The organism is Veillonella magna (genome assembly GCF_959600285.1).
Classification (GTDB): Bacteria; Bacillota; Negativicutes; order Veillonellales; family Veillonellaceae; genus Veillonella_A; species Veillonella_A magna.
Window position 1 is genome coordinate 1 of record NZ_CAUGKU010000005.1, and the last position, 115,343, is coordinate 115,343.

Genomic DNA, 115,343 nt, shown 5'->3' on the forward strand with positions numbered 1-115,343 from the left:
TCGTATGTATCGTGTAGCGTACAGCCTTCGTATGTATCGTGTAGCGTACAGCCTTCGTATGTATCGTGTAGCGTACAGCCTTATCCTATAGCATACTATCTTATCGTTTGCGATACACGACAGGGCTACGACGCAGGTAGTTAAAGGGAATGCTCAGGCAGTGTACCAAGCGGGTGAAGGGGAAGATAATGCAAACGATCATCCACGATAGCATATGAACTTTGAAAATAACCGGAATGTGTTCCATCAACGCCGGCTGCGGATGCCAATAGAGCAGACTGCGGAACCAAGGTCCGATGTACTCACGATAGTTAAAGGCACCGTCGGCATTGAGCATAGTCGCCGCAAAGCCGGTACAAATGGTAAGGCCCAGGAAAAGGAAGAGCCATACATCCATAGTGGATGTATTGACCTTCATATAACGGGAGAAGAAGCGACGACGCATGAGCAAAAAGAAGCCGACGACTAACGCGATGCCCGCCAGGCCACCGATATAAAGGGCCATGGCATGATATTGGTGCTCGCTGACACCAAAAAATTCCGTCACTTCTTGCGGTACCAGCACGCCGCCTACATGACCTAAAAATACGAAGAAAAGGGCGCCGTGGAAGAGCGGTCCTGCTATCTTCAATTGTTTCTTTTCTAAAAATTCGCTGGACTTCGTAGTCCACGTGCGTTCCGAAACGGTATAGCGCACGATGCTGCCGATAACGAGAAAGGTGAAGGCTATATACGGCAAGCCCACCCAGATAAATTCACTCATAATGTCCTCCCTTCCAGCCGCCGTCTGCTGCTGAGAATACAATCCACGAGTTGTGCCTGTACATAACCGCTGTCGGTAAGACGCTTTTTAAATAGGCTAAGCGCCTCTTCCGCGTAAGCAAGAATATCCGCTGCTATCGCCGGCGACACGGCGGCACACAATTCCAGCAAGGCCGGTACATAATCGGGCAGCTCTTTGGAAAGCGTAAAACCATTGTCTTCAAAGAATCCTTTATAGGCCAGCAGTTTTTCCGATTGCTCGCCTGCATTGGAGCAGTCATAGGAGGCCAGGTACATGTTGGTGTTACCGCTGAAATCAAAGGCGCGCACGTATTCGTCTTCATAGTCGCGCACGGTCAAACTGTTGATGTGCCGCAGTACGGCTTCACAAGCTTGGCGGGTACGGGCATCGGCAATATCTTTAATCCCGTCTGCCACGGCTGAAAGCTGCTCGCGCCACGCCGCATCGGGATAGCTGAGAAGAAAGCCGATGATCTGCAGCGCATATTGTTCGCTTGTCATTTCACGATTAGGCATGGCAACCTCCGCAGGTGTTAAAGCCTGCACAGCCTTGGGCTTCCTTCTTTTCTTCGCGACTTAGCGGTGCGCCCGCCGGAATGCGGAAGCGTTCCCGATATTTGGCAACGCCCAAGAGACGATACATGGCCATCAGCTGATCCGTGTCATAGCGTTCCTTAAATTCGTCCGTGCTTTCACCGCGGGTTTGTTTTTGCATGAACCGTCGCAAGTCGATGAGGGTCTGCAATACACGGCGAATGACTGCTTCGTTACCGGCGGCGAGCAGCTGCGACAGGTAGGCCACGGGGATGCGCATTTCCTCGGATTCCGGGAAGTTAACACCGGCCGCGCGCTGATGAAGAATCGGGCTCATCGGCGGCACGTACCACACCATCGGTACCGTGCGGTATTCTGCGTGAAGGGGCAACGCGATTTTCCATTCCTTCACCATCTTGTACACCGGCGATTCCTGGGCGGCTTTAATCCAGTTTTCACTGATGCCTTCTTCACGGGCAGCGGCAATCACCGCCGGATCGTGAGGATCCAATAAAATATCTAGCACGTTTTCGTAAATGTCTTCTTTATTCGGCGTAGCCGCTGCGGCCTGCACGCGATCCATATCGTAAAGGAGCACGCCGGCATAACGCATGCGCCCTACACAGGTATCGGCGCAAATCATAGGCAAGCCGTTTTCAAGGCGCGGATAGCAGAACACACATTTTTCTGCCTTATTGGTTTTCCAATTGTAGTATACCTTTTTGTACGGGCAAGCCGGTACGCAGTGACGCCAGCCGCGACACACGTCTTGGTTGACGAGCACCACGCCGTCTTCGTCGCGTTTATACATAGCACCGGACGGACAAGCGGCCACACAGGCAGGGTTCAAACAATGATTACACAGGCGCGGCAAGTATTTCATAAAGATGTCGTGAAAGTCGAGCGCCACTTCCTGACCGATGTTCTTCAGATTGATATCGGCGCGCGCCGTATCACCGCCGGCCAAATCATCCTCCCAGTTGGGACCCCATTCCACTTCCATCCGTTCCTTGGTAATAAGCGAACGCGGACGGGCTACGGGCTGATTGTTCTTGCGCTTGGAATGAATAAGCGTTTCATAATCATAGGTCCATGGCTCGAAGTAATCCTTCAGCTCCGGTTGCTGGGGATGGTAAAAGAGCTTTAACAGGCGACTCGCCTTGGAGCCCGTAGCGAGCTCCAATTTGCCGTTCTTCAATACCCAGCCGCCCTTCCAACGATTCTGGTCTTCCCAGTTTCGCGGATAGCCGATGCCCGGTTTCGTTTCTACATTGTTGAAATACATATATTCAGCGCCTTCGCGGTTCGTCCATGTATTTTTACAGGTAATCGAGCAGGTATGACAACCGATACACTTGTCCAGGTTCATTACCATCGAAATCTGCGCTTTAATCTTCAAGCCAATCTACCTCCTTCATCTTACGCACCACAACCAGTACGTCGCGTTGGTTACCGGTAGGTCCGTAGTAGTTGAAGCCGTAACTGAGCTGGCCGTAGCCGCCAATCATATGCGTCGGCTTCATATGGATACGCGTCGGTGTGTTGTGCGTGCCGCCGCGGGTCTTCGATAATTTCGAGCCCGGCACGTTGATATGGCGATCCTGCGCGTGATACATGTAGACTTGACCGCGCGGAATACGCGGTGTCACTACGGCACGGGAGGCCACTACACCGTTGCGGTTATACATTTCAATCCAGTCGTTGTCCTTTACACCGATGTCTGCCGCATCATCCTCGTTGAGCCATACCGTCTGGCCGCCGCGGAACAAGGTCAGCATTTGCTGCGTGTCAAAGTACATGCTGTGAATACTCCACTTGCTGTGCGGTGTTAAGTATTTCAGCGTAATTTCCGGCGTGCCGTCATTGGGAAGGCCTTCCTTCATCGGCGCATAATCGAGTACCGGTTTAAAGGTTGCCATCTGTTCGCCCCATTCGTTCATGATTTCATGATCGAGGAAGAAGGATTGACGACCGGTAATCGTGCGGAACGGCATGAGGAATTCAATATTATTTGTAAACGGCGTATAGCGTCGACCGCCTTTACCGTTACCAGTGAAGATTGGTGTGCTGATAACCTGCCGCGGCTGTGCCACGATATCTTCAAAGGTAATCTGTTCACCGGCGCGACCGTCCAGACCTTCCGTAAGTCCCGTCAGACCGGTTACTTTTTCTGCCGTCTGCCAACTCTTAAGGGCGACCTTACCGTTTGTCGCCGACGACAAGGTCAATACCGCCTGACAAGCATCGTAACAATTTTCAATCGTCGGACAACCGTAGCCCGGTGCCTGCGCGTCACCGATAATTCCGTTACGCTGTTTCAATTCTTCATATTGATCACCGATGTTGGCCGTAATGCCGTGAGCACCTACTGTGCCGTTTTCAAGATTCGGGCCCAAGGCACGCTGCTTTTCAAAAATCTTCGTGTAATCCCGTTCGATATACACCAGGTTCGGCATGGTTTTGCCCGGAATCGGTTCGCATTCGCCGCGACTCCAATCGCGTACCTTACCGTGAGGCTGTGCGGTTTCGCCTTCCGAGTCATGCTGCAGCGGCACCGCTACAATATCGCGATACACCGGCAGCTCTGCTTCCTTGGCTACCTTTTCTACGGCTTTGCCCAAGGTGAGGAAAATATCCCAGTCCGTCTTGGATTCCCAACCGGGATCGACAGCCGGCTGGAAGGGATGCACGAAGGGATGCATGTCCGTCGAGGACAAGTCCGTCTTTTCATACCACGTAGCCGTAGGCAATACAATATCCGAATACAGGGCAGACCCGGCCATGCGGAAATCGAGATCTACCAACAAATCCAGCTTGCCGCTGGGCACATCGTCGCGCCATTTTACTTCCGTCGGGTGCGCATCATTTTCTTCTAACAAACCATTCTTCGTACCCAACAGGTATTTCATAAAATATTCGTGTCCCTTGGAGGACGAGGTGATTAAGTTGGCACGCCATACGATGAGATTGCGCGGAATGTTTTCCTTCGCATCCGGATCTTCGATGGCAAAGTGCAGCTTCTTCTCCTTCAGCTGACGAGCCACATAGGCTTTCACACTGTCAAAGTCTTTGTTGCCGGCGGCTTCCGCTTCTTTCATAATCGCAGCCCCGCCTTTGTTAAAGGTCGGGTATGACGGCAACCAACCGAGGCGCGCTGCCAATACATTGTAATCTGCCGCATGACGATACCGCGGCGTTACGAGAGGCGATGTCAAATCGGACGCATCCATTTCATCGCTGCGCCATTGGTCGGTGGCAAAGTAGAAAAAGGACGTACTGTTCTGCAGTCGCGGTGCTGCCTGCCAGTCCTTGGCGGACATGATGGCGCCCCAGCCTTCGGCAGGACGTAATTTTTCCTGGCCTACATAGTGCGCCCAACCGCCGCCGTTCTTGCCTTCGCAAGCGCAGAAGAGTACTAAATTCAATACGGCGCGATAAATGACATCCGCATGGAACCAGTGGTTAATACCGCCACCCATAATAATCATGGAGCGACCGCCGGTAGCGATGGCGTTATCCGCAAATTCGCGAGCCGTATGGATGACCAACTCCGGATTGACACCGGTGTATTTTTCCTGCCATGCCGGCGTGTACGGGGTATCATCGGTGAAATCCTTCGCCGCTACGCCGCCAAAGCCACGATCAATGCCGTAGTTTGCCATCATCAAATCATAGACGGTAGTCACATACAAGCTGCCGTCCGGTGTGTCGATTTCCTTCACCGGCACGGCGCGTTCTATGGTCTTCATGCCATCTAAGTGACCGAAGTGCGGCAGCGCTACGGTAACGATGCCGTCGCCTCGACCGTCTAAGGTCAATACCGGAGAAATGGCTTCGCCGGTTTCGCTGTTTTCCATCTTCAAATTCCATTTTTCTTTGCGCGTCCAGCGATGACCCATGCAGCCGTTAGGAATAACCATCTTGCGACTCAGTTCATCCACCACGAAATACTGGAACTCGCTGTGCTTTGCCTTGCTGCCCATCATATTGGCGCTGAGCATCTGCCCCGGTACATAGTGACCGTCTTTTTCTTCAATAGTTACGAGGAACGGAAAGTCCGTGTACTGCTTAGCATAGTCAAGGAACATCGGCGTTGGATTGTCGATGTAATAGTCTTTCAAAATGACATGTCCCATCGCCATAGCCAATGCCGCATCGGATCCGGCTCTGGCATTGAGCCATGTGTCAGCCGCTGTCGTGGATTCCGCATAATCCGGTGAAACGGATACGACCTTAGTGCCTTTATAACGCACTTCCGTTAAGAAGTGTGCATCCGGCGTACGGGTTTGCGGTACGTTAGATCCCCACGTGATAATATAGCCGGAGTTGTACCAATCGCTGCTTTCCGGTACGTCTGTTTGATCGCCCCACACCTGCGGGCTGGCCGGCGGCAAATCCGCATACCAATCGTAAAAGCTCAGGCAAGCGCCACCCATGAGATTCATAAAGCGTGCCCCTGCGGCATAGCTAAGCATGGACATGGCCGGAATCGGAGAGAAGCCAAAGTTGCGATCCGGTCCGTAGGTTTGTGCGGTATACAGCATGGAAGCGGCTACGATTTCCGACGCTTCTTCCCAGTTGGAGCGCACAAAGCCACCCATGCCGCGCGCTTCTTTGTAGGACTTCGCTTTGTCCGGATCTTCCACGATGGATTTCCACGCAGCCAAGGCATTCGGTGCCGTCTTGCGCGCTTCGCGCCACAGGTTGGCCAGCTCGCCGCGCACATACGGATATTTTACGCGAAGCGGACTGTACATATACCAGGAAAAGGAAGCTCCTCGCGGACAGCCGCGCGGTTCAAAGTCAGGCATGTCCGGGCTGGTTTCCGGATAGTCGTGATTCTGATTTTCCCAAGTAACAATCCCGTTTTTAACAAATACATTCCAGCTGCACGAGCCGGTGCAATTCACGCCGTGCGTGGAGCGTACCACTTTGTCGTAGGACCAACGATCGCGGTACATGTCTTCCCATTCACGGCCGCCTTCGAAGGTTTGCGCATGACCGTTCGCGCTGGTTTCCTTCGGCGTCATATACTTATATTTCTGAAAGATACTTTTCATCCCTGCGTCCCTCCTTATGGTATCTTTAGCATACCAAATGGAAATAGGGGCCACGGTGACGTAAGTCACAAAGCATTCGTTCGCTATACATTTTTGTCATGACCTTTCGTCCGGCGGCTAGGATAATATGGAAAGTGGACCGATATATAGGTCTCGCAAGTCAGGTCTTGCGAATGACATTGATCGACCTATATATCGGACCCCTCTTCTCTACTAGCCTGCCGCCGGTCGAACGTTAGGTCATCATTCATGTATAGGGAACGCCCTCTTTGTGGCAGTGGGGAGGAAGCTCGGTCTTGCGAAGAGCATTTCTCGTGCCGATACGTTACTTTCCTTTCTCACATACAGCCGCCTCACGATTACAATGTCATTACTCATGTATAGGGAACGTCCTCTTTGTAATGTTTATGCGGAAGGGGCGGTAAGTTTAAAGGCCATACAGCTGTCGGCAATGAGGTGGCAGATGCGTTGCCATCGCACGTCCTTGCGCCAGACAAATTGTTCCAAAGTAAGGTTCGAGGTAATCACCATCAGTTTACGATCTTCGTAGCGATTTTCAATGATCCGCAGCAATTCTTCCCTCGTCCACTCCGTATCGCGTTCGCCGCCCAGGTTATCCAACACTACCATGTCCGCTTCTTCCAACGGTCGCAAATACAGTTCTCTTGCTTTGCCCGTATCAATGCAGCCGCGCAGCTTTTCCAGGAGTCGCGACACATTACAAAATATACCGCTATGCCCTTCGTCTGCCCAAGCTTGCAAGGTGGCTACTGCCAAATGCGTTTTTCCTATGCCCATCGGTCCCGTAAGGAACAGGCCCTTCGCTGCGGTTCCTTCTTTCACTAACTGCCGTGCATAAACGACGGCACTTTGGTTGTTGGTTCCCGTCTTCAAGTTGGCAAAGGTCATCGCTTGATAGCGCGCCGGAATCTGCGCTGCATCCTTGAGCGTTGCCGGTGACAAGCCTGTATGCGATGCACTGTTCATCCTGCATTTGGCATAGGATATGTGACCATTTTCATCCATCCGTGCCGTGTATCCTTTGTGAATGTGATCGCAGGCATCGATGCCCGGACAGTGAAAGGTACAATGCTCATTGCTTTCCGCAAATTCCAACAGCGGAAAGAACAATGCCTCCGTTTGCTTTGCCGTATCTGTCAATGTAATGTGTTCTCTTGCCAACGCCTCGTCAATGCGTCGTTGGTACTGTGCAATAATGTCGTCCATGTATCCGTCACCCCGTGGTGCGCTTGCCATTCCGTCCTGCATTGTCATGGGAAGGATATCCGTTACTCGCCCCATGCATTCCATTTGTTTGTTATCTGCCATACGTGTGCCATCTACTTTCTTTTCTGTTCTAACTACCGACTACCAATGCCTGCTGCTAATCCTTCGTGTTGCAGTATCAATGGTACTCAAACATAATCGGCAGCCCTTCAGCATCCACATAACTGCCGTCACCGGCGTCTATATACACATACTTTTTCGGTGGCATCTGCTCATTAAGTGACGATGTCTGCTCGTTAGGTGATGCTGTTTGCTTCTTAACGATTTGGCGTCGTTCCCAGCTTCGCACCACAGCCTTCCAGTTTTTCATCTTCGTTTGCCCTACAAACCAATCCCGACGTTGGTAGTAATCTACAAATTGTTTCGGGTCCACCGTATTGCCCCGTGCCAAACAATAGGCCTGAACCATTTCTAACGAAGGCGGCGTACATCCGGCTTCATCAATTAGTTCCACAGGGTCTCCTTTCTTTGATAGGTTTTCTTTCCTATTGTTTTGTTTAGTTTTATTTTGTTTAAGAATGGTATCGGCGTGCGTATCGGTGTGCGTATCGGCGTGCGTACCGCTAGGTGTATTACTAGGTACGTCACAAGGTATATTACCGAATACATCACCGGGTGTATTACTTGCTACATCACTAGATGTATAATCAAATATACCTCCGGCTACAGCGTTAGGTATGTCATCTGCTACAGCATTCGATGTATGACCCACTTTATCGTCAGAGGCATTACAAGCGGCTTGCTGATTAACTGATATCTGATTAACCGACTTCCGGTCATTCGATGTCTGATTAACTGACGTCTGATCAGTCAATGTCTGATTAACCGCTTGCGGATCAATCACGCCCATTTCGGTTGATGGCGGTAGCTGTGTCCGTGATGCATTGGCTTCTTCAGAAAATCCCGTAGTGACAATAGGTTCGCCGGAGAAAGAAAGTATTTGATACATGGTAGCTTGATTACCCCTTCGCGCCACATAGTTGATGCGTCCGTTCTCCTGTAAAACGCGCCGCGCCCGCACAATGGCCTGCTTGCCCAAGCCGGTTTTCTCCATCAAACTGCTCATAGCCACCGAAAACGTTTCCTTCCAACCGCTTACATTGTCATAATGCATCAGCGCAAACCACAGTATCCGCGCCGATGTAGACACGTCCGGATGCAGGCTGATCCAAACTTGGAACTTGTTAATCTCTTCAATATAATTCATAGCTAATACCTCCCATATATAATTGAGGGTCTCTCCCCCTCACCTATTACCATCCAGCAGATGTAAACTTGTAAACGTCATTTTAAAAAAATTTTTTAAAAATTTTAAATTCCGTTACAATGGGGCAGCAATCCAACGTATAAAAATTTCCGTATGTTTTTACAAAATAAAAATTACCCCTCCACTTATTACAGGCAAAAAATGGCCTAGTTTTAAACATAATTATTTATACTTTTTTCGCAATACATCCGTAACTCACTCGTCCTAAACTCTCATGAGGGTAGAAGTTGCAAGGGCCAACAGGTTATATATTTTTGTAATACAAAATTAATATTCCTCTTACATTAAAATTCCCCTCATTATATAAATCGTTTTAAAAATGAATTTGTAAACAAAAATAGGAAAAAATAGAAAAAATATCCTACAATAGCTCTTTGAAGCCCAGTCTTACGAAGGGCATTCTGCATAGCTATCGTAGGATATTTTCTCTTCTAACTCCTCCCGAGGAAAGAAAGCAGCGTCTATAGCTTTGATTAGTAAGTACACCGGCTTAACCGAACAAGAAATTCTCGACCTCGCCAAAGAACATAATTTACTATAAGATATGAACCACATAACCAAGAGGGCAACCCATGTCATAGATTCATCATTCGTAAGGCTTGACTGCCAAGACATGAATTGCCCTCTTTTCCTTCTCCCAAAAAAGATAAAACCGCTATAACCCCAGTACTTAACTGGTTTTATAGCGGTTTTCACCCACACTTTTTGTCCTATAACTCTACAACCCTACCTCCCTCTATAAAAGGAAATGCAAAAGAACCTCCCGTGATTTCACGAGAGGTTCTTTTCTTCTATGCGCCGATTCCTATGGTCGTCAGCGTCAACGGACTCTGTAGAGCCGAAGGGACTCGCTTATTTCTTTTCCAGCTTTTCCAACTTCTTCTTCATCTCTTCATTATCCTGTTTCAACTGTTTCACCAAATTAAGAATTTCATCGTAAGCGGCGTTCATCTTTTCATCATTAGCGCGCATACGTGCATTTTCTTCCTTCAGTGCTACCATTTCATCCTGCAATACATAGGTGGAGCTAATCGGGCCCGCTTTATAGCGATCCGGTACGGCTTTCTTCTCATCGGTGCGACCGAACTTGTACGTTACCCCGATATTGGCCATCGTATGATCAGAGCCGATACTTACGCCCATGTGGAACATAGTGTCCTCATTCTTATAATGAGCAATGCCGAGAGCCGCCGCCTGTTTGCCGCGGTATGTGCCTACAGCCGCCATAATCTGCGTCGGTTCCAATGGATCATACTGGATAGCTTTCAGGCCTGCCAAGGCTGCCGCATTGGCCCCTACATTAGCAATATCGTTATTGATATTTTGCGTCAAGCCGCGAAGCTGTGATACGTTAACCGCATCATCCGGAGCGACACCTTCCGCTACGTGGGTAATGCGATTGCCGCCATTATCGAGACCTTCCGACGAAAGTCTTACCTTGCTAATGCCCGTGCCCGACTGATTGATGCCTTGGATTTCAAAACCGTTATCGCTTATCTTGGTATAACCATGAGCCGGTACCCAATTACCGTTCTTATCCAATACCTTATACGCCTCACCCGTCGTAGGGTCAATAATCGGCTGCGGTTTTTCGATGGCAATGTTACCGTTCTGCATAGTAGTCTTTAAGACTTCATTGCCTTCGCTATCCGTTCTCGTCGCCGTAAAGCCATCCGCATTGATGTTAGTCTTATTGGTTACTTCCTTCGGCAGACCGGTATCCGGATCCAGTACAAGCTGTCCATTGCCATCTCTTTCAAAGGTGGTAGCCGTAGAGTTAAAGCCGTCAGAGCTGATATTCGTCACCTTGTCATGACCGTTTTCATCCTTAGACGACGCCGTCAACGAATCGCCCTTAATCGTTACCGAGCCATTCGTATCCTTATCATAGCTCTTGATTTCACCGCCGTTGATGGTGGTGTAGTTGCCGTCTTTATCTTTGGACTCGAAATGACTGCCGTCGATAGTGGTCGTTTCGTGGCTCGTCACCGGCTTGCCATCAACCATCTTCACTTTTTCCACATCGGTAGCCAGCTTGCCGCCGCCCGTAGTCGTAGAAGACGATTCCGTAATCGGTATCTTATGACCCTTTTCGTCAAGAACCGGGTTACCGTTTTCATCAACCTTGTACAACGGCTTGCCATCCGGGCCGGTAGCTACATTGCTGTCCTTAATCGTTACCGTGCCGCCCTTGGTGGTCGTCGAAGATGTCTTAGTCACCGGAATCGGGTCACCATTAGCATCTCTAACCACTTCGCCGTTTTTGTCCACTTCATACAATGGCTGACCGTCCGGACCGGTAGCTACTTCGGTGAAGGAAGATGTCGTTTCCGATCCCTTAATCACCGTGCTGTCACCGTCCTTGCCAACGCTTACGGAGTCGTTCACCTCTATGGTGCTAAGGTCCTTCAAGTCCTTAGACAATTTTACCGTCAACGTATCCTTGCCGTTGGAAATAACACCGATGTTGCCGTCAGACAATTTTTTCTTAATGGCTGCCTTCCGTTCTTCTGCCGTAGCATTGTCACCAAGGCCTAAGTCCACTTCACCCTTAATGTTTATCTGTTTGCCCAGCTTACGGTCAAAGGTATTTGTGTGTTCCTTGCCATCCGTAGATTCACCGTCAGCACTGTCGCCGCCGAAGAACAACGGAGTATCGGCAAGATTCTTCAAGTCGCCCGTGGTTACTGCCGCATCGTCGGCAATGCCATTCGGATCCGAGTTGCCGTCGGCATCCTTTTTGCCTACCTTATCCAAGTTATCGATAAAGCTGTTCGTGCCGTCCGCACCGTTAACCTTATCTTCGGAGCCAGCACCGTTACCTACGTCACCGCCGATAGTAGACTTGATGTTATCCAGCTTAACCTTGCTATTCGGGTCGTTCGGGTTAACCAAGCTTGTCTTGAGGTTGTCCGCCGGTACCGGGTCGGTGCCTAATATCGGAATATTCTTACCTACCACGCCGGCTTCCGGGTTGCCGTCGGCATCCAGTTTATCCTTCGGATACCACTTGCCGTCCTTACCTTGCTTCAAGCTTTCGTCCTTGTAGTAGAACTTATTATCCTCGCCGCGAACGATGGCTTTACCATCATCGGCTTTCGCTTCTACTAGTTTATCTACGTGTACCTTGTAGGTTGGTCTGCCATTGTCATCAACCGATTTAGAAATTTCAGCTGCGCCGTCACCATCTACTGCAGTTTGTGCATTATTAATGGCTTCTTTCAAATCGCCAACGTTAACGGCATTATTAAGCATATCACCAGTAGCATCTTTCAACTTAACAGATCCGTTTGTATCTTTCAAGCCACTGTCTACATTAATGATTTGGTTGCCACCGTTATTAAGGCCTTTGTCGGTAATGCTAACCTGCTTCTTCGGATCGGTTACAGCGTTACCATCTTTATCTACCGGCGTGATGGTCATGCCCTCGTTGGAAACTTCCGTCTTAGGTCCTGTTAATTTACCATCTTTATCTTTGTTTTCTAAAGTAATATGGCTGCCATCAATGGTCGTGCTTTGCTTGTTACCATCTTTATCTTTCTTTTCAGAGGTAATCGTACCACCATCGATGTTAGTGCTAGATGTATTACCATCCTTATCCGTTTTAGAAGTACCAATAGTACCTGTGCCAATGGATGTACTATTATTACCTGTAGCATCCTTAACAGTCATGCCATCTTTGTTAATAACAGTGCCACCATTCCCATTTTCATCAACGCTACCTACGGTTACACTATCCAAATCAGTAAGGTCTTTAGCAATTTCTACAACCATTTCCTTATGCGTGCCATTGCCATCTGCATTAGGTACATCCTTCGCGTTTACATACGTGTTTTGATCCGTTGTAGATTTTTCTGGCACATGAAGGTCTTGACCTGCTTCATCAACCTTGTTCGCAATACCACCTTTAACAGTAATGGTCTTGCCCAAATCTTGAGTGACAGTACCATTATTACCTGTAAGGCCGAAACCGCCACCCTTGCCTGCTTCGGTTACGCTCTGCATCGCATCGCGTACATCACCGATGTTAGCTGCATTAGTAAGCATTTTATTAACTTTGTCTTCATTTTCACCTGTTGGATTTAGAATCGTATTCCAATCCATTGGTTTCTCACTAGCATCCATGCCATTGCGACGACCACTACCTACGCGTTCTAATGTTGCTGGAGCGCTGTTATCTTGTGTTAAGGATACGCTTTCCTTAATGGTTAAGCCTTTTGCATCAGGTTTAGGTTTACCATTTTCTAATTGGTCAGGTGTGTAATACTTATCGCCTGCTTTCACAAGTTTTGTACCATCCGCTAATTGGTAACCATCGCCCACTTTGGATACATCCACAGGTTCACCCATTGGTGCACCATTAGCATCCGTCTTGGTTGCCGTATAGGTTACAGGCAAGCCGGTTACGTCGATGTGGAAGGTATGCGTACCAGTTGTGCTGTCATCGATAGCAGATACTTTCGTATTCGCCCCATCAATGATGTTAATGGTATCCCCAATCTTAACGGTTTGCGCATCGCCACTGTGACCAGAGGTGTTCAATTTGAAGCCTGTATCTACGAGGTTCTTCAAATCGCCAGCATTAACTACGGTGTTTTCGCTGATGCCATTAGCCTTGCCGATGGTGTCGACGTTTTTCATGAAAGTATTCTTATTTTCATGTTCAGGGTCAACCACTTTGCCGCCAATGCCGGATTTTACATTATCCAGTATGGTAGCTTCATCGCCATTTGGATTAACAACGCTGTTTTTCAACATATTTTGATCTACCTTTTGTGGTTGATCTTTCAATGGTTGTTTAGGCGTAATGCCATCGTCTTCGGTTTTTGGTTTGCCCGTTGTTTGGTCTACATCATTAGCATCATACCAGTTACCGCCACCATGACCGTCGGATACGAATGTTTTGCCTGCAATATCATCGGCATTGTAGTACTTGCCATCACCACCACGTGCAATCTTGGTGTTCGCATCCACTGGTTTTACAGTCATTAATTTATCAACATGAACATTGTAAATATTTTGACCGTTTGCTCCCGTTACTTTCGTAACTTCTGCTGCACCTGTGCCTGTTACTTCTGTAGTGGCTGCTTTACCAATCGTACGCAAATCATCTACGTTAACAGCATTGGAACCAACTGCTTTGTCAATAGATGTAGACTTACCAGCGGCATCTTTCAAACCAGAGCCTACATTTTTCAACGTAGGAGCGTTGTCAGAACCGTCTTTATTCACTAAGGAAATGCTGTCGTTAACAGTCCAGTTCTTATCTACTTCTTCTGGTCTTACTTGTGGCTGATCCGCCTTAGGGTCGACTAATTGACTAGGTTTGTAGAACTTGTCGCCTACTTTCACCAATTTCGTACCATCTGCCAATTGGTAGGTATCGCCTACTTTGGATACGCTTTCACTAGTGCCTGCATCTCCCGTTTGAGATACAGTGTACGTCATAGGTAGGCCAGTAACATCGATGTGGAATTCGTGAACGCCATCTTTCGACGTAATATCGGATACTCTTGTATTCGCACCGTCTACGACCTTAATGGTTTCACCAATCTTAACGGTTTGCGCATTACCACTGTGACCAGAGGTATTCAATTTGAAGCCTGTGTCTACGAGGTTCTTCAAGTCGCCAGCATTAACTACGGTGTTTTCGCTAATGCCATTAGCCTTGCCGATGGTGTCGACGTTTTCCATGAAAGTATTCTTATTTTCATGTTCAGGGTCAACCACTTTGCCGCCAATGCCGGATTTTACATTATCCAGTATGGTAGCTTCATCGCCATTTGGATTAACAACGCTGTTTTTCAACATATTTTGATCTACCTTTTGTGGTTGATCTTTCAATGGTTGTTTAGGCGTAATGCCATCGTCTTCGGTTTTTGGTTTGCCCGTTGTTTGGTCTACATCATTAGCATCATACCAGTTACCGCCACCATGACCGTCGGATACGAATGTTTTGCCTGCAATATCATCGGCATTGTAGTACTTGCCATCACCACCACGTGCAATCTTGGTGTTCGCATCCACTGGTTTTACAGTCATTAATTTATCAACATGAACATTGTAAATATTTTGACCGTTTGCTCCCGTTACTTTCGTAACTTCTGCTGCACCTGTGCCTATTACTTCCGTAGTGGCTGCTTTACCAATCGTACGCAAATCATCTACGTTAACAGCATTGGAGCCAACTGCTTTGTCAATAGATGTAGGATTACCATTCGCATCTTTCAAGCCAGAGCCTACATTTTTCAAGGTAGTAGGGATTGTCTTGCCATTATTGTTAACAAGAGAAATACTGTCCGTAATTGTCAAGCCATTTGCTTTTTCAGCATCTTTCACTTCAGGATTTGGTACATTGGAATCCACTAATTGATCTGGACGATAGTATTTATCGCCAACTTTAATCAATTTGTTACCAGCTGCATCTTGGTATGTATCGCCTACTTTAGATACGCTCACTGGATCGCCCACTACATTACCTTTTGCATCAGTCTTAGTCGCCGTGTACGTCATAGGTAAGCCAGTTACATCTACGTGTAATTCATGAATGCCATCTTTGGAATCTACAGTAGATACTTTCGTATTCGCACCATCCGTGAACTTGATGGTATTGTTCAACTTCACGTTAGCTGGTGCTTTGCTGTTAGCTACATCTGTAGAAGTAGTAAGCATGAATCCGTCGTCTAACGTTGCTACTTCGTGGTTAATGTCGCCATTAGCACCTTTTGTAGTGTACGTAATGCGGTCCATCTTAGCCGATTTGTTCGTACCGCTAACTAGTTGACTTGGATTTTCCCCTAGGTTTGCTTCGTCAGTAATGGATTTAGTGCCACGGTCGATAGTAATGACAGCTTCACTGCCGTTTTTACCGTCTAAACCGATAATGCCATTTTCACCATCTTTGCCATCTGGAGCTTTATCATCTACTTCTTTACCGATAGTAACGAGGTTTTTCCCATCTTTCCCATCTTTGCCATTGGATACTTTCACAGAATCAAGGTCTTTTAATTCCTTCGCCAATTTAATGGTTAACGTATCAGTGCCGTCGGAAATAACGCCGATGTTACCATCTGTTAATTTCGCTGCAATCGCTTCTTTGCGTTGTTCTGCTGTTGCACCATCTTGTAATTCAAGGTTTACGCCACCAACGATTTTCGTTTCTTGACTCAACTTGCGACTGAATGTATTTTTATCCGTACCATCTGCTGCAACCACACCATCAGCACTATCACCACTGAAGAACAATGGTGTGTCTGCTAGGTTCTTAAGGTCGCCTGCATTGACTACGGTATTCTTATCGATACCGCCTGCTTTGCCTACGGTATCCAAATTCTTAATGAAGGAATTATCTCCCGTCGTACCATCGATGGTGGAATCCTTCGGAATACCGTTGTTGCCCGCATCGCCGCCGATACCGCTCTTCACATTGTCAAGAATGATGGAGTTATCCATCGAGGTAGAATCAACACCGGCATTGGGGTTAACAAGGCTTGTCTTAATATCGCTTTGTTTCAACGCCACCGGAGTTTGCGGATTGGCCCCCGTATTCGGTTTGCCGTCCGTAACGTCCGTCTTGTTGTACCAGTTGCCGCCGTTGCCGTCCGCATTCGGTACATACACTTTATCGGCTATATCCCTCGATTTGTAGTATTTACCGTCGCCGCCGCGCGTTACTTCCGAGCCGTCTTTGCTCTGTACTTCCACTACCGGATCCACATGTACATTGTACACGGTCTGGCCTGCATCACCCTTCTTGCTGGTCACGATGGCTTTACCCGTACCGGTCACTTCCGTGCTGGCGCCGGCCGCCATTTCCTTCAACTGCGATACATTAACCGCATCCGTATCATCCGTGCCGGCCGCCACATTGGTAATCTTCGTCGCCCCTATGCCGTCCTTAGGATTGATAAGACGAATGTTGTCGGTAATGGTAAGTCCTTTCGCACCCGGCTTCGGTACATTATTATCCAGCTGGTCAGCGGTGTAATATACGTCCTTGCCATTTTCGTTAATCTTAATCAACGGCGTGCCGTCCGCCTTCTGATAGCCGTCCTTCGTCTTGGTTACATCCACCGGCGTACCTGTCGGTTTGCCTTCGCCGTCGGTTTCCGTTGCTGTGTACGTTACTGGTAATCCTGTTACATCAATATGGAATTTATGTACACCAGTGCTTGGATGAGTAATAGCAGAAACGGTTGTATTCTTGCCATCAACCACTTGGATTGTATCACCAATCTTAACCGTGTCGGCAGGGTTCGTACCTTGGCCCGACGTATTCAATTTGAATCCTGTATCTACTACATTTTTCAAATCTTTCGCATTCACTACGGTATTTTCGCTAATGCCATCCGTAGTGGCACCTACTTTGTTCACATTTTCTAGGAACGTGTTCGCCTTATTTTTAGATGGATCCTGTACTTCACCACCGATACCCGATTTCACATTATCCACAACGATGGATTCGTTGCTATTAGGATTAACGAAACTATTCTTAACATCAGCTGGTTCGACAACTTGCGGTGTTGCATTTTCTGTTGGTACACCATTAACTACATCATCATCGTTATACCAACTGCCACCACCTTGTCCATTAGACACAAAGGTTTTACCTTGAATGGCTGTTGGGTTATAGTACTTGCCATCGCCGCCACGTACCACCTTCGATCCGTCTGCTCCTACCACATCAATGACAGGGTCAACATGTACATTGTAAATAGCTTGACCTTTATCACCTTCAGTTTGCGTAACAATGGCTTTTCCTGTGCCAGTCACTTCTGTCTTTACCGCTGCAGCCACCTGTTTAAGATCACCTGCGTTAACGGCATTCTTCAGTACAGGATCATTGTCCGCCGTATTTAATAAATCGCTAGGATTCATCGCCTTATTATTACTATTTACCAAACCAGAACCAACGTTCTTGATTTGTGGTGCCTCTACATTCTTGCCATTTTTATCCAGCATTGTAACATTGCTTGTCACTTCAGTATCTGGCACGCCTTTTGCACCTGCTGGTGGTTTGCCATCTACCAATTCCTCTGTGCGATAGAAGGTATCCCCAATTTTTGTCAATGATTTGCCTTGATTATCTACATAGGACATAGGCATACCTGTTACGTCAATGTGGAATGTATGCGTACCCTCTACAGTGTCATCAATAGCAGATACTTTCGTGTTTACCCCATTAACGACATTAATGGTTTCACCAATCTTAACGGTGGTTGCACCAGAGTCAGTTGGTTGTCCAGACGTATTCAATTTGAAACCAGTATCCACTAGATTTTTCAAATCTTTTGCATTTACTACAACATTTTCGCTAATGCCATCCGTAGTGGCACCTACTTTGTTCACATTTTCTAGGAACGTGTTCGCCTTATTTTTAGATGGATCCTGTACTTCACCACCGATACCCGATTTCACATTATCCACAACGATGGATTCGTTGCTATTAGGATTAACGAAACTATTCTTAACATCAGCTGGTTCGACAACTTGCGGTGTTGCATTTTCTGTTGGTACACCATTAACTACATCATCATCGTTATACCAACTGCCACCACCTTGTCCATTAGACACAAAGGTTTTACCTTGAATGGCTGTTGGGTTATAGTACTTGCCATCGCCGCCACGTACCACCTTCGATCCGTCTGCTCCTACCACATCAATGACAGGGTCAACATGTACATTGTAAATAGCTTGACCTTTATCACCTTCAGTTTGCGTAACAATGGCTTTTCCTGTGCCAGTCACTTCTGTCTTTACCGCTGCAGCCACCTGTTTAAGATCACCTGCGTTAACGGCATTCTTCAGTACAGGATCATTGTCCGCCGTATTTAATAAATCGCTAGGATTCATCGCCTTATTATTACTATTTACCAAACCAGAACCAACGTTCTTGATTTGTGGTGCCTCTACATTCTTGCCATTTTTATCCAGCATTGTAACATTGCTTGTCACTTCAGTATCTGGCACGCCTTTTGCACCTGCTGGTGGTTTGCCATCTACCAATTCCTCTGTGCGATAGAAGGTATCCCCAATTTTTGTCAATGATTTGCCTTGATTATCTACATAGGACATAGGCATACCTGTTACGTCAATGTGGAATGTATGCGTACCCTCTACAGTGTCATCAATAGCAGATACTTTCGTGTTTACCCCATTAACGACATTAATGGTTTCACCAATCTTAACGGTGGTTGCACCAGAGTCAGTTGGTTGTCCAGACGTATTCAATTTGAAACCAGTATCCACTAGATTTTTCAAATCTTTTGCATTTACTACAACATTTTCGCTAATGCCATCCGTAGTGGCACCTACTTTGTTCACATTTTCTAAGAAAGTGTTGCTGTCATTGTGATCTGGGTCAACCACTTTACCGCCAATGCCACTAGCCACATTGGAAATCGTGCCCGGTGTATTTGTTGTGCCATCAGTGTTAACCAATTTAATGTTGTTAGTCACTTGGTCCGCTGGTACTTCTGTGGCACCATCGATTGGTTTGCCATCCACCACTTGATTGCTCTTATAGTATTTGTCCCCAATCTTAGTCACTGCATCACCGTCATTATCCGTGTAAGACACAGGTAATCCGCTTACATCAATATGTAATTCATGAATGCCCTCTTCGGAATCTACAGTAGATACTTTCGTATTCGCACCGTCTGTGAACTTAATCGTGTTATTAAGTTTCACCTTAGCAGCCGCTTTATCATCGGTTACATCCTTGGATGTAGTTAAGAAGAACCCATCATCCAAGGTAGCTACTTCATGGTTAATAGTAGAACCGTCGGCCCCTTTGGTGGTGTAGGTAATGCGATCCATGGACATCGGATTATTTTCGCCTACCGGTTTCGTCGGGTCGAGAGCAATATTTTTGCCATCCGCTAAGGACTTCGTGCCGCGATCGATAGTAATGGTCGCTTCACTGCCGTTCTTGCCGTCCAAGCCGATTTGACCGTGTTCGCCGTCCGTGCCGGCCGGTGCATTGGCATCCACTACCTTGTCGATAGTTACCAATTTTTTCCCGGCATCGCCGTCCTTGCCATTGGTTACAACCACTTTGCCGTCCGTAGCCAAACCATCTTTATCGAGTGCTGTCTTGATCGTCTGGCCGTCGGTCGTACCTGTCGTCACGGTCACGCCGTCCGGTGTTACCATTGTCGTCTTGCTTTCGCCTGTGGGCGTACCGGTAGTATCTACTTTCTGTTCCGTCGTAGTCATGCCGTTCGGCGTGGTCGATATGGTTTTCACTATGTCGTCCACCTTAGACGTTGTAGTCGTACCGCCGGCGGTCATCGTCATCGTGTTGTCGCCGGAACCTGCGGTTACAGACGTTAAATCGGTTAATTCTTTCGCCAATTTAATCGTCAGCGTATCGCTACCGTTGGATACGACACCGATGTTACCATCCGTCAGTTTCGTCACATCCGTCTGGCCACCAATAATCTTCGCCGTTTCGCTCAGCTTACGGCCAAAGGTATTTTTATGCGGTTTGCCATCCGTGCCGGTCTTGCCGTCCGCCGTGTCCCCTTCAAAGAAGAGCGGCGTTAACGCGACTTTCTGCAAATCTCCTACGGTCGATACAGAGTTAAGTTTTTCTTTATCTGCCGGTGTGTCGCCCTTGAGCGTCGTCAAATCTTTGATGAACTGGTTCGTTCCCGGCACTTTCTCTACCTTGTTAGCATCATTGATGTCGTCAATCTGAGAGCCCGTATCCCCACCGTTACCGATGGTGCTGTCGAACACGGATTTTACATTGCCAATGGATCCTTGCTTCGTAGTACCGCCGTCTTTATTGACCACCTTCACATTGTTCGTCACCTTGTCCGCCGGTACTGCTACGGCATTATCTTTCGGTTTGCCGTCTTCGATATCTGTATTTTTGTAATAATTGTCGCCAATCTTGGTAAGTGCATTACCTTGATTATCCGTATAGGAAATAGGCATACCTGTTACATCGATGTGGAATGTATGCGTACCAGTTGTGGTGCTGTCATCGATGGCAGATACTTTCGTATTCGCCCCATCAATGATGTTAATGGTTTCACCAATCTTAACGGTGGTTGCACCAGAGTCAGTTGGTTGTCCAGACGTATTCAATTTGAAACCAGTATCCACTAGATTTTTCAAATCTTTTGCATTTACTACAACATTTTCGCTAATGCCATCCGTAGTGGCACCTACTTTGTTCACATTTTCTAAGAAAGTGTTGCTGTCATTGTGATCTGGGTCAACCACTTTACCGCCAATGCCACTAGCCACATTGGAAATCGTGCCCGGTGTATTTGTTGTGCCATCAGTGTTAACCAATTTAATGTTGTTAGTCACTTGGTCCGCTGGTACTTCTGTGGCACCATCGATTGGTTTGCCATCCACCACTTGATTGCTCTTATAGTATTTGTCCCCAATCTTAGTCACTGCATCACCGTCATTATCCGTGTAAGACACAGGTAATCCGCTTACATCAATATGTAATTCATGAATGCCCTCTTCGGAATCTACAGTAGATACTTTCGTATTCGCACCGTCTGTGAACTTAATCGTGTTATTAAGTTTCACCTTAGCAGCCGCTTTATCATCGGTTACATCCTTGGATGTAGTTAAGAAGAACCCATCATCCAAGGTAGCTACTTCATGGTTAATAGTAGAACCGTCGGCCCCTTTGGTGGTGTAGGTAATGCGATCCATGGACATCGGATTATTTTCGCCTACCGGTTTCGTCGGGTCAAGAGCAATATTTTTGTCATCCGTAAGGGACTTCGTACCACGATCAATAGTAATTACGGCTTCACTACCATTTTTACCGTTCAAGCCAATAGTGCCATTTTCGCCGTCCGTGCCCGGTGCTGCATCCGAATTTACTTCTTTACCGATGGTCACCAAATCTTTCGCATCGTCACCGTCTTTTCCATTGGTAACTTTAACAGTGCCATCCGTTGTTACCCCTTCATTGTTCACTGTTGTCGATACCTTTTTAGTGGTTGTAGTCCCATCACCATCAGGTGTAACCGTTTCCGTATATACCTGCATACCGTTGCTATCTAGCATCGTAACCGGCGTTACTTTATTGCCGTCAACGTCCTTCGTTTCGTCGCCACGCAATTCTACGGACTTAAAGCTTGGCGTATCAATGGTGCTAATGCTAAATTCACCTGGTTTTTGTACTAATTCAATGTTTTTGCCAGCTTTGAAAGTCATTACCTTGGAGGCATCTACAATATAGCCATCCTTTTTCAACTCAGCTATCCTAGCTTGGTAAGCCTCTTCTGTTTCACCCTTTTCTTTGTCAACATCATAAGTCACCTTACCATTAGAGCCGTCTACCATATCCGCCTTAGCAATCCACCCCAATGTTTTAATATCACCAGCAACAGTGATTTCTCCATCTTCGGTAACCGTAACATTATCACCTAAGGTTTTCTTCAAACTGCCTACCAAATTGCCTAACATTTGGTTAGTGGCAAACAGCTGTGACCCATTGATGGCATCGGTAGAGTTGAGCCCAATTAAACCTGGTGCTACATTTTGAATACGCCGCGTTTCAAATACGGTATACGTTGTATTGGAAGAAGATATACTCTTTTGAATGGTATTCCACACCTTTGCCTTATCTTCCTCTGACAATGTATTATCTGCATAAATAGTGTCACGCGTTGAATCGGCTGCAAAATAACGAGTTTGTTGTTGCTCACCTAATGGAACACCATTTTTCGTAACTTGCACGGTAACATCTACCGGCACCGTAATAAGAGAGCCCACCTTGCTATGATAGTCCTTAATATCTTCAAGGCTATTAAACTGTTGTTGATAAGTAGAGCCTACACTCACTACACCAACGGTGGAATCACCACCAGCGAAATCGCTACGAACCGCTATGGGTGGACCAATTTTGGTGCCATCGTCTTGTTTTTCCAGCATGTAAATGTAGATAAAATCCTTAGTATAATCCCGCAATGCCCCCTTCGTACTGCTAAGGGATTCAGTTAATTCCATTTTTCCCGCACTGCCTACTACATCTACTTGTCCTAGGGAGCGAGAGCGTTTGGAATCCTTTACATAGCCCGCATGATCACCTAAGAATACGGATCCTGCCGTATTATTTTCTTGGTCATTTGGGTCTGCCGCTTCAATATTAATATTATTACCGAGTCCTACGACGCGGTCATTGGCAATGCTACCGCTACTACCGATCAGGATTGAGTTATTGCCTGCGATATTGCCATAACTGCCAATGAGGGTAGAATCCTTACCAGATACGCGGTTATAGGTAATAGCATCACCACTTTGTTTACCAAAGCCTAGTGCCAACGAGTTTTGCCCAGTTACTTGGCTAAACGCCCCTAAGGCTACGGCATTGCCCGCTTGTACATCGGTATGCGAACCAATGGCCATACTATTATCAAAGGATTTGTCTGTTGTCCCTACGTGTGCCTTGCCACCTATAGCCATCGAGTTAGTACCATTGGCCAATGTTTGACCGCCATAGGCGATGGCATCACTGGAAATCGCCTTAGCAAAGTCGCCTACTGCCATAGAGCGATCCCCTTGTGCCAAGATTTGACGCCCTACACCTAGGGCACCGTCCCCATCGACGAAGGAATACTTTGTCAAGTACGTCTCACGAAAGTTCTTTTTGGCGGTTGCTAAACTTTCTTCGGCGGCTTTCACGGCACTTTTCAATGTTGCCGTATCACCGGTCCCCGCCTGTAACGCTTCCTTAGCATCATACAAGGTTTCTTCCATGTCCATGATTTTTCTCATGTCCCTAGCATAGGCAGACTTATCTTTATCAGAAAGATCAGCAGTCATTTCCCCGGTTGCCAAACCAATAGCACTGTCACCACGCACCTGGGTGTAGGTACCAATACCTAAGGCATTCTTACCTTCTACGATAAAGCCCCCTGGATCACTGCTACCGGCGCCATAGTTATTGTATTTAGGCTGTTCTCTATGTTCAAAATAACCGTTCTTTCTGCTACTAGTTCTAGTATCTGTTCCATCACCTGCAATATCTGTGAGCAATACCTGTTTTAATACTTTATATTCTGGTGGCAATTCCCAATCACGACCATAATAGTCTCTATCCGTAGATTTCGCACTTCGAGATGCATCCTCAAACTCATAACCACTGCCTTTACCGATGGCAATACTGCCATCACTTAAGGACTGTACGCCACTACCAATGGCCACGCTATTACTGCCCATAGCGCGGGAATAGGTACCAATAATACTCGAACGATTACCATAGGCCACATTATAGGCACCTACAATAACACTGTTCCCCCCTGGGTCTGGCTCGCTATACGAAGTCTTACGCTTTGTAGTTAGCACTCCGCTAGAACTTACAAGAGCAGGCTCTGGAATCCCAATGATATTCCGTCGCCCAATAGATACACCAGAGTAACCAAATATGCTCGTAGATGTACCAATACCGATGGAGTCACTGCCTTGCACAATATTATAAGAGCCCTTATTCGTGGTTGAATAATTCCCTAATGCAATACTTCTAAGCCCACTAGCCACGGTTTTAGTACCAATTGCGATGCGCCCATTCGTGTCATCAGAGCCACCTACATTACCGGCATGAGCATCGGCACCAATAGCAATCGTATTACTTTGTACGGCTTTACTCTGGTCACCAATCGCTATGATTCCCGTTGGGTTCTTAGTACCTATAGAAGTAATTGGACTTATGTTCCCACCTACTGCATAAGTTGCTACTATCGTTTCAACATTTGTATTCGGATCCGTTTTAATAATTTTAATGGTACCCGTTGTTTCATCATATTTAACAGATACCGGCACCTCATCCGTTGAAGCCCCTTCTACCCAGCTACTAGAGACGGCAGCGGCAGACCATACGGAAATACACATCAATGCCGCCATAGCTGCACGAGATATAGACATAGTCACAGGATGCCATCTTCATCGCGCTTATTAACACCACCCCTGACGCGCATCCACAGGCGGCGCAACCAGTTGGTATCACCGGCGGTAGCCACGGTAGTCTTGCACTTGCCACCGTGACTTTTTGCTAATTCCGATACTACTTCATATCTATGTTTATTCTTATTGTATATGACTTTATATATCTTATTCATCCTATTACCTCCCCCCATTAATTATATGCATTAACCAAGGATATCTCATTATAACTACTAATACTAGTATAACTCGCTTCACTCATAACTCTTGCATCATCAGCAAGACGGCAACGCACACCGTCCACATCAGACACTTGCGCGCCGCGTCGTACCTTCATAGTGTGTATTAACTCCATTTCACTGTCACCTATATTCTTCCTTACTAAATTACTTAATTTATACCTATGCACTATAGCGTTACTTAACGCCTTATACCTTATAACCATAAGATACCACCCACACCACGGCGAACCTACACAGCCCGCATATCCAGCAACAACCTTAACTTTCGACAAACTATCGCCTTGCCGATGCGTACAAACAACATCTAGCAATGCTGTCTCAAGTCAGGTATTTCATGTGTTATAACTCCAAACGTTTTCTCTCTTTATTGTACCTATAGATACACCTCTTTGTATATGTTTCTTTTTTGTATATGTTTCTTTGGTTTGCACCAATCAAATTTCAATCTTAGTATATCCCTCGACCCCTTTAATCATGCGAACTATACCCTACCATTTCAACGTACTATTTTATTATATATTAATCCTCTATGCAATATCAATAACGATTATTAAGATTGAGATTTATATTCTATAGGTTAACTTTTTCAAATCTCTTAACAAGATAGACTTACTGCTGTTTTTCTCGCTGACGATACACCTTGTTACGAAATATACATAACAACAAAACAGCCCATATATATCGGGAAACGCCATTCACTAGATCCGGCTTCAAAGCACTATCATAGGTATCTTTTTCCCAAAGAATGAGAAAAGCCCCGTACACGGGTTAAACAATGTCATTTCATAGATTTGACATGTCATACCTATATACGGAGCTTTTATTTATTGCTGAAGGTGTTGGCCAAGGAACCCCCTCCGGGGCCCCACACCGCCAGGCTCAACTACATCTATCGCTACCGATTAGTTAGCACCGAGGATAGCTTTCATATCAGCTTCCGGTGTAGTAATCGGGTGCAACTGGAATTTTTCAACAAGGATGTTGAGAACGTTGGAGGAGAAGAACTTCGGCAAGGTTGGTCCGATGTAAATGTTGCGGATACCTAATGCTAACAAGGTGAGGAGTACGCAAACAGCTTTCTGTTCGTACCAGGAAAGTACGAGGGTAAGCGGCAAGTCGTTAACATCGCAATCAAATGCTTTTGCCAAAGCTACGGCTACCTGGATAGCGGAGTAGGAGTCGTTACACTGACCCATGTCGAGCATACGCGGAATGCCGCCGATTTCGCCAAGGTCAAGGTCGTTGAAACGATATTTACCGCAAGCCAAGGTGAGGACTACCGTATCCTTCGGAGTCTGTTTTACGAATTCGGTGTAGTAGTTACGGCCTACCTTAGCACCGTCGCAACCGCCAACGAGGAAGAAGTGTTTAATAGCGCCGGCTTTAACAGCGTCGATAACTTTGTCGGCAATGCTAAGAACCGTACCATGACCGAAACCGGTCGTTACTTCGTGACCACCGTTAATACCGGTGAAGTGCTGTGCTTCTTTGTAGCCGCCGAGTTCGATAGCTTTTTCGATAACAGCGCTGAAATCTTTCGTGCCGTCTTCGTTAGCCGTTACGTGAGCTACATCCGGGAAGCCTACCATGTCCGTAGTGAATACGTTGCTCTTGTAGGAAGCTCTTGGCGGCATCAAGCAGTTCGTCGTGAAGAGGAATGCGCCCGGTACGTTATCGAATTCGTTCTGCTGGTTCTGCCATGCAGTACCGAAGTTGCCTTTTAAGTGGGAATATTTTTTAAGTTCCGGATATGCGTGGCACGGTAACATTTCGCCGTGAGTGTAGATGTCTACGCCTTTGCCTTCGGACTGTTCGAGTAACATTTTAAGATCGTGCAAGTCGTGACCGGTTACTACGATGAACGGGCCGGGCTGTACGGTGAGGGATACCTTAGTCGGTTCCGGCGTACCATAGCTTTCCGTATTGGCTTTGTCAAGAAGAGCCATGCATTTGAGGTTGACTTCGCCGAATTCCATGAGAAGACCAAGCCATTCTTCTGCGCTGTGATCCTTAGCGAATTCAACGAGACCTTTTACGAACCAAGCGTCAACGTCCGGATCGTTGTAGGAAAGAACCGCTGCATGCCATGCATAAGCGGCCATACCGCGCATGCCGAGAAGCAAGGTGGAACGCAAGGAAATGATGTCTTCGTCGCCAACCCAAAGTGCTTCCCAATCGAAATCAGCCGCACTCGGATCGATAGCATTGCGAGCCGCTTCTACGCGATTGATGAATTCCTGTACGCGTTCTTCGTCAAAGTTAACGTTCGTTACGCACATGAACAGGCCTTGCTTTAATAATGCATATTCGGCTGCTGTGGCACCTTTCGCATCACAAGCGCGTGCCAAACCGATCAAAGCCGCTGTCAATTCATCCTGCTTGTTAGCTACCGGTGCCGTTTTACCGCATACACCCTGAACCTTACAACCGCCCGGATTTGCCGACTGTTCACACTGGAAACAGAACATACTCATGAGAAACCTCCTTCTTCGGGACTCTCCCGAAACACTGTATATGAATTACAATTTACATAACTGCCACATCTTGGGTTTTCGTAACTTCGTCGTTTGTGACTGTGCTTAAAGTATATTATAATGGTGGTATAAAATCTGTATCCGGGGCAACACTTTTACAGCCAACATAGAGTTTTTTTGATATACTTATACATATAATCATCCGTTATTACTTAATAGGAGGTATGCGCATGACCACAGCTGTCACTGAACTACTCATTCAAAAATATATGCCTATCCTGCGCGAATCACCGTTGTTTCGCCAGCTTAGCGACGAAGAGCTGCATTTATTTCTGAACAACACCTCCTTATATATAGAGTCATATAAAAAGCAAAGCTTCATCGCCCTTACCGGCGAACCCATGGAGGGCATCGGCATCTTGCTCAGCGGTCACGCTCACTTGACGCGGGAAAACGTCATGGGCCAACGCACGATTATGACCGAATTGCGCCCGTCGGATATGTTCGGCGAAGCCTTGCTCTTTACGGACAAGCCTAACTGGCCGGCCACCATTCAAACCACCAAGGCCAGTGAAGTATTGTTTCTTCCCCTCAAAGCTTTCACCGGATCCTTTAAGGGTTGTGAAAGCTGTCAGCTGCAAATCGTCACCAACTTGTTGCACGACATGTCGGAGAAAGCCTTGCAACTGACACGGAAGGTGCACTATCTCAGTCTTAAAGGGATGCGCGAAAAAATCTTCGCCTACTTTATGGATATTTACAACAAGCAACACAGCACCACCTTACAATTACCTCACAATCGTCAAGAAATGGCGGATGTCCTCAATGTATCGCGCACCGCACTGAGTCGTGAGTTGGGGCGATTGCAGGATGAAGGCATCATTCGCCTGGACGGCAAAACGGTGTCGCTGCTCAATCTGGATGATATTGCGGAGTTTGGTTTTTAACAAACTCGTTTTGCAGTTAACATGTATCAAACTCGATTTGTGATTGTCATGTTACAGAAATCGTAATAGCATCAACATATATTTGATTTCTTATAGGCCCGTTGTTACGGGCTTCTCTTTTTTTCTTCAATTTGTAATTCAAATTTGAATTTGATATAATGAACGTACAAAGTATGCGGCGAGTCTGTTCTCGCCCTGTTCCGCAATAAGGAGGTCATATTCGTGATTACCTATGTACGCACTCACAAAGTGCCAACGCTTATCGGCGTCGTTATTCTCGCCATTATAGTGGGCATTCTCTACTATGTGTGGCGACCGACCACAGGCCCGCTCACCTTGTACGGCAATGTGGATCAACGGCAAGTATCGCTAAGCTTTAATGCCAGCGAACGTATTGCTTCCATGAATGTAGAGGAAGGTGCCCGCGTCAAGAAGGGCGATGTCTTGGCACAACTCGCCACCGAACCGTTGCAATTATCCATTGCTCAAACCAAGGCACAAATTGCTCAGCAGGAAGCTATCGTAACGAAGCTGCACAACGGATCCCGCCCGGAAGAAATTAATGAAGCCGCCGCTACGGTATCCAATGCTACCGCCACCGCAGAAAATGCCCGCGTCACTTACGAACGGTTGCGCCAACTTCGCGAAAGCGGTGCCATCAGTCAGCAGGAATTGGATAATGCCGAGGCGCGTTACAATGAAGCGGTCGCTAATGTAAACCGCACCGAAGCGTCACACCAGTTAGCCGTAGCCGGACCACGCAGCGAAGATATTGCTGCGGCAGAAGCACAGCTTGCCGCACTGAAGGAACAATTAAAGATGGCGGAATACAAACTGAGTCAAGCTACCCTGATTGCTCCGGAAGCCGGTACCATCCGCAATCGTCTCATGCAACCCGGCGACATGGCCGCACCGAACAAGCCCGTGTACTTACTCAGCCTAGATACGACTAAATGGGTACGCGCGTACGTAAACGAAAAAGATTTGGGTCGCATTTACGAAGGCATGCCAGCCACCGTCACCATCGACAGCTTGCCCGGTCAAACCTTATCCGGCACGGTTGGATTTATTTCCGGCACCGCCGAATTTACGCCAAAGCAGGTGCAAACCACAGAGCTTCGCACGGATTTGGTATACGAAGTACGCATCAATGTAGAGGATCCCAACAATGTGCTGCGCCTGGGCATGCCGGCCACTGTTACTTTCGATAATAAATAACAGACTTCATATGCACAGCACCACTTCGTTCCCATTACAGGTCACTGCTCTTCCATTGAAATATTTCTGGTAAGGAGGCCCTTATGTCAGTCAGTGAAATCATACCGCTCGTCACGGTAGAAGAACTTCATAAATGCTTTCCCCATCCGGTAACAGGCGACACCATTGTTGCGTTAGATGCGCTAAGCATTACTGTCGCTCCCGGCGAATTGGTTGCCCTCATCGGGCCGGACGGAGCCGGTAAGACAACGTGCATGCGCATTCTTTGCGGTCTCCTTCGCGCCGACGGTGGCTCTGCCGTTATCGATGGCATTGATGTGTCCGTCGATCCGCAAGCCGTACAAAATCGCGTCGGCTACATGCCGCAGAAATTCGGTTTATACGAAGATTTATCCGTACAAGAAAATCTAAATCTATATGCGGACCTGCATGCGTTGCCTAAGGATGTAAGGGAGCAGCGCTTCCAACGACTTCTTGCCATGACGGGACTGGCTCCGTTTACGAAACGTCCTGCCGGTAAACTATCCGGCGGGATGAAGCAAAAGCTAGGCTTGGCCTGCACATTATTAAGCGCACCAAAGCTGATTATTCTCGATGAACCGACGGTTGGCGTGGATCCGTTATCGCGTCGTGAGCTGTGGGATATTCTGCAACAGCTGGCACACGACGATAATCTTTCCATTCTCGTCAGCACTGCCTATATGGATGAAGCCTCGCTTTGTCACAAGGTATATATTCTTCACGAAGGAAAGCTTCTCGCCCAAGGATCCCCAAAGGCGATTACTAAAAAAGCCGACGGCGCTTGTTATCTCGTAACACCACCGCCCCATGTGCCAGCCCGCTTATTGCAGGCGGCCCTCATCGACGATACGCCGCACGTTATTGACGCAGTTCCTCAAGGTGGAGCTGTGCGTTTTATCAGCCGTACCTCCGATGTAAACCATTTGGCAGTGTATGCCCACTTCCCCGATTTAGTGCCGCAAGCCACGCCGCCCACATTGGAGGATGCGTTCATGATGATACTAAAAGAGCACAGTCAGCCGCAAGCGGAAGCATCCCATTTTGTCATCGATTATACTTCGACGGCTTCCTCCGAGGAGGCCCCGGCCGATGTAGAAGTAAAGGATGTAATGCGTAAGTTCGGTGATTTCATTGCTGTCAATCACGTATCCTTTTCTGTTCATCGCGGTGAAATTTTCGGACTGCTGGGACCGAACGGAGCCGGTAAGTCTACCACCTTCCGCATGCTATGCGGGCTTCTGCCGGCCAGCTCCGGTGCACTGTCCGTTCTCGGCTACGATTTGCGGCGTGCCCGTGCCAAGGCCCGTGCCGGACTTGGTTATGTGGCGCAAAAATTTTCCTTGTACAGTACCTTGACGGTAGAAGAAAATTTGGAATTCTTTGCCGGGGCCTATGGTTTATCGCCGCATGCAGCTAAGGAACGCATTGAAGAAATTCTTCATCAGTTTGATCTTGATACCCATCGCTATGAACCGGCCGGCGAACTGCCCGGCGGTTATAAGCAGCGTCTCTCCATGGCCGCCGCTTTGTTACACAAACCGGGCCTTCTTTTTCTCGATGAACCGACCAGTGGTATCGATCCCTTGGCACGCCGCATCTTTTGGCGTCAAATTACGGCGCTGGCCGCAGCCGGTACTACGGTAATCATTACCACCCATTTCATGGAGGAAGCGGAATATTGCGACCGCATCCTCATCCAGGACCGCGGCTGCATGGTAGCCTTAGGTACACCGGCAGAAATTCGCCGACGCGCCGGCAACCCTTCATCCATGAACGAAGCATTCATCAACATCGTGGAACAAAAACGAAACCATGCGGCCACTGATACGGCAATACCACCGAAAGGAGGTTCTTCTTCATGAGCGTTCGTCGCCTACGAGCTTTAATTTATAAAGAATGCTTGCAGCTTACCCGTGACCCCAGTAGCTTTTTCATCGGTCTCGTCATTCCGGCGCTGTTGATTTTCCTCATCGGCTTCGGTATGTCTATGGATGTGACGCACATTCCTACTGCCGTAGTGCTGGAGGACAGTTCGCCTACGGCGCGCTCGGTTGTCAGCTTCATGAATGAATCTCCGTATTTTTCACCACGCTATGTTACCTCCATGCAGGAAGCTAAGCAGCTAATGGATGAACGACGGGCGGAAGCCATCCTTCGCATTCCCGGCGATTTCTCCGCTCGGCTCAGCGAGGGACGCGGCAAAGTGCAGCTCATTACCTACGGCGTAGATACTACGATTGCCAACGCCACTACTACGTATGTGCAAAACGGCATCGCCCGTTGGCAACAAGCCTATCTGTCGGGCACAGCCATTAACGGAGCACCGGCCATAGCCGGTACACCTTCGTCAACAACGCTTGCCGCATCATCCATCGCTCCGGGTTCTGTTACTGTCGACTCTCGTCAATGGTTTAACGATGCCAACACCAGTACGTGGATGTTTATTCCCGGGTTGATTGTCATCGTTATGACCTTGGTCGGCGTATTTCTAACGGCCCTTGTCATGGCGCGCGAATGGGAACGGGGCACCTTGGAGTCCCTTTTCGTAACACCCATGCATGCAGCGGAAATTGTATTTGCCAAAATTATTCCGTATTTTGGTGTAGCCATGATTGGCTTTTTCATTTGTCTGTTATCGGCTCGTTACGTATACGAAGTTCCCATCGAAGGATCTATCATCCTTATCCTTTTCGCCTCCGTAGAATACGTACTTGTTGCCATCGGTATGGGGCTGACTATTTCTTCGGTGCTAAAGAATCAATTTCTTTCTTGCCAGTTGGCTTTGTTGGTCAGTCTATTGCCTACCATTATGCTTAGCGGCTTCATCTTTGACTTGCGCAGCGTGCCTACGGCGGTAAATGTCATCAGCCATCTCATGCCGGCTACGTACTATATGGATTTACTGAAATCCCTGTTCCTCGCCGGTAACAATCCAGTCATCATTTACAAAAACTGTGCTATCCTTGCCGGCTATGCGGTTCTCTTTATCGGCTTATCATTGCTGGTAACGCGCAAGCGGTTGGATTAACTCTATTAACATATTTTTAATGTAATCATACCTTATTCTACGAAAGAGGCCACACTTATGACGTCATTATCGACTACGTTTTACAAATTATTGTGCGTCATTCGCAAGGAACTCTTGGTGACGCTGAAGGATCCTAAAATCCGTTTCATTCTCCTCCTGCCCGTTATCGTACAGGGCATGCTGTTCGGCTACACGGCCAGTTTTAACCTAGACCGAGTTCCTTACGCACTATTAGACCAAAGCCACAGCAGCTATTCAGCGGATTTCATCGCTCGCCTGGAAGGCTCCGGCATTTTTCAGCGCGTCTACACATTGAGCTCTACCGCGCAAATCGCCTCGGCCATCGACTCCGGTGATGTCATTGCCGTCGTAACGGTAAACCAGGACTTTGCCAATCAGATTACCGCCGGTACGACCGCGCCGGTACAGGTCATTACCGACGGGCGCGACCCAACCACCTCGGGCATTGCCGCCGGATATATTTCGTCTATAGCCTCTGCGTATTCCACGGAGCTTCGCGGTACTCCGCCGGCTGTGGAAGTCGTCAACCGCACGTGGTACAATCCCAATCTGATTACCCGTTGGATGTTTCTTCCTTCATTAATTCCTATGCTGGCTCTAACGCAGGTTATGATGCTGGCCGGTTTATCGGTAGCCCGCGAACGCGAGCAGGGTACCTTTGATCAGCTGTTGGTTACGCCGCTGCAGCCCTATGAAATTCTTATTGCCAAGGCGATTCCGCCGATGATCATCGGCACCATCCAAGCTACCTTAGTATTGCTGCTAACCATTTTCTGGTTCGGCATTACGCCGGTAGGCTCTATCGGCACACTGTATTTAACTATTTTTATCTTCCTGCTCAGCTCTGTCGGTGTTGGCCTTTCCATATCCGCCATTTCTGATTCCATGCAGCAAATCATGGTGTATTGCTTTGTCATCCTGCTCCCTATGCTACTATTATCCGGTTTGTCCACGCCAATTCAGAATATGCCGGACATATTACAGTACGCTACCTATATCAATCCTATGCGCTTTGCCGTTGAGTCGGTACGCCGCATTTATCTGGAAGGGGCCGGCCTTAATTTAATTGCCATCAACTATGTTCCTATGTTGATCGTCGCATCTATTACCTTGCCCTTGGCGGCTACGCTGTTCCGTAAAAAATTATCGTAAAACTGTATTGAGGTGTCCATGAATATAAACGAAACACAATTACAAACAAGTATCCCTCCGGAAGCCGACAATGCATCGGTACAAAAAAAACGCGCCTCCAACGGACAAGCGCGAATGCCAAAGACGCCAGCGGTCAACGGTCGTGAAGACGGACAAGCTACCAAAGCACGCATCATCGATCACGCCGGTCGTCTCTTCGCTATACAAGGCTACGATAAAACGACCAGCAAGGAAATCTGCACGGCTGCTCAGGTTAACAGTGCTGCCGTTAATTACCATTTTGGCAGTCGCGAAGCATTATACGAAGCCGTCCTCGGTGAGGTGCAGCATTATTTGATGGATTTGGCTATCCTTCGAGATATTGCGGATAGTGACGCTCCGCCGGATAAACGTCTGTTATCCATTGTAGATTTTTTTCTCGCGCAAGCGCTCAGCGACAGCGACTGGCACATCAAGCTTTGGATTCGCGAAGTCTTGTCGCCGTCACCGATGATGCATCGCGTCATCACTTCGTCGGCGCTGCCAAAGTTTTCTCTCATCGGCAGCTTACTCAGCGATTACCTGGGCTATGATATGGCGGATCCGCGATTGTACGGCTGTTATATCAGCTTGCTGTCGCCGTTTGCGCTGACTGCCATCATGCAACATTCACCGCTATTGGCCCATGCTCCCATCTCTATGAGCCGCGATACGTATACAACCATGCTGCGCAATAATTTCATTTGCCAGCTTAACGCATTTAAACAAAGAGCCGACGAGGAACAATCATAAAGTAACCCCCCTATACCACACCGGACCATGCAACATAAAATAAAACAAAAAAACTCCCTCAAAATAAGACATAAAAAAACTCCCTCCAGTTACGAAGGAGCGCAAACTGATGTAAGCGTTCATCGTAAACCGGAGGGAGTATTTTATTAGTATAGCCGCAACATGTATTACCTCCACAGCATCTATCACAATCACAGCATGATTACAACCATGGCGACAAATCGAATTCTTCGCCGATAGTTACTTTCACATGAGCTCGTCCCAAGTACAAGCCCAAGAGGGTCAATGTCATTTTGGAAATCGGCGTGGTGTCGTATACTTCGGCAAGGTTTACCAATACCGGCGAAATGCGTTCCATAATTTCCAAACTTTCCCGTCCCGTAAAAGCTGTCGGCTTGCTCTTGGCCAATGCCAACAGACGCTGCTGAATGTCACCGTCACTGATATGTGCCAAGCGGAAGAAGCGCTGTGCCAAACCTTCATCTACTAAGGTGAGTTTGTACATAGAAGAATTAATGCTGCGCGCAATAAAGCGTTCGTCCAAGCGTTCACCGTCCAATGCCATGCTCAGCTCATCCCGAGTAAAGCCGCGGTATTTAAAAATCAGCGGATACGAATTACTGAAGATAGCTGCGAGGCTAACCCGATCGGTAGCCTGTGCGCTACAGTGCAAGTATTCCAGCTGACGATGCATGGATTCGTCCCGCGGTACATCCGACACAAAGGGCTCGATATATTTTTCCACATAGTGGCGCAGGTTATCCATGCTATAGTTATTGGAGTTACGGGAGTACTGTAATAAAAGTGCCAAGGCCATAACCTGGAAATGACCTAAGTGAAGATGCGGTAAAATGCGAAGCGCATCAAAGGCCAACAAGTAAAGCGTGCTTGATTTCGGTTGCTGCACTACATCGCCGAAGGCTTCGATGGCTGTTTCGTACATCCACGGTGTAGGCGTTGCCACATAGGCTTTTTGCATACACATCAACGCTTCCTGTACGACAATATTTTCCAGAAGAGCCTTTACTTCTGCTTCACCGGTAATTCCCAAGCGCTGCAAGGCATCGGCGGTAATGGCGCGAACACCTTCTTTAGCAGAGTCACCAAGCATCCCGAAGGATTGCATAAAGTGATGCACCGCCCAGTCCACCGCATCACCGGCAGCCGGTACATCGCCATGAGAGGCAGTTCGTTTTGCTGCCGGAGTCGTTTCTGCCGTAACTACCGGCAAGATACGCGTCGCATCGTCAGCCACTTCCGAAGCTTCCATGGTCCGCACATTAATCGGCGCAATAGGTCGCGTCATATCCGTATCGGCCGGAGCTGTCGGCTTTTGTGTATGTGTCGCACCGTCTGTGTCTGCCAGGTGACGTGCCAATTCTTCCCGCGAACCGATAACTACAGTAGCATCCGTATTTACGGAGGAATTCGGCACTGTCTGTTCTGCGGCCCTATGACCCTTCACCGTATGACGGCGAGCCTGTGCGTCTGCTTCATCGCGCTTTGCCTTACTATGCTTGCGGCGCCATTCCCGTTCTTCTACCTTGGCAGCCGCCTGTTCACTGTGATGACGTGCATGCGTATCTCGGTGCGATGCCGGCATAATCTGCGTGGCTTCCATAGCTTCCTGCGTCGGTGCCTCGGCGTTGGTTTTCGCTGCTTCGCCGTTACGACGAGTCGCCGTATCCTCTACAGTTACATTGCGCGTACGATATTGTGTACCGCCGTGCTCCGCTCGTTTTCGTTCGTAATAATCCGCATTCGCCACCGTCTCGCGAGCAGCAGGCCGTTTTGCTGTCGGCTCATCCTTATCACGGAATACTAAGTAACATACAAAGAAAAAAACAATCACTACAGCCAATACTACTAAATATGGTATATAGGCAGTCATGAAGTAACCCTCCTACCTGATTCTCAATCTATGATGAAAGCGTTATATTCTACCTGCTATGTTAGCACATATACCCCATATCGCCAATGGGGAGTTAGCGTATTCAACAAAAATCTCACAGAATACATCTGTCATAGTATACTCTCCTATCAATCTAAGCATGACTCGCTGTAGGGCTACCAACGGTTACCTATCCATGCCATGCGATGTTTCTGTGAGAAGGTATAAAAAAAACGAGCCATCTTCCGAAGAAAATGGCTCGCTTGGTTTGGTGGACGATGACAGGATCGAACTGCCGACATCCTGCTTGTAAGGCAGGCGCTCTCCCAGCTGAGCTAATCGTCCATGCTGGTGACCCGTGGGGGAATCGAACCCCCGATACCGCCGTGAAAGGGCGGTGTCTTAACCGCTTGACCAACGGGCCACAATGGCTCCCCGAGTAGGACTCGAACCTACGACCGATCGGTTAACAGCCGATTGCTCTACCGACTGAGCTATCGAGGAATGGTACGTCAATTATTATATGATACTGCGCTGATAAATGCAAGCCCTTTTTTATAAATTACTTTATATTTTTTTACTTCTTCTAACAAAATGCTTCTCGGCCCGCTTTTAGCGGCGCATACGACGCTCGGTTTAATTGTTCCGGACTTACGGTCGTATGCGCGGTATCCTTATTGAGCACCTATATGTATCCTATATCAATGGCAAGCTTACCGACTGGCATACCGATTCTTACCGGAATTTTTAGCATGGTATGCTCGTTCATCGGCTATGCGAAGCAGCGTCCCGTACGTACGACCGTCATGCGGTGCAATGGCAACGCCGATGCGGCCGATGTAATAAATTTCTCCATCCAGTTCGTGACGCATGATACCTACCGCTCGGCGCAATGCTTCGTCACCGGCTTGATGACCGAAGATATCGTTAACCTGTTTAAAATTATCCAGATCCAAAAAGAGTAACGCTCCGCAATCATTATTGTGTTCCAATTCTTGAGAAATGCGTTCCCAACAAAGGCACCAACAAGCCCATATAAAAAGATGCCACCATAAACGGTTCTTTGCGCCACATAAAGGCGCTCACAATCATAGACTCTCTCAGCCACGATCGCTTCCACCGCATTTACTGTTTTAAATCATCTATCAATGGTAATTCTTCTGTATATCATTAGCATCCATGCCAAAAATAAAGGAGCCACATTCTATCGTCGTTGTTACGCAATCTACACGTTTTTGTCGACGATACCTGTCGCTCCTTTATCAGACTATAGCAGCCCCACAGCCCTAGCCAGCCCGTTATCGCTATATGCTATTCTACTCCGCTATGGTGCAGTGCTAACTACATATACAAATCAAATTATATATGCACGATTCACGCACTTATCAAACATCAACCGTTAAAGCCACGTAACTTACTAGCTGCTACCAAACGTTTTAACGCTACCATATACGCAGCTAAGCGCGGATATACCTTGTACTCCTGTTGCATAGCCCATACTTCTTCAAAGCTACGCTTCATATTTTTTTCCAAACGATCATTAACTTCTTCTTCCGTCCAATACAAGCCTTCTTTATTTTGTACCCATTCGTAATAAGAAGTAACAACGCCACCACCATTAGTCAATACATCCGGCAAGATGTCTACGCCTTTATCATAGAAATACAAATCTGCTTCATTCGTCGTAGGTCCGTTAGCCCCTTCCAAAAGAAGTTTTGCTTTAACATCTTTCATGTTATCGCCGTTAATCTGATTTTCCAAGGCAGCTAAGTATAATACATCAACATCCAATAAAAGCAGTTCTTTATTGTCGATAACCGTCATGCCCGGTTCTTCATAGCCTTCCAAAGATCGACCGTGCGTGTTAGCATATTCATACGCTTTTTCTACATCGATGCCGTTTGCATTGTAGATGGATCCGTGAACATCACCGATAGCTACAATCTTGCAACCTTCGCGATGCATGAGAAGTGCACCTACACTGCCTACGTTACCAAAGCCCTGAACGGCAATCGTCACATCAGACATCTTTTTGCCCTTCTTTTCCAAATAGCTTTTCAATGTAAACATACAACCACGACCAGTAGCTTCGTTACGTCCCAAAGAACCGCCTACTTCCAGTGGTTTACCGGTTACAACACCGGGTGACCAAACACCTTTCAGAGTACTGAATTCATCTACAATCCACGCCATAATTTGAGGATTGGTATTCACATCCGGTGCCGGTACATCCGTATCTACGCCAATAATCGGAGCTATCTTACGTACAAAACCGCGCGTCAACCGTTCCAGTTCACGTTTACTTAATTTTTTCGGATCTACTTTGATACCGCCCTTACCTCCGCCGTACGGTAAGTGAGCGATGGAATTCTTTATTGTCATCCAAGCAGCCAATGCACGTACTTCGTTTTCATCCGCATCGGGATGGAAACGAATACCCCCTTTAGCTGCCCCCATAATTGTACTGTGTTGTGTACGATAACCATTGAATACTTCAATGTGGCCGTCATCCATTTGTACCGGAATCGATACGCTCAGTTCACGTTCCGGATGGCGAATCACTTCATAATCATTACGCGTTAAGCCCAATTTCTGAGCTGCTTCGTCAAGTGTATTCAACATATTTTCATAAGGATTGTACTTTGCCATAGTCGTATCACCTCATATAGAATAACAGGTTTGCAAAACCAACCGTCTTGCTCATCTTCACTATACCACAGGGATAATTAAAAATATATCTCAATTTTCTATTTACGCATAATACAATGATTAAAAGTTATATCTAAACAATTAGATAATAACTAAAACGACCGGGGCTGTCATAGACCCGGTCGTTAGATTTCAAACTATACCATGAGAAATCAATATAGGCAAATCATTTGGTTTTATACACTTCTATAGACTATATATTAATTAATCATCTATTGGGACTCCTTATGCCCCATAAAAATAAACTATTTTTAATCAATGGCAATATCGAGCTCTACCGGGCAATGATCGCTACCAAAAATTTGCGGATGAATCTTTGCTTCTGTAATACTATTATCCAAACGTTTGGAAGTAATAAAGTAATCAATTCTCCACCCTACATTTCTATCGCGCGCTTTTCCCATATAGGACCACCAACTATACGCATCGGTTACATCCGGATATAAATGACGGAAGGTATCCGTAAAACCTGCTGCCAATAGTTCTGTCATTTTAGATCGCTCTTCATCGGTAAAGCCTGCATTTTTGTGATTGGTCTTCGGATTTTTCAAATCGATTTCTTCATGTGCTACATTGAGGTCACCGCAAAGAATCACCGGCTTTTTCGCATCCAGCTCCAGCAAATAATTACGGAATGCATCTTCCCATGTCATTCGATACGCAAGTCGTGCCAATCCTCGCTGACTGTTCGGCGTGTAGCAGGTCACCACATAGCAATGCTCATACTCCGCCGTAATAACGCGTCCTTCCTGGTCGTGTTCTTCAATGCCGATACCATAGGTAACACTGATTGGCTCCGTTTTAGTAAAAAGTGCCGTACCGCTGTACCCCTTCTTCACCGCACTGTTCCAATACTGGTGATAACCAGGCAATTCCAATTCAATCTGGTGGGGCTGTAGTTTGGTTTCCTGCAAACAAAATACATCCGCATCAAGTTCGTTAAAGCTATCCATGAAGCCTTTCGTCACTGCTGCCCGCAGGCCGTTTACATTCCAAGAAATAAGTTTCATACATTCCTCCTCACACAATACGTACCATCATTTTGTATCACGCCGTTTCCGCGCCTCTTCGGCCCGGCGCCTACGGCGGTGCGCGTCAAGATATAAACTGGCCGCTAAAAGAATCAATGCCGCCACATTCACCACCGTAAAACCAAAGCTATACATATGATACAGAATATACGCAAACACAATAACATACAATAATTTATATAAGGTTTGCAAACGAAACCCTCCTATACATTAGTTTTAATCATCCATCGTTTCCGTGCCCGTAGCAATCACCGCATTCTCATAGCTAGTCCAGTCACTAAAGCTACCAAGGTACAATGCTACGGGAATATTTAATTCATCCACGGCTAGCATTTCGATGGGTGCCGTAATACCGGAGCCACAATACAACACGGTTTTCTTGGTTGAGTTAAGAAGCGGCTTGAATATTTCCCTCAACTCCGCCTCCGGCTTTAAGCCATCCGCTGTATAAGGTAATTCATAATAAATATTAATCGCTGTCGGTATATGGCCGGCTACAGGATCTAGCGGTTCCACTTCACCGCGATAGCGTTCGGGTGCACGCACATCTACAAGAATCTTTTCCTGCGATGCGGTAAGAGCCACCACTTCATCATGACTAACAAGCCAATTCTCACGCCACTGCGGCACAAAAGACGACGGAGCTGGATTAGGTGTCACTGCCTGTGTCAACGGATACCCTTCCCGTTGCCAACGGCCAATGCCACCGGCCAGTACTTTTACATTTTCAATCCCGGCATAGCGTAACATCCACCACAGTCGGCCCACACCGGTCATCCAATCATCATAAATAACTACTGTGGATGTAATCGTAAGTCCCAATCGCCGCAGCGTTTCTGCAAAATTATCCTTCGTCGGTAACGGATGACGGCCACCGTGCGCTTCCACAGGTTTTGTCAAATCCCGTTCTACGTCGAGAGCTAAGGCTCCTTCGATGTGACCGGCCTCGTAAGGCCCCTTACCGCGTACGTCAATAATCACAAGGTTCCCCTGTGCTTGTAATGTATGTAACTCCTTTGGTGTAATAAAATTTTTCATACATCTCAACTCCTTCTTCACAACATAATTGAATCCGCACGTCATCAAATTACATCAATGCTTCATCATACACAGCCCTCGGTCCACCGATATATTTCGGGCGCACCCGAGCCGCCGTCAAATGAGCTTCACCGATTGCCTTCACTGCTAACCGCACCGGCACGGCTACATGTTTTAAATGCATACCGATAAACGTGTCACCAATATCAAGACCTGCATCGGCCTTGATATATTCCACAACCACCGGATCTGTCATTCGACCGAAAGCCGTCGTTGCCATAGCACCGCCTGCATGTAGCTGCGGTACAGCATTACAAATATATAAATCATTGCACTCCGCCACAGAACGCTCTGTTACTATGGCTCTGTTTAAATGTTCGCAGCACTGAAAAGCCAAGGCAAAGCCTTTTTCTTTAGCCACCGCAGCCAATGCTTCGTAAATGGCCACGCCAATATCCGGTCCCGATGCAGTACCGATTTTCTTACCCTGCACTTCGCTGGTAGAACAGCCAATAATCATAATTTGACCTTCCTTCAGTTTGGCTTTATCCGCTAACTCCGTTGCTGCTTGCGTTATTTCTGCTTTAATTTGTGCCAACCCTTCCATGAATAGTCCCTCTTTTCTTTGCTATGTATTGCCATATCTATTGCACCGTTGCTTAAACCATGTGTAAGCTCTTTATTCAAACTAACTATTAAATGTTTTAACAAATAATTCACCGGTTTCTCCGAACCGTCTTTCAAATTACTCGTCATCATCGGCTTCATCCAATAAATAATCCTTTGCCATCCAACGCTTGGTAGCCGTAAAGGTAATCGTTACCCATTTTTCTTCGGCTCGCCCACCGATAGCTTCATCAATTTCATTGCGAATCGCATCCAACTCCACTATGCGTTGATGCTCATAATTTTTGGGGATTAAAATATCGATTTCAATGATCTTTGTCTTCCCATAAGCCTGCACGCTGCTTACATAATCCTTAAAATGATAGCGCTCCATGAATTCATCCATAATCCGCTGAATCCGATTATGCAACTCCATCGGTGCCACTCCCATAATTTGTTTCATAGAAGGCACCAAAATTTTTATAGCACTGGGAAGCATTTGTATGGACAAGGCGATGAGTACCACCGGATCCACATATCGCGCATAGATGGCCCATTCCGTTTGTTCCAATCCCCATGCAAACAGAAAGCTGATAAGAATACCTGCCGAAAGCACCGCATCAATAGACCAACTGATATTGTCGAACTTCACCAAATTTGATTTTAACCGTTTATTCACGGCATGCACATAAAAATAATAGGCTGCGTCAGCTATGGTGAATACCAATGCGTAAATTACGATGGGCCCTGCCTTTACAATCGTCCCCGGACCCAATAAACTCATAATCCCCGTCATCAATGCATAGATAACGAAAAGCAATGTAAAGCCGCCTTCCACAATTAACACCAGTGGCTCAAATTGCCAATAGCCGAACTGAAAGCGTTTGCTTGTTTCACGGGATATGAGCTTAGATGTCATAATCATCATAATTTTTATGATAACTGCCATAAACGATACGATACCATCAAGAAGTACCGCAGCCGATCCGGTGAATACCCCCATCAGTGTACCACTAATAGCCACCATGAACATGAGCAAAGCCGACTGCCACAATAGTCGTTGTTCAATCACCTGCTTATCTATCATAGTATCACCCACCTCCCATATGTTCTATTGTACCACGTCAATGCAGCCAAGTAAAAATCGCTCTCAATCTTCGTTACGGCTATCCCCAAAATTCATAATGCCCCTTACCTATTTCTCTTTTATTAAAATTATTCATAGATTAACATATTATACTACTATTTATTTTCTAAACGGGCTATTATAAGAAGAGATGCCTCTTGCATTCATTCAAAACTCAGATTTCTCTACTCACTGACTACGATACCAATAAGGAGGTTCTTATGAATTTTATCATTCAAAACGGTGCGATTTGTACATCCGACCGTCATTTTATCGGTGATATTGTCGTTACCGGCGATACTATAACGGCTATTACAGCACCGCAGACAGCTCATCTCTCACATCCGGCGCATCAGATTATCGATGCTACAGGACGCTACGTCGTGCCCGGCGGCATTGATCCCCACACACATTTTGACCTACAGCAATCACCGCAGTATCGTGCTTGCGATGATTTTTATGACGGCGGAGTAGCTGCGGCTTGCGGCGGCACCACTACTATCATTGACCATATGGCCTTCGGCCCTGGCGGCTGCGATTTACATCATCAATTCAATGTATATCGACAACTGGCCGAACGTTGTCCTATTGATTACAGCTTCCACGGCGTCTTCCAACATATGTCCGAGGACATTCTTCGCGAACTGCCGTCCCTAGTGACCGAAGAAGGATTCCCTTCCTTTAAGGCTTACACGACTTACGGTTCCCCTATGTTCGACCGCGATCTTTTCCGCATACTGAAAGCAATGAAGCCCATCAATGGCTTACTCACCGTCCACGCCGAAAATGATGCCATCACCAACGAACTTCGCGACATGTTAGCACCGGATGAAATTCTACCGGCTGCTCAAGCTACCACCCGTCCCAATGAAGCCGAGTCCATTACTATCAGTACCCTACTGGGTCTTGCCAAAGCTGCCGATAATGCTCCCGTATATATTGTTCATTTATCGGCCCATGAAAGTTTGGAAGAAGTGCGCTTAGCTCGTCGTGAAGGACAACCGCATATTTACGTGGAAACGTGTCCGCAATATTTACTGTTAACGGATGATAAATTCTCGGACGGCGGTCCGATGGAAGGTATCAAATACATGTTGGCTCCACCGCTACGCAAAAAATATGATAACGATGCTCTTTGGAACGGGCTGGCCAACGGTGATATCCAGGTAGTAGCCACCGATCATTGTCCGTTTACTATCGAAGAAAAGCAAGCCAATGTAGCTGATTTCCGGCGTTGCCCGGGCGGTGTATCCGGCGTAGAAGAACGCATGCCACTTCTCTTCAGCGAAGGTGTACTCAAGGGACGATTAACACCGGAACGATTCGTTCAAGTCACGGCAACTAACGCTGCTCGCATCTTCGGTATTTCTCATAAAGGTGATATTAAAGAAGGCTATGATGCCGATCTTGTCATCATCAATCCTACCGACACGCACGAGTTCAATGCGCACACGTTACACACTACCTGCCACTACTCACCGTACGAAGGTATTACGGCCCATTGCTCCATTGAACGCGTATTCCTTCGCGGTACACTCATCGCCGAGCACAATGAATTCCGCGGCCAACGAGGCGGCGGCACGCTCCTTCATCGACGTCGCACCGAAGTGTAACTAATACGTGCGGTCTCTGTAAAAAATACGACAAGAGGGTTACTCATGTTATAATCAGGTCATTTTTAAAACCCCAGCGATACGACATGAGTAGCCCTCTTTGTTATTTATTCCTTCAACATGTAGCCGAAAGCCTTCTTCGTTCCATCTGGCTGTTCGGTAATATACACACCTTGAATCTCCGGAGCAAATCCCGGTAACCGATTAATCCCTTCTTCCAAAGCCAAAAAATATTGTTGTGCTGTTTCCGACCACCGCTCTCCCGGCTGCACGCAAATAACACCCGGCGGATACGGCAATGCCCCTTCCAAGGCGATACGTCCCAGCGCCTCGCTAAGCGGTACCAATTCACCCAGCCCGCGTACAAAATCTATATTCGCTTCTTGCGGGGACTTCACATACTCCGGTAAATAGTCTGCCAAGAACAATCGTTTTTGTAATTCGCTCACATTGCGGCTGCAATAAAAATCATGCATTTCTTGGCACAATCGACGAACGGTATAGCCTTGATATGTATCAATATGACGGTAATACACGGACGGCAATACCTCTTGCATCGGTGCATCCGCATCAATCAGCTTCTCAAAACGAACCAGCGCCGCTACCAGATTATCCATTTTCGTACGATTTTCTGCCGGTGTCAGTAGGAAAAGAATGGTATTAAGATCACACTTTTCCGGGATAATCCCGTTCTCGCGCAAATAATGAACTAAAATCGTAGCCGGTATACCGAACTCTTCATACTCACCTGTTTCTGCATGAATGCCCGGCGTAATAAGCTGAAATTTACAAGGATCTATAAAATACTGTCCCGCACCATATCCTTCGAAAGAATGCCAACGCCCATTAGGGGTAAATGCAAAATACGCTTTGTCCTCAGCCATTGCTGCTGTATTGCCATCCTGCCATGGTGCATCATGTACAACAGGAGGTATTAATGGACGCACATAACGACAATTTCGTAAAACCGATTTGCGCGCTTCGATTCCCAACTCAACACAGCGCCGCCATAACCAACGGCCTGCCTCTCCTTCATGCATTTTGGCATTTACATCGAGAGCCGCGAACAGCGGATAAAACGGTGAAGTAGATGCATGCATCATAAAGGCATTATTGACCCGTTTGTGATCCACATAACGGACTTGCCCTTTGATATGACTGTCCTTCTTGTGAATTTGCGAGGTCTGTGAAAAACCGGCTTGCTGCTTATGTACCGATTGCGTAACAAAAATGCCCGGATCATCCGGTCCTAAGGTAAGAAGTAAAGGACTGCAATCTTTCATCATCGGAATAAACTGTTCATACCCAACCCAAGCGGAATCAAAAAGAATATAGTCACAAAGATGCCCGATTTTATCAACTACCTGACGCGCATTATAAACAACGCCATCATACGTTCCCAATTGAATAACAGCTAAACGAACGGGGCGCTTGGCCTTGGCTTTTTCCGGATCCCGTTTAGCGATGAGTTCACGAATATACGCTTCCTCAAAACAACGTTCCGTAATGCCGCCGATAGATCCGAAGGGATTACGTGCCGTTTCCAAATATACCGGCATCGCCCCGGCCTGCACCAAAGCTCCGTGTGAAACAGATTTATGATTATTTCTGTCATAAAGCACGATATCACCCGGCGCCAACAACGCATTAAGCACAACCTTGTTAGCCGCTGATGTACCGTTTAATACAAAATATGTTTTATCCGCATTGAAAACCTCTGCCGCATGACGCTGTGCATCATATGCCGGTCCTTCGTGAATAAGAAGATCTCCTAAAGCTACGTCCGCATTACACAAGTCACTGCGAAATACAGTTTCTCCATAAAAATCATACAGCGCACGCCCTGCCGGGTGCTGTCTAAAAAAAGCGCCTCCTTGGTGTCCCGGACAATCAAACTGAGAATGCCCCGCCTTCACATATTGCGCTAAGGCTCTGAAAAACGGCGGCAACATCGTCGCTTCATACCGTGCAGCAGCTGCTTCTATACGATGGGCAAACAGAATTTGGTCACCGCTGTTTCCATCAATGACATGCCTAACTTTTTTAAGTAGCCTATCATCTATCGGCTCTTTTCCGATAGCCAAACAAATAACGGGAATTCCATAAGCACGTACCATATCATCATCTGCCAATGCCTCTTCTTTATCGGTAATCACCAATGCTGCTACAGCACTGTAATCTGCATTGATTGCATCAACGATACTACGCCGGCCCACCGTAGGTACGTAGGTGCGTGCCGCCTCCGTCATAGCAATATCTAATTGATTCACTGTAACCTCCTCATCGTCTCTCTTTTCCTATAGAACTCTATACACTATGTATCTTGCGATACCAACTTTCACTAAGTAGTATTTATTATAAACTACGGACTCCTTTTTCAACAATAACGAATACCTGCCATAACTTGCAATTGTCTAAATCACAGTTTTATGGTAGTCTAATAGCAACTGTTAATGACTATCACTCAAACGGGGATGTGACTAGCCTAACAACAGCTTGCGTATAGTTGAGAATCAAGAGAAAAAAGGAGAGATGATACGTATGAAATTAAAACGTTTATTGGCCCCTCTATTAATCGGTGTGTTAGCCCTAGGCATCGCCGGTTGCGGGCAAAGCAGTAACAATGACAAGGAAATTCGCATCGGTGCCACCGCCGGTCCGCACGCCGAAGTTGTAGAAGCCGTTGCCAAGGAAGCTGCTAAAGAGGGCATCAAAATTAAAGTCGTAGAATTTTCCGACTATATCACACCCAATAAAGCATTGGCCTCCGGCGATTTAGAATTAGACAGCTATCAGCACGTGCCTTTCCTGGAAAACTTTAACAAACAAAACGGCACGGATTTGGTACCGATCGGCAAGACCATCCTTATGCGCATGGGGCTATACAGTAATAAAATTCACAATCCCGCTGATATTCCGGATGGCGCTATCGTAGCTGTACCTAACGATCCTACCAACGGTGGTCGCGGCCTGGCACTGCTCGCCAAGGCTGGGCTGATTACATTGAAAGATGGCGTAGGCTTCAAGGCCACACCTGCCGATATTACATCCAATCCTAAGCATTTAGTCATCAAAGAATTGGAAGCGGCACAATTACCGCGTAGTCTTGACGATGTAACCGTTGCCGCTATTCCGATGAACTATGTAATGAGCGCCGGCATCGATGTAGCTAAGCAAGGTATCTTCTTGGAACCGAAGGATGAACCGTTAGCCGTTATGGTACTGGCTGTACGCGCTAAAGATAAGGACAATGAAACCTACAAAAAAATTGCCGCTATGTACCATTCCGATGCAGTAAAAAAATTCATTGCCGATAAGTTCCACGGCACCATCGAACCGGCAGAATAGAGACAGGTCAAAGCGCTGAATAACAAGCCTCCTTCTTTATGTTTCGGCTAACGCTGCCATCAATACCGGAATATGACTGTGCGCCACATCCTTGACTGCCGTCAGCAATGTCACCGGTCCCGACTGTAATCGTTCAGCCACAGCATGCACAAACGCGGGCCATGCTTTGTTTTGTTCTATTTCCATACGATAAGCGGCTGCAAATTGTTCATAGCTGATATCTTTATGATGATACGCCTTTCGCAATTCTGCGGAAGGCGTTATTTCTTTGCGCCAAGCGGTGATCTTAGCTTCTTCTTTTTTTATACCTCGCGGCCACAGGCGATCCACCAAAATACGGGCTCCATCCTCAGGTGTGGCTTTATCATAAATTCGTTTATAACTAAGTTGTCCTTTCATGAGATGACTCCTTTCGCAACGCAATGCAAGATGAAATATAAAGCAGGCCCTGCCACCAATTCATTTCGGTAGCATAAAGCCTGCTTTTTCTTTAGCAGCAATATCTGTATTGTATCACCGTGCTGCTTTTTATTTTGTTGTCGTTGCACCCTCTACTGATTCATGTGCTGCCCGCACTTCTTCATCATCGGTAAACTCTTCATGTACGATAGGGCGTTTGTTCATACCTTTGCCATAATACGCCAGGGTTAAGATGGCGATAAACAGCCAACCAATAATCAGTGACGCCCGCGTGTCTTCATTAATCCACATGCCCACCGTTACCAATGCTAAAAAGCCTAAACAAAAATAATTGGCGTATGGATATAACGGAGATTTAAAAGGATGTTTAGCCATTGCTTCCTTGCCCCAACGTTTGCGGAAATTCTTTTGCGCACCGGCGAGTACAAACCAGGATACCATAGCGGGAAATACACTAGCGCTGTATACATAAAGAAACAGCTTTGAGTCGGGAATTAAATAATTAAGTACTACGCCTAAACAGAGTACTGCCATAGTAAAATATATTCCGTTCCGCGGTACCCCCGATTGTGATAATTTGCCGAACGCCTTCGGTGCCTGTCCGTTACAAGCCAAGGTGTAGAGCATGCGGCCACAGCTATAGACGCCGCTGTTACAACCGGACAGTGCTGCCGTCAACACTACGAAGTTAATAATCCCCGCCGCACTGGCAATGCCTACCCGCGTAAATGTCTGCACGAAGGGACTCCCCATCATGCCCAATTCGTTCCAAGGATAAATGCAAAGAATAATAAAAATAGCGCCTACGTAAAAAATAAGAATACGCCATACAATGTTCTTAACCGCTTTCATCAATGTTTTACGCGGCTCTTGCGCTTCACCGGCTGTAATGCCTACCAATTCCACACCTTGGAAGGCAGCCGCCACTACGCACATAGCCGCTACCATTCCATCCAAGCCGTGCGGAAAAAATCCGCCATGCTCCCACAAATTGCTTAAACCGATAGGCACGCCGTCATTACCAAAACCAAACGCAATCATCATAACGCCTACTACCAGCATGAATACGATAGTAGCTACTTTAACAAAAGCAAACCAAAACTCAAACTCTCCGTAATACTTAACGGACGCAATGTTAGCCGTCACAATAATGGCCATAGCAACCAACGCGGAAATCCAATGCGGTATATCCGGAAACCAATAACTCATATAGATTCCCACCGCGGTCAGCTCCGCCAGTCCTACGGTGGCCCACATAAACCAATAACACCACGCCGTAACAAATCCGATGTACGGTGAAATATACCGATATCCATAGGATGCAAATGATCCCGGTACCGGTTCCAAATAAAGCATTTCCCCCATAATGCGCATAATCAAAAACATTACTACACCGGCTATAGCGTAGCAAATCAGCACTGACGGGCCCGCCGTCTGAATCGTACTGGCCGATCCCATAAACAAGCCGACACCGATTGTTCCGCCTAGTGCAATCATTTCCACGTGACGCGGCTTTAATTTTCGCTCCAACTTTTTCTCTTCCATCATCAATTCTCCTTATCGCTTGCACATTGCCCGCTCACAGACAATGTATCCCCAATTATCTGAGCACTGCCGGGAATCCGTTGGCACGCAACGTTTTTAATAATCCCTGCACATGTTCTTCATTCATCGTCTCCAGTTCCAGCGCCACATGAACATAGCCCACTTCAATATCGCGCTGGCTGCGATCATGGAAAATACTCAGGATATTAGCATTACTGTCGGACACCAATTTCGTCAACGATGCCAACACATACGGACGGTCTTCCACAACGACATCAAAATATGCCCGGCGCCATGACTGTACCAATCCATTATTAATAATGCGATCAATAATATTTACATCAATGTTACCACCACTTACCAAAGCAACTACATTTTTGCCTTCGATACCTGTAATCTTATGATTCATCAAGGCTGCTACCGGACATGCCCCGGCGCCTTCCGCAGCCGTCTTTACACGTTCCAACAAAAAAAGGATAGCCCCGGCAATCTCACTTTCATCAACTGTCACAATGTCATCTACATATTTTTTTACCAGCTCAAAGGTAACATCACCCGGTGTGCTCACCGTAATTCCATCGGCTAAGCTTTTATGCGAAGGCACTGTTGTTAATTTGTCGCCTTCTACGGACACCTTCATAGATGGCATGCCTGCCGTCTGTACACCGACGATACGGATAGACGGTTTAAGGGCCTTCGCCGCTACAGCGATACCGGAAATTAAACCACCTCCACCGATAGGCACGACAATAACATCGGTTTCCGGTACATCTTCCAAAATTTCTAAGGCAATAGTTCCCTGTCCGGCAATAACCAATGGATCATTGAAAGGATGACAGAAGGTCAGTCCTTTTTCTTTTTCCAATTCGCAGGCTTTGTCATATGCATCGCTGTAAAAGTCTCCGGCTAAAACAACATCCGCACCATAGCTACGAGTGGCATCAATTTTAGACAATGGCGCATTCGATGGCATACAAATAGTGGCCTTTACGCCGTACTCGCTGGCTGCCAATGCCACGCCCTGCGCGTGATTACCGGCAGATGAGGCCACGATGCCGCGTACTTTTTCTGCTTCACTAAGAGAAGCTACCTTATTATATGCACCGCGTAGTTTGAAAGATCCTGTACGCTGTAAATTTTCCATCTTTAAAAATACATTGCAATGACTGCAAGTACTAACAGCGGTAGACTGCATAATTGCCGTGTGCTGCGCCACACCATTCAACCGTTCTTTGGCAGCTCTCACCATATCCAATGTTACTGTATCCATAGATACCTCCTTTGGCCGGTCGGCCTTTTACCTAACGGGAATATCCCTCTTTCTTCCGCCCTCATAACACATCTTCATCAAAGGACACATCCAACGGGCGACGTTCCACAAGATTACGATATTTATATTTAGGGTAGCCCACCATGATGGCACCTGCCACTTTTTGTCCATCCGGAATATCTAACAAATCCAGTAGCTCTTCCCAGCCGTACTGAGCACAGTATTCTACAAACCCTGACCAGCAACTGCCTAATCCAAGCGTCGGCGCAAACAGCTCTGCATAAGATAAGCAGAAATGTCCGCTGTCACGACCGCGATCAAACATTTTTTCCGACGTCACTGCCAATATCAATGTAGGAGCATCATGCAAAATAAAATCCTGCCCCCGTTTTACGCACATATCTGCACCGCGTGCATATAAACGCATACGTGCATTTTTCTTCCCCATCATGTGCATCCAATTCAATACGGCTACGCTGATTTTTTTCAGTGTTTCTTTATTCTGTATTACTCGAAATGAAATGCCCTGGCTATTGGTAGCCGTCGGTGCCATTCGTGCTACATTAAGCAAACGCACTAAATCTTCACGAGGTACCGGCATATCCTTATACACGCGGATAGATCGGCGACGCCGTAAAAACAATTCCGCTTCATCCGGCGACAAAGTTGTCTGATTGGGTAGAACCGGCTGCTCAGCACGCGGCGTCATATCATAATCCAAAGCCATCGTCGGGCATACGGCCACGCAATGACCACATTTAAGGCATCCTCCTCTGTCCGGTTGCGGTCCATTTTCCGTCATCACCAATAATCCCGTCGGGCACTCCGCCACACATATACCGCATCGAGTACAGACTTCTGTATTCACTGTAAAATTCATACGTTACGACCTCCGTCATGGCGACTCTACTTTGATTATACACTATTCGCAAACAATTCATGTCTTTTCTACATGAATATATTCTATAGTTCGCAAAATTCAAGCTATGCAATAAGAATCACCGTTTCACATAAAAAGCACACCACCATAATTCCTTGTGATGCGCTTTTCTGTCTATTATAAACAAACATTCTTCCTATACTAATCTATCGTACCATATATTTTACGGATAGCCAATACATGTACGTTAATAAAGGTATATCATTTCCTTAAATCATGTATGCATATCTGTCGTATCACTTAACTTTCTTCTATTCTACATGTATAGCACTTTGTATATATTCCAAGAGTATCCTATTTTCTCTATCCCATTATAAACTCCTATAAATTCGCATGGACAAAACCCTTTTTAGGTTATACTATAAGAACAGTTGATTACTATGCACCGAAAGTGCATCGTGACAACTATTTGTGAGTTTTATTTATGTGTTACTCATATGTAAGGAGAAATCAAATTATTATGGAACTATTACGAACTGAGCAGCTTTCCTTCACTTCCGGGAATACCCATATCCGTTATCCCGACCTTGTGGTGGAAGCTAATAAAATGACATTTCTTTCCGGCCCCAGCGGTTGCGGCAAAAGTACGCTATTTCGTTTATTAAACGGTACACTGACCCAAACAGCCGGTCGTATTTTTTATCGTGGCACCGACACACTCACCATGGATACCTTGGAGCTACGTCGTCAAATTCTCTTAGTTAATCAACAAGCATATCTTTTTGATGGCACCGTAGAAGATAATTTCCGCATTTACAATCAATACCGTCATCAACCGGTACCGGCCAAGTCAGCCATAAAGGAATACCTTTACATCGCCTCGGCTCATTTTGATCCTACCCATGAAACCGCGCGCCTATCCGGCGGTGAACGTCAACGCGTATTCAATGCGGTAATGCTATCCTTGGGCGCTGACATCTACCTGTGGGATGAACCGAGTTCGGCTCTCGATACTATTACAGCTAATGCTTTTTTCTATCGCTTGCGCGCCTTCAATGCCGATCGCGGTATTACCTCACTGGTCATCACACATGATGATTCGCTGATTCCTACTTTTAGCGATGCCCTAATTACCTTAGATGCTCAGCGTCTTGGTAGTATATCATCGGCTACGGCTGCATCATCGACAAATCAACACGACTAATTGAGAAAGGAGTTACTTATCATGACAGAATCGCTAAGTATGCAGCTATCCGGATTTGCTTCCATCTATTTATTGCTGCTTATCGTCGGCGCTATTTTTAGAAAGTGCCATATTCAACAAACAAAATTCTTACTTCTTGCCAGCCTGCAAATGACCGTACAACTTATTATTGCCGGCTACGTACTATTATATATTTTTAAATATCCATCACCGATCTTTACCTGTACCTACCTGGCCCTAATGATTGGATTTGCCATTCATCGTGCCTTAAATAAAAATAAATGGCTCAACTATAAATTCAAATGGATTACCGTTCTTTCCATTTTATTAAGCGGTGCTTTTATCGTAGGATTTATGATGATTGCTGTTATTCAAAAAGATATTTTCACACCACAATATATTATCCCAATCAGTGGTATGCTGGTCAGCGCTATCATGAATGGTAGCACGTTAGCCCTGAAAGCCTTTCGTGAGTCCATGGACGGGCAGCGCAATCGCATCGAAGTATTGATGAACATCGGTACCCCGCCGCAAGAAATTGTTCACCCCTTCGTTAACCAAGCTATGGAAACTGCGTTATTACCTACATTGAACAACATGGTAGGCATGGGTATTGTTTCCTTGCCAGGCATGATGACCGGACAGATTCTTGCCGGTGCGTTGCCGAATGAAGCAGTACTCTATCAAATTACTATTATGATTGCAAACTCTACCGCCGTTAGCCTCGTATCCTTTGCTACTCTTTACTTTGGCTGTCGCACGTTGTGGAACGATCGCTATCAAATTACTATTCCTTCAGCTAAATAAGGAAGAGACCCTTTCTCCACTAAAAAGGAAACACTATACCTCGGCAGAAATTCTTTTATACATACACTAAAAATGTATGTACAAAACCCCGTCATATGTCCATAGAAGCTATCGCAACACATAGCTTTTTAGGACAATATAACGGGGTTTTATTATTACGCTTTTACAGGATCATGCTTCTACAGTTTCCTTCTTATCACTGTTAATTAACGCAGCATCATTATAGGCCTCCTTATCAAATGTACCCATAAGCTTATCCACGACAATAGCATTTGTCATGGAACCGCTAACATTTAACATGGTACGGCCCATATCGACAATCGGGTCAACAGCCAACACCGGAGAAATCATCCCGAAGTACGCGCCGAGTCCCGTACCGGATAAAGATACAGAAGCAGCCATCGTCGCCGTTCCCGGAATACCGGCAATACCCAAAGAACCGAGAGCAATAACGATAACACTCATTACATACATGGTCATATCCAACGGCACACCGGCTACATTAGAAATGTACACAATGCAAAGTGCCGGGAATACGCCGGCGCAACCCTGCATACCGGCCGTAGTACCAAAGCTGGCTACCGTATTTGCTGTCGCCGGATTTACACCAAGCTTACCGGTCAACGCACTTACCGTAGCCGGCAAAACCCCCATACTGGAGCGAGATGTAAAGGCTAACAGCAATACAGCTTTTGCTTTACGGAAATACATAATCGGGCTCACACCAAACATCATTAGCAGTAGGGACTGAACTACGAGCATAATAGCTACCCCCACATAAATTAAGATGATGAACAGCCCCATATCGGCAATGGCCTGGAATCCTTTTTGTGCCAATGTAGATGCTAACAAAGCCAATACACCGTATGGCATAAGACCGATAACAAAATCAGCTACCCACGAAATAACGAGATGCAATTCATTAAAAAGCTTGGTTACCATAGCCAGGCTATCTGTACCGGTTTGTTTAATCAATCGTGCCACACCACCGACAATAACACCGAAAACAACAACAGCGATAACATTTGTCGTAGCCATAGCATTCACCGGATTATTTGGAATTAATGCACGCAACGTATCTACAACCGGTTTAACTTCACGCATTTTAGAAGCACCGGCTTCTGCATTCATCCCGGCTCCAAGATGTGTAACAGATCCCAATACAAGACCGACAATCGCAGCGATAGCAACCATAATCAAGGCAACTGCCGCCGTAGAAGATACCAGCTTTTTAAGATTAGCGCCTTGGCTCATGTTCAAAATAACATGCACGATAGAAATAAATACCAAAGGAATAACCAACATGCGAATCAAATCAATAAATCCGCCACCGATGAGTGAAAACCACTTTGTGCTTTCCTTAATGTATACAACTTTCATCGGATCATTCGGGAATCCAGCGATAATCTGTACGGCAAATCCCAACACGGCCCCTAAAATCGTACCGGTAATAACCAATGTTCCAAAAGATGTCTTTTGCCGCTACAAATAAAATACAAATCCCAGCAAAATTAGAAACAGAATCAAAATGCCAATAGTCATCGGACTACTAATCATCAGAAACTGTTGAAAAAATGGTATATCCATACCTTTCACCTCGTATCAATAAATTCTGAATGTGACTGCCACATTATAGCACAGTTAAATTCCTATCACAACTATATAATTTTAAAGTTATTCTAGTAAACTAATGCAGATACACCGATGCTTTGCAGTCGTTTTGTTTCCACAACTTGTAGTATGCCTTATATATTCCAGTACACAAAGATACATTATAAAAAAACTCCGACAGCCTTCCCGCACCGGCAGTGTGCAGGAAAACATATCGGAGTTCTTTACCTATATTACTTTAGTATGTCCCACAATCATTATACAGGGCACACTGCATACCGATTAACGGCTATCTTCTTATTCTACCAAAATGAAAGTCACATTGATAGGACCGTGAACACCAACGACACGAACCAATTCAATATCCGCTGTATTGGACGGACCGGAAATATGCACCACATTAGACGGGAAATCCGCCGGGTTTTCACGATATGCATCCGCTAAAAGTGCCATAGACTGCGTCATACGCGGTACGATGGAATCCGTACGAAGTACAGCAATATGTGTCAACGGCAAGAGGCCGATAGAACGACCGCTTTCCTGCATACTCGGTTGAATAACCGTAGCTGTTTCTGCAATCCCCAAAATCGGGAAGGTGATCCCAATTTCAGCAACCTTTGCTTCATCGATATTAGCCTGACGACCTTTTGCCGGATCCCACTGTACAAAGTGTGCAACATCTTCGCCTACAGTAGCAAAGGCATCCTTTAAGCCGTACTGTTCAACTTCTTCGGTACACGGGTAGATAACTTTCCCGCCACCTCGTTCCTGAATTTCATTCAATATAGTGCCGGTTAAGCTGGCTTCATCAGTTACGATATATTTAGTGCCTACTTTTTCACATTCCGCCTTGAACATATCAATAATCTGTTCTTGCGTCATGTCCGCATACATCTTGCCCTGTGGACCTTTCTGATAGGCGTAGGGAGCTACATAGTTAGGGATTTCGCTGCGGCCTAACACATGAGAAATGCGGTGAAAAAATGCTTTGCGTTTTGCTTCATCCATTGTTATGTCTCCTTACTTTCTCTTCTTCGCTTCGTATTCAGCGTATACATCACGGAATTTCTTGAGTTTCAACGTGCCCATATCTTTGGCCTTCGTCCAACCACCTACTACCGGTAAGAGTTTAGTCCAGTCAGCCATAACACCGTTTTTACTCATCAGCTTCATACCGATGGCACCGAGCTTAGTACCATAGTCGAAGAGGAAGGAATTGCCGAATACAGTAGCCACTGTCTTGAAGATAGCTTCTTCTGCAGCCGGGCGCAAGTGTGCCTTATCCGCAATATTAACACGATGTTTCAAAAGTAATTCGTGGAGCGGAATCTTAACCGGGCAATGTTCCCAACATTCGCCGCACAGCGTAGAAGCATACGGAAGATCTCCGGCTTTTTCATAGCCTACAAGAAGCGGTGTCAATACGGCACCCATCGGCCCCGGATAAATAGAACCATATGCATGACCTGTAATATGACGATATACCGGGCAAATATTCATACAAGCACCGCAACGAATGCAGCGAAGCATAGATTCAAATTCACCGCCCAAAATATTACTGCGGCCGTTATCTACGATAATAATGTGAAGTTCTTCCGGACCATCACATTCACCCGGTTTTGCCGGGCCGGTAATCATAGAGTAGTAGTTGGAAATTTTCGCGCCAACGGAGGAGCGAACAAGCATTTCCATCATTACGTCCAAAGCGGCAAAGTCCGGTACCAATCGTTCCATACCCATAAGACAAATCATCGTCTTCGGCATCGAACTACTCATACGGCCGTTACCTTCGTTACTTACAATAGTAATCGTACCGGTTTCGGCTACGGCAAAGTTACAACCGGTAAAACCGATGTCGGCACGCAAGAAACGATCACGAATACGTTTACGTACAAAACGCGTCATTTCTTCCGGATCTTCCGTACCGTTGTAACCCAATTTATCATGGAATACCTGACGAATACGATTGCGTTCGAAGTGGAGAGCCGGAACTACGATGTGAGACGGCGGATTCCAGTCGGCCGTTTGAAGAATGAATTCAGCTAAGTCTGTTTCATTAACTTCTACGCCGTTATTCATTAATGCTTCGTTCAAACTAATTTCTTCGGATACCATCGTCTTGCCTTTTACTACCATCTTGGCATTCTTGGCACGTACGACTTCCATTACATATTCGTTGGCTTCCTTCGCATCCGTTGCAAAATGTACATGTGCACCGGCTTTTTCAGCATTTTCTGCAAACTGATTTAAATAGTAATCAAGATTCTTAAGCACATGGTCACGGATTTCGGCCGCTTCTTCACGGAACTCTTCCCATTCCGGAACCTGATCCACCAAGGCTTTACGTTTAGCATAGAATACGTCCTGCGCGGTCTGGATAGCTTTTACCTTAAAATCGTCGGCAAGACTTTCCTTTACGCGAGTCTTAAAGGGGCGCTGATCATATAAAATAGCCATCTTCCGTTCCTCCTAGCGACAATTTAATAGCTCTGCGATATGCATTACTTTGATGCGACGGTCAATTTCGCCGTCTTTGTACATACGATCCAACATACCTTCGATATTCATAAGGCATGCCTGGTCGCTACCGGCCACTACGTTTGCGCCGGATTCATAAATTGTCATCGCCTTTTCGCGCGTCATAACCGCAGAAATTTCAGGCTGTTTTACCGTAAAGGTACCGCCAAAACCGCAGCAACGTTCTGCACGATGCATCGGCAAATATTCGAGACCGCGAATATTTTCGAGAAGTTTCATCGGCTGTTCTTTAATCCCCATAAGACGAGTTACGTGGCAGGACTTGTGGTACGTTACTTTATCTCTGAAAGTAGCGCCTACATCGGTCACACCCAACACATCTACGATAAACTGCGTAAATTCATAGATGTGATCGCTCAATCGAGCGGCACGAGCGAGCCATTCCGGTTCATCTTTTAAAATTTCGCGATATTCATCGCGAATGGCAAAGGCACAGGATCCGGACATGCTTACTACATAATCGGCATTTTCAAAGGTTTCAATCGTATTCTTGATTGCTGCCTTGGCTGCCTGATTGTAGCCCGAGTTGGTAAACATCTGACCACAGCATACCTGTTTCTTTGGTACCGTGATATCACAGCCTAACCGTTCCAGCACCTGTACGCCGGCCATCCCAACGTGGGGATAAAACATGTCAATCAAACATTGTGAAAATAAATGAATTTTCATTTCCTCACATCCTCAACTTTCCTACGTACTTACACTTTAATTTGATTACCCACACTTGCGTATAACATGTCTCGCAACGCTGCCAGGCGGAGAGGCTTATGTATTCGCACGGAAATCATCAATCATCACCATCATTATATAGAATATTTTTATCAAAGTCCAAAGGTTTGCAATATTGGCAAATGTCCCTCTCCATATAACAAAAACGCATACACATTTTTATATAAAGTAAATACCATTATCCTACTATCCCAGTCAACATAAGGTTTATCATTATATTCTCATTTCAATTCACTTGTTTTAAGTCATTGAAAACCAATGACATCGGCAACATATCATCAATTATTTTTATATGCCTTGATTTGTTATTACAACCTTATATTTTCACTATTCAAGCATCATCTTATCACTTAACAGATCTCTTTCCAAACACGAATAATTACCTTTTCACATGCTGTTTCCCTATCTTGTATGCATTTCGCTCACACCGTCCTTCCTTGCTGCTAATTAAGTTTTGTTGACGAATCACTCGCGTCTAATTCATCCCTGCTCTTTATACTATAAATTGGTAAGATAACTGCAGCTAGAGTGTTACTGTGGTTCGTGATATAATCAGACCTGTATTATTGTTGGTTACATAATGTTGAAAGACAAACTATACACATGAGAAGGGAGTCATATCCTATGAAAAAATCAATTGTATTGCGTTATGCCGTACTGGCCTCATTAGTTCTTGGCGTAGGCCCCACTGCATCGGCCGCCTACACACCCTCATTGGCTGCTGCCGTTGCCTCTTCCGGTACCGTAAAAGCCACAGCTTCGCAAAGCACGCCAAAGACTGATACGACAACTACCGCAAAAACGGATACCAAAGCCGCTGTATCACCTACTAAAGCTGCCGAAGAAGAAGTAGCTCGTATTGCGGCAAAGAATAAAAATGTGGCCACCGAAAAAGCCAAAGCTGCTGCTAAGGCATTACCGTTCAGCGACATCGACGGTCATTGGGGGCAGGAAGCCATTCTTTACTTGCACAAAGAAGGCGTGCTCAACGGCTACACCGATGGTACCTTCCGCCCGAACGAAGCCGTGACAACAAACGAATTCACCAACATCTTTGCTAAATCATTGGACATAGCTAAGAAGCGCCTTGCTAAAGCTGACAAAAAAGATTCTGCCAAAGAAAAACATATGACTGCTACTGCAGCTTCTATTACGAACGGACTCATTACGGATGAAAAAGCCGATGGTATTTCCCGTCAAAAATTCGCTATCGCTGCCGCACGCTATGCCGATGCCTTGGGCATCACCAATATTCACGGAAAAAAAGCCGTTGCATTCAAAGATGCCGATGAATTCGGAGCCGGCGGTTTGAAAGCGGCTACACAATTAGCCCAAGAAGGCTATATCAGCGAAGGCGCTGACGTAAGCTTCCGTCCTCATGACTTCATTACCCGTGCGGAAGCTGCCGCTATTTTATATCGAATTGACACCGGTAAGAACATTAATGCAAAATCCGCTACACCGGCACCAACGGTCACTGCCGTAGCCGATACGAAAGATGCAGACACCATCCTTCGTAAAGAAGCAGCCGAAGAAGGTATTAACAATGATGCCGTTGCTACTTCTGCCGAAGCACAGGACACCTTGGTGGATGCTGCTTTCAAAGAATTAAATCGCCTATATAAAACACCGGGCAATATGCAAAATCATGGCGTAATGTATTGGAAAAACAATGTACTTCACATTGCATTAAAAAGCCAGGATGATTTGGACAAATTGAATGCACGCATCGAAAAGTTAGCTGCCGATGGTAAGCCATTCCTCAAAAACGGAGTTATCACCGAGCCTACTCGTTACAGCCAAGCCGAGTATGATCGCATTACTGCCAACTTTGAGCGCTACTATGCACAGCGTCAACCGGAAGGCAAAGTTGTATCTGCTTACCCGGATGTAGCTCATAACCAACTCATCGTCAACATCGATAAAGATTTCCCATACATGAACGATTCCATCAAAACTGCCTTTGGCAACAAGGTACGCGTCTTCTTACTTTCCCCTACCACTGACACGGCATCGGCTAAAGCGGCCGATAAAACCGGTAATTCATCTACTGCCGAAACCGCTCCGGCCAAGGAGGACGCATGAATCATTCACGCCATGCGATAACTGCTACATTGGCCGCTTTACTTTTAACAAGCAGCACAACATTAGCGGCTACCGATTCATCCGCGCCGATTACAGTTGTGCGTCCGGTAGTCGCCACGATTTCCACCGAAACAGCTAAGGATAGCGCTTCAATTCCCGCACCAATTCGTGTTGTTCGACCAAGTGAGGCTTCAAACGCCATACCGTTTAACGGTATGGTAACTTCAAAAGCAGTCGCAGCAGCTGCAATTCAAGGCAATACTGCCACAACGATACCATCCACTGACAAGAAAGTTGCCACCCACGCCATACACACGACCGGTACAGAAAAATCCGATAAAGCCATGGGTTCCATCGGCCTTGATACACTGCGGGAAGCTAAGAAATATATTTTCCGCGATGTTCCCAGTACATATTGGGCCGCACAATCCATTGCTACCATGACGCAACAAAATTTAATCAGCGGCTACTCCGACGGCACCTTCCGTCCCGATAAGCCGTTGACGCGAGAAGAAGCTGCTTCTCTTTTTAGCAAACTCATCAATGAACCATCAACGGTTATGATTTCCAGTACATTCTCGGATATTACTTCCGATCGTTGGTCGGCATTGGCCATCGAAGCGGTAGCTCGTAAAAATATTATCAGTGGCTACGGCGATAATACATATCGTCCGGAACAATTCATGTCACGCCAAGAATTTGCAGTGGTAGCCGACAACTACCTACACTATTTGGGTTATGAAACACAGGATCCTACCATCTTGGACAACATTGCCTACAGCGATCAGAAATTTGTAGCCTCTTGGGCTCAAGATGCTGTGCGCGAACTTGCATCACTTCACTTCCTACATTACAATCCGCGCAATTTATTTAATCCGGAAAAATATATCACCCGTGCCGAAGCTACGGAAATTACATATCGTATGACACAAGGTGATACAGGCAAAGCCTTTAAGGACACCTTAATGAAACAAAAAACCGAAGCCGCTGCCGACGCATTAATTGTACGCACCTTTGGTAAAAATTATGATTTCCGTCAGCACGGCGTAAAATATTGGAAAGGTGACACACTTTGGGTTGCCTTTGCTAATGCGGATGATGCCAAGGAATATGGTGCCGCCATCGCCTTTGCTACTGATAAATCTGATTTACGTCACTTGCGTTTAACCACGGGACCTTTGACACAGGCTGCTATTGATGACATGCAAACCGATGCAGCCTATGCATATCACCAGGCACTAGCCGACGGTACAATTCTTGACGTCTATCCCAACACGTCTGTTAAACAGCTCGTTATTGTCGTCAACCATTTACCGGACGCAGTGAAAAAAGATTTATCCAAACGCTTTCCGGATGTACAGTTTATCAACGAAGCAACTCGTGATTCACTCAGTAAGTAATATGTACTCATTAATGCCTGCTCACAAGTGTAATCACGTTCACGCTCTTACGTAGTATGCTTCTGACAACATATATTACGCATTATAAAATAAGAAGAGGACAGTCTTTTTACTGTCCTCTTCTTATTTTATATCCCGTATAATTCAGCAATACTTCCTTTTATTTATCGCTCAGCTTTCCCATCGGCAAATACAATGTACCGGCAGCTCGCGCCGCAATGTCACCTTGCTGGAAAATTAAAAATACATTGTGATCTTCTGTAGCATAAAACTCTTTTGGCACATTGATATCACGCTGCTTATCCTTCATAATACCGCTGTTTACAGCTGTTTTGAAATCTTCCGGTGCATCCGCCAATGCCTTCTGCAATTTTTCCTTATTCACTCCGCCAAAATCACTAAGCGATACTCGTTGACCACTGGTGGTATTAAAAGTAAATGCCTTTACAGTGTTATTTCCGTTGGCTGCTTTATCTTGAATTGTGTAGCTTTTAATAAGAACACTGAACAAACCGTTGCCATTTGCTTTCACATCATATGTAATGTACAAATTGGTAGCGTTGTCATTTTTTAAATTTGTCTTAGTCAAATCCTCTTGCAAATCTTCTACATAATCACTAATGGCTTTATTAATTTTTTTCTGTACCGTTTTACTTACCGAGGTCACTTCCGGATATGTAATATCCATATGATTTCCTTTTACTGCTACCGGCGACACTCCCACTTGGAGACGCTGATAAAAATTATTCGCATTCGGCGCCATCACCATCATGCTCGCGCGCGCTTCTTTATCACTGTTTTCTCGTACTGCTTTATTTGTAGTCGGCGCTGCCGTATCTGAAATTCGCGTACTTACAATTCCCGTTGTATTAACATTCGACGATACTTTTACGACAGGCATAGCTTCCGATGTCACGGCCGATGCATCATGAGCCATAGCACCGAAAGGCAACGCCATAACAGCTAATATTGCTAACTTCTGAGCATAACGCATATATTCCTCACTTCCTCCGATTACTACACCGGTACACACAACACATAACGATGATACTTGCTAATTATGTATATTATCGCATAAGACTATGAATTTTTCATTAAGACACCCAGTATACATTTAGTTTATTCTGTCATTGTCTTTCAAGAAAAGATATTTATTTCATTTTCGCACTACAATTCTCCCTACAACAAACACATCTCTATATATTGTACTTATTTTTAAGTACAATCTTGTATACACAATGTACTTCCTTGCTTTTTGTCCTTCTAAATAGTACAATTGTAAATAATTGGGTACGGGGTTTTTTTATTTACTGTAAGGAGGTTTTTCACAATGAAGCATGATTTTATGAGTCACGATCTTCATTTGCCGGAACTTACATTCCGCGGTATGCTTCTCGGTATTTTGATTACCGTCATCTTTACCGCATCCAATGTATACTTGGGCTTAAAAGTAGGTCTTACTTTCTCGTCCTCCATTCCGGCCGCCGTTATTTCAATGGCGATTTTACGTTTCTTTAAGGATTCCAATGTATTGGAAAACAACATGGTACAAACGCAGGCATCCGCAGCCGGTACACTATCCGCAGTTATCTTCGTATTACCCGGCCTGTTGATGCTCGGTTATTGGCAAGGATTTCCCTTTGCACAGACATTACTACTCTGTGCCTGCGGTGGTTGTTTAGGCGTTCTATTCACAATTCCGCTGCGCCGTGCTATGGTTGTTAACAGCGACTTACCGTATCCGGAAGGACGAGCTGCTGCCGAAATTCTTAAAGTTGGCAGTCAGTCGCATGATCCGTCCGCAACGACGAAGAGTTCAAGTGGGATGAAGGAAATCGTCGGTGGCGGTATTTTTGCCGGCATTATCAGCTTGTGTACTAACGGCTTCCACTTCTTAGCCGGCGAAATGAGTTTTTGGTTTGCCGTAGGGCGCGGTACTACACAGTTGCCGTTTGGTTTTTCCACAGCTCTTCTTGGTGCCGGTTACCTCATCGGTATTGCCAGCGGTATCGCTATTTTAATCGGTATGATTATTGCTTGGGCCGGCTTTGTTCCGTACCTAACTAACAGCTTACCGATGGGCGATGCTAAATCGCTAAGTGCCTTTGCCATGAGCGTTTGGAAATCCAAGGTTCGTTTTATCGGTGCCGGCTGTATCGGTATTGCTGCCATTTGGACTTTGCTGACATTGACCAAGCCTATATTGGAAGGTATGAAAATTTCTTTGCAAAGCATGAAGATGAGCAACGAAGAACGTGCAACGCATCGTATGGACACCGATATGAAGCCAACCACGGTAGGACTTGTATTCGTCGCTATTATCATCGGCCTTATTGTTTGCTTCTATTCATTTGTCAGTGCTGTTGATATCAGCCCGGTTCTTATGTGGACCTTGGTAGTATGCGGTATCGTAATTTCTCTCTGTATCGGTTTCTTCGTAGCTGCTGCTTGCGGTTACATGGCCGGTCTTATCGGTACCTCTGCCAGTCCTATCTCCGGTATTGGTATTTTAGGGATTATTATCTCCTCCCTCGTTGTATTTGCTATCGCCTCCGCAAATAATTTATTTGCTACGGAAGCAGGTACTAAATTTGCTACCGCTATGGCACTCTTCATGACAAGCGTAGTCGTATGTATTGCCGCAATTTCCAATGATAACCTGCAGGATCTTAAAACCGGCCAACTCGTAGGCGCTACACCATGGAAACAGCAGGTAGCTCTTCTCATTGGTTCTATCGCTGGGGCTATCGCGATTGCTCCGGTATTAAATCTTTTATATCAAGCCTATGGTTTCACCGGTGCATTACCTCGTCCGGACATGGATCCATCCGCCGCTTTATCTGCACCACAGGCTACCTTGATGACGACTATTGCCCAAGGTATTTTCAGTTCTAACCTTGATTGGAACTATATTCTTATCGGCGTTGGTGTTGGCATAATTTGTATTATCGTAAACTTAATTCTCAAGAGTACAACAGCCACACTTTCCCTACCACCACTGGCTATCGGGATGGGTATTTATTTACCGCCATCTCTTGAAATGCCAATCGTTATGGGATCTGTTATGAGTTACTTCGTAGGTAAGTACCTCGTTCAGCGTGCCAAAGAACGAAGCGGTGAATTAGCTGATGCCGATGTGGAACAATGCAATCGTCGCGGTGTGCTTTTCGCTTCCGGCATGATTGTCGGCGAAAGCTTAATCGGTGTACTTATTGCTATTGTTATCGTATTATCCGTTACATCCGGCGGCAGCGAAGATCCGCTGTCTCTTGTTGGTAAAGACTTTGCCAATACAGCCGAATGGTTAGGCCTCGCCGTATTTATTGGTGTTATCGCTTACTTCATTCGCTTGGTAGTATCTACTAAGTTCAACAAAGAAGAAGCACTGGAAATGAAACGCGTTAGCGAAGAAAAATAATAAATAAAATAAGCCTGTATATCTCAGCGGTCAAGTGCTATAACACGACACGCCTATGATATACAGGCTATTTTTATTTGTCAGAAGAAATATAATTTACATGCAACCAGAAATTTTCCTCTATTTCTAATGTACTATGCCATCACAATCATAGTGACAAAATATAATAATATTATTTCTGTATCGTTGCGGTAGTACCCTCCGCAGCCTCTTCATCCTGCCGGGCAGATATTTCGGTGGTTTCCTTAACAGTCGTATCAGCGTCTGTTACTATCGGTTGATTCTGCGCTGTTGACTCAGCCGGCATCATAGTTGCCATCGGCGCTGCCGGTTGTGCCTGTGCAAAATTAGTCGCAATGACCTGACCGGTAACCGCATCAAGCGACACGTCATAAACTACACCTTCATGAGTAGCCAAAGCTCTGTATATCGGGTGAAGAGCTACTTGCGATGCAGGTGCTTTCACCTGAATTAGAGAAATATCCTTGAACGTAAGCTGATCCTCCGGTATATTAACAGTTTTCGCTACAATACTGCGTGCCGTCGTTTCATCCAATATGGCCATCTGCTGGTGCTTTACTTTATTTGTTGTTGCCTGCTGCAAATTAGTTGACTGTTGTTCTGCGGCCGTCTGATTCTCCGCTACCAGTTGCGCCTGTACATTTTCTGACATCGCTTCATTGGTAGCTGTCATTGATGCACTCGGTGTTGCCGGCGATGCCTGCACATCATAAGATGCCGCACTACTGATACCAAAACCACCCATCACCGTTAATGCTAATGCTCCAGCAAAGGCTCGGCGACCCCATGTCTTGTAATGTACAGGAGATACGCTGCTCTTGATCTGTGTCATAGTTGCTTTTGTTTCTGTCTGTTTCATATACATTCCTCACCTTTCTGTTCATATCTATATACATCATACATAAGACTATACATCGTCTTTATTTACTATGTATCAAATTATATATTAACAATATGAAAATATAGTGAAGATAGTTATAATATGCATTCCACAACTACTATCGTTCCAAAAATCTAAATACGCTAATCTCTCGCGGACAATTCATACGCACCGGGAACCAATGCCCCGTCCCGTTATTGACATATCCATAATTATTACCATCGCGGTACATTCCCTTCCAATACGGTGTTCCTACTGGTACCAATGAATTACCGGCCACATTAATCTGACCACCGTGAGTATGACCACTTAAAGTAACGGGAATATTTCGTTTAAATGCATCGCCAATAAAATCTGGATGATGCGCCAATAAAACAACAAATGCTTCTTGCGGCACTCCTTCCAGAGCCGCTTCAAGATAAGATTCTCTCTGTGCCTGACTGCGCGCAAAAGAATAATCTACGCCGGCTAAATATACAGGCCATGAACCACCACTGAGTCGAAGCGATGAATTCCGGAATACACGCATTGATAAGGCCCCGAATGATTCTAAAATAAGCGGCACATTATGAAAGTACTCATGGTTCCCTAAAATATAGTCGATTCCATCAGGGATTTTAGGGAATAAGGCTTCCAATCGTTCGCATAGTCCCGGCAAAAAGTCAAGATTATCAATTAAATCGCCGGTAATTACCAGACGATCCGGATGTTCTGCCAACACTCGCTCCACAATCTCATCAAAATCATGCAAATCAATAAATGGTCCTATATGGACATCACTGATTTGTGCAATCCTATAGTTCTTCAAATACATCGGTAAGCTATCGAACAGTAGGTCATGATGAGTAACCACTAAATTTTGTGCACCTTCAAATGCCTTAACCGAGGCTCCGCCTATAGTAATTGCCGGAATAGCAATGGCCGCACCCTTTAAAAATGCTCGGCGCGATGGATTTGCCACGCCATCATCTGCGATTATCGTTCCTCTCGGATCATCTGTTGCACCTGTACTTACCATCTTTGTTGGTTTACAAAATCTGCACCACAACCATCCATAACCAACGAGAACTGCCATCAATGCCACCGTTACGGCAGCGCCGATCATATATCCGTATACTTCAATCGTCCAATTGCGCCAAAAGCCATACCATTCACCATGATATAAATGGCCCTGTGCAATTTGATAATATGCCGCTCCAAAAACAGCAACAATCTCTATCCCTAAAAGGCTCCAAAACCAACGTTTTTTCTGCGGTACTCCCCATAAACGCAATGGTAAATACGCCATGCCCAACATAATCAGTAAGGTACCAATACTCACAACTGTTAAAAAGATAACTCTCATGTATGGCGTCTCCTTCCTTATTCATAGCAGAATGTTACACGCACTATGATTAACAAAAAACAGTAAGTTTACCGTGAGGCCCGGCCCAAGGCAAAGTAGCAAACTCTTCTTTGCGCAGCCAACACCATCCCTCCGGTAGCGTCGGTAACGCGTTTTTTCCTTTACCTTCACTCCGTACTTTACTGTCATCCACGACTTTATTGCTATCCGTCTCTTTTACTTCTGCTTGTATGGACTCTAATGTACCCTCATATACATCCATAATCCATCGGCGATGGGAGAATACGTGAACCAGCTCCGTTACTTTTTCTTCTTTAATTACCACAGATAGTCCCAGTGCCGCCAACTCAGACTGTATAGCAGCTACACCTTCTTCGTATACATGTCGTCGATCATAGGTATTCGGCTTTGGCAATATCGCCGATGTACGGCGTTTACCTCCGGGTTTCTTTTTTACCTCAAACGCATCATTTGTAACTATATCCGAAAATAATATCTCTTCCTTGCGTGAGATATGCTCATCATTTTTCTTTGGTTCTGGCAAGGGTGCCAACTCGACAGTAGGAAACTCCCACATAGATCGCAATAATCCCCGATTCGGGCGCCGATGCAACAGATAATATCCCTTATAGGAAAAAAGTCCCACCCAAAGTGGGATGGTAGGTACTTTTGTATTTTTTATTCGCACCGGTAAATCCTTTGCCGTACCTGCTGCCAACGCTCGGCACATATTTGCCAATGGACATACTTCACAACGCGGTACTTTCGGAATACATACAGAAGCACCAAAATCCATAAGCGCTTCATTAAAATCACCAGGGCGATCATATGGCATTGTTTCCGACACTAAAGCTTCAATCTGTTTACGCCCGGCCGTTTTTAAAATATCATCGTGAATATCATACAGACGCGCATAGACGCGTAACACATTACCGTCCACAGCCGGTTCCCGTTGATTAAACGCAATAGATAGTACTGCTCCCGCCGTATATGCGCCTACGCCGCGTAGACTTTCCATCGCTTTACGATCGCGCGGTACTTGACCGCCGTATTTATTCACGACTTCCTGTACCCCAAGTCTTAAGTTGCGCGCTCGTGAATAATAGCCCAGTCCCTGCCAAGCACGAACCACCGTATCTTCATCGGCAGCCGCTAAATCTTCCATTGTCGGAAATTGCCGCATCCACTGCTCGTAGTATGGTCGCATCGCTTCGATACGAGTTTGCTGTGACATAATTTCCGATACCCAAATACGATAAGGGTCTTTACTTTCCCGCCAGGGCAGAGCCCGCTTGTGTACGTCATACCACGCGAGTAACTGTAATGTCCACGCCGGTATATTAACTTCATTTTTATTATTCATGGGAATACCCCTCATAAATCCATTCTTTACAGAGCACTTCATCCTCTAATTCAGCAATAGTTTCTACCGGTTGTAACCACATATGGTCTACTGCTTCATTATCATCGGCAAATGTAATAACGCCTTTCAGCCGATATCCCTTAAAAAGTTCCGGCAGCCAAACTCTGTCGCCTTTCCACATAGATTCATACGGAATATCCTGTATCGCAAACCATTGTGGTTCCATTTCTTCCGACATAAGCGGCAGTCCCTCATACTGAGAAATCATATACACATAACCGATATGAGTAAGCTCCGGTGCAGCAGGAAAAACAAAATCAAAAAGCGCTACTGCATCCAAATGATTTGGATCCGCTACCAACGATACCTCCTCAAATAATTCTCGCACCATACAATCGCGAAATATTTCACCATCTTGTACCTTACCGCCAAATCCATTATACTTATCTGCACCGAAGCCACGTCTCTTGCGCCCCAGCAATATATTTCCATTCCCATCAACGGGAAATCCTAATGTCGTTGGTTTCATTGTTCCTCCATTATTCTTCGTCGCGTTATTCATTGTAATTTTATATATATTATAACAATACTGCCAAAATCTACCAACATATGATAGTATAGTATCAGTGAGGTGTATTATGAATAATCCATTACTGTTTAATATTGCCATGGGGCGTACCAAACCAGAAAATATCCGCCACAAAGACGCCGACTGTCCTTTTTGCCATCCGGAACAGTTGACGGATATTTTAGCACAGGACGGCTCCATCATATGGCTCATGAATAAATATCCCGTATTGGAACGGACTTGGCAAACAGTTATCATTGAAGGCGATAACTGTCACAGCGAATACTCGCGCTTTCCCTTGGATAAGGCCGAACACGTCTTGTCCTTTTCGTTGGAAAAATGGCAAGAAACTATGGCGCGACCGGAATTTACTTCCGTTCTGTACTTTAAAAATTACGGGCCCATGTCGGGTGGCTCCATCCGTCATCCCCACAGCCAAATCGTCGGTCTTTACGACTACGATTATCGCGAGGACATAAAAGAATATCATCTTGATGGCTGGACCGTAGGCGAAACCGATGCTTATCGTATTACTATTTCCGATAAACCCATTATCGGCTTTTTCGAATTCAACATTCAGTTCGATCCTCATTGCCATCGACGAGTACTAGCACTCCGCATTCAACAAATCTTACGATATTTGTTGGGAGATTTTTCACGGTATGCTGCGTCATACAACTTATTCTTTTACGACCTTCACACCTCGCATTACTATGTAAAAATCGTACCGCGCTATTTAACGTCACCACTGTATGTCGGTTATCGTATCAGCCAAGTAGGTAATGACGAACGCATCCACTCTATGCTGGACGAACTGCGCGCAGCCATAAAGAATTGAGTATCTGTTTGCGTCATACATAATTAGTAACATATACTCGCTGATGAAAAGGAGTTTTTTATGAAAATTTTCGCCATTGGCGATTTGCATTTATCCGGTACACCACCACAAAAACCTATGGACGTCTTCGGTGAACACTGGCATAATCATTGGGAAAAGATTCGTACCCACTGGCAACAATCCGTCACTGATGACGACATTATATTTATCGTCGGCGACACATCGTGGGCCATGCGTCTTGACGCCGCTTTGGAAGATCTTCAATCTATCATGACCTTGCCCGGACAAAAATATATCATCCGCGGCAACCACGACTATTGGTGGACCGGTGTAAGTAAAATGACCAAAGTCACCGATGGTGGGTTGACTTTCTTACAAGGCCACGGACTTGCCGTACCGGCATCCTTAACACCTCAATCAGCCGTGCTTCTTGCTTTTGGCGGAACCCGAGGCTATTTATGTCCTAACGATGGCGGCTTCACTCCGGACACAGACGACAGCATTTATGCCCGTGAACTGCTTCGCACGGAAGCTGCTTTAAAGGAAATGGATACAGCTATAACAAAGCTATCGGCAACAACCGATGCTCCGCCACTACGGATATTGTTACTGCATTATCCACCGTTTAACGATAAAAATGAAGCCAGCGGATTTACAGAGCTAATGGAGCGCTATCACGTAGACCACTGTATTTTCGGACATCTCCACGACAGCCTTTCTTTTTCTCGTATTCCCGAATCGACCGGGCACACGCGGCTCCATTTAGTATCTGCGGACTACATGAATTTTTCATTAAAACAGATTTTATGAAACAATGATTACAAAATAAATTCTATACATTGATTAATAGGAGAGACTATGAGTCGCATTCACAAAGAGCATCTACAGGCCGGCTACATTTTCGGTGATCCGACCAACGAAGAATATATTTATCTACCCGCCGGCGAGGTGGGTACTGACGCACCTATGTGCGTCATCGAGCGCGGTTCCTCCCGTGAAGATATTTCTTTAGATGAGGCAGCGCACTTAATTGATACACTTACCTTGAAAGCCTGTCACCATCCTACGTTAGGAAGACGCTCCTTTTAGAAAATAATCATACACAATTCTTCTATAAAAATATGCCGCGCAAACGACACATAGCATTCTGTCGTTTACGCGGCATATTTTATATTCCCAGGATATGTACTATCGGCTCATACACGATATGTAAAAATCCCCAAACACCAAGCCCGCACGCAGCGCCCACCAAGGCACCGTTAATACGTATCCAGCTTAAATCATCCTCCACCTTCGACTCGATAAAATAAATAAATCGCTCCGTAGACAACCCCTTCAATACCTGTCGCACTATAACGCCAATAAGCGCATGCCCCTGGTAAAGCACATATTCTGCCAAACGATGACAAGCAGCTTCCAATTGCTTTCTAATCTGAGGACGAGAACCATAGACTTTCCATAATTCCTGTAAGGATTGCTCCAATACTGCCGCCGGAGTTTCTTTAGTAACCAGTTCATCCACATAAGGGCAAACGTAGGTGAGAATAACTTGCTCCCAATTTTCTTCCGCAATCCATTGTCGGAAGGTTTTATCAATGGTGCCTGTAACCGTGCTGTTATACGCCATAGTTTCTATCGGTATCACCCACTGTTGCATCCAAACCAACCGTTCCCGACTGCCCGGTTGCTTCCACCGTTCTAATAAACAATGTAATTCATGTAGCAAAGAAACGGCCATATCTCGCGCATTAATAATGTCCGTTGCCTCTGACAAACCAATAATAAGTGCCTTCCACAGATCATCTTTCTTCTTTTGTATTTCCTCATCAATAAGATTGGCCACCCATTGAATAACACCGGGCCTGTCTAACTGCTGTTGTAATTCATCAAGCCATTTTATAATAATTGCTTCATGTCTATTTTCTCTGCACACCGCAAGCAACCATTGTTGTAGCGGTCCGACAATCGACTGCTGCTCTAATATACTACGCAATTTTCCACCGCCCCATTTGGCCCATTCAGCTTGCGTACGCTGCTGCCAAAGTTGTAAGAGCCCTATCTGCAGCAATGATTGTAATTGCGCTCGTCCCTTAGTTCCGGTAATATATCGATCCAATAACGGCATAAACCGTACTGTTGCCAATGCCATCTTACAGCGTTCTAAGGTAAGTAATTTTGTATCCGCCAGTTGAGCAATTCCTTCAATAAGCCTATCTTTATTACGCGGAATCAATTCTGTATGATACGATACTCCCAACGGTTTTCTGAATAAAGCCGTAACAGCAAACCAATCGGCTACGCTGCCGATAAGTGCCGACTGTACTACCCAGTACAAGGCTTCATACCAAACAGCGGTCGTATAGAATTGTCCGATAAAAACAAACGTGTATAGCACTGCCGACACCAATAATACTCTGTCGGCCCAGCGTCGTCTCACACCTTTGGTGTTCATACAAACAAACTCCTTCGTATCACTTCCGCCACCATATAAAATACACCGCCTAACATGGCCCCTACCAACGAACCATTAATGCGAATCATCTGCAAATCATAATCCAGTTTATCCCGCACAAGAGTAGCAAGTTTTTCCGGTGCATACGCAGACATTTCTTTTACCACTGCGGTATCCACAAATCGACGTACCCGGCGCAACCACGGTACCATGCTTACCAACACAACCCGTTCCACGGTTGCCAAGCGTCTCTCATCTGTTAATAACGCTTCCGCATACTCTATGATTTTTATTTCTGCCATAGCCCAAAGCGACTGACTTGATGTAATCATATCTTCGGCTGTTAATTCCTCCAGCCGATTGATAACCCAATGATCCTTTTTAGACTCTATATATGCTTGCCATGTCGAGTTATGCGATAGCTCATTAACCACGCCGATAGCTTTGGCATACACATATTGTCCCAGCGGCGATACTAAAGATTCCTGCGATGCCAAATATGCAGCCCCTTTTTGCTGAATTAAATCCGTAATATGTTCCGGTGACACGCTGTCACCTCCAAAAGCCAATGCAAGCTCACGCCAAAAAGAATCCTCTGCATAACGATTCATCATAGCTGCTACTACGCTGGCAATATACGGGCGCAACCCATTGGCTTGTATCAATTGTCTGAGTAAGCGATTTATATAAAGCCATAGTACGGAAGCTGTCTGCGGCTTCAAAAGACTCCGACAAAAATGAATTAAAAACGGAGTCACCTGCCAATGAGCGACTCCCCTCATAGCCGTCCGGCGCAGCTCTTGCCACAATGGTTCCAATTCGACGGTATTTGCCACCTGTTTGCACATACTGAGCAGTATTTTCTTCCAGTACAGTCTACCGTCATCACTCAAGAAATATACCACTATACGCTGCACCACATGTTCACGTTTAATAACACGATACATATGCGGCACTCGTAATAGTTCATCCACCATCATCACCCGAGCCATTTCGATAAGGCGTCCTTTGCTGCGCGGAATTAATGCGGTCTTATATTTGATTCCCAACGGTCTCTCAAAAAGAGCGGTTACTGCATACCAATCGGCCAATCCCCCGATCATAGCCGCCCCGAATACATGCATCAAAAAAGCAAAAAAGGGATGCGCCCGGAAAGGATATACGCCAAGAAAACCTATAGCCATTGCAATTAATAGTAAGGTAGCATACTGTCGCCTATGTTGTTTTACCATCGTTCTTCCTTCCGTCAGTAGCTGCGATTGGCATCGATACTGACTCATAGCGTTGTCATATCGCCGTCTTTGTCCGGAATCCATAAAGGCATATCCTCATACAAAGCCTTAAAATATAAAGACGGCTTCCATTTTGGACCATTGGCATGCATGGGCACGAAAAGCTGTTTCACCTTAGCCACATGTAAAAACTCAATAGGCCCCCACTCGCGGGCTGCTTCGAGACGGGCATCTACCGGAAACATAACCACATCGGCTTGCATACCACGCACCCGTTCAAATTCCTGCACCGCATAGTTCCGAGCAAATCGATTATTTTCATCGGTATCGCCTAACCAATGCCACCAATTCAAATCACCTGCGTGAAACACCGTATATTCTCCATTGTTTACTAAGAAGGAGCCACCTTCATCAGTGGAACCATACATGGTCACCATTACCTGTCCCAGTAAAACAACGTTCCCTACATCCATAACCGTAGTGCGATTCTTAGGCATCCCTTCATGAGGTACATCGCGATGCACAATATATCGTGTCGTTTCACCATTATCAAAATCCAAAATAGCCGGTACATAATGATCGCCGTGCCAATGACTGACAAAAAACCAAAGTTCCCGTCCCTTTTGAGCAAACCATTCTATAATACCGGCCGGATCCTTATAATAATCGAATACATATACGCGGTTGCCGTCATCCCAAGCAAATCCGCTGTGATTTAAGTAATATAATTTCATAGCTATCCATCCTCAAGCATAATATTATTTTAATTTTATTGTGAAAGTATCGTCTTTCCTATTAATCGCCTGTCACCACACAACTATCGATGACAGTTCAGTTTTACATTCTATGTAAACCAAATTATCCAAATGATAATTTTATTAATTATGACTATATTATACCACTTACCTATGTAAAATAAAAACTCCGCTATATCGCGAATATGCGATATAGCGGAGTTTTTCATGGCCCAATCTCAAAGATAATCATTGTTAAATCAGAGCCAACATATGCAATTATAATTAGTCGATGCTTTCAGCGGCAGCAATAGCAGCTACGTCAACAACATCCTGTGCGAAGCAACCGCGGGACAAGTCATGTACCGGTTTAGCCAAACCTTGAATCAATGGGCCAAGAGCCGTAGCACCGGCAAAGCGCTGTACCAACTTGTAACCAATGTTAGCAGCCTGTAAATCCGGGAAGATAAGAATATTAGCACGACCGGCTACTTTGCTATCCGGAGCTTTACGGGATGCAACGGACGGTTCAATGGAAGCATCCAACTGAAGTTCGCCATCGAAATCAAAATCAACATTGCGGCCCTTCAAGATATTAACAGCTTCTACAACTTTATCTACTTCCGGAGAAGAAGCGGATCCCTTTGTAGAGAAAGAGAGGAATGCCACGCGCGGATCGGCCATACCGGCTACTTTGCGAGCTTTTTCTACTGCAGATGTAGCAATATCGGCAAGCTGTTCGGACGTCGGGTTCGGGATAACGCCGCAGTCGGAGAATACGAGCATACCATTATCACCATACTGCTTAGCATCGGTGAACAAGAACATAGAGCTGGAAACAGTTTTAAGACCCGGTTTGGTTCCCACTACCTGTAAAGCAGCACGTAATACATTAGCTGTCGGGCTAGCAGAGCCGGCTACCATACCGTCAACTACGCCAAGACGAACGAGCATAGCTCCGAAGAAAAGGCAATCGCCAAGCATTGTTGCTTTTGCTTTTTCCTGAGTCATACCTTTTTTAGCGCGTAATTCAACGAAAGTATCTACCATTTCGCCAAGACGATCATACGTTTCCGGATTGATAATTTCCGCACCTTCTACAGAAAAACCGGCTTCTTTGGCAGCCGCTTTGATTTCGTCCGGATTACCTACCAATACCGGTGTTACGAAACCTTCTTTGACGATGGTCTGCGTAGCTTCCAATACACGTACATCTTTATATTCCGGCAATACAATTTTTTTGCCTAACGGTTTTACCTGTGCTTTTAAGTTCTGTACTAAATCCACGTTATCTTCCTCCTTATGATGAGCGACATTCAAAACGTTCGCTTGTAACGCCTCTATTATATCAAATATGCAAGAGAGATTAAAGGTTTATTTGTCATATCCTACATGCTTTGTCAACCATAGTCCAATGCCTAAAGCGATGACACCGAGCACGGTTAAATAAGCCACTACGCCGGGCCAGCTCCAAAATGTTAAAAATTGTCCGCCCAACGATCCAAACACACTGGCACCGATATAATAAAAGAGCATATATAAAGCGGTAATCTCCGCCTTATCCGCCGAATCTAAACGTCCCGCCCAACTGCAAGCTGCCGAATGCGCACCGAAAAAGCCAAAGGTAAAAATGCCAATTCCCAACAACTTAATTACAATCGGCATAAATACGGATACCAATGAACCGACAAGCATGCAAATCACAGACAGACAAATAACCTTACCATTACCGATAGAATCCGACATCATCCCCATAACTGTCGATGACACGGTTCCTAACAAATACAACAAATAAACAAAACCGATGGCAGTCTGACTAAAATGGTACGGCGGAGCTAATAGTATATAGCTGATAAAATTATAAACACAGACAAAGGATCCCATAATCAGCATCGCCACCACATACACGCCTACCAGATTACGGTTACTCAAAATACGGCGCCCTTCATTCCACAATCGATGCCACGGAATAGGCGGCTGGCGCACAGCTTTCGGCTTCGGCAGTAACACCCAAAACAAAAGCCCTAATACAATATATAAAATTGCTTCGATAGCTAATGCATATCGCCACGACATATAATCTGTCAGAGTACTGAGAAGGATTCGCCCTACTAAACCGCCTACCGAGGTACCGCTCACATAAATACCCACTACGCCTCCAATGATGGATGGATCGAATTCTTCATTAATGTAAGCCACTGCCATTGCCGGAAATCCGGCTAACAGCATACCTTGGCACAACCGCATCAGCAGAATAAGATGAAAATACGAACTCACCGCAATAAGCACCGCCAATACCGATGATAAGAGCAAACCGATAACCATCGTCAACCTTCGTTCCAATCGATTTGCCACACCGGCAATTAATAGCATTGATGCTGCCATACCACCGGTGCCAAACGAAACGGCCAAACTCGCCGTTGTCGGCTGCAATGTAAATGTTTTAGCCAGTACAGGAATAATCGGCTGTACACAATATTCGACACCAAAGGCAATCAAACTACCAATAAATAAAGCAATAATCGCTTTATAATACTCCGTCGTTTTACTTTGTATACGCTCCACATTCTCCACCTCCACACAGGTCTTTTTTCTCTAAAAGCTATACTTTTTATTACTATCATCCTTTTAGTATACTTTTTATTCATGCATCCCATGCTTTCTAAGTACAACTCTGCTATAATCTAATTATACTCCAAAGTACATCCTCGTGCGACGGAGATACCTATTTTTTATTGTACTTATATTTTTTAGGATCTATTATCCAGGAGTAAAATCACTATACTCCCATGCTCGAAAGGAGATGAGATGTATGTCCTCACCATCTGAAGCAGTACCAAAACGGACAAAGCTGCAAAACGGCGGTCTTATAGCCGGTTTTCTACTGCTCATCGCCATCTTATTGATTCCTACCGCACCCACTCTGACCAGTGCGGGGCATCGTATGATTGCCATTTTATTTTTCTCCATTGTCATTTGGATGACCAGTGCCGTATCCTATCCGGTCAGCGCCACCATGATTACAGCTCTCACGGCAATGCTTCTCGGCACATCGCCGGATATGGCTAACCCCGCTAAGCTAATGGGAACAAAAAACGCCTTGTCCTTAGCTATCTCCGGTTACTCCAACACAGCTTGGGCATTAGTAGCCGCCGCTATGTTTATTTCGGTAGCCATGACCAAAACCGGTTTGGATCGGCGTATTGCTATTTCCGTTTTATCCAAAGTAGGAACTAAAGTAAGTCGCATTTATATCGGTGTTATCGCCACCGGCTTTATTCTCTCCTTCTTTGTCCCCAGTTCCACGGCTCGCTTGGCCTGCCTCATTCCGATTATTCTCGGTATCATCGAAAACCTAGGCGTTAATAAACACAGCCGTTTCGCTTCGCTGCTCGTCATCGGAGCTGCCCAAGCCGATACGCTTTGGAACATCATGGTTCAAACCGCAGCTGCGCAGAACCTCATTGCCGTAGGTTTTATTAACAGTCAGCTTCATACTCATATCAGCTGGCTCAACTGGTTATTGGCCGCAGCCCCGTTCTCCCTCATTATGGTCGTTATTTATTACTTCTTATCCTTGAAGCTTATCAAACCGGAATTCTCGGAGCTCCCCGGGGGCAAAGAACAAATTCAGCGCATGAAGGATGCTATGGGTCCCATGAGTTTTGACGAAAAGAAACTACTCACCATCTCCATTATTCTTCTCGGATTCTGGGCTACCGGCGGTAAGTTGCACAGTTTCGATACATCCACAACAACTATCGTTGCTATTGCGCTTTTCTTTATGCCTGGCATTGGCATTATGGATTGGAAATTCGCTCAACCTCGTATCGGTTGGGGTTCCATCGTTATGTTCGGTGTCGGCATCAGTCTCGGTACGGCACTGTTGAAAACTAAAGCTGCACTTTGGTTGGCCGATGCTTTCATCAATGCCTTCTCCCTCGATCAGGCCGGAGCTTTGGCCCTCATCGCTATTATTGCTGCCTTTCTCATTTTAATTCATCTCGGCTTTGCATCAGCCACCGCTTTGGCAGCTGCCATGATTCCTATTGTTATTTCTATATTCCAACGTGTTGCCTTGCCCGGCATTGACGCTGCGGCAGCTACAATGATTTTACAGTTCTCCGTTTGCTTTGGTTTTATCTTACCGGTTAACTCACCACAAGGGATGGTGGCCTATAGCTCGGATACCTTTGAAGTAAAAGATTTCATCAAAACCGGCGTACCAATTACTATCATCGGATATATTTTGCTAGTGGTTATGGCCGCTACCTATTGGCATTGGTTGGGATATGTATAAAAACATTTAGTACTATTTACTAGGTTCTTCTATTTAATAGTTTTTAATTTATTATAGAAAGCGTTGCTCGCAGGCACAGATAAATAAATTCCAGCATTTATTTCTTCTCTACTGTGAACAACGCTTTTCTATATTCTTTACGTATACCCAACTATTTCTAATAGCTGACTCCGTCGGTCGCACCGATACTTTTAAATAACTTTGCACACTATCATACAAAATATCATTCTTTCCAATCTGACCTATCCATGATGAGGGATAGGAGATTTTAAACATTCCTACTTGTACGAAATTATCATAAAACATACAGAAATTATCGTTTGACGGTAGTCGCTTGCCATTCCTATCATAGATAAACTCATACTGTATTAAATCCGTCGGTAAAGATACATTGAAACCTTTGCTGCCATGAACACAGCTAAAAATATGTCTGCCTATTTAGATTCTGCTTTTTCCTTTGAAAAAATTAGAGCTGAACTTCTAAATGTGCATTCTGCTTTTTATTTTCTACATGATAATTCGAGTCTAGTCGGATACTTAAAGTTAAATGAAGCTATTGAGTTTGTGAGACACCGTAATCAGATGTAAACAAACACATATAACTAATATGATGACCCTCCTACAATACGTTAGTATTACTGTTATACTACCATCATAAGCTGTACATTTTCTATGCGATATGCTATACTACCAATGTTTTTCGATATGGATAATAGGGAGGGACTCATTCATGAAAGAATTTATCAAAGGCTTTAAAGAATTCGCCATGCGCGGCAACTTTATCGACCTGGCTGTCGGCGTAGTTATCGGCGCCGCTTTCGGCAAAGTTGTCTCCTCGCTCGTTAGCGATATTATTATGCCGCCTATCGGTGTACTGCTCGGAGGTATTGACTTCTCCGACTTCTTCATTACCTTAAACGGTAAGCATGTAGCTACGTTGGCCGAAGCTAAAGCCGCCGGCATTCCGGTATTGGCTTACGGTAGTTTCCTGAACGCTATCGTTCAGTTCTTAATCATAGCCTTTGCTATTTACGTTGTTATTAAGCAGGTAAATCGCTTATTCCCTAAACCGGCTCCAGCACCGGAAGCGCGCAAATGCCCGTTCTGCAAACAGGACATCGCCGATGACGCAACCCGTTGTCCGCATTGCACGTCTGTTTTGGATGAAACTGCTACAAAATAATATCTACCAAAGAGAGCGCCCCTTGCAATTCACGCAAGGGGCGCTCTTTCTATACACGCATCAATACAATCAAATGAATTCTACGTTATCCTGTTATTTATAATATATTACTTAATAACCAATACCGGACATTTAACATGAGCGATAACATGACTGGACACACTGCCAAGAATAAATCCCATAACTGCGCCTAATCCGCTACTGCCCATAACGATAAGATCTGTACCGCGTTTTTCTGCCAAATCAACAAGATACCGTTTCGGAGAACCTACCGCATAAATCGTTTCCACATCAATATTCTTCGGCAAGCTATCTTCGATAGCGCTGAGCATATCTTCACCATGCTGACGTGCAACTTCGCGAATAGCACCTTGTACTTCCTTCCCCTGCACTTCCGCACCTTGACGATCTTCCATCGCTTTCAGAATCCGTTCACTAGCTTTTGGCAATGCCGCATAGGAGTAAGAAAACAAATTTTGCGCATCCACTACATGAACTAATACAAGTTTGCTACCGTGAAATTGCGCCAATTCCACCGCTTTATCCAACGCACGCATTGCATTGTCAGAACCATCCATAGGAACCATAATTTCTTTATAACCAGCCATACTACGCGCCTCCTTTAAAGGACAACAAGCACACCCGCAACCTATGAAACTCTTTTCTTACCTTGATTATACGCTACCATGATTGAAAAAGCTAGTTATCTTGCAATTTAAATATAAATTGATACTATTCGTGTTTACCACCATTCGTTGATATACGTATTTTCTCTGGGGAATACCATATCCAAAGCGGTTACTATGTCAGCAGATGCTTGCAAGCGCCCTTCATATACCAAGTCCGATGCATCGAGCCGCCCCATGAGAAGAAGGCTAAGCCCACCTATAGTAATCGTGGCTTCCGCATGATCCGGCATATTACTGATTTTTTCTGCACTCACACGATTACCACCCAATGCCAAGCGATAGGTCCCCGTATTCCACGGTGCCAGAGTATCGGTGAGTCCCAAGGTAATTTCTTTTTTTATTTTACTCTGTCCATCACATTCCTCCAACGGCCGTGCCGGCACCTGAGCAAACGCATCACTAACGTCTACAATACGGCTCATCATAAATGGCATTGTCGCATACCCTTGCTTTCCGTTGGGATGAAAAATATATGACGTGTCCTGCAGCCCTTCGTTCCATCGCACGGACTCTCCCTGCGAGCGATGATTATAAAGGTAATTCAATAAACTTTTCTGTGCACGCCGCGTAGTATATACCATTTCACTAACCATAATTTCCGGCTCACCCAATTTATATGCCATATAGCCTTCCACGTTTCCCTTTTCATCGTGCACATAAGCAACCTGCACACCTTCAGCAGTAAAGCTTCCCAGCAAGCGGCGCCATTCTTTTTCGCCGCGCACGGCATAGCCGCTCAGCTTTTTCGTGTATACCTCATATACCGGCGCCAGTAATGTCCACTCTTCTTCGCCGGCTAACAAACCATATGCTAATTCTTTACCCGACAAAGATCGCAACTCTTCCAGCGGCATCGTCCGCACCCATTGATGAGCATATAAATCCCACCCATATTGCTGATAAAAAGCGGCTTTCGATGGCATAAGAATTGTTAATCCTTGGTGACGTCGACGTAACTCCGTCAGCGCCGCGCTAAGGAGCTGCCCTCCCAAACCTCCGCGCCGAGCAATAGGATGTGTCGCCACACCAACCATATAACTGACCGGTAATTCTGCACCGCGCACGCATAATGCATACTGCCGCAAATGAACCGTCGTCAATACTTTTCCGTTTTCTTCACCGACAAGCGTATGTTCCGGTTCATAGTGCTTACCAAAATAATATTGAAAAAACGGATTATCTGCCGGTTCGAAACAATAGGCCCACAAGTCTTTGACTTGATCGTTTATCTTACCTATACGCTTTTCCGCCTCGGACGCCAACATATAATTCATAGCCATAACCTCCTTATACTGTGTCTGTTGTCATTACATTTTACACAAAAAGGAGTCCCCCAAAGGGACTCCTTTTTACATTGCATCGTCGCAATGGTCTTATTCTGCCGGTAACGGACAAATATCGGAATAGACGGCATCATATTTTTCCGCAAAATGATCCGGATGATAGGATTCCTTTGCCTTGCGAAGTCCCGGTAAGCCCATATCTTCTTCACGGTTGATAAACTCGTAATTAGCAAACTCATGACGAATAAATTCATTATTAATCGCCTGATACAAGCCGCGGATTGTAGGATTCGCCTTTTCGATATGAATTAAGGCAATGCGGTCATTCAACGGTTCACCAATAGTAAAGGCCTCTACACGACCAAATAACTTAATGGCACCACCGACTAAGCCCAATTCATCCCAGTGTTCGAACAGTAACTTAATGGCTTCCAATTCATCTTCAATGCCTTCTTCATGATGTGTTTCCACCCACGATTCAGCGGTAGCAATGCAATCCGCAAACAAATCTTCCGTCAACGGCATATATTCGTAATTGGTATACTGCATACGGAACTGATTCAAATGGTTTTTCTTCTGCCGTAATTTTTTACCGGACAAATTAATCAAGTCCTGTGATTTATAAATATATTCAAAATTGTCACGGTCCGGCATAAATTCATAGCAATCCGGGCAAAGCTTTTGCATACGTTCCATGATAATAGGGTTAACCCCTTTAAGCTGGAACTTTAAATTATTTTGCTTAAACCATTCTTTGGCCCGTTCTAATCCGTCGACAAATTTTGCATCCTTACCGGCAAACGGTGGCAACAAGAACGGATCACGCTTACCACCGCCGAGAATGTAGAGAACACCATCCTCTTCCGCCCAGCGAATACCATACGGATCCTGCCACATGTACAATGTTGTAAAACAATTATCGGATGCTTCATAATGATGCTCTGCAAAGTACGCATCAATAAGTGGTTTATCTTTTAACTCAAAACGCTTAAAGTCTAAAATAAGACTCGCCTCCTATATCTATAATTTCATGCTCTGCGCTGCGCATCGGCGCAAACACATATATTTAAAAAATTCGGTTACGCTTAATTATACTATAGAAGTCAGTTTTGTAAAATAGGTTTACAAAAATTTTGTACAATTATTTTGCGTATCATCCAAAGTAAATATATTCTCTATTGTGGTCCATTGCTATGGAAACGATACTAACTATAATATATCTTTACTATTCTTACTGCCCATCTTCGCATAGGCTACAAACGAAAAGGACCGCACAGGTACCTGCATAAAGCAGACCCTGCCTGCGGCCCTTGCCGTTATATATACTGCGAAATCAATCATTAACAACGGTATAATAATCTTCGCCTGTGTATTTATTCTTCTTCTAATTCAGATTTAGCAATAATTGCCACCGAGGCCACCTTATCGCCCGCATCAAGGCTTTGCGTTTTTACGCCGGAAATTGCTTTGCCTTTCTTCACTGCAATATCCTTCATATCAAAGCGAATAATCTTACCTTGTTCGGAAATAAGCATAACTTCATCATGGTCGGTAACAATTTCTACAGCCACTACATCACCGGTCTTATCAGTAATGCGGAAATTCTTCGTTCCCTTGCCGCCGCGTTTCTGAAGTCCATAAGCATCTTCGTTATTGCGTTTGCCAAACCCTTCTTCACTGATAGTGAATACTTGACACGCATCACCAGAATCGGTAATCACACCGGCACCAACAACTTCATCACCGCTGTTCAATTTAATACCGCGCACCCCTTGTGCGGATCGTTTCATAAGTCGTGCATCTTCCTCGCTAAAGCGAATCGCCATACCTTTACGGGTGCCGATGAGAACATCCTGACCACCGGTAGTAATGCACACGGAAATAAGGCGATCGTCTTCACCGAGAGAAATAGCATTTAACCCGCTGCGACGAATATTCCGATATTCTTCGATGCTGGTACGTTTAACCACACCTTGCTTCGTCACCATAAAGAGATTGAGATCGTCCGACACTGTTTCAAGATCAATCATGGTCGTTACGGCTTCGCCTACATTGAGAGGCAGTACGTTGATGATGGCCGTTCCCCGTGAATTACGGCTGGATGCCTCAGGTACTTCATAACCCTTTAAGCGATATGCTCGGCCGGCCGTAGTAAAGAAGAGCAACGTATTATGCGTCCGCACGTGGAGAATCTGTACCACGTAATCATCTTCCTTCGTCTTCATGCCGACCACGCCGACTCCGCCTTTATGCTGATTGCGGTATACGTTTGCATTCATGCGCTTAATATAACCTTGACGCGTCAAAGTTATAACCATTTCTTCGTCTGCAATGAGGTCTTCCACATCGAGCTCGGACGTATCCACAGTAATTTCACTGCGCCGTTCGTCACCGTATTTGTGTTTCATGTCCGTCAACTCTTCTTTGATAATACTGCGCTGACGATCTTCGCTGGCTAAGATGGCTTTCAAATCAGCAATCAACAATTCCAACTGTTTGTATTCTTCTTCGATCTTTTCACGTTCCAAACCGGTCAAGCGGCGCAAACGCATATCGAGGATGGCTACCGCTTGTTTTTCGGTAAGACCGAATTTACTCATCAATGCATTCTTGGCAATTTCATCGGTTTCGGAAGCACGAATCGTAGCAATCACTTCATCAATATGATCGAGAGCAATGAGCAAACCTTCTAAAATATGTGCTCTTGCTTCGGCCTTATTTAATTCAAATTGCGTACGGCGTACGATAACGCCTAAGCGATGCGCAATATAATGATTCAAGACTTCTTTCAACGTTAAAATCTTCGGATGGCCATCCACCAAAGCCAACATAATTACGCCAAACGTTTCCTGTAATTGCGTATGCTTGTACAATTTATTAAGCACGATGTCCGGCTGGATGTCTGCGCGCAATTCAACAACGATGCGAAGCCCCTGGCGGTCGCTTTCATCGCGCAACGCGGTAATGCCATCAATAACTTTGTCGCGACTCAAAGCGGCAATGGATTCGATAACGCGTGCCTTATTGACCTGGTACGGAATTTCCGTAACTACAATGCGATGCTTGCCCTTGTTCATTTCTTCAATGCGGGCACGGGCACGCATTTTAATACTGCCACGGCCAGTGCTGTAAGCTTTCTTAATACCGTCGCGTCCTAAAATCAATGCGCCCGTCGGGAAGTCCGGTCCCTTGATGGCTTTCATCAAATCCGTTACTTCCACATCCGGATTATCGATAAGCATAATAAGACCGTCTGCCACTTCGTTTAAGTTATGAGGCGGAATATTGGTCGCCATTCCCACGGCAATCCCCGCAGAACCGTTGATGAGCAGATTCGGAATCTTGGACGGTAACACCGTCGGTTCCTGCAACGATTCATCATAGTTCGGCATAAAATCAACGGTATCTTTGTCAATGTCCGCCAACATTTCCGTCGTAATTTTAGCCATGCGAACTTCCGTATAACGCATGGCCGCTGCCGAGTCACCGTCGATGGAGCCGAAGTTACCATGTCCGTCCACCAGCGGATAGCGCGTGCTGAAATCCTGCGCCAATCGTACGGTTGCATCATATACGGATCTATCCCCGTGCGGATGGTATTTACCTAATACATCACCAACAATACGGGCGGATTTTTTATACGGTTTATTCGGGGTCATCCCCGTTTCATGCATAGCATACAAAATACGCCGATGCACCGGCTTCATGCCGTCACGCACGTCCGGTAAGGCACGCATAACGATAACGCTCATGGCGTAATCGATATAGGAGCTCTTCATCTCTTTGTCAATCTGGACGGGTAAAATCTTACCATGACTCCAGGTCGTTTCCTCCACAGTCTCACCTCATTTAACTTACATACACCGCGGTCCTCGCCGACGGCTTCTATACGTTCCATTACATATAATTTATTAGTACATTACATTATACCATTTTTTACAAATGCTTGCTACTTGCAGGAATCATTTGTTCGATTACAAGTTCCTATCATGCAATAAGCGATTCATCCGAAACTCTTCCACTATGTCCATAAATGCTTTTTCATGGATAGGATTTTGTTTCATCCCAAACAGATGGCTTTCACAATGACAATCGCTACATCCAAAGCCCGGCACCTGCCAATCGGCTACGCCTTTTACAGCTTCTGCCAAGGGGCACTCCAGATCAGCCGACGTACGCACCGGTACCGCAGCAATCATCTCGCAATGGCCACGGAAATAATCAAGGTGCCAGTGCATTTTCTTTCGTTTCCGTTTATGCCGTTCAATGCGCTTCGTCAAATTTGCTTTCGCCGAGCCGACGTACAAATAATAGCCCGCCCCAAAATGCATACAACCTTTACTACCAATGACAATATCCTTCGCTTCCGGTAGCCGCATAATCATAATATAATCACCCGCATCATGTGCTTCCGCCGCCAATATATCCTCCGGATACTTACAAATTCGCACCACCTCCGGCATGGTAAAATCGGCGGTCCAGCGCAATGACACAGCCTTCCAATCCAAAGCGGGGGCTACACTGCAGAATGTTTCCGCAAACGCCAGGTCGGTATGATAATCCGGCAAAAACCACTGCGCCCGATCCCATTGCACTAGGAAAAGTACGCCCGCTCGATACCCGTCCTTACGCAATGCTGCCAAGTGCAGTAAATGCTTGCGTCCGCGTTCGGTAATCGCATCGGGAAACATCGCCCCATCGCGACTAAACAGCGTGCAAGATTTTACTTCCAATACGAAGTGATCCCCCGCCTCGTTGATCAATAACAAGTCAAAACGGCTGTCACCGACAGTATATTCGCGACGTTCCACGCGCCATTCTTCCCAGCCGGGAATTTGCTTTTCATTGATCAGATATTCTGCGACATCATTACTATAATTTGTATCCAACATAATGGGGACTCCATCGCGCTCAATACCGATAACGCGATACGCTGTCTTAGCACCCGGTCTTTCGTGCGGCACCACATACATGCCCACGCCCTTATAAAGAAGCTCCCACATCCGTCCCGGATTGGGTAAATGTGCAGCTACCTCATTACCGTTTAAGTCAATATATACAACAAATCGATTCGGCCTGCGCAAAAAGGTGCCGCGCAACACCGTATCATATAAAACCTTCATACATCCCCATCCTTCTCACATATAATTCTATAGGTCCTTACGAGCTATGCATTCAAAAGAATTCACCGTTATCACAATAATTCTTTCCCTCCATAGGGAAGAAAATAATACAGCAATCCTTATTTCCGTTTGCTTCCTTTAACAGCTTTGTTAAAAAGGTAGCCACGTTCCGCTTTATTTCCTCCGGGCGTTCGAACCAATACACTTCGGCAAATGTATATCCATCTACAATAGCCCCGTCAAAAATATATTCCGTAGCTTGGTGCTCAATGGTCACCCAATCACGCGGGCAATCCACAATGGATGAAATACCGTCTACAATATCCTTACTCCGTGCGATAACAGCAGCCTTATCAATTCCTCGTATTTTTAAATGCGGCATAGTGTCCTCCTTAGTAACCATCAATAATATATATTTATTATACAAGCATCGATGCCTGACTGAATAGTCGCTATTTCTCGTCACATCCGTCCATGCATCAACATCGTCAATATAATTCCTAGTCAAATTCAGGTATTTAGTATAAGATGTAGCTATAGCTACATACATTGTTTGCAATCATACCGTATACTTGTATCATACGATACACCCTCGGCGGTGTGAAACTATAATAATCCATATACCAAATAAAATATAATCTATTAATGTACCAACCGTACCCAAGAGAAAGGATGTAATACATATGGCTCAAGTAGCAGGTAACCTTCAACGTATTCGCAACGGTCAGCGCCGTTATGCTATCACTCCGCGCATTCCCGCCGGATTTATTCAACCACAAACATTGCAAAAATTCATTGATGTGGCCAACACTTTCCACGCTACATTAAAAATTACCGGCGCTCAGCGCATCATGATTACCAATTTAAAAGCAGAAGATGTAGACAAAGCCTGGGAAATGTTAGGCATGCAACCGGCACATTCCGTATCCAATCGCGTACGCAGCGTAAAAATTTGTCCGGGTACCACATTCTGCAAACGTGCTAAACAGGACAGCGTTCATCTCGGTATGCAACTGGAACAAAAATATATTTCCAAAGAAATGCCGTCTAAAATGAAGTTCGGTATTTCCGGTTGCCCGAATTCCTGCGCCGAATCCATTACCAAAGATATCGGTATTATCGGCACCGAGCAAGGTTGGCAAGTATATGCCGGTGGCAGTGCCGGTGCACATCCGCGCTTTGCCGATCTTATTGCCGAAGTAACGACGGAACAGGAAGTACTTGACCTCGTTGACCGCATAGTCGCATACTATAAAGAAAACGCACATATCGAACGCATGGGTGCCTTCATCGATCGCATCGGTCTTGCCACCTTCAAAGAAGCCGTCCTCGGCGATGATTATGTTCCGTCTGCCGAAGATACGGCAGCGGCTCCGGCAGAACCGGTAGTTAATTTACCGGGCATGGCCAATGAAAAAGGTGCTATACCGCTTGAAGCAGGCGAACCGATTACCGCCGATTCCATCGTGCGCGATATTATCGAAGCCTATCCGGAAACGATTCCTGCTTTGCAGGCTATCGGTATGGGTTGTCTCGGTTGTCCGTCGTCCACAGCCGAACCGCTATGGCAGGCTGCCGATATTCACGGCTTTGATGTTAATGAATTAGTAGAACGTTTGGAAACTATTCGTAAAGGAGCATAATACATGTCAGCATTTCTCGGTCACATTCACTTTTGGTTGTATAAAAAAATTCAACTTATCAATGAGAGAGAACAGTTAATTTTAAAGGAAGCGGAAAAATCCTTAGATGATCTCGCTACCGAATTGCACGACACTGCTGTTTCTATGTACGGCGAACCGATTCCGGCAGACCGTAATCTGCAGATGATTATCGACCACAGCAATATTCACGGTTGGCTTCAGAACCAAATTGAAGTGACCTCTGTACGAGAAGCGACATTTATAAAAGACTTACTCGACTGCGGCGGCGATATGGCTACCGATGCAATTCTCACTGCCTTTGTCACCCAAGGCACAGCATGCGGTACCTTGGCAAAAGAAAAGCTAGGTGATGTCCAGCATACTCCGCAGGAAGTATATCAGGCTATGCAAGATTATTATTTAAACGGCATGCCTTGCGACGGCGGTGATACTATCATCAGCGAAAGCGATAGCGAATACATTTGGGCCGGCACACATCAGAATCAGCGCGAACATTGGAAAAAAGCCGGTGTTAGCGAAGTATTTATGGCTGCTGCATATCAGGCTTGGTTCCGCGCTTTCGTAGCCGCCGCTGCACCGTATTTACAATTTGATGTTATCTTAGAAGAAAATAATGCGCCACTCTATCGTATTAGCAAAACAGTGGCCAATTAATAAGGAGGAATTTCCATGGCAGTAGGTATTGTTAAACAGGATCCGGGCCTTCTCTTTGAAGGTACTAATTTCACCATCGTAAAGAAAGCCGGTAAGGCCGGCGATGTGGTAGGCAATCACAATCATCCGGAAGCCAATATTATTTTCACCGTCGTCCAAGGCGAAGTGAAGGTCTTATTAAATCAAAGCGAGGAACACATTCTCACACCGGGCAAAGTTCTTAATTTTGACGGCGACAATCACATCCAAGCCACCTTCATTACCGATGGAGCATTCGTAGTAAATTTGATGAAAAAATAATTTATCTCAACATATAAGTCTATAAATTATATCAACATATAAAAGGGAACAGATATAGGCATTGAACATCAAGTCGTATACATGACATTCAGCCTCTATCTGTTCCTTTTTTATTATGAATAGCCATTCTTATCAGCTCATGAATACCCCTCTTTTATCAGTAGCAGAGCGCACCTCGCAGCCATCATAGGAATTATTTCCACAATGGTTCTTGGTCTATATCTATTCATTTTACTTATAAGAAATTATCTCCTGTTACCAACAATGGAGCATCATCAATGGCTACAACTTGCTCATACCATTATTCAAACTGTATCTCAAGCTTGTATTTTAATTCGCTACACGAAACAATTTTATTGCGTCTATTATAGGAGGCTGTTAAATTATTTCTTCCAACAGTTTCATTACCATCAATATATATATCAGAAAAATTTTTTATAATAATCAAGCTATGAAGCGCCTGTTACAACTAACTATTTAACAGCTAATTCACAACCATACGAATCACAGTAACTACTGCACTGAGAATAAACTATGATAACTCATTTCTCCAAGAATAATTCTCTCGTAATACGCACAGCCTTTCAGAAAAACTCGTATAGAAAAAGACATCCCCTAATGAAACGAACCCCTTTCGTCAGATTTTGTCCAACAAAAGGGGTTCACTTCACGGAATGTCTTTTTTTATTTACTGATTATTTTTTCAACAAAGCAACAACATCCTGCGTTACGTCAACGCCCTGGCTATCCGGTTCGGTGGATACAACCATACGCGGATCAGCTACGATAAGCGGCAAGTTTTTCTGTGCACGAACGGTGTCGATTTTTGCCTGAATATCTTTTTCCATCGGGGCTACGATTTTTTCGATAGCTGCATTTGCTTTCTTAGCTACCGGTACATAGCTCTTATCATATTCAGCCTGTTTAGCAGCGTCATCTTTTAAGCCCTGAATTTTCTGAGCAATCTTCTGAAGCTGCGGCTGGTATTCAGCATTTACCTTTTCAACCTGCATGTTGATTGCACCGTATCCCGGGTACGCATTGTATACCTGACTCATATTAATAACACCGATATTAGCGGCGCTGGCCATAGCTCCCACACCAACGGTGCCAAGCACTGCTAAGGTTGCGATTTTCTTCTTCAAATTCATTTCCCTAGACCCTCCTTAAAATATGTGTAGTAAAATATGTCTCAATTATAGCAAAAATACGTGTACACGGCAATACATCACGCCCTAGGTGGAATATATCGCCTCTGCTTTCACTGTCTATATCATAATAGATAATAGTGAATTACAGATGAATACACGTAATTTCGCTATACATATATGTATTTGTATGTGGTCATGCCATTTTTATTTGGCATCTTCATCGTTAATGTAGATGTATTTATCTTTCTTTAACTTGGAAATAATTTCCGGCACCATGCCGATTAAGCGATCGAAGCCACTGTAATTAGCAGACCCTTTAATGTTGAACAATTCAACGCGTTCGCCTTTAATAACCAATACAGCCGATGGTTCCATTTTAGCTCCGCCGCCACCGGCCGGTCCGCCGGCACCCAATCCGAGCACTACATCAACGAACGGCACCAAGGTGGCATCGCCGATTTGAATCGCTTCGCCTACTACGGTTTCTACTTTGATCATGTGTTTGAATTGTTCAAAAATCGCCTCTAAATTAGCCTTGTTAAAGGTGTTTTTTGTTTCCATTATACGTTCCTCCAATCGCCGACTCTCTCTGAGTCGTCCTCACCTACATTAGGTCTTCGCTTTTTCTGCCCACGTAAGGCATATGGTTATTTTTTATGTGTCTTCTTGTAGTGTCTTGCAAATTTCAGTGCATCCATCAGGAAGCTGCGCACCGGCTTAGCCAGCACAAACAAGGTGCCGTACCAAGCAAACACGCCGGGATACATACGCCCCTTCACATCCAGACTGCCCAGGCATACGTTGTTGGAATAATCCAACTCCACTTCCTTTGTACCTTCCGGCCATAACGAATAGATGGTGGCTGCGGCAATGCCCATATCAAACGGATTCCCGTTACCAAAACGACCTTCCAATCGTACATGTCCCGGCAACGAATGATGATAGCATCGCTTGATAAACAAAAGAAGCGTTTCGTACAGCGCTACATTCTTGACATGTGGCATGAACCAACGTTTGTCAAAACCGTCATCCGCCTGTTTGCCTTCTGCCGTCTTCGACGCATCTTCTTCGGTCCTTTCGGACTGTGCAGCCGTTTCGTCAGCTGCTCGCTTCGGCGCATCCAACGGTGTGCCATCCTTGTCAAAGCGCACACATTCCGCCGGCTTTGCCGCCTCAACAGGCTTCGATGCTGTCTGCTGCACCTTAGCATCTGCCGTCGTATTAGCTTCTTTCTCCGATTTTGCTTCATCCATTATGTCATCGGAGAAACCATCCGCCGTTTCCTCCTGTACACGTCGCGACAGCCATTCTTCATAATCGCGGGTAGCCCCCAACTTGGCTTGTCGTAAAATGTATACTTCCTTAAAGAACGGCTTGCCCGACTCATATGCAAAGTGAATGCGGAACACACGTCCCAACCACTGTACCTTCAACGCCGCCCGATACGGTTTGCGTGAGGACAGTTCCACCGAATATGTAATCGGACTGAACAAAATCCCTACAATCAGAATCAAAATAACCAGCAGCACGATGGCTATACCGGTCACATGCACCACCTACCTCCGATTTCTGTAACCCATCACAATACCTATTTCATCTCATTTGTATGTAATTCGCCGCTTGTGCAACAAATTCCTTCTAATTTTCTATGCCCAAACGTGCGGTAACGCCTTTTGTGTAATAATGCTTACACTCCTTCATTTCCGTGACGAGATCCGCTGCCTCCATAAGCCAATCCGGTGCTCCGCGTCCCGTAAAGACAAGCTCCGTTCGGGGATTACGCGCTGCCAATAACCGCTCTGTCGCTTCTCGATCGATAAGTCCGAAAAACAGCGCCATGTTGTACTCATCCAACACGATAAGATCGTAATCACCGGAGGCTACCGATGCCAAGGCCCGTTCAAAGCCTTTGCGAATCAATGCCACATAGGAGGCCGGCGGCTGTCCTTTAGGAAATACCACCACATCATCGCCCCATTTAGCCAGTTCTTCGTCCGACTTCATTCCTTCGGGAATAATGAAAAACGGTTTGCCTACCGTTTCCACCGTAAGGTGTTCTAATTTGGGAAGCACAGCATGTTCACTATATACCTTGGATTTCATAAATTGGAGAAACAATACATCGAGTCCGGCCCCGATAGCACGAATAGCCAAACCGATAGCCGCCGTCGTCTTACCTTTGCCGTCTCCGGTGTAAACCTGTACATACGTATCTTTCATAGGAGCCTCCTTTCCACGCTTGGTATACACTCCTATTCTATCATACTTAGCATAACATGAACATGAAAATCACAGATAAAATCGCTGTCTTTTCATTTTTTGCAAACCGATGCGCTATCATGCATAAAATGCTTTCTTTAAAACTACCTGACACCGGCGTGCCTACCTTCATCCGGCCAAGGTACGTTTCGCATAGAATGATTTTCTAACCAGCGGAGCAAAAAATCGCGAAATACCTGCGCCGCTGCCGTTAGAGGGCTATGAAGGCGGCGTACCAAATAAATCCATTGACCGTCGCCACCATTTTCGCCAAAGGGCCGCACCACAATTTGCGGTGACGAATATAAAAAAGCGCTGTAATCATAGCCAACCGCAATAGCACCGGTGCGTTCCACCAACTCGGTAATAAGTCTTTCATCAGATATCTCTGCCAATATATCTACCTTGTAACCGGCGAGAAAAACGCCGTTATCCATATGCCGCCGAAAACACGCATAGGCCCGTCCTTTCCCAATCATTAGGCGCCCGTCCAAATCCCGATAGGTTATGGCCGGCATTGCTGCCAAAGAATCTTCGCGGCGCAGCCGCACTGCATAGCGTGAATAAAACAGTTCGTCACTGACAAACGTCTCCTCCGTCACCGGTCCCGGTACAATAGCAAAATCGCAACTTTCCGTCGCCAGGGTTTGTAAAGCCTTCTCATCTGTTGTATCCACTACGCTTAACGTAATATCAGGATGGGCTTCACGAAAAGCCGTAATAAATGCTGTCCCCAGATAGGTCATTATATGATCCATTGATGCTATGGTGACTACCCGGCAGGCATCGCTTGCTAAAGAGCGCATCCGGGCAATATGTTGATATTCTTCGGCAATGCGATTTACATGAGGTAACAGTGCATTCGCATATGGCGTAGGAATCAATCCTTGCGACGTACGTTGAAACAAGGCTTCTCCCAATTCTTCTTCCAAAGAGCGAATCATCTTACTCACACCTTGTCGCGACACATGCAATTCATCCGCTGCTCGCTGTACATTGCGATGACGGTATACAGTCATAAAATATTCAGTTTGTTTTTGATTCATACAAACTCCTTTCTCATTTTCCCACAACATGTCCACCCTCAAAATACGTCACCAATTTTCCATTCTCATTACTCTAAATTTTCTACAAATTCCTTTCTCAATAAAGCCTTCTCTGTTTTTAAATCCCCCGGATCTGGTTGTCGTATAATTTCTATTACAATCGTATAGCCATTTCCTTTATTCGCATTTTGAAACACATGATTTATAAATTAAATTGATAGTTTCATTGTACCCCAACCAATCACCAAGACGCAACTTTTTAGTTGCGATTATTCATTTTTAGTTTCTTGTGGATGAATAAATATATAGATATACTAAAAATATGATCGATGTGGTTACGTGCAACAGAAGGGCTAATTTCTTGGCAAAAAGTACTCGTCCAAAATATTGCTACCACATCCTCAAAAATATAAAAAGATGAGGAAAGAACAGATACTATTTTCTATAACAACACGCGAGGTGACTACTATGAAATTAACACAAATTCGTAACGCAACTAATAAGCTAAGCTACAATGGAATTACCTTTCTAATCGATCCATGGCTTATGCCCAAACACCAATTCTCTTTTGTAGACGTTCCGGGCCGTCCCTTCCATGTCCCCGATCCGGTAAAAGAACAATTACCTATGCCTTTTTACGATCTCCCCTTACCGGTAGCCAGTATTTTAGAAAATGTAGATGCTTATATCGTTACGCATTTACATCCAGACCACATCGATATAGCACCGGATGGTAGTGTTGGCGCACCGTTGGATAAACATCTCCCCTTATTTTGCCAAAACGAAGCAGATGCCGCCGTCTTAGCACGCTCCGGATTTACGGATATTCGCGTGCTTACATCTGCACCCACCGAATTTTCCGGCATCACTTTACACAAAACCGAGTGCCGCCACGGCACCTTTAGCCCCTGCGGCGAAGCTATGGGTGTTCTCTTTTCTCATCCCCAAGAGCCTATTTTTTATATTGCCGGCGATACGATTTGGTATGATGCAGTACAACGTACGCTTCAAACCTATATGCCCGATGTAATTGCACTGAATTGTTGTGCAGCAGAAACCGTAGAAAACGGGCGATTACTTATGAACGACGAAGATATTGAATGCGTACAAAAAACGTGTCCATCCGCAGCACTCTATCTTACTCACTTAGATACCGTGGCTCATGCTGCCATTACACGATACAGCTTACGCGGATTATTAGCCTGTCGAGGAATAACAAACTATACAATACCACTCGACGGTGAAAGTATAATATATTAAAAAAAAGACGGTCTATGCACAATGGCATAGACCGTCTTTTTATCTCATATAACAGTATCTTATCTTACCTGCTATATTTCATACACTATTATATGCATGTATTCAAATACGATGGATACATCTCTTTTAGTGAATACAGCTTTATTGTAATACTACAGACTTATTGAATCGGCAAGAATAACAGCGGATCCACTGCGGAGCCATTAACCACTACTTCGTAATGAACGTGGCTGCCCGTACTCTTACCGGTACTTCCCATAAGCGCAATCTGCTGTCCTTGGTTAACCTTCATTCCCGCATGTACCAACACAACCGATGTGTGTCCGTAACGGGTAACGAATCCGTTTCCGTGATCGATTTCCACCAAATTACCATAGCCGCCATCGGTATATCCCGCAAAGGTTACCGTACCGGCCGCCGTTGCTACAATCGGCGTTCCGTAATCGGAAGCAATATCAAGACCCTCATGGAAGGCACCCCCGCCGTACACCGGATCCTCACGACCACCAAAGGTAGATGTAATTACGCCCTTTGCCGGCCAAATCGATGGCATGGTTGCATTCGCTGCCGTCGCATTTCCCGGAGCAAAAGCAATCTGTTGCAAATCGCGAATAGTTTGACCTGCTCCATCACGCAAAATACTACGCAACATAAACAACGATGCCATTCGCTGCTGCGCACGGTGGTCAATAGAAGATAGCTTTGCTGATAAGGCCACCACATTAGCCTTCGCCGGCATTTGATCTGCCGTCTTTACTTCGCCTCCATTAGCATTGTCTGCCCCGTGAGGCTCCGCACTATCATCGCTATTAGCAGCTGTCGGAGTTTGACTTTCGCCGCCGCCTTGTGGTACCGCGCCGCTTTCCGAGCCTTTAACCATCTGGCGAATTTCCTGATCCAGTTGATCCAAAGTCTGCATCTTCTTATCCAATATATCCGTTTTCTGTTGCAGTAATTTAAGCTGCTCCTTTTGTAATTCTGTGCGCTGTCTCAGTTGTACCAATTCCGCTTGCCGCGTAATGCCCCAAATGCCGAGGCCTAAGCAAATAACTACGACTGCCAGTAATACACCGGCAACAATATACAGCTGCTTTTTCGTCAAACGCAGACTGTAACCGTTACCGTCAGGTACAAAATAACGACGCCACAGACCGTCTAATTTCATTCCTATCCATCACTTCCTTATTTTACCACCGTACCGCTTACCAGTGCTTCTTCATTAGTCTTTGCACCCAGCGCTTCGTTAAGACTTTCCAATTCTTCCTGCGATAAGCTTACCAGACTTTTTCCTTTTACAATAGGCTTACTGAAAATACGCGATTCACTGCGTCCATAAACACTGGAAATACAAATCCCATTATTATTTCCATCCAGCAACGTCAACGCAAAGGACAAATCATTGCCGATATTTTCAAAGGCATTATACTTGATAAAGCCAATTTTCTGAAATGTATTATGCTGTGTATCACGGATGACTTGCTGCTGTTGAAATAAGTCTTCCATCGTTTCCGCCGCATCGCGCAGTTCTTTTACTTCAACGGCCAACTTGCGCTCCAAGCTACTTCCGTTCTCTCCGCGCATAAAATAATCATAGCGTTTTGCCAAGCTGTTGATTTTGCTCTGCAGTACCAAGCAATATAATAGCAACAAAATCGCTAACGCCGCAACGCCAATTTCGATCCAAGTATGTAATGATTCTAACATGCTAATCCTTTCCTGTTCTTCATTGTTTACGCTTATGCAATTGTTACCATCCTATCAAGGACATATCGCTCCGCCAGTAGCGCCGGTTAGCGACTACCTTTTGTCCTATCAGTGAATTATACCAATTCATCCTTAAAAGGACTCAGTGCCCTATCTAATATACCATGCAACGAAGCGATGAGCACACCATAATTAACAATTGGCACACCATCCTGCACGGCTACATCGATACGACGCAATACTTCACGGCGCGGCAGCATGCACGCCCCGCAGTGAATGACTACATCATACGGTGATACATCTGCCGGGAAGCCACCGCCCGATGTCCATTCTAATTCCAAGCCTTCGTAACCGGCTTTTTTTAACCATCGTGGAATTTTTACCGTACCGATATCGTCACACTGCCGATGATGTGTACAACCTTCGCTGATAAGTACACGAGACCCGGGATGTAAATTCTTAATGGTTTTAGCGCCTTGTACAAGTTCCTTCAACTTACCTTTAAACCGCGCCATTAAAATCGAAAACGATGTCATAGGAATGCTGTCAGGCACAATCTCAGCTACCGCTTCAAAGGCCTGTGAGTCGGTGATGACCATCTTCGGCGGTTCCTTTAAGGTGTCAAGCAATGCCGCCAATTCTTCGGTTTGCACAACAAAGCTCATGCCACGATAATCAAGAATTTCACGAATCATCTGCACCTGCGGTAAAATCAGACGTCCCTTCGGTGCTGCCGAGTCAATGGGACATACCAAGACAATCACGTCTTTCGGCTCGATTAGACCTTCCAATAAGGTACGCGTTTCTTCATCAGCCGGCTTCATCTTGCCCAGCATATCCAATATATCACGACGCTGTTCCTTCGTCGATAAGTCAGCGCCAATGTACGGCACCTCCGCCACTTCCAGCCGGGATGCCCCAATATACGCATCGGCACCGAAACCGCGTATTTCATTCACCACCAACAGAGTAGCTATCTTCTGTTCCTTTAACAAGGCTAGCCATTCGCGATCCGTATCATCAATAGGTGTATCCGTGCGAACAACATATACGGCCATATTCATTTTTGGTAACAGTTCACGCGTTTTCGCAATGCGCAATGCCCCCAACTCCGACGTATCATCCACACCGGCCGTATCGGTAATCACCACCGGTCCTAGCGGTAAAATCTCCATAGCTTTACTTACCGGATCTGTCGTTGTTCCCGCCACTGCCGATACTAATGCAACGGACTGACCGGTCAGCATATTAATCAGCGTAGACTTACCGGCATTGCAACGTCCGAAAAATCCGATGTGAATGCGGTTGGCTTTCGGTGTTTGATCCATGCCGGTGTCACTGTGAAGCACAGCTTGTACTGTTTCGGTTGTCTGTGACATCTCCTCACCTCCTATATGTGAAAGGATGTAATAGCCTCATCATCCTTATTCGTTTCTTGTTCCATATATTGTAAAATATGATCTAATTCCTCTTGGCTACGGAAAGTAACTTCAATTTTTCCCTGCACCTTCTTGCCCGCTTTAAGCTTAACCGCTACAGGCACTCCCAGGCTAACGCGCAAGCGATCCGTCAAGGCTCTTACCTCGGCGGTATTCTCTGCTTTGGTCGTTCGTTCTTTTTTCGGTCCTGCCAGCAGTTGTCGCACTAACGCTTCTACTTGACGCGCTGTCATTTCATGCTCTTTAATCTGTTCCAACGCCGTGCGTTGCAGATCCTCATTTGGTAATCCCAATAACGGTCGCGCCTGTCCGATGGAAAGCTCTCCCGCAGATAATTCGTTTCGTAAAAATTCCGGTAGCTGTAACAAGCGCATCATATTTGCTACATGCGAACGACTGCGCCCTAAGCGCAATGCAATGTCTTCCTGTCTAAAATTAAAGATTTCTGCCAGCCGTTTATACGCAAAAGCTTCTTCGATAGGGTCTAGGTCTTGTCGTTGTAAATTTTCCACCAAAGCAATTTCCGTCATTTCCTCGGTGCTGTAATTTTTAACGATAACAGGAACTTCCTTGAGACCGGCCTCATTGGCGGCACGCCACCGTCGTTCACCGGCTACGATTTGAAAATAATCCTCTATGGGGCGCACCACGATAGGCTGAATGATACCATGCGTTTTTATCGATTCGATAAGCGTTACCATTTCATCGTTAGCAAAATTTTTACGAGGCTGATTTTTATTAGGATGGATTAACGTCAAATCCATTAACTGTGCACCATACGTAGGAGCCGATGTGGCCGCTTTTTCAGATAGCTCTTCCTTCTCGTTACCGGATATGTCGGTCCCTATATCACCTGCTAGCGGTGTTCCCACTTCGTTTGATATAGAAGTTGGCTTCGCGTCTATGCTATGATTCTGCACCGCAGCTGACACATCCATTTCCTTTGCGGATATATGTGTTTCTTCATTCTGATTATCTATCACCGTAGCTTTCCCTACCGTAGTATCTGTAACAGTATCATCATGTCTGATCTTATATTCTGTTTCTGATGTAGCATCCTCTGCTACATCATGCAAAGAAGGCCCCATCAATGCGCTTAACCCTTTTCCTAGTCCCGATCGCTTCTTCCCGGATTTATTGTTTTTTTGCATACTTGATGACCTCCTTTGCTAAGCTCGTATATACGGCAGCACCTTTTGACCGCGGATCATAAATAATAATCGGCTCACCATAACTGGGTGCCTCACTAAGTCGTACATTGCGAGGAATAATTGTTTTATACACCTTTGTGCCAAAAAACTTTTTAACCTCTTCCCCTACTTGAATCGATAAATTTGTGCGGCCATCGTACATCGTTAGCAATACACCTTCGATATGTAAAGATGTATTCATATTTTCTTGTACCAATTCTATTGTTTTAATTAATTGGCTAACACCTTCCAGTGCATAAAACTCACTTTGAATAGGAATCAATGCACTGTCTGCGGCTACTAATGCATTTAATGTCAACAGGCCTAATGATGGCGGACAGTCGATAATAATGAAATCAAACTCTTTTTTCACTTGCTTTAAAGCGCGCTTCAACCGACTTTCCCGCTTATCCATGCCCACTAATTCGACTTCGGCACCGGCCAACTGTATTGTCGCCGGTGCTACTTTTAATTTTTTTATCATTGTTGACGCAATGATATCTGTCAACGGCACTTCATCTATTAATACATCATAAACGCACGTATCCAAACTATCTTTATCAATACCAACGCCACTGGATGCATTCCCCTGTGGGTCCAAGTCCAACAATAATACTTTTTTTCCTGCATCAGCCAAGCACGCACTTAAATTTACCGATGTCGTCGTCTTACCGACACCGCCTTTTTGATTTGTAATGGCTATAATCTTACCCACAGTAGTCACCCCGTTCATAACAACAAAATACACATCACATTATACCACAGCCATAAAAAAATAGTGTGTTCTAACCACGAAATCGCTAAAAATTTTTCTGTTAACTCCCCCTTTATTTCATTATGTTTCACGTGAAACACGATGAATGTCCATGCGTCATGTTTTTAATTCCATATGTACGCATAAATTATTTTACGCCATCATTTATTTCTAATTGTACCTTACATCGCTTAATCGTATTATCCCTATTTTTATAAACTCCATTTTCATATTCTTTATTTTACTGCACAAAACTATAAATTAAATGAATATCTGCAAATTGTACGTAATAAAAGAGAATGTTTCACGTGAAACATTCTCTTTTATTATTCGTAGTCATTATACCATGACTTACTGTATTTTCCTGTAATTGTTATTGTACCAGGCTTTATCATATACGTTGCAATACAACTTACCTTCATGAAAACAACGCGTCATAGGACATGCCTTTACTATTAGATCTATATTTACATCGTATCTTTATATTTGCGTATACATTTACGCGTATGATAACAATATAGTTATATTTTCTTTCCCGCTGATGCATCATCAAATATTCTGTACTACGTACTCCTATCATTATGTGCTACGATGCATTAGATATATGATCTAACAGATACAGTACAACCGCCATATCATTTAAAGGCATAATATGTACGCCCTGCGCAATGCGCCTAATTTCTTCCAACGTTTCCACCGCAATGGTCAATCCTGCTTCACGGCCGCCATCTTCCATGCGTCGCAAAATAGATTCCGTCAGTGAAATACCTGGAACTTTTTCGTGAAGATACATAGCCATTTTAAAACTTTTAAGCGGAATTAATCCTAAACAAACCGGTAAGCCTAACGGTGCTATTTTATCAATAAAACGCTTCGCTCTCTCCAAATCATAAATAGGCTGTGTCTGAATAAACTGCGCGCCATGCTCTTTTTTCCGACACAGCTTCTCGTACTCTGCATCTAAATCCTCCGCGCCGGGATTTCCCGTCGTGCCGATATAAAATTTCGTAGGTGCATCCAGTTCGTGCCCCGTCATGTCATAACCGCTATTCAACGTACGTGCCACCGTCAATAGTCCCATCGAATCAAGCTCAAAAACAGCTTTTGCATCCGGATGATCTCCACGTGATGGCTCATCACCGGTTAATGTCAAAATATTATGTACTCCCAATGCAGCGGCTCCCAATAACTCAGCCTGCAAACCAAGGATATTACGATCACGGCAGGTTAAGTGGAAAATCGTATCAATGTTTTTTCTATATTTAATCAAATGTGCCAGTGCAATCGGACTCATTCGCATCTTAGCCATCGGACAATCCGCAATATTGATTCCATCCACACGGTCTGCCAACAGCCCTGCCTCATCCAATGTTTTCTGCACCGATGCCCCCTTCGGCGGATCTAATTCTACAGTAATCGTAAATGCACCACGTGCATGTTTACTTCGCAATTCTTCCATCAAGGCCACTCTCTTTCTCTCTTCAACTCTCTCTTCTATTGTCTAATATTTTATCTGTGTGCTAACAATGCGCTATCACTCATCCCCCAACAACTGTTTTACCAACTGCACTGCCGTCACTCCATCCTTGGCATATGCGTCGGCACCGGCCGTATCCGCATATTCCTGTGTCAGCACCGCACCGCCTACTACAACCTTAGCAGGTACGTTTGCTTTTCGCACTGCCTCGATGGTCTCATCGATCATTGGCATGGTTGTAGTCATTAATGAACAAATACCGATAATCGGCGCTTTATATTCTTTCGCGGCATTTACAATCGCATCCGGTGATACATCTTTTCCTAAGTCCACCACACGATACCCATTATTCTCCAACAAAGCCGCTACAATATTTTTCCCCAAATCGTGAATATCACCTTTTACCGTAGCCACAATGACCGTATCCCGTGCCATTCGCGTATCTTCCGGCAATACTTGTTTTATTGTTTGAAATGCACCTTGCATTGCTTCTGCCGCCAACATAACTTGCGGCAAAAATACCTTACCGGCACCGAATTTTTCGCCTACACGATTCATCGCCTCCGATAATCCTTGCTTTGTAATCACCAAGGGATCTATTTTCTTTGTCAAAGCCTGCGTTACCAATTCAATGACATACTCTTTTTCGCCTCGTTCTACAGCACCGCAAATAGCTTCCAGCATAACTTCTGGTGTCGCTTCCGTTATGTCCGTAAGTGCCCTTTCTTTTTGATTAACAGTCTGTCCATCTGTTATAGTATTAGCCCTCGTTGTACTGGAATCTTTTTTCCCGCTTCCGCCGATAACGTCTTCCGCTTCCTGACCGTACAGGCGGATAAACTCTGCCGCCGCTGTATCAAATCCCAATAAAGTACGACCTGCTACAAATGCTTTTTTTACTGTTTCATTCAAAGGATTTAAAATTGGTGCCGTCAAGCCTGCGGACAATGCCATCGTTAAAAATTGTGCATTTAAATAGGGCCGTTGCGGCAAACCAAATGAAATATTCGACAAGCCCATCACCGTTGGAAAGCCAAAAATTTCTTTATATAATCGCAGTGTCTGCAGCGTTTCCTTAGCACTGTCCGGACCGCTGGCCAAAGTCAATACTAACGGATCCAATAATAAATCCTGCGGACGCAAACCATACCGATACGCTTCCAAAGTAATTTCTTTAATCAATTCTATCCGAGCTTCCGCCGTTGCCGGTAAATCACCTTTTCCCAACGGTAAGCATAAAAGAGCTGCTCCATATCGTTTAGCCAACGGCAATACTGCTGCGAGTTGTTCCGGTTCCGCATTTACCGAATTAATCAGCGGTCGTCCCGGATACGCTTTCAAGCCAGCTTCTAATGCCTTGGCATCAAGAGTATCAATAGATAATGGCACATCGACGAGCATGGTCAATTCGCTAATGGCATGCTGCATCGCTTCGGCTTGATCAATACCGGGTACGCCCATGTTTACATCCAACACATGTGCACCGGCCGCGACTTGCGCTAATGCATCGCGCTTTACCATTGCAAAATTTCCGTCTTTAATTTCCTTTGCCAATACCTTGCGTCCCGTAGGATTAATGCGTTCACCAATAATAATAGGTGCTTCCTTGTGACCTACACGAACAACCTGAGTACGACTGGTAAATACCGTAAACGGTTCCACCTCTGTTCTACTAGACGGCCCATGGGCTATCGCCGCCTCGGCAATAGCGCGAATATGATCCGGCGTACTACCACAACAAGCCCCTATATACGATGCGCCGGCTTCAATTAAATCACCTACGTAAGATGCCATATCTTCCGGCGATAAAGGGAAGATAGTTTTCTTATTTACCAATACCGGCATCCCCGCATTAGGCTGTACGCTAAGAGGCAGATTGGTTACCGTTGCCATTTTCTGCAACAAAGGAATTAATTTCTCCGGTCCGAGAGAACAATTAATCCCCACTACATCAGCCCCCATCGCTTCCATTAAAATGGCCGCTGCTTCCGGTGTAGTACCGGTAATCGTTCTCCCGTCTTCACTAAAGGAGAATTGGCAAATAATTTTTACCCTGTCATCAGCACCTGCTGCCTCTCTCGCATCACGCGCTGCTAATAAGGCGGCGCGCATTTCTTGAATATCTATAATAGTTTCTATAAGAATATAATCCACACCGGCTTCAATTAAAGCATCCGCCTGTTCACGGTAGGTTTCATAAATATCATCAAATGTCATTTGCCCTAACGGAGCAATAAACGTTCCTGTCGGTCCCATAGAACCGGCTACCTGCGCCGTCGGCTTTATATTAGCGATGGCCCGCTTTGCTGCTGCCACGGCAGCATGATTAATTTCCTTAACTCGATGTGCCAAACCATAATCGGCCAGCTTTAATCGACAAGCACCGAACGTATTTGTCGTCACAATATCACTGCCGCTTGCCAAATATTCACTGTGGATAGCTTCTACAATTTCCGGTCTATCCACACTCATTAATTCCGGACAGGCCCCCTCTTTCAGTCCTGCCTGTTGTAACATGGTACCCATAGCACCGTCAAAAATAAACATTGCTTACCTCTTTTCTATATTCACATGTGAATACTTTCTTATTACCGGTTATTCACACTATACCTACACCGCGTTACCAAAACAATGCACGCGCCTATCATCAAGTCCTCATCAATACTGCACCATATACACTATTTCAATATATTTCATTACGGTTTCTTCCGCGACGGACAGTCCCGTTGACCACATGAAGTGCATCCTCGCTTTGTTTGTAATGTAGCACCGCCAGGCATATAACCAATGATAGCTGTCACTGATTTACGGGGAAACAACATGCACGTATCGGTAACGGTAAGACCTATTTCTTCCGCTCCGATAATCGCAGCTAACGCCGGTTGTACATCCAGTGGCCAATTTCCATATCCGGGGCTAAACCGCCATGTTGTCGTATAGCCACCGGCAGCCGCCGCTTTTACAATCAAATCATTAATTTGATCTGCCACCTGCTCTACGGCAGTCGTTGCTGCCGCATCAACCAAAAGACCTACCGTATAATTACCTTCTTTAAATAGTGCTGCACTGCGCCGCTCCACACCGTCTCCAATGGTCACCCCCATCACGGCGACTCGCACTGACGAAGCCAAATGCTTACGAATACTGCTACCTTCAACCACGAGCGGCGGATCCGATTGAATCGTACCGGTAGCCGCATCATATGCATACTCACGATATATCCCGCGCGGTACTGCCTCCAGCTGTACTTCCAAACAAGCCTCCTTCACATACTGTTCGGGAAAATCCTCAGCTCGTTGTAAGCCGGCATACCGTCGTACTTCTTTTTCTTCTATCACCGGTAAGCGTCCATTAAAAATTGCCATACCTACTCCTCTATTCCCAATCTCTCTTCTTTACCAAATTCTTATTGCGATTACACCGAATACCATTTACTTCAATCATACCTATCACAGTTACTCTGCCAACACATACACATTGCCATTAACCGTCACTACGCTTAACTACCTATTGTTGACAAAATAAAAGCCCCTATCCACACAGATAGGGGCTGATTCCTTATCTGTCAGTAAGACTGTTGGATGTAGCACCGTGCCTTGCCGGTTGCCGGACGTCATTGGGCCAATTCCCTCGGTCTCTCTTGATAAGGTCATATGAAATTTACAGTCGATGTATATCGTTAGCAATAAGGATACCTTGAATGATGAAGAATGTCAAGAAATTTATTTCAAAAAAAACGGAGCCGCACTTAGGGAGGATGCGGCTCCGCGTGTTCGTACAACAATTGTACTCACGATTAGGTATAGGTATTTAGAGGTTTTAACAGGTAGCCATCTCCATCACTCCGGGATAAAGAGTAACAAGATGTTGAGATTTAAGTTTGTAACTCATTCTCACTTCCCTGTTGTGGTTACATTATAACACCCATATCGAAGGATTTCAATACCCAAATGCAAAAAAATATTTAAATTTTTCGATTTAATCAGTCATCTTTCGAACTTTATGAATGCCATCGCACCCTTATCAAATGTATTCTCTATTACGTAGTCGCTAAATGCCTTTTATTATGTGCCAACACAAACTCCATGACGGGGCGAGCTATCTCATACATCATTGCATAGCCTCGCGCATTAGGATGTACATCACCGGCAAAAATTCCTTTGCCTTGCCGGAGTGCTTCTTTGAGTGGTCCATAAAAATCAACATACGGAAGATCTTGCTCTCGACAATATGCTTCCAGTTTAGTCGCATAGTCATCCATAACTTTCTCTTCCTCATCGAGTCCCCCTTCTATCGGTAAGGGCAAGCCAACAATAATCGGTATCCGCTTCTTCGTATCAGTTTGTATCATCTCAATCAATGATTTTAGTTTTCGCAAACAATCATCAGCGGTTCGTCCTTGTAAAATGTCATTGGTTCCACCCATTACCCATACCGCTCCAAAAGAAGACTGCGTGCGATATCGCTCCCACAAAAGTGTAATCGCCTGTAGGCTGGCACCATCCACGCCGGCATTATAACAGGTGTGCGGATATAATTTTTTCTCTAGCAATTCTACCCAACCTTGCCCGTACGGCACATCGTAGCCTCTGGTCAAGCTATCACCTAAAAAAAGTATCTGCATAGCGCGTTGCCTCCTTTGTCATTATATGCTACATTCAATCACCTACTACTATCCTATCACCCGATGGTATTCTACGGCTAACTCGAAAGTACGTTGCGACACCGCCCCTTTATAAATTAACGGCGTACTCTCAGTACGTATTTGTCAGTACATAGTTGTAGTAACCGACTACATATCCTGTTAAAGCAGCTCGATTCCTTTCCACAATAAATAGGCCCCGTACACGACAATAAAAGTGCCGCATAACCGATTGACACAGGTCAATACCGTGCTGTTAATATACGATGCAACACTGCGCACAATAGAGGCTAATCCTACAAACCATACGATGGTGGCCGTAGCAAAACCGCCTACAAAATAATCAGCTTCCGCCGGCCCTATGGAGGCGCGCACCGCTCCGAGCATCATACTTGTATCCAAGATAGCCTGCGGATTGCACCAGGTAACAAGACCCGCCATAGCGATTACTTTTGTTAAAGGAATATCTACATCGGCGCCTTCCAATTGTCCTCGCGCACGGAGTAAAGCCACGCCCATAACAACGACCAGCGCACCTCCGCCCAATAAAAGAATCAGCTTTGCCCACGGAACCGCGTCTAATAACCAACCGATACCAAAAAACGCCGACAGTGATAAGGAAAGATCAAAGGCGGTAACAATAAGTACTATTTGTACAATACGATATATACGCTGCGTTAACGCTGTGTTAATCAAAAAAATATTTTGCATGCCGATTGGCGCCATCGATGCTAAGCCTAATAAAAAACCTTGTACATAATAATACATAGTCCACACCCCTTTCTCCTACAATACCATTCCCCACCCTCTCTGTATTCAAACCGCATACGCATCAATACACGTATGAAAACTACCTAACATTCGTTGCCGTACCATGTATGGTACAATGCCATTTATTTTTTTACCAATGCCGGGTCTGCTACGCCGTTAGCCACAAAAGCCGCTGCTCTATCAATGCACGTACCGCACGTACCGCAAGGCTCGTCGCCGCCTTCGTAACAGCTCCACGTCAATTCGTAGGGCGTGTGAAGTGTTAGGCCAACACCTACCAGCTGTGCCTTATTCATAGATGCAAAGGGAGCTTCCACATGCACCTTGTCATACGTACCCAGCGAGATTGCCTTTGTCATAGCCGCAATAAATGCTTCGCTACAATCGGCGTAGGCATTCCCCGCCGCATCATCGGCATGAGCGCCCAAATAAATCGCCACGTCTTCATTTTCGTAAATACTCATGGCCAAACTGGCTACCGCACTGAGCATCAGCCCATTGCGAAACGGCACATAGGTAGATACCATGCCTTCACCGTTTTCTTCAATCTGCTGCGCATAGCTTTTATGTACAATTTCGTCCGTAGACGATTGCAACAGTGAACAATTGGAATATTGCAACACTGCCGCTAAATCCAATTCATAATGAGGCACATCATAATAAGCTGCGATGCGCTTTGCACACCGCAGCTCCTTATCGTGCTTTTGCCCATAATATACAGATACCGTGGATACGTTTTCCCGTCCCCATTTATCGATAGCAACCGATATACAGGTCGTAGAATCAACGCCTCCACTGGATAATACAACCGCTTTCATACCTTCTCCTTTTTCACAGCTTACCGCAAAGGTCTTTCTTTTATCTCCTTTGGCTTGCGTGGATATTTTTTCGGCGTCATGCCGGTCTTCTTAATATAAATAACAGCGCGCTTATCCGCCAAGGTCGGTAATGTCACCGGACGCACCTCCGCTACAGTGCCGCCCAATACCGACAGCGCCCGTTCGGCTTCCTTAATTTCCTCTTCATAGGCCGCTCCTTTAAGAGCAATTAAATAGCCGCCGTTTCGCACATAAGGAAGCGCCCATTCAGCCAACACATTAAGGCGTGCCACGGCCCGACTGGTTACTATATCATACATATCCCGATGCTCGATACGATGCGCCATATCTTCGGCACGACCATGTAACGTCGTCACATTGGATAATCCCAATTCCACTGCTACATCCTCCAAAAAGCGGAGCCTCTTCCGAAGAGAATCAAACAAGGTAATGTGTAACCGGGAATCGTAAATCGCTAACGGAATACCCGGAAAGCCGGCACCGGTTCCCAGATCCAGCACCTTACTTTCCGGTATAAATACCACCTTATCGTAGCAGGATAGGGAATCCACCATGTGCTTTACCGCCACCTCATGCGGTTCGGTGATAGCTGTTAAATTCATATATTGATTCGTTTCAACAAGGCGTTCGTAGTACGTAGTAAAGGCAACGGCTTGTTCCTCCGTCAGCGTAATACCGAAAGCTTTCATTTGTGCTGTCACATCAGCGGTAAAGTCCATAGTTATCTCCTCACTGCTTCTATCGTATCATTATCGTCGCCGGTGTTCGGCCATCCTCATCCGTCTGCGGCCTCACGGCCATCCTCTCATATCCTCGTCAAAGATGCGCCTAATCCACCGACTGCCTTATTGTTTCATCACCGGTTACTGCTGCTTAGCTTCATCCCTTCGATATTGTTCCAACTGCACCAGCAATACGGAAATATCCGCCGGCGATACACCTGAAATACGACTGGCTTGGCCGATGGAATGAGGGCGAATCTGTGCTAACTTCTGTCGCGCTTCCAAGGAAATTCCCTTCATCGCTTCGTAGTCCCAATGTGCAGGAATAATTTTTTCTTCCAGCTTACGAACCTTTTCTACTTGCTCCATTTGTTTTTTAATGTAACCTTCGTAGGTAATGGAAATATCAATTTCCTCTTCTACGTCCGGCGCATACCGAGGCAAATTAAACGCATCGGCCACCATTCCGTAGGTAAGCTCATTGCGCTTCACTAAATCATAAGCTGTCATGCCTGTTTTTATCGGTGCCGTTCCCATCGCTTCCAGGCGAGCCTGCATTTCCTTCGTCGGGTTAACCTGCGTTTCTTTAAGGCGTGCCGTTCCTTCTTCAATACGTGCCTTCTTAGCCAAGAATCGCTGGTAGCGCTCTTCTGTAACAAGACCTATGGCATAGCCTTTTTCGGTAAGACGCATATCCGCATTATCTTGACGAAGAAGCAGACGGTATTCACTGCGACTGGTCATCATGCGATACGGCTCACGAGTTCCTTTCGTAACGAGATCATCAATGAGTACGCCTATGTACGCTTCCGACCGCGACAAAATAAAAGGCGCCTTGCCTTCGAGGAACAACGCTGCATTGATACCGGCCATAAGTCCCTGCGCGGCTGCCTCTTCATACCCGGACGTACCGTTAGCCTGACCGGCGGAGTACAGTCCTTCAATATGCTTTACCTTCAATGCCGGCGTTAACTGTAACGGATTTAAGCAATCATATTCAATGGCATAGGCAGGGCGCATAATTTCTACATCTTCAAGCCCCGGAATCGTGCGCAAAAAATCATACTGCACATCAATAGGCAAGCTGGTACTCATTCCCTGCACATACATTTCATTGGTTTCATTGCCTTCCGGCTCCACAAATAATTGGTGCCGTGATTTATCACTGAAACGGACTACCTTGTCTTCGATAGACGGGCAATACCGTGGCCCCGTTCCTTCGATAGCACCGGTATACATAGGAGCGCGGAATAAATTGTTGCGAATAATTTCATGGGTCTTCGCATTTGTATAGGTCAACCAACATACCTGTTCGTTGCGATCCACCCACTCGGACATAAACGAAAAAGAGCGATGCATGCTATCGCCGGGCTGTTCCGTCATATGCTCCATAGATAAGGTTCGCTTATCTACGCGCGCCGGTGTTCCCGTCTTGAAACGCATTAATTCTAAGCCGTGCTTGCGCAACGAATCAGACAATACTTCCGCCGTACGCTGACCGTTCGGTCCGCCGGTATACGATAAATCGCCGGTAATAATTTTGCCCTTCAAATACGTACCGGTACATAAAATAACCGCCTTTGCCGTATATACTTCGCCCAATTCGCTGACGATGCCCGTTACCTTACCGTCTTCAACGAGAAGCTCGTTTACCATAATTTGTTTAATATTTAAATTCTCTGTATTCTCCAAGGTGTGCTTCATCAAGCGCTGATACGCACCCTTATCAGACTGTGCGCGCAACGCATGCACCGCCGGTCCCTTACCGGTATTGAGCATGCGCATCTGTATCGCTGTTGCATCGGCATTAATCGCCATTTGCCCGCCCAGCGCATCCAATTCATATACCAGATGACTTTTGCCCGGTCCCCCTACGGCAGGGTTACACGGCATAAGTGCAATATTATCTAAATTCAGTGTCGCCATCAACGTACGATGTCCCATACGCGCCGTGGCCAACGCTGCTTCACAACCTGCATGACCACCGCCGATAACAATCACTTCATAATTGTCTACGTTATACATACTCTCTCCTATTTGCCTAAACAGAAGCGTGAAAACAGCTCATCCACCATGGACTCACGCAAGCTGTCTCCGGTAATATCGCCCAAAGTTTCCCAGGCACTGCGCATATCAGTGACAATAAAATCCACCGATAGACCCGCTTCCAAATTCTCCTTCGCTTGCGTTAATAACGCTAGCGCTGTTTCCATTAAATTAATATGACGAATGTTGCTGAGCATAGCACCGCGATTCCCTTGGACCTCGCCACCGTATACCAGATCTTTAACTACATGACCCAGCACATCCAATCCTTCACCATTAGCGGCGCTGATAGCGGCCACCGCTGCAAAAGGACCATACGGCGCAATATCCTCCGCCGTTATTGCCGTAGCTATGTCGGCTTTATTAATAAACACCACCGCTGTACGGCCTTTCAATGTTTCCAAAATATCTTTTTCTTCTTCGCTAAGCGCAGTGGAGCCATCGATGACACAAACAACAATATCCGCCGCCGATACATATTCTTTCGCTCGCTCTACGCCTAACTTTTCCACGATGTCTTCCGTATCGCGAATCCCTGCCGTATCAATAAGCCGCAGAGAAATCCCTTCGATTGTCATACCTTCTTCGATGGTATCGCGAGTGGTGCCGGGAATATCCGTTACGATAGCCCGATTCTCTCGAAGCAACGCATTCATCAAGCTTGATTTACCCGCATTCGGTCGTCCTACGATCGCCGTTGTAATTCCTTCCCGCACCATGCGTCCGGATTTAGCCGTAGCTAAAAGGTGCTGCATATCCGCCATAATCGGCGTTAACGAAGCGGCCACCTCTGCCGTTGTTACCTCTTCGATATCCTCTTCTGGATAATCTATGGTCACTTCCAAGCGGGCCACCATAGTAAGCAGCTCCTCCCGTAAACGGCGAATCCATGTAGCCAGTGTGCCGTCTAATTGCTCAACCGCTACACCTAACGCTGCTTCGCCATTGGCCTCGATAATATCGATAACCGCCTCTGCCTGCGTCAAGTCAATGCGCCCGTTCAAAAAAGCCCGTTTCGTAAATTCTCCGGGCTCCGCCAATCGTGCTCCGCTACTTAGCACCAACCGCAACAGCTCACGCACTACCACCGGACCGCCGTGACATTGAATTTCGATAACATCCTCCGCCGTATACGAGTGTGGTCCCTTCATAAGGAGTAACAACACTTCATCCACAGTGCGTCCCGTCTTCGGATCCACGATACGGCCATACTGAATACTACGATTCGGTCGCTCCGTAAGCGGCACCGCTGATTTACCGGCAAACAGAGTATCCACCAATGGAAACGCCTTCGCGCCACTAACGCGAATAATGCCTACGCCGCCTACACCCGGTGCCGTTGCAATAGCGGCAATCGTATCCTCCGTAAACATAATACACCTCTCTATCCGCTCATGGGCGGATTCCATCCATACAGCACCGTAGCCATCGCTGCAGTACCGACGGACACATTATATCTAAAAACGCAAAGAGAACCCGAGACGAGCTCGGGTTCCGTTGTACAGTCATTATAATCGCTGCTATGATCGCCGCGCTTAGCGCTTGTAGGCGATAACCACGTGACGATACGGTTCTTCACCTTCACTGTCCGTCACAATATGAGTTTCGTTTTGTAAAGTTAAATGAATAATTTTACGCTCGAACGCATTCATCGGCTCCAACGAAATCTTTTGACGACTCCGTTTTACCTTATCGCCCAAACGGCGCGCCAGCTGTACCAGCGTATCTTCACGGCGCGAACGATAATGCTCTACGTCCACCACGATATGGCAACGTCCCTTCACATCTTTGTTCGCCACCAAATTGGTTAAATACTGAATGGCATCCAATGTCTGCCCATGCTTGCCGATCAAAATTCCCAAATCATCCCCGTGAATTTGGAATGTGATTCGTCCTTCGGTAGTCATTTTTTCAATAGCCACCGCCAGACCCATCTTGGCAAACATATCCGTCAAGAACTGCTTACCCTTGTCGGCAATAGCCATCTGGTCTTCTTTGGTAAGGCCCGGTTTTTCCGGCTTTGCCGTTACCTCTTCCGATGGGCTCGTTTCTTCCGTAGCCACCGGCGTTTCATCGACGGATTCATTCACATCCGCCTCTTCTGCTACCGTGTCGGACGTATCCGCTACAGCAACGGTTTCCTCCACAACAATTTCATCGGCCTTAGCCTTTGTCGTTTCGGTGAGTACCGATGCTACCGTAGGCATTTCGATATCTTCAAAATATAGGCGAACAATCGCCGGCCGCCGACCGATACCTAAAAATCCCGACGACGGCTGTTCGATAACCTTTGTCTCCGTAATGCGTCTGCCTTCAGCAGTAAGCTGCGCCTCGCCCTTAGCAATGGCTTCTTCCAACGTCTTAGCCGATACCTCGATATGATCCATGCTTACGCCTCCTTAGCACCATCGTTTCTGAAGATAAAGAATTGCTGAATGAGCTGGAATATATTAGATACTACCCAGTAAATAACAAGGCCGCTAGGGAAGTTCAAGCTGATGTAGCCGATAAACAGCGGCATGAAAATAAGCATAATTTTCTGCTGACCACCCACATCCGACGTGGACGTTTGCTTACTCATCACATAGGTAGAAAGCGCACTCAACACAGGCAAAATGTAAAGCGGGTCCGTTTCGCCGAGGCTCGGAAGCCACAAAAAGCTTTCATACGTCGGATCATACGGATATCCCTGCAACGCATAGAAAATAGCAATCAAGAACGGCATCTGCACTAAAAGCGGCAAGCAACCGGACAGCGGATTAATGCCCATTGTCTTATACAAATTGGCAATTTCCATCTGTGCCCGCTTCGGGTCATTCTTATATTTGTTCTGAATTTCCTTCATCTTAGGCTGCAATACCTGCATGCCCTTCATGGACTTGATCTGCTTTACTGTAAGCGGCGCCAAAATAGCTTTAATAGCTATCGTCAAAATAATGATGGCAATCCCGTAGCTAGGGAAACCTACCATCTGCGTCAGGTTATAGCAATACCCGAGCAACGTCCGCATAAAATCAACTAACACCTGAAAAATTTCCAATCGTCTTCTCCTATTTTCGTAACCTGGCGTACCCACGGCTCCTTGCCTGTTCATACTTGGTTATGGTCTAGATTTCATCCATACAAACAGTTCGGTATTTCCACATCTGTGCTATGGCACGGGATCGTAGCCACCCTTGTTAAAAGGGTGACAACGCAAAATGCGTCTAATCCCGAGATAGCTACCTTTAAAGGGGCCGTATTTGCGTAATGCCTCTAGGGTATACGCCGAACATGTAGGGTAAAAGCGGCAGCTTCTGGGCTTTAGCGGAGATATACAGTAGCGATATACCAGCACCAATCCGATAAGCATCGTATTCAACATATAGCTTAGGTACTTCATACCGGTCACTCTCCTTTGAAAGTCAACACCGTTTCAT

The 115,343-nt window shown here is 45.6% G+C and carries 86 protein-coding genes, 3 tRNA genes, 1 pseudogene and 1 riboswitch; of the genes and pseudogenes, 22 read left to right on the forward strand and 68 right to left on the reverse strand.

Annotation, left to right across the window (positions count from 1 at the left end):
- Nucleotides 1–100: 100 nt before the first annotated feature.
- The 10 genes from narI to hcp form a co-directional block, all read right to left on the reverse strand.
- Nucleotides 101–763, reverse strand: a complete 663-nt coding sequence (narI, locus tag Q5873_RS03935) for a respiratory nitrate reductase subunit gamma (protein ID WP_028255528.1) — start codon at nucleotides 761–763, stop codon at nucleotides 101–103.
- Nucleotides 760–1,299 (reverse strand): nitrate reductase molybdenum cofactor assembly chaperone, encoded by a 540-nt coding sequence (gene narJ, locus Q5873_RS03940; RefSeq protein WP_303059354.1) that lies wholly within the window; start codon nucleotides 1,297–1,299, stop codon nucleotides 760–762. Before narJ ends, narI begins: the two co-directional genes overlap by 4 nt.
- Nucleotides 1,292–2,716 (reverse strand): nitrate reductase subunit beta, encoded by a 1,425-nt coding sequence (gene narH, locus Q5873_RS03945; protein WP_028255526.1) that lies wholly within the window; start codon nucleotides 2,714–2,716, stop codon nucleotides 1,292–1,294. The genes narJ and narH overlap by 8 nt, the downstream gene beginning before the upstream one ends.
- A complete protein-coding gene (locus Q5873_RS03950) occupies nucleotides 2,706–6,377 on the reverse strand; it encodes a nitrate reductase subunit alpha (protein WP_303059357.1) in 3,672 nt (1,223 codons plus the stop codon). Before Q5873_RS03950 ends, narH begins: the two co-directional genes overlap by 11 nt.
- A 405-nt stretch (nucleotides 6,378–6,782) precedes the next feature.
- Complete coding sequence (locus tag Q5873_RS03955; protein WP_288761217.1) at nucleotides 6,783–7,706, reverse strand: ATP-binding protein; 924 nt, start codon at nucleotides 7,704–7,706, stop codon at nucleotides 6,783–6,785.
- Nucleotides 7,707–7,782: 76 nt separating this feature from the next.
- Complete coding sequence (locus Q5873_RS03960) at nucleotides 7,783–8,871, reverse strand: hypothetical protein (RefSeq protein WP_303059359.1); 1,089 nt, start codon at nucleotides 8,869–8,871, stop codon at nucleotides 7,783–7,785.
- A 912-nt stretch (nucleotides 8,872–9,783) separates the two neighbouring features.
- Nucleotides 9,784–24,834 (reverse strand): YadA-like family protein, encoded by a 15,051-nt coding sequence (locus Q5873_RS03965; protein ID WP_303059475.1) that lies wholly within the window; start codon nucleotides 24,832–24,834, stop codon nucleotides 9,784–9,786.
- 2 nt (nucleotides 24,835–24,836) lie between these two features.
- Entirely contained in the window at nucleotides 24,837–25,028 is a 192-nt protein-coding gene (locus tag Q5873_RS03970; RefSeq protein ID WP_303059361.1) for an ESPR domain-containing protein, read from the reverse strand.
- A gap of 17 nt (nucleotides 25,029–25,045) precedes the next feature.
- Nucleotides 25,046–25,189 carry a hypothetical protein gene (locus Q5873_RS03975; RefSeq protein WP_303059362.1) on the reverse strand — a complete coding sequence of 48 codons (144 nt, stop codon included), beginning with the start codon at nucleotides 25,187–25,189 and terminating at the stop codon, nucleotides 25,046–25,048.
- An 807-nt stretch (nucleotides 25,190–25,996) separates the two neighbouring features.
- On the reverse strand, nucleotides 25,997–27,568 hold the full coding sequence (hcp, locus tag Q5873_RS03980) for a hydroxylamine reductase (protein ID WP_276626166.1): 1,572 nt from the start codon (nucleotides 27,566–27,568) through the stop codon (nucleotides 25,997–25,999).
- A gap of 230 nt (nucleotides 27,569–27,798) precedes the next feature.
- On the opposite strand from hcp, the gene Q5873_RS03985 reads away from it, so the two are divergent.
- The 6 genes from Q5873_RS03985 to Q5873_RS04010 all read left to right on the forward strand — a co-directional run bounded on the left by Q5873_RS03985 (nucleotide 27,799) and on the right by Q5873_RS04010 (nucleotide 34,726).
- The gene (locus Q5873_RS03985; protein ID WP_303059363.1) at nucleotides 27,799–28,515 is read left to right on the forward strand and encodes a Crp/Fnr family transcriptional regulator; all 717 of its coding nucleotides are present in this window, start codon (nucleotides 27,799–27,801) and stop codon (nucleotides 28,513–28,515) included.
- Nucleotides 28,516–28,737: 222 nt separating this feature from the next.
- Nucleotides 28,738–29,733, forward strand: a complete 996-nt coding sequence (locus tag Q5873_RS03990; RefSeq protein ID WP_303059365.1) for an HlyD family secretion protein — start codon at nucleotides 28,738–28,740, stop codon at nucleotides 29,731–29,733.
- Nucleotides 29,734–29,816: 83 nt separating this feature from the next.
- Complete coding sequence (locus tag Q5873_RS03995; protein WP_288191114.1) at nucleotides 29,817–31,616, forward strand: ATP-binding cassette domain-containing protein; 1,800 nt, start codon at nucleotides 29,817–29,819, stop codon at nucleotides 31,614–31,616.
- Nucleotides 31,613–32,782 (forward strand): ABC transporter permease, encoded by a 1,170-nt coding sequence (locus Q5873_RS04000; protein WP_288191113.1) that lies wholly within the window; start codon nucleotides 31,613–31,615, stop codon nucleotides 32,780–32,782. Before Q5873_RS03995 ends, Q5873_RS04000 begins: the two co-directional genes overlap by 4 nt.
- A gap of 57 nt (nucleotides 32,783–32,839) precedes the next feature.
- Nucleotides 32,840–33,955, forward strand: coding sequence for an ABC transporter permease (locus tag Q5873_RS04005; protein ID WP_303059368.1), 1,116 nt, complete (start codon nucleotides 32,840–32,842; stop codon nucleotides 33,953–33,955).
- 18 nt (nucleotides 33,956–33,973) lie between these two features.
- Nucleotides 33,974–34,726, forward strand: a complete 753-nt coding sequence (locus tag Q5873_RS04010; protein WP_303059370.1) for a TetR/AcrR family transcriptional regulator — start codon at nucleotides 33,974–33,976, stop codon at nucleotides 34,724–34,726.
- A gap of 202 nt (nucleotides 34,727–34,928) precedes the next feature.
- Here Q5873_RS04010 and Q5873_RS04015 read toward each other — a convergent pair whose 3' ends face one another.
- The 11 genes from Q5873_RS04015 to Q5873_RS04065 all read right to left on the reverse strand — a co-directional run bounded on the left by Q5873_RS04015 (nucleotide 34,929) and on the right by Q5873_RS04065 (nucleotide 43,088).
- The gene (locus Q5873_RS04015) at nucleotides 34,929–36,617 is read right to left on the reverse strand and encodes an LPO_1073/Vpar_1526 family protein (RefSeq protein WP_303059372.1); all 1,689 of its coding nucleotides are present in this window, start codon (nucleotides 36,615–36,617) and stop codon (nucleotides 34,929–34,931) included.
- 269 nt (nucleotides 36,618–36,886) lie between these two features.
- Nucleotides 36,887–36,962: transfer RNA gene (locus Q5873_RS04020), tRNA-Val, on the reverse strand.
- Between the two features lie 4 nt (nucleotides 36,963–36,966).
- Nucleotides 36,967–37,041: transfer RNA gene (locus tag Q5873_RS04025), tRNA-Glu, on the reverse strand.
- Between the two features lie 4 nt (nucleotides 37,042–37,045).
- A tRNA-Asn gene (locus Q5873_RS04030) sits at nucleotides 37,046–37,121 on the reverse strand.
- A gap of 209 nt (nucleotides 37,122–37,330) precedes the next feature.
- Entirely contained in the window at nucleotides 37,331–37,609 is a 279-nt protein-coding gene (locus tag Q5873_RS04035) for a GGDEF domain-containing protein (RefSeq protein ID WP_303059374.1), read from the reverse strand.
- 400 nt (nucleotides 37,610–38,009) lie between these two features.
- Nucleotides 38,010–39,266 carry a Glu/Leu/Phe/Val family dehydrogenase gene (locus Q5873_RS04040; RefSeq protein WP_303059376.1) on the reverse strand — a complete coding sequence of 419 codons (1,257 nt, stop codon included), beginning with the start codon at nucleotides 39,264–39,266 and terminating at the stop codon, nucleotides 38,010–38,012.
- 311 nt (nucleotides 39,267–39,577) lie between these two features.
- Nucleotides 39,578–40,336 carry an exodeoxyribonuclease III gene (locus Q5873_RS04045; protein ID WP_028254903.1) on the reverse strand — a complete coding sequence of 253 codons (759 nt, stop codon included), beginning with the start codon at nucleotides 40,334–40,336 and terminating at the stop codon, nucleotides 39,578–39,580.
- Nucleotides 40,337–40,363: 27 nt separating this feature from the next.
- Nucleotides 40,364–40,549, reverse strand: a complete 186-nt coding sequence (locus Q5873_RS04050) for a hypothetical protein (protein WP_028254904.1) — start codon at nucleotides 40,547–40,549, stop codon at nucleotides 40,364–40,366.
- Between the two features lie 24 nt (nucleotides 40,550–40,573).
- A complete protein-coding gene (locus tag Q5873_RS04055) occupies nucleotides 40,574–41,395 on the reverse strand; it encodes a sulfurtransferase (RefSeq protein ID WP_288760762.1) in 822 nt (273 codons plus the stop codon).
- Between the two features lie 49 nt (nucleotides 41,396–41,444).
- A complete protein-coding gene (locus Q5873_RS04060) occupies nucleotides 41,445–42,002 on the reverse strand; it encodes a TIGR01440 family protein (protein WP_303059380.1) in 558 nt (185 codons plus the stop codon).
- A gap of 138 nt (nucleotides 42,003–42,140) precedes the next feature.
- Complete coding sequence (locus tag Q5873_RS04065) at nucleotides 42,141–43,088, reverse strand: cation diffusion facilitator family transporter (protein ID WP_028254907.1); 948 nt, start codon at nucleotides 43,086–43,088, stop codon at nucleotides 42,141–42,143.
- A 260-nt stretch (nucleotides 43,089–43,348) separates the two neighbouring features.
- Here Q5873_RS04065 and hydA point away from each other — a divergent pair, with 260 nt between their 5' ends.
- Entirely contained in the window at nucleotides 43,349–44,740 is a 1,392-nt protein-coding gene (gene hydA, locus Q5873_RS04070) for a dihydropyrimidinase (RefSeq protein ID WP_303059382.1), read from the forward strand.
- 107 nt (nucleotides 44,741–44,847) lie between these two features.
- Here hydA and speC read toward each other — a convergent pair whose 3' ends face one another.
- Nucleotides 44,848–47,010: an ornithine decarboxylase gene (gene speC / locus Q5873_RS04075; RefSeq protein WP_303059383.1), complete on the reverse strand. Its 2,163-nt coding sequence runs from the start codon at nucleotides 47,008–47,010 to the stop codon at nucleotides 44,848–44,850.
- Nucleotides 47,011–47,281: 271 nt separating this feature from the next.
- Here speC and Q5873_RS04080 point away from each other — a divergent pair, with 271 nt between their 5' ends.
- On the forward strand, nucleotides 47,282–48,088 hold the full coding sequence (locus tag Q5873_RS04080) for a MetQ/NlpA family ABC transporter substrate-binding protein (RefSeq protein WP_303059385.1): 807 nt from the start codon (nucleotides 47,282–47,284) through the stop codon (nucleotides 48,086–48,088).
- Nucleotides 48,089–48,124: 36 nt separating this feature from the next.
- On the opposite strand, the gene Q5873_RS04085 is transcribed toward Q5873_RS04080, so the two are convergent.
- The 4 genes from Q5873_RS04085 to Q5873_RS04100 form a co-directional block, all read right to left on the reverse strand.
- Entirely contained in the window at nucleotides 48,125–48,487 is a 363-nt protein-coding gene (locus Q5873_RS04085; protein ID WP_303059387.1) for a DUF488 domain-containing protein, read from the reverse strand.
- A gap of 129 nt (nucleotides 48,488–48,616) precedes the next feature.
- The gene (locus tag Q5873_RS04090; protein WP_288189842.1) at nucleotides 48,617–50,053 is read right to left on the reverse strand and encodes an amino acid permease; all 1,437 of its coding nucleotides are present in this window, start codon (nucleotides 50,051–50,053) and stop codon (nucleotides 48,617–48,619) included.
- A gap of 55 nt (nucleotides 50,054–50,108) precedes the next feature.
- Nucleotides 50,109–51,323, reverse strand: coding sequence for a threonine ammonia-lyase (gene ilvA, locus Q5873_RS04095; protein WP_288189834.1), 1,215 nt, complete (start codon nucleotides 51,321–51,323; stop codon nucleotides 50,109–50,111).
- Nucleotides 51,324–51,384: 61 nt separating this feature from the next.
- On the reverse strand, nucleotides 51,385–52,203 hold the full coding sequence (locus tag Q5873_RS04100) for a nitroreductase family protein (RefSeq protein WP_205087753.1): 819 nt from the start codon (nucleotides 52,201–52,203) through the stop codon (nucleotides 51,385–51,387).
- A gap of 520 nt (nucleotides 52,204–52,723) precedes the next feature.
- Between Q5873_RS04100 and Q5873_RS04105 the strand changes: the two genes are divergently transcribed.
- Nucleotides 52,724–53,407 carry an ABC transporter ATP-binding protein gene (locus Q5873_RS04105; protein ID WP_303059390.1) on the forward strand — a complete coding sequence of 228 codons (684 nt, stop codon included), beginning with the start codon at nucleotides 52,724–52,726 and terminating at the stop codon, nucleotides 53,405–53,407.
- Nucleotides 53,408–53,428: 21 nt separating this feature from the next.
- Nucleotides 53,429–54,214 (forward strand): ABC transporter permease, encoded by a 786-nt coding sequence (locus Q5873_RS04110; RefSeq protein ID WP_303059392.1) that lies wholly within the window; start codon nucleotides 53,429–53,431, stop codon nucleotides 54,212–54,214.
- Nucleotides 54,215–54,385: 171 nt separating this feature from the next.
- Here Q5873_RS04110 and Q5873_RS04115 read toward each other — a convergent pair.
- From Q5873_RS04115 to Q5873_RS04130, 4 genes and pseudogenes are all read right to left on the reverse strand, one after another.
- Nucleotides 54,386–55,801: pseudogene (locus Q5873_RS04115) on the reverse strand (cation:dicarboxylate symporter family transporter).
- A 321-nt stretch (nucleotides 55,802–56,122) separates the two neighbouring features.
- The gene (locus tag Q5873_RS04120; RefSeq protein ID WP_303059396.1) at nucleotides 56,123–56,833 is read right to left on the reverse strand and encodes a LutC/YkgG family protein; all 711 of its coding nucleotides are present in this window, start codon (nucleotides 56,831–56,833) and stop codon (nucleotides 56,123–56,125) included.
- Between the two features lie 12 nt (nucleotides 56,834–56,845).
- Nucleotides 56,846–58,282: a LutB/LldF family L-lactate oxidation iron-sulfur protein gene (locus tag Q5873_RS04125; RefSeq protein WP_028254917.1), complete on the reverse strand. Its 1,437-nt coding sequence runs from the start codon at nucleotides 58,280–58,282 to the stop codon at nucleotides 56,846–56,848.
- Nucleotides 58,283–58,294: 12 nt separating this feature from the next.
- Nucleotides 58,295–59,032 carry a (Fe-S)-binding protein gene (locus Q5873_RS04130; protein WP_028254918.1) on the reverse strand — a complete coding sequence of 246 codons (738 nt, stop codon included), beginning with the start codon at nucleotides 59,030–59,032 and terminating at the stop codon, nucleotides 58,295–58,297.
- 684 nt (nucleotides 59,033–59,716) lie between these two features.
- Between Q5873_RS04130 and Q5873_RS04135 the strand changes: the two genes are divergently transcribed.
- Entirely contained in the window at nucleotides 59,717–61,177 is a 1,461-nt protein-coding gene (locus Q5873_RS04135; protein WP_303059399.1) for an S-layer homology domain-containing protein, read from the forward strand.
- Nucleotides 61,174–62,577, forward strand: a complete 1,404-nt coding sequence (locus Q5873_RS04140) for an S-layer homology domain-containing protein (protein ID WP_303059401.1) — start codon at nucleotides 61,174–61,176, stop codon at nucleotides 62,575–62,577. The genes Q5873_RS04135 and Q5873_RS04140 overlap by 4 nt, the downstream gene beginning before the upstream one ends.
- 160 nt (nucleotides 62,578–62,737) lie before the next feature.
- On the opposite strand, the gene Q5873_RS04145 is transcribed toward Q5873_RS04140, so the two are convergent.
- The gene (locus tag Q5873_RS04145; protein ID WP_303059403.1) at nucleotides 62,738–63,571 is read right to left on the reverse strand and encodes a PdaC/SigV domain-containing protein; all 834 of its coding nucleotides are present in this window, start codon (nucleotides 63,569–63,571) and stop codon (nucleotides 62,738–62,740) included.
- Nucleotides 63,572–63,907: 336 nt separating this feature from the next.
- Here Q5873_RS04145 and Q5873_RS04150 point away from each other — a divergent pair, with 336 nt between their 5' ends.
- Complete coding sequence (locus tag Q5873_RS04150) at nucleotides 63,908–65,995, forward strand: OPT family oligopeptide transporter (RefSeq protein WP_276625922.1); 2,088 nt, start codon at nucleotides 63,908–63,910, stop codon at nucleotides 65,993–65,995.
- Between the two features lie 172 nt (nucleotides 65,996–66,167).
- On the opposite strand, the gene Q5873_RS04155 is transcribed toward Q5873_RS04150, so the two are convergent.
- From Q5873_RS04155 to Q5873_RS04170, 4 genes are all read right to left on the reverse strand, one after another.
- Nucleotides 66,168–66,875, reverse strand: coding sequence for a hypothetical protein (locus Q5873_RS04155; protein WP_303059406.1), 708 nt, complete (start codon nucleotides 66,873–66,875; stop codon nucleotides 66,168–66,170).
- Nucleotides 66,876–67,014: 139 nt separating this feature from the next.
- Complete coding sequence (locus Q5873_RS04160) at nucleotides 67,015–68,241, reverse strand: metallophosphoesterase (protein WP_303059407.1); 1,227 nt, start codon at nucleotides 68,239–68,241, stop codon at nucleotides 67,015–67,017.
- A gap of 49 nt (nucleotides 68,242–68,290) precedes the next feature.
- A complete protein-coding gene (mutY, locus tag Q5873_RS04165) occupies nucleotides 68,291–69,604 on the reverse strand; it encodes an A/G-specific adenine glycosylase (RefSeq protein WP_303059409.1) in 1,314 nt (437 codons plus the stop codon).
- Entirely contained in the window at nucleotides 69,597–70,133 is a 537-nt protein-coding gene (locus tag Q5873_RS04170) for an 8-oxo-dGTP diphosphatase (protein WP_303059411.1), read from the reverse strand. Before Q5873_RS04170 ends, mutY begins: the two co-directional genes overlap by 8 nt.
- A 109-nt stretch (nucleotides 70,134–70,242) precedes the next feature.
- On the opposite strand from Q5873_RS04170, the gene Q5873_RS04175 reads away from it, so the two are divergent.
- Genes Q5873_RS04175 through Q5873_RS04185 form a run of 3 tightly spaced genes read left to right on the forward strand, consistent with a single transcriptional unit; the run spans nucleotide 70,243 to nucleotide 72,099 of the window.
- The gene (locus Q5873_RS04175) at nucleotides 70,243–71,010 is read left to right on the forward strand and encodes a DUF4931 domain-containing protein (RefSeq protein WP_303059413.1); all 768 of its coding nucleotides are present in this window, start codon (nucleotides 70,243–70,245) and stop codon (nucleotides 71,008–71,010) included.
- Between the two features lie 60 nt (nucleotides 71,011–71,070).
- Entirely contained in the window at nucleotides 71,071–71,820 is a 750-nt protein-coding gene (locus Q5873_RS04180) for a metallophosphoesterase (protein ID WP_303059415.1), read from the forward strand.
- Between the two features lie 48 nt (nucleotides 71,821–71,868).
- Nucleotides 71,869–72,099: a hypothetical protein gene (locus Q5873_RS04185; protein WP_303059417.1), complete on the forward strand. Its 231-nt coding sequence runs from the start codon at nucleotides 71,869–71,871 to the stop codon at nucleotides 72,097–72,099.
- A 79-nt stretch (nucleotides 72,100–72,178) separates the two neighbouring features.
- Here the strand turns inward: Q5873_RS04185 and Q5873_RS04190 are convergent, their stop codons facing one another.
- The 5 genes from Q5873_RS04190 to Q5873_RS04210 form a co-directional block, all read right to left on the reverse strand.
- A complete protein-coding gene (locus Q5873_RS04190) occupies nucleotides 72,179–73,462 on the reverse strand; it encodes a DUF445 family protein (protein ID WP_303059419.1) in 1,284 nt (427 codons plus the stop codon).
- On the reverse strand, nucleotides 73,459–74,778 hold the full coding sequence (locus tag Q5873_RS04195) for a DUF445 family protein (protein WP_303059421.1): 1,320 nt from the start codon (nucleotides 74,776–74,778) through the stop codon (nucleotides 73,459–73,461). Before Q5873_RS04195 ends, Q5873_RS04190 begins: the two co-directional genes overlap by 4 nt.
- A complete protein-coding gene (locus Q5873_RS04200; protein ID WP_288761188.1) occupies nucleotides 74,739–75,428 on the reverse strand; it encodes an MBL fold metallo-hydrolase in 690 nt (229 codons plus the stop codon). Before Q5873_RS04200 ends, Q5873_RS04195 begins: the two co-directional genes overlap by 40 nt.
- A 285-nt stretch (nucleotides 75,429–75,713) precedes the next feature.
- Nucleotides 75,714–76,715 carry a phosphate acetyltransferase gene (pta, locus tag Q5873_RS04205; RefSeq protein ID WP_028254932.1) on the reverse strand — a complete coding sequence of 334 codons (1,002 nt, stop codon included), beginning with the start codon at nucleotides 76,713–76,715 and terminating at the stop codon, nucleotides 75,714–75,716.
- Nucleotides 76,716–76,802: 87 nt separating this feature from the next.
- Nucleotides 76,803–77,993 carry an MFS transporter gene (locus Q5873_RS04210; protein WP_303059424.1) on the reverse strand — a complete coding sequence of 397 codons (1,191 nt, stop codon included), beginning with the start codon at nucleotides 77,991–77,993 and terminating at the stop codon, nucleotides 76,803–76,805.
- Nucleotides 77,994–78,240: 247 nt separating this feature from the next.
- Between Q5873_RS04210 and Q5873_RS04215 the strand changes: the two genes are divergently transcribed.
- Both Q5873_RS04215 and mscL read left to right on the forward strand, forming a co-directional pair.
- Nucleotides 78,241–79,728 carry a DASS family sodium-coupled anion symporter gene (locus tag Q5873_RS04215; RefSeq protein ID WP_028254934.1) on the forward strand — a complete coding sequence of 496 codons (1,488 nt, stop codon included), beginning with the start codon at nucleotides 78,241–78,243 and terminating at the stop codon, nucleotides 79,726–79,728.
- A gap of 730 nt (nucleotides 79,729–80,458) precedes the next feature.
- Nucleotides 80,459–80,911 carry a large-conductance mechanosensitive channel protein MscL gene (gene mscL, locus Q5873_RS04220; RefSeq protein WP_303059426.1) on the forward strand — a complete coding sequence of 151 codons (453 nt, stop codon included), beginning with the start codon at nucleotides 80,459–80,461 and terminating at the stop codon, nucleotides 80,909–80,911.
- Nucleotides 80,912–81,018: 107 nt separating this feature from the next.
- Here mscL and Q5873_RS04225 read toward each other — a convergent pair whose 3' ends face one another.
- The 6 genes from Q5873_RS04225 to Q5873_RS04250 form a co-directional block, all read right to left on the reverse strand.
- Nucleotides 81,019–81,519 (reverse strand): universal stress protein, encoded by a 501-nt coding sequence (locus Q5873_RS04225; protein WP_288190059.1) that lies wholly within the window; start codon nucleotides 81,517–81,519, stop codon nucleotides 81,019–81,021.
- Nucleotides 81,520–81,653: 134 nt separating this feature from the next.
- Nucleotides 81,654–82,874: a GNAT family N-acetyltransferase gene (locus tag Q5873_RS04230; RefSeq protein WP_303059428.1), complete on the reverse strand. Its 1,221-nt coding sequence runs from the start codon at nucleotides 82,872–82,874 to the stop codon at nucleotides 81,654–81,656.
- A gap of 99 nt (nucleotides 82,875–82,973) precedes the next feature.
- The gene (locus Q5873_RS04235) at nucleotides 82,974–83,885 is read right to left on the reverse strand and encodes a DUF2156 domain-containing protein (protein ID WP_303059477.1); all 912 of its coding nucleotides are present in this window, start codon (nucleotides 83,883–83,885) and stop codon (nucleotides 82,974–82,976) included.
- A gap of 371 nt (nucleotides 83,886–84,256) precedes the next feature.
- The gene (gene gyrA / locus Q5873_RS04240; RefSeq protein WP_205087773.1) at nucleotides 84,257–86,719 is read right to left on the reverse strand and encodes a DNA gyrase subunit A; all 2,463 of its coding nucleotides are present in this window, start codon (nucleotides 86,717–86,719) and stop codon (nucleotides 84,257–84,259) included.
- A gap of 138 nt (nucleotides 86,720–86,857) precedes the next feature.
- Nucleotides 86,858–88,006, reverse strand: a complete 1,149-nt coding sequence (sfsA, locus tag Q5873_RS04245; RefSeq protein ID WP_303059429.1) for a DNA/RNA nuclease SfsA — start codon at nucleotides 88,004–88,006, stop codon at nucleotides 86,858–86,860.
- Between the two features lie 52 nt (nucleotides 88,007–88,058).
- Nucleotides 88,059–88,388: a DUF1904 domain-containing protein gene (locus Q5873_RS04250; RefSeq protein ID WP_028254941.1), complete on the reverse strand. Its 330-nt coding sequence runs from the start codon at nucleotides 88,386–88,388 to the stop codon at nucleotides 88,059–88,061.
- A 301-nt stretch (nucleotides 88,389–88,689) separates the two neighbouring features.
- On the opposite strand from Q5873_RS04250, the gene Q5873_RS04255 reads away from it, so the two are divergent.
- From Q5873_RS04255 to Q5873_RS04265, 3 genes are read left to right on the forward strand one after another with little or no spacing between them, the layout of a single operon-like run.
- The gene (locus Q5873_RS04255) at nucleotides 88,690–89,649 is read left to right on the forward strand and encodes a DUF1858 domain-containing protein (RefSeq protein ID WP_303059431.1); all 960 of its coding nucleotides are present in this window, start codon (nucleotides 88,690–88,692) and stop codon (nucleotides 89,647–89,649) included.
- 3 nt (nucleotides 89,650–89,652) lie between these two features.
- Nucleotides 89,653–90,324, forward strand: a complete 672-nt coding sequence (locus tag Q5873_RS04260) for a hypothetical protein (protein WP_028254943.1) — start codon at nucleotides 89,653–89,655, stop codon at nucleotides 90,322–90,324.
- Nucleotides 90,325–90,339: 15 nt separating this feature from the next.
- A complete protein-coding gene (locus Q5873_RS04265) occupies nucleotides 90,340–90,624 on the forward strand; it encodes a cupin domain-containing protein (RefSeq protein ID WP_303059432.1) in 285 nt (94 codons plus the stop codon).
- Between the two features lie 695 nt (nucleotides 90,625–91,319).
- Here Q5873_RS04265 and Q5873_RS04270 read toward each other — a convergent pair.
- The 5 genes from Q5873_RS04270 to Q5873_RS04290 all read right to left on the reverse strand — a co-directional run bounded on the left by Q5873_RS04270 (nucleotide 91,320) and on the right by Q5873_RS04290 (nucleotide 95,080).
- A complete protein-coding gene (locus Q5873_RS04270; RefSeq protein WP_028254945.1) occupies nucleotides 91,320–91,775 on the reverse strand; it encodes an OmpH/Skp family outer membrane protein in 456 nt (151 codons plus the stop codon).
- 204 nt (nucleotides 91,776–91,979) lie between these two features.
- Nucleotides 91,980–92,336, reverse strand: coding sequence for a GerW family sporulation protein (locus Q5873_RS04275; protein WP_028254946.1), 357 nt, complete (start codon nucleotides 92,334–92,336; stop codon nucleotides 91,980–91,982).
- Between the two features lie 86 nt (nucleotides 92,337–92,422).
- A complete protein-coding gene (locus tag Q5873_RS04280) occupies nucleotides 92,423–93,328 on the reverse strand; it encodes a hypothetical protein (protein ID WP_303059435.1) in 906 nt (301 codons plus the stop codon).
- A gap of 85 nt (nucleotides 93,329–93,413) precedes the next feature.
- Nucleotides 93,414–93,995 (reverse strand): cob(I)yrinic acid a,c-diamide adenosyltransferase, encoded by a 582-nt coding sequence (locus Q5873_RS04285; RefSeq protein WP_303059437.1) that lies wholly within the window; start codon nucleotides 93,993–93,995, stop codon nucleotides 93,414–93,416.
- A 143-nt stretch (nucleotides 93,996–94,138) separates the two neighbouring features.
- Nucleotides 94,139–95,080, reverse strand: coding sequence for a LysR family transcriptional regulator (locus Q5873_RS04290; RefSeq protein ID WP_303059438.1), 942 nt, complete (start codon nucleotides 95,078–95,080; stop codon nucleotides 94,139–94,141).
- Between the two features lie 468 nt (nucleotides 95,081–95,548).
- On the opposite strand from Q5873_RS04290, the gene Q5873_RS04295 reads away from it, so the two are divergent.
- On the forward strand, nucleotides 95,549–96,340 hold the full coding sequence (locus Q5873_RS04295; protein ID WP_303059440.1) for an MBL fold metallo-hydrolase: 792 nt from the start codon (nucleotides 95,549–95,551) through the stop codon (nucleotides 96,338–96,340).
- 160 nt (nucleotides 96,341–96,500) lie between these two features.
- Here the strand turns inward: Q5873_RS04295 and Q5873_RS04300 are convergent, their stop codons facing one another.
- From Q5873_RS04300 to yidD, 17 genes are all read right to left on the reverse strand, one after another.
- The gene (locus Q5873_RS04300; protein WP_303059441.1) at nucleotides 96,501–97,505 is read right to left on the reverse strand and encodes a M23 family metallopeptidase; all 1,005 of its coding nucleotides are present in this window, start codon (nucleotides 97,503–97,505) and stop codon (nucleotides 96,501–96,503) included.
- A gap of 17 nt (nucleotides 97,506–97,522) precedes the next feature.
- Nucleotides 97,523–98,044, reverse strand: a complete 522-nt coding sequence (locus tag Q5873_RS04305; RefSeq protein WP_028254951.1) for a DUF4446 family protein — start codon at nucleotides 98,042–98,044, stop codon at nucleotides 97,523–97,525.
- 116 nt (nucleotides 98,045–98,160) lie between these two features.
- Nucleotides 98,161–99,372: a [FeFe] hydrogenase H-cluster maturation GTPase HydF gene (hydF, locus tag Q5873_RS04310; protein WP_303059479.1), complete on the reverse strand. Its 1,212-nt coding sequence runs from the start codon at nucleotides 99,370–99,372 to the stop codon at nucleotides 98,161–98,163.
- A gap of 62 nt (nucleotides 99,373–99,434) precedes the next feature.
- Entirely contained in the window at nucleotides 99,435–100,634 is a 1,200-nt protein-coding gene (locus Q5873_RS04315) for a ParB/RepB/Spo0J family partition protein (RefSeq protein ID WP_303059443.1), read from the reverse strand.
- On the reverse strand, nucleotides 100,618–101,388 hold the full coding sequence (locus tag Q5873_RS04320) for a ParA family protein (protein WP_303059445.1): 771 nt from the start codon (nucleotides 101,386–101,388) through the stop codon (nucleotides 100,618–100,620). The genes Q5873_RS04315 and Q5873_RS04320 overlap by 17 nt, the downstream gene beginning before the upstream one ends.
- A 625-nt stretch (nucleotides 101,389–102,013) precedes the next feature.
- Nucleotides 102,014–102,886, reverse strand: a complete 873-nt coding sequence (locus tag Q5873_RS04325; protein ID WP_303059447.1) for a methylenetetrahydrofolate reductase — start codon at nucleotides 102,884–102,886, stop codon at nucleotides 102,014–102,016.
- Nucleotides 102,887–102,961: 75 nt separating this feature from the next.
- Entirely contained in the window at nucleotides 102,962–105,451 is a 2,490-nt protein-coding gene (locus tag Q5873_RS04330; RefSeq protein ID WP_303059449.1) for a homocysteine S-methyltransferase family protein, read from the reverse strand.
- Between the two features lie 149 nt (nucleotides 105,452–105,600).
- Nucleotides 105,601–106,269 (reverse strand): methionine synthase, encoded by a 669-nt coding sequence (locus Q5873_RS04335; protein WP_303059451.1) that lies wholly within the window; start codon nucleotides 106,267–106,269, stop codon nucleotides 105,601–105,603.
- 190 nt (nucleotides 106,270–106,459) lie between these two features.
- A riboswitch (SAM riboswitch) is annotated at nucleotides 106,460–106,554 on the reverse strand.
- A gap of 389 nt (nucleotides 106,555–106,943) precedes the next feature.
- Complete coding sequence (locus Q5873_RS04340) at nucleotides 106,944–107,528, reverse strand: SGNH/GDSL hydrolase family protein (RefSeq protein ID WP_288301743.1); 585 nt, start codon at nucleotides 107,526–107,528, stop codon at nucleotides 106,944–106,946.
- Nucleotides 107,529–107,708: 180 nt separating this feature from the next.
- The gene (locus Q5873_RS04345) at nucleotides 107,709–108,314 is read right to left on the reverse strand and encodes a LysE/ArgO family amino acid transporter (RefSeq protein ID WP_303059454.1); all 606 of its coding nucleotides are present in this window, start codon (nucleotides 108,312–108,314) and stop codon (nucleotides 107,709–107,711) included.
- Nucleotides 108,315–108,439: 125 nt separating this feature from the next.
- Complete coding sequence (queC, locus tag Q5873_RS04350) at nucleotides 108,440–109,135, reverse strand: 7-cyano-7-deazaguanine synthase QueC (RefSeq protein ID WP_303059456.1); 696 nt, start codon at nucleotides 109,133–109,135, stop codon at nucleotides 108,440–108,442.
- 20 nt (nucleotides 109,136–109,155) lie between these two features.
- Nucleotides 109,156–109,875 carry a 16S rRNA (guanine(527)-N(7))-methyltransferase RsmG gene (rsmG, locus tag Q5873_RS04355; protein ID WP_303059458.1) on the reverse strand — a complete coding sequence of 240 codons (720 nt, stop codon included), beginning with the start codon at nucleotides 109,873–109,875 and terminating at the stop codon, nucleotides 109,156–109,158.
- 144 nt (nucleotides 109,876–110,019) lie between these two features.
- Complete coding sequence (mnmG, locus tag Q5873_RS04360; protein WP_303059460.1) at nucleotides 110,020–111,903, reverse strand: tRNA uridine-5-carboxymethylaminomethyl(34) synthesis enzyme MnmG; 1,884 nt, start codon at nucleotides 111,901–111,903, stop codon at nucleotides 110,020–110,022.
- Between the two features lie 8 nt (nucleotides 111,904–111,911).
- Nucleotides 111,912–113,297 carry a tRNA uridine-5-carboxymethylaminomethyl(34) synthesis GTPase MnmE gene (gene mnmE / locus Q5873_RS04365; protein WP_303059462.1) on the reverse strand — a complete coding sequence of 462 codons (1,386 nt, stop codon included), beginning with the start codon at nucleotides 113,295–113,297 and terminating at the stop codon, nucleotides 111,912–111,914.
- A 162-nt stretch (nucleotides 113,298–113,459) separates the two neighbouring features.
- Nucleotides 113,460–114,311, reverse strand: coding sequence for an RNA-binding cell elongation regulator Jag/EloR (gene jag, locus Q5873_RS04370; protein WP_303059464.1), 852 nt, complete (start codon nucleotides 114,309–114,311; stop codon nucleotides 113,460–113,462).
- A gap of 2 nt (nucleotides 114,312–114,313) precedes the next feature.
- Nucleotides 114,314–114,934, reverse strand: coding sequence for a YidC/Oxa1 family membrane protein insertase (locus Q5873_RS04375; RefSeq protein WP_051245718.1), 621 nt, complete (start codon nucleotides 114,932–114,934; stop codon nucleotides 114,314–114,316).
- A 141-nt stretch (nucleotides 114,935–115,075) separates the two neighbouring features.
- Entirely contained in the window at nucleotides 115,076–115,288 is a 213-nt protein-coding gene (gene yidD / locus Q5873_RS04380; protein ID WP_239447865.1) for a membrane protein insertion efficiency factor YidD, read from the reverse strand.
- Nucleotides 115,289–115,343 lie beyond the last annotated feature (55 nt).

Coding starts and splice junctions, on each gene's coding strand:
- narI (WP_028255528.1), bottom strand. CDS start 763: ATGAGTGAATTTATCTGGGTGGGCTTGCCGTATATAGCCTTCACCTTT.
- narJ (WP_303059354.1), bottom strand. CDS start 1,299: ATGCCTAATCGTGAAATGACAAGCGAACAATATGCGCTGCAGATCATC.
- Q5873_RS03950 (WP_303059357.1), bottom strand. CDS start 6,377: ATGAAAAGTATCTTTCAGAAATATAAGTATATGACGCCGAAGGAAACC.
- Q5873_RS03955 (WP_288761217.1), bottom strand. CDS start 7,706: ATGGCAGATAACAAACAAATGGAATGCATGGGGCGAGTAACGGATATC.
- Q5873_RS03960 (WP_303059359.1), bottom strand. CDS start 8,871: ATGAATTATATTGAAGAGATTAACAAGTTCCAAGTTTGGATCAGCCTG.
- Q5873_RS03965 (WP_303059475.1), bottom strand. CDS start 24,834: ATGTCTATATCTCGTGCAGCTATGGCGGCATTGATGTGTATTTCCGTA.
- Q5873_RS03970 (WP_303059361.1), bottom strand. CDS start 25,028: ATGAATAAGATATATAAAGTCATATACAATAAGAATAAACATAGATAT.
- Q5873_RS03975 (WP_303059362.1), bottom strand. CDS start 25,189: ATGAAGGTACGACGCGGCGCGCAAGTGTCTGATGTGGACGGTGTGCGT.
- hcp (WP_276626166.1), bottom strand. CDS start 27,568: ATGAGTATGTTCTGTTTCCAGTGTGAACAGTCGGCAAATCCGGGCGGT.
- Q5873_RS03985 (WP_303059363.1), top strand. CDS start 27,799: ATGACCACAGCTGTCACTGAACTACTCATTCAAAAATATATGCCTATC.
- Q5873_RS03995 (WP_288191114.1), top strand. CDS start 29,817: ATGTCAGTCAGTGAAATCATACCGCTCGTCACGGTAGAAGAACTTCAT.
- Q5873_RS04000 (WP_288191113.1), top strand. CDS start 31,613: ATGAGCGTTCGTCGCCTACGAGCTTTAATTTATAAAGAATGCTTGCAG.
- Q5873_RS04005 (WP_303059368.1), top strand. CDS start 32,840: ATGACGTCATTATCGACTACGTTTTACAAATTATTGTGCGTCATTCGC.
- Q5873_RS04010 (WP_303059370.1), top strand. CDS start 33,974: ATGAATATAAACGAAACACAATTACAAACAAGTATCCCTCCGGAAGCC.
- Q5873_RS04015 (WP_303059372.1), bottom strand. CDS start 36,617: ATGACTGCCTATATACCATATTTAGTAGTATTGGCTGTAGTGATTGTT.
- Q5873_RS04040 (WP_303059376.1), bottom strand. CDS start 39,266: ATGGCAAAGTACAATCCTTATGAAAATATGTTGAATACACTTGACGAA.
- Q5873_RS04045 (WP_028254903.1), bottom strand. CDS start 40,336: ATGAAACTTATTTCTTGGAATGTAAACGGCCTGCGGGCAGCAGTGACG.
- Q5873_RS04055 (WP_288760762.1), bottom strand. CDS start 41,395: ATGAAAAATTTTATTACACCAAAGGAGTTACATACATTACAAGCACAG.
- Q5873_RS04060 (WP_303059380.1), bottom strand. CDS start 42,002: ATGGAAGGGTTGGCACAAATTAAAGCAGAAATAACGCAAGCAGCAACG.
- Q5873_RS04065 (WP_028254907.1), bottom strand. CDS start 43,088: ATGATAGATAAGCAGGTGATTGAACAACGACTATTGTGGCAGTCGGCT.
- hydA (WP_303059382.1), top strand. CDS start 43,349: ATGAATTTTATCATTCAAAACGGTGCGATTTGTACATCCGACCGTCAT.
- Q5873_RS04080 (WP_303059385.1), top strand. CDS start 47,282: ATGAAATTAAAACGTTTATTGGCCCCTCTATTAATCGGTGTGTTAGCC.
- Q5873_RS04085 (WP_303059387.1), bottom strand. CDS start 48,487: ATGAAAGGACAACTTAGTTATAAACGAATTTATGATAAAGCCACACCT.
- Q5873_RS04090 (WP_288189842.1), bottom strand. CDS start 50,053: ATGGAAGAGAAAAAGTTGGAGCGAAAATTAAAGCCGCGTCACGTGGAA.
- ilvA (WP_288189834.1), bottom strand. CDS start 51,323: ATGGATACAGTAACATTGGATATGGTGAGAGCTGCCAAAGAACGGTTG.
- Q5873_RS04100 (WP_205087753.1), bottom strand. CDS start 52,203: ATGAATTTTACAGTGAATACAGAAGTCTGTACTCGATGCGGTATATGT.
- Q5873_RS04105 (WP_303059390.1), top strand. CDS start 52,724: ATGGAACTATTACGAACTGAGCAGCTTTCCTTCACTTCCGGGAATACC.
- Q5873_RS04110 (WP_303059392.1), top strand. CDS start 53,429: ATGACAGAATCGCTAAGTATGCAGCTATCCGGATTTGCTTCCATCTAT.
- Q5873_RS04120 (WP_303059396.1), bottom strand. CDS start 56,833: ATGGATGAAGCAAAACGCAAAGCATTTTTTCACCGCATTTCTCATGTG.
- Q5873_RS04125 (WP_028254917.1), bottom strand. CDS start 58,282: ATGGCTATTTTATATGATCAGCGCCCCTTTAAGACTCGCGTAAAGGAA.
- Q5873_RS04130 (WP_028254918.1), bottom strand. CDS start 59,032: ATGAAAATTCATTTATTTTCACAATGTTTGATTGACATGTTTTATCCC.
- Q5873_RS04135 (WP_303059399.1), top strand. CDS start 59,717: ATGAAAAAATCAATTGTATTGCGTTATGCCGTACTGGCCTCATTAGTT.
- Q5873_RS04140 (WP_303059401.1), top strand. CDS start 61,174: ATGAATCATTCACGCCATGCGATAACTGCTACATTGGCCGCTTTACTT.
- Q5873_RS04145 (WP_303059403.1), bottom strand. CDS start 63,571: ATGCGTTATGCTCAGAAGTTAGCAATATTAGCTGTTATGGCGTTGCCT.
- Q5873_RS04150 (WP_276625922.1), top strand. CDS start 63,908: ATGAAGCATGATTTTATGAGTCACGATCTTCATTTGCCGGAACTTACA.
- Q5873_RS04155 (WP_303059406.1), bottom strand. CDS start 66,875: ATGAAACAGACAGAAACAAAAGCAACTATGACACAGATCAAGAGCAGC.
- Q5873_RS04160 (WP_303059407.1), bottom strand. CDS start 68,241: ATGAGAGTTATCTTTTTAACAGTTGTGAGTATTGGTACCTTACTGATT.
- mutY (WP_303059409.1), bottom strand. CDS start 69,604: ATGAATAATAAAAATGAAGTTAATATACCGGCGTGGACATTACAGTTA.
- Q5873_RS04170 (WP_303059411.1), bottom strand. CDS start 70,133: ATGAAACCAACGACATTAGGATTTCCCGTTGATGGGAATGGAAATATA.
- Q5873_RS04175 (WP_303059413.1), top strand. CDS start 70,243: ATGAATAATCCATTACTGTTTAATATTGCCATGGGGCGTACCAAACCA.
- Q5873_RS04180 (WP_303059415.1), top strand. CDS start 71,071: ATGAAAATTTTCGCCATTGGCGATTTGCATTTATCCGGTACACCACCA.
- Q5873_RS04185 (WP_303059417.1), top strand. CDS start 71,869: ATGAGTCGCATTCACAAAGAGCATCTACAGGCCGGCTACATTTTCGGT.
- Q5873_RS04190 (WP_303059419.1), bottom strand. CDS start 73,462: ATGAACACCAAAGGTGTGAGACGACGCTGGGCCGACAGAGTATTATTG.
- Q5873_RS04195 (WP_303059421.1), bottom strand. CDS start 74,778: ATGGATTCCGGACAAAGACGGCGATATGACAACGCTATGAGTCAGTAT.
- Q5873_RS04200 (WP_288761188.1), bottom strand. CDS start 75,428: ATGAAATTATATTACTTAAATCACAGCGGATTTGCTTGGGATGACGGC.
- Q5873_RS04215 (WP_028254934.1), top strand. CDS start 78,241: ATGTCCTCACCATCTGAAGCAGTACCAAAACGGACAAAGCTGCAAAAC.
- mscL (WP_303059426.1), top strand. CDS start 80,459: ATGAAAGAATTTATCAAAGGCTTTAAAGAATTCGCCATGCGCGGCAAC.
- Q5873_RS04225 (WP_288190059.1), bottom strand. CDS start 81,519: ATGGCTGGTTATAAAGAAATTATGGTTCCTATGGATGGTTCTGACAAT.
- Q5873_RS04230 (WP_303059428.1), bottom strand. CDS start 82,874: ATGAATTATATGTTGGCGTCCGAGGCGGAAAAGCGTATAGGTAAGATA.
- sfsA (WP_303059429.1), bottom strand. CDS start 88,006: ATGAAGGTTTTATATGATACGGTGTTGCGCGGCACCTTTTTGCGCAGG.
- Q5873_RS04250 (WP_028254941.1), bottom strand. CDS start 88,388: ATGCCGCATTTAAAAATACGAGGAATTGATAAGGCTGCTGTTATCGCA.
- Q5873_RS04255 (WP_303059431.1), top strand. CDS start 88,690: ATGGCTCAAGTAGCAGGTAACCTTCAACGTATTCGCAACGGTCAGCGC.
- Q5873_RS04260 (WP_028254943.1), top strand. CDS start 89,653: ATGTCAGCATTTCTCGGTCACATTCACTTTTGGTTGTATAAAAAAATT.
- Q5873_RS04265 (WP_303059432.1), top strand. CDS start 90,340: ATGGCAGTAGGTATTGTTAAACAGGATCCGGGCCTTCTCTTTGAAGGT.
- Q5873_RS04270 (WP_028254945.1), bottom strand. CDS start 91,775: ATGAATTTGAAGAAGAAAATCGCAACCTTAGCAGTGCTTGGCACCGTT.
- Q5873_RS04275 (WP_028254946.1), bottom strand. CDS start 92,336: ATGGAAACAAAAAACACCTTTAACAAGGCTAATTTAGAGGCGATTTTT.
- Q5873_RS04285 (WP_303059437.1), bottom strand. CDS start 93,995: ATGAAAGATACGTATGTACAGGTTTACACCGGAGACGGCAAAGGTAAG.
- Q5873_RS04290 (WP_303059438.1), bottom strand. CDS start 95,080: ATGAATCAAAAACAAACTGAATATTTTATGACTGTATACCGTCATCGC.
- Q5873_RS04295 (WP_303059440.1), top strand. CDS start 95,549: ATGAAATTAACACAAATTCGTAACGCAACTAATAAGCTAAGCTACAAT.
- Q5873_RS04300 (WP_303059441.1), bottom strand. CDS start 97,505: ATGAAATTAGACGGTCTGTGGCGTCGTTATTTTGTACCTGACGGTAAC.
- Q5873_RS04305 (WP_028254951.1), bottom strand. CDS start 98,044: ATGTTAGAATCATTACATACTTGGATCGAAATTGGCGTTGCGGCGTTA.
- hydF (WP_303059479.1), bottom strand. CDS start 99,372: ATGGATCAAACACCGAAAGCCAACCGCATTCACATCGGATTTTTCGGA.
- Q5873_RS04315 (WP_303059443.1), bottom strand. CDS start 100,634: ATGCAAAAAAACAATAAATCCGGGAAGAAGCGATCGGGACTAGGAAAA.
- Q5873_RS04325 (WP_303059447.1), bottom strand. CDS start 102,886: ATGGAAGAATTGCGAAGTAAACATGCACGTGGTGCATTTACGATTACT.
- Q5873_RS04330 (WP_303059449.1), bottom strand. CDS start 105,451: ATGTTTATTTTTGACGGTGCTATGGGTACCATGTTACAACAGGCAGGA.
- Q5873_RS04335 (WP_303059451.1), bottom strand. CDS start 106,269: ATGGCAATTTTTAATGGACGCTTACCGGTGATAGAAGAAAAAGAAGTA.
- Q5873_RS04340 (WP_288301743.1), bottom strand. CDS start 107,528: ATGCAGATACTTTTTTTAGGTGATAGCTTGACCAGAGGCTACGATGTG.
- Q5873_RS04345 (WP_303059454.1), bottom strand. CDS start 108,314: ATGTATTATTATGTACAAGGTTTTTTATTAGGCTTAGCATCGATGGCG.
- queC (WP_303059456.1), bottom strand. CDS start 109,135: ATGAAAGCGGTTGTATTATCCAGTGGAGGCGTTGATTCTACGACCTGT.
- rsmG (WP_303059458.1), bottom strand. CDS start 109,875: ATGGACTTTACCGCTGATGTGACAGCACAAATGAAAGCTTTCGGTATT.
- mnmG (WP_303059460.1), bottom strand. CDS start 111,903: ATGTATAACGTAGACAATTATGAAGTGATTGTTATCGGCGGTGGTCAT.
- mnmE (WP_303059462.1), bottom strand. CDS start 113,297: ATGTTTACGGAGGATACGATTGCCGCTATTGCAACGGCACCGGGTGTA.
- jag (WP_303059464.1), bottom strand. CDS start 114,311: ATGGATCATATCGAGGTATCGGCTAAGACGTTGGAAGAAGCCATTGCT.
- Q5873_RS04375 (WP_051245718.1), bottom strand. CDS start 114,934: ATGCGGACGTTGCTCGGGTATTGCTATAACCTGACGCAGATGGTAGGT.
- yidD (WP_239447865.1), bottom strand. CDS start 115,288: ATGTTGAATACGATGCTTATCGGATTGGTGCTGGTATATCGCTACTGT.